Here is a 111941-nt window from a genome sequence, read left to right as displayed (position 1 = left end):
CAGGTCTGTGGCCCGGGTTGCATCCCCGCCGATCCGCGCCACGTGATGGGAGCGGAAGGGCCGATCGCGCGATCCTATACCCTGCGCGCGTTGATGCGGCGCGAGGCGGCGCAGTTTCCCTGAACGGAACGCCTCCTATCAGCGGGTATACTTGATGAACGGAGTCAGCTGGCCGATCCGGTCGTAAAGCTGCCGTGCCTGTGTGTTGAAATCCTGCGTCATCCAGTAGACCGAAGATGTGCCGTTGGCATCGGCGGCGGCATAGACCGCCTCGATCAGCTTTCGGCCCACGCCGGTGCCGCGCACCGATGGATCGGCGTAGAGGTCCTGTAGATAGCAGGTCTTGTCGACCCGCCAGTTATGCGGGTGAAAGATGTAGTGCACCAACCCCACCGGCGTCTCGCCGTCGAGCGCCAGCAGGCCGTTCTGGTCGGTCACCTCGGGGGCGCAGATCCGGGCGAAGGTGGTCTGGTAGACCTCCTCGCTGACGCTGCTTTCGTAGAACTCCAGGTAGGCGGTCCAGAGTCTGCGCCAGTCGGCTTCGTCCTGGGGGGCGATGGGGCGGATGGAAAGGGTCATGCGGCGTGTCCTTCTGGCGCATTCGGCAGTCTGTCGCGTCCGTCCTGCCGATTCCAGCGTTTTTTCGCCGAACGGATTGCAAGACGGCAGGGGACTGGCCATGTGTCACTCAACCGCAAACCAAGACAATCCCGTCGAGGAGACCATAATGATTTCACGTATCGCAATCGCCACCGCATCCGCACTGGCGCTGGGCACCGCCGGCTTCGCACAGGAAGCCACGCAAGACACCCAGACCGAAGGCGCGGCCACCGAGACGACCAAGCAGGAGCCGACCAAGTCGCTGGCAAAGATCGAGCCGGCCGAAGGCATCAGCAACGATACGCTGAGCGACGAGAAAGTCGCGTCCTTCGTGCAGGCGCTGGCGGCGGTCAACACCGTGGCCCAGCACTTCGTGCCCCGGATCGAGGCCGAGTCGGATGGCGAGAAGCGCGCCGAGCTGATGGCCTATGCCAACGACTCGATCGTCAACTCGATCGAAGTGATTGCAGACATCACCCCGGCAGAGTTCAAGGCGATCGACATCGCGGCGCAGGAAGATCAGGAACTCAACGACCGGATCATGGCCCAGCTCAAGACCGCCGCTGCTGAAGGCAAAGCGGCGCAGGAAAACGCGGACGATGCCGGTGCCGCGACCGAAGGCGCCGAGGGTGCTGCCGATACCGAAGAAGAGACCACCGAGTAAGCGCGCCGGTCATCCGGCACGCCGCATGCGTTCCGGGGTCGCGCTCAATCCCTCCGCGGACGACCCCGGGACGCGTCAGAACAGTCCGTTATCGTTGGCTGACTGGCCGGTGATGACCTGCAGGACATCCCAGTGTTCGACGATCTTGCCGTTCTCGTCGAAGCGGAAAATGTCCATCCCCGCGTAATCGTCGCTGCCCGGCCATGTCTGGTGGCAATGCAGCACCACCAGGTCGGCCTCCGCCACGGCGCGGACAAAGCGCACCTGCTTGCCCGGATAGTCCCGTGCCATGCGTTCGAAATAGTCGACAAAGGCGTCCTTGCCGTCGGCGACATGCGGATTGTGCTGTATATAGACGTCGCCCGCATAACGGGCGATGGCGTCGCGCGGGCGGCATTGATTGAACATCAGGTCGTAAAAGGCCATCGCGTTGGCCTTGTTGCGATCCGTCTGATCGGTCATTCCGCCGCGACAGCCTTGGGATCGGCCAGCGTGACGATATCCATCATGATCGTGTTCAGCTCGAAATCCTTGGGCGTATAGACCCGCGCCACGCCCATCTCCAGCAGGCGCTTGGCGTCCTCTTCGGGGATGATTCCGCCGACGATCAGCGGCACATGGCCCAGCCCCGCCTCTCGCATCCGGTTCAGCAGATCCTCGACCAGCGGCATGTGGCTGCCCGACAGGATCGACAGGCCGATCACGTGCGCCTCGTCGTCCAGCGCGGCGGTGACGATTTCCTCGGGCGTCAGGCGGATGCCTTCATACGCGATATCCATGCCGCAGTCGCGGGCGCGGAAGGCGATCTGCTCGGCGCCGTTGGAATGCCCGTCAAGGCCCGGCTTGCCCATCAGGAATTTCAGGCGGCGGCCCAGCTTGTCGCTGACCGCATCGACCGCGTCGCGGATGTCGTCAAGGCCCTCGGTGCGGTTCGACGGGCTGCCGGAGACGCCGGTAGGGCCGCGATACTGGCCATGGATCTGGCGCATCTGTTCGGCCCATTCGCCTGTCGTGACACCCGCCTTGGCCGCCGCGATGGAGGCGGGCATGATGTTCTCGTTCTTCGAGGCGGCCTCTCGCAGGGCCGCCAGCGCGGTTTTCACGGCGTCGTCATCGCGTTCCTCGCGCCAAGCGTTCAGGCGGTGGATCTGTTCGGCCTCGGTCGCCGGGTCGACGCGCATGATGCCGCCATCCTCGGACTGCAGCGGGCTCGGTTCGGAGGTGGTGAACTTGTTGACGCCCACCACGGTCGTCTCGCCCGCCTCGATCCGGCCAAGACGGTCGGCGTTGCTGTCGACCAGCCGCGCCTTCATGTGTTCGATCGCCCCGATGGCGCCGCCCATGCTGTCCAGCGTCTCAAGCTCTTGCCGGGCGCTTTCCTTCAACTGCTCGACGCGGGCGTCGACGGCGGGGTTGCCATCGAACAGGTCCTCGTATTCCAGAAGGTCCGTCTCATACGCCAGGATCTGCTGCATCCGCATCGACCATTGCTGATCCCACGGGCGGGGCAGGCCAAGCGCCTCGTTCCAAGCGGGCAGCTGCACCGCGCGGGCGCGGGCCTTTTTCGACAGCGTCACCGCCAGCATTTCGATCAGGATACGGTAGACGTTGTTTTCCGGCTGCTGCTCGGTCAGGCCCAGCGAGTTGACCTGAACGCCATAGCGGAAGCGGCGGAACTTGGGGTTCTCGACGCCATAGCGGGTTTGCAGGATCTCGTCCCACAGGTCGACGAAGGCACGCATCTTGCACATCTCGGTGACGAAGCGGATGCCCGCGTTGACGAAAAAGCTGATGCGCCCCGCCAGCGCCGGGAAATCCTCCTCGGGCACGCGCGGTTTCAACTCGTCCAGCACGGCACAGGCGGTGGCCAGCGCAAAGGCCAGCTCCTGCTGCGGTGTCGCGCCGGCCTCCTGCAGGTGATAGGAACACACGTTCATCGGGTTCCACTTGGGGATATGGGTGTAGCAGTATTCGGCCACGTCCCCGATCATCTTGAGGCTGGGCTTGGGCGGGCAGATATAGGTGCCGCGGCTGAGGTATTCCTTGATCAGGTCGTTCTGCACCGTGCCTTGCAGGGCGCTGACATCCGCGCCCTGTTCCTCGGCCACGGCGATATAGAGCGCCAGAAGCCACGGCGCGGTGGCGTTGATCGTCATCGAGGTGTTCATCTGATCCAGCGGGATCTGGTCGAAAAGCGTGCGCATGTCGCCCAGGTGACAGACCGGCACGCCAACCTTGCCGACCTCGCCCTTGCTGAGGACGTGATCGCTGTCATAGCCCGTCTGGGTGGGCAGGTCGAACGCCACGCTGAGGCCCGTCTGCCCCTTGGCGAGGTTGCCGCGATAGAGCGCGTTCGAGGCCTTGGCGGTGGAGTGGCCGGCATAGGTGCGGATCAACCACGGACGATCCTTGGGGGTGTCATTCTGCATCTGCGACATCAGGCGGCCTCTTGAATCGGTTTGCGCAACTTTCTTTCAACAGGGGCAAACTATTCGGAATTATGTGACGCTGTCAATTCGCTGCGTTGCGGCAATTCGGGGCGGGAAGGGTTTCCATGACCAAATCGCCGTACCTTTTCGAGTATTCAACGGTGTCGGTCATCTTATACCGCGCGGAATCAAGGCCGAAGGCCGCCGCGCGATCGGCCGCTGACCGAAAGGCGATTGCTGCAATCGCCGAAAGGGGGGCCGCCCGGACGGGCTGGCGATTGGGTGACGTTCGCGCTTCGGTCGGAGGTTAGTCGGACGCGGCAACCATAAAGTGCCATGAACCAACGATGGTTCGCCAGCCCGCGGTCTGGCGATCGCGCGGCTTGCGGCGTTTTCCTTTGTACCCCCTCACGCGGGCTGGCATGGTGCGCTGGATGACGCAAACGGTTGAACTTCCCATCTGGCTGCTGGTGCTGATCCTGCTGTTTGCGGCGGTCACCTTTGCCTCGCATTTCCTGTTCCCCTCGGTGCGCTGGTTTTTCCGCCGCCGGATGGAGCGGGTGGTGAACCGCCTGAACCAGCGGCTGGAACGCAAGATCGAGCCGTTCAAGCTGGCGCGCCGCTATGACATGATCCAGCGGCTGATCTACGACCCCGAGGTCAGCAAGGCCATCGCCGAACACGCGCACGAAAACGGCATCCCCGAGAACGTCGCCTTCGAGAAGGCCAAGAGGTATGCGCGGGAGATCGTGCCCAGCTTTTCCGCGACCGCCTATTTCGGCATTGCGATCCGGCTGGCCAAGTTCTTGAGCACGGCGCTTTACCGCGTGCGCATGGGCCGGTTCGACGAAGAGGGGATCGGCAAGATCAACCCCGACGCCACCGTGATCTTCGTGATGAACCATCGGTCGAACATGGATTACGTGCTGGTCACGTGGCTGGCCGCCGAGCAGTCGGCGCTCAGCTATGCCGTGGGCGAGTGGGCGCGGGTCTGGCCGCTCAGCCGGCTGATCCGGACGATGGGCGCCTATTTCATCCGGCGCCGGTCGCTCAATGCGCTCTATCGCCGGGTACTGGCGCGCTATGTCGGCATGGCGACGGATGGCGGGGTGACTCAGGCGGTCTTCCCCGAGGGCGGGCTGAGCCTTGACGGGGCGCTGGCCAGGCCCAAGCTGGGCATCCTGAAATACATCATCGAGGAACGCGAGCCGGACGGGCGCGACGTGGTCTTCGTGCCGGTCGCCGTGAATTATGACCGGGTGTTCGAGGACCGCATCCTGGTGGCCGCGAACAAGGCGGGCAAGCGCCGCTTCGGCGCGCGGATCAGCGTGGTGGGGGGCTTCGTTCTGAAGCAGTTCTGGCTGTGGATCACGCGGCGCTATCACCGCCACGGCTATGCCGCGGTCAGTTTCGGCGCGCCGGTGTCCCTGTCGGCGTTTCAGCGCGAACACCCCGATGCCCCGGTCGAAACCCTGGGCGAGCGCCTTATGGCGCGGATCGGGGAAGAGGTGCCGGTGCTGCCGGTGCCGATGGTCGCCCACGCCCTGCTGGAGGCCGGAACGCCGCTGCCCGAGGCGGAGCTGAAAGAGGTGCTGGCCAGGATGACCGACAGCCTGGGCCAGGCGCATATTCATATCCCGCGCGAGGATCTTGGCTATTCGCTCGAGGCGGGGCTGCGCATCCTGCGCAAGAGGGGGCTCGTCCGCGACACCGCGCAGGGTATCGAGATCGTCCCCGAAGAGTGCGACCTGCTGGTCTATTACGCCAATTCCATCCGACAGTTTTTCGCAGATGCGGCGCAAAAACTCTGATCTTTCTGCACCTGCTGGGTTATAAAATTTCAAAAATACACAAGTCGGCATTGCATTGTTGCGCGATGAAAGTTATTTCAGTGCGGACAGGCGCGATTCTGCATCGCGGCAAACGCATATGAAGGAGGCCCCGATGGCTCTGGACACCGAAACCGGAATTGCGCCCTACGACGCGCCCGAGAAAGACCTCTACGAGATCGGCGAACTGCCGCCCCTGGGGTACGTGCCCAAGCAGATGTACGCCTGGGCCATTCGGCGAGAGCGGCATGGCGAGCCCGACAAGTCCTTCCAGGTCGAGGTGGTGGACACGCCGACGCTGGACAGCAACGAGGTGCTGGTGCTGGTGATGGCCGCGGGCGTGAACTACAACGGCATCTGGGCCGGTCTGGGCGAGCCGATCAGCCCCTTTGACGGGCATGGCGCGGATTACCACATCGCGGGCTCCGACGCCTCGGGTGTCGTGTGGGCCGTGGGCGACAAGGTGAAGAACTGGAAAGTGGGCGACGAGGTCGTGATCCACTGCAACCAGGACGACGGCAACGACATCCACTGCAACGGCGGCGACCCGATGTTCTCGCCCACGCAGCGGATCTGGGGCTACGAGACGCCCGACGGCTCCTTCGCGCAGTTCACCAACGTGCAGGCGCAACAGCTGATGCCGCGCCCCAAGCACCTGAGTTGGGAGGAAAGCGCCTGCTACACGCTGACGCTGGCCACCGCCTACCGGATGCTTTTCGGCCACCACCCGCACGAGCTGAAGCCCGGTCAGAACGTGCTTGTATGGGGCGCTTCGGGGGGCCTGGGGTCCTTCGCGATCCAGTTGGCCAACACCGTGGGCGCCAACGCGATCGGCGTGATCTCGGATGAGGACAAGCGCGATTTCGTCATGTCGCTGGGGGCCAAGGGCGTCATCAACCGCAAGGATTTCAATTGCTGGGGCGAACTGCCCAAGGTGAACAGCCCCGAATACAAGGAATGGTTTACCGAGGCGCGCAAGTTCGGCAAGGCGATCTGGGACATCACCGGCAAGGGCAACAATGTCGACGTGGTGTTCGAGCACCCCGGCCAGGCGACCTTTCCGGTCTCGACCCTGGTCTGCAAGAAGGGCGGCATGGTCGTGATCTGCGCCGGCACGACCGGGTTCAACTGTACGTTCGACGTGCGGTACATGTGGATGCACCAGAAGCGCCTGCAGGGCAGCCACTTTGCCCACCTGCAACAGGCCTCGTCGGCCAACCAGCTGGTGGTCGAGCGCCGTATCGACCCCTGCATGTCCGAGGTCTTCCCCTGGGACGAGATCCCGGGCGCGCACATGAAGATGCTGCGCAACGAGCACAAGCCGGGCAACATGGCGGTGCTGGTGCAATCCCCGCGGACGGGTCTGCGCACGGTCGAGGACGTGCTGGACGCCGGCAAGAAAGGTTAACGATTTCTCCCTGACGGGCCGGTTCGGCCCGCATCTGGCCTGCGAATCGGTGCCCCGGTTCGCAGGCTTTTTTCTGCCCCGGAAGCGGAGTTAACGATTCCAGGCGCTTGAAGATCGTGACCTCGCTACATTCGGGGAGGGAAAAAGCGCGAATTCGGCGAAAAAGTTCAACATGCTAAGGTTGAGTTAACCTTTCGTTAACTACTCCCGAAGGAGGCTATTATGCAGAACGAGTGGATACTGGATGTCCTGGCGGATCTCAGAACCTTCGCTCGGCAAAATGGCCTTGGGGTTCTTGCCGAACAGATCGACGACACGAGACTCGTCGCGGCGGCGGAACTGACGTCGAAGGGGACGTCGCCGCGGGAGGGAATGACTGGGTATGAACGTGCAACCGCCACGGCGGCTCGAACCGATTCTCGAAGATCTTGAACATGCCCGCGAACCGGCGGACCTTCAGCAGGTCGCCATGCGCCTGCGCGATCACTTCCGGATCGATCATCTTGTCTATCACTGGGTCAGCGCCGCGGGCGACCAGTATGGGTGCGGCACTTATGATCCGGCCTGGGTCGAGCGCTATGTCGAAAAGGATTACCTGCGCGTCGATCCGGTCATAAAGGGCTGTTACCAGCGGTTTCACCCCGTCGAGTGGAAGCGGTTGGACTGGTCCGGCAAGCCCGCGCAAGCTTTCCTCAAGGAAGCGCAGGATCACGGCCTGGGCAACCAGGGCTACTCGATCCCGTTGCGGGGACCGAACGGGCAATTCGCGCTCTTCACCGTGAACCACCGATGTGACGACGACGCCTGGGCGGAATTCACCGAGGCGCATCGTCGGGAGTTGATCCTGTGCGCGCATACCTTCAACCAGAAGGCGCTGGAATTCGAGCCTGACCGCGCGCCCGCGCCCGCCCGCCAGCTTTCCCCGCGCGAGGTCGATGCGCTGACGCTGCTGGCGCTGGGCTATGGCCGGGCGCAGGTGGCCGACACGCTGTCGATTTCCGAACACACGCTGCGGGTCTATATCGAATCCGCGCGGTTCAAGCTGGGGGCGATCAACACGGTTCACGCGGTCGCCCGCGCCATCAGCCAGGGTTTGATCGTGATCTGACCTTGCCGGTGTGCGCAACGCGCGGTGCTCCTACAGGCGTTTAAAGATTTGGCGAGAATTTTCCTCTTGTCGTACTGACAGAGGGGAATTCGACCATGCTACGCTATGTTTACGCCGACCAACTTCACCGTTTCACCAAGCTGGCCGACGGTATGTTCCGCGACCGGGCCGACCAGTTCAAGACCCGGCTCGGCTGGGACGTGGCGGTCGATGACAAGGGGTTGGAGCGGGATCAATATGACGACCTCAACCCGCTCTACGTGATCTGGGAAGGGTCTGACGGGCGCCACAAGGGCTCGATGCGGTTCCTGCCCACCACCGGGCGGACGATGATCAACGAGCATTTCACCGATATCCTTGGCGGCAGTACGATCCAAAGCCCGCATATCTGGGAATGCACGCGGTTCTGCCTGGCGCGCGGCGCCGAAAGCCGGGTCGCCGCTGCGCTGATGCTGGGCGGCGGCGAGTTGATGCGCCACTTCGGGGTGCAGCATTTCGCCGGCGTGTTCGACGCGCGGATGGTGCGGATCTATCGCACGATCGGCTCGTCGCCCGAGGTGCTGGGCAGCATGGGCGCAGGCCGCGACCGGATCAGCGTGGGCCTGTGGGAGTTCACCGACGCCGCCCGCGCCCAAGTGGCCCGCCGCGCCGGTGTCACCCCGCAACTGAGCGAGCAATGGTTCCGCCGCAGCTTCGGTGACGAGCGCCAGCCTTTCGCACAATCGGCCTGAGCGGGGCGCACCGGAATTTTCGAAAATTCCGGGCCGGAAAATTGCAATTTTCCGATCCGATTTCTTGCAAGAAATCGGCCCCCGCGCTGGTGCAGGCCAAGGCGCGGCTGTAGGGTCGCGCCATGTCCCAGACCGCGCTTACATACTCTGACGACCAGGCCGAGGCCCATGACCGCATCGCCGCCGCGCTGCGCGAGGCTGGCGTGGACCTTGACGAGGGGATGCTGACCCCGCCGCGCGAAGGAAAGTCCGGCGTGATGGCCGTTGTCGGCAAGGCCGGATCGGGCAAGACCCTGCTGCTGGCCGCACTCTACCGCGCGCTGGAAGAGGCCGGCGTCGACGTGGTCTCGGGCGACTGGGAAGGCCGCCGCCGCAAGGATCGGCGCACGCTGGCCATCCTTGCCCCCACCAACAAGGCCGCCAGCGTATTGCGAATGCGCGGCGTGCCCGCCACCACCATTCACCGTATCCTTTATACCCCGGTTTACGATCCCGAATACGAGCGCATCGCCGAGTGGCTGGCCGGCAACGGCGAGAAGCCCGAGATCGAGGGCCTGACCGAGGAGGCGCTGGAACGTGCGCGGCTGTTCTATGGCACGCACAAGTCCATCCCCGGCGCGCTGGCCGCCGCGGGGCTGCGCGGCAGTGATTTCATCACCGGCTGGAAGCGCCGCGAGGAGCCTTTGGATATAGGCTTCATCGACGAGGCCTCGATGCTGGATGAAAAGCAGTACGAGGACCTGCAGGAGATCTTTCCGACGCTGCTGCTTTTCGGCGATCCCGCGCAGCTTGCCCCCGTGAACCAGTCCGGCTCGATGGTCTTCGACGGGCTGCCCGCGCCCGCCAAGCTGACGCTGAACCGCATCCACCGGCAGGACGCCGACAACCCGATCCTCGACCTGGCGCACGCCTTGGGCGACCCCGAGGTCGGGTTTCAGGATTTCGAGCGGCTGGTCGAACAGAAGGCGGCGCAGGACGACCGCGTGCAATGGGCGCAAAGGGTCGAGGTGGACCTGATGGCGCGCTCGCCCGTCCTTGTCTGGCGCAACGCCACCCGCATCCGCCTGATCAACGCCTTCCGCGCCGTGCATGGCGCGCCCGAGACCGAGTTGCTGGAAGGGGAACCGCTCATTTGCGACGGGCTGGAACTGCCGCTCAAGCACCGCAAGAAACGGCTGGACCTCGAGGCGCGGGGCCTGATCAAGGGAGCGCAGGTGATCTATCTGGGCGCGGGCCGCAAGCCGGGCTTTTCCCGGCTGCACGTCATGGGCGCCGAGGACCCGCGCGTCAGTGCCGCCAGCATCGTCAAGATCGAGAAGCCGGACGAGGAAGAGCCCTTCATCCCCTTCGCCGCCCGCATGGGCGCCACGTTTCTGCATGGCGCGGCGGTGACGATCCACAAGGCGCAGGGCAGCCAATGGCCCGACGTGCAGGTCTTTGCCCCCGACATCTACGCCGCCGCCCGCATGGGCCGCACCGAGGCGGGGCAGCCCTTGTGGAAACGGCTGGCCTACGTCGCCATCACCCGCGCGGAGGAGCGTCTGCACTGGGTGGTGCGCAACCGGCTGTCGAAACCCACCGGCGCCCTGCGCATCGACGACCTGCGGGCGGCGCCCGCGCCGCTGGAACTGGAAATGGAGGCAGAGACAGAGCTATGAAATCCATCCTGATCACCGGCGCCAGCTCCGGCATTGGCCGTGCGACGGCGGAGGCGTTCCTGGACGCCGGGTGGCGCGTGGGGCTGGTGGCCCGCCGCGCCGACCGGCTGAACGAACTGGCGCAGGGGCGCGAGGCGGTGGTTCTGCCAGCAGACGTGACCGATGCGCAGGCCATGGAACGCGCCTTCGAGGCATTTCTGGGAGAAGCCGGGCGTCTGGATGCGGTGTTCAACAACGCCGGCACGTTCGGCCCTTCGACAACGCCGGATGCGGTGACCGTCGAAGAGTTCGACGAGGTCATCGCCGTCAACCTGCGCGGCATGTTCATCACGGCAAGGCTGGCCTTTGCAGCGATGCGCGCGCAGGACCCGCAGGGCGGGCGGATCATCAACAACGGCTCGCTGTCGGCCTATGTGCCGCGACCCGGCTCGATCTGCTACACCACGTCGAAACACGCGATCACCGGCATGACCCGCTCACTGTCGCTGGATGGCCGGCCCTTCGACATCGCCTGCGGGCAGATCGACATCGGCAATGCCGAAAGCGAGCTTGTGGCCGGGCTGAAACAGGCCAACCCCGAAATGCACACGATGGACGTGGACAACGCGGCGCGGTCGGTGTTGCACATGGCCGAGATGCCGCCCGAGGCGAACGTGCAGTTCATGACGGTGATGGCGACGAAGATGCCCTACATCGGCCGGGGTTAGGGGGCCACCTTGTTGATCGAGGGCCTATCGCCCCGCGAGATCCCGGATCGGGTTCGGGATGACATGGTTCTTGCAGTTCGACGCCGCGCGTCCGGCCTTTCCCGTGCGCCGTTATCCTCGGGCCGGACCCGAGGATCTCTCGCCCCCCAAGACCCCGGCTCACCTCCGGGATGACAGCGGCACCGCACAGCCGTCACACCCCGCCCCGTCACAAATTCCTTGCCTCGCCACCCTTTTACCGCAACTCTGGTGGCATGACATTCCAACCCACCTCTCCGTTCCCGCCGCAAGGCAGCGCGCAACAGGTGGCCTTCCACCGCACCGAGCTTGCCGCGATCCTGTCGGTCTATGGCCGCATGGTGGCTGCGGGCGAATGGCGCGACTACGGGATTTCCAGCCTGCGCGACGTGGCGATCTTCTCGGTCTTTCGGCGCACCGCCGAAAACCCGCTCTACCGGATCGAGAAACGCCCCAAGCTGCGCGCACGGCAGGGGCAGTACGCGGTGATCGGCATGGACGGGCAGGTGCTGAAACGCGGCCATGATCTGCGCACGGTCTTGCGCGTGCTGGAGCGCAAGCTTATCCGCGCGGTGGATTGAGCTTACAGGACACCCCATGACGACCCTGCCCGATTTCCGGCTGGAAACCCATTTCGCCAAGTGGGAGTTCAAGGCCCGCCACCACATGACCGCCTCGGACGCCGAGAGCATGTCCCTTCCAGAGCTTCTGGCCATGGCCAGCCCCGAAGACCGGGACGGTTTCGAGCAGATGTGGCTGGGCTATACCGAGACCTTCGGCGCGCCCGACCTGCGCGCGGCCATCGCGGCGACCTACGCGGGGCGGTCCGCCGACGAAGTGCTCTGTTTTGCGGGGGCCAGCGAAGGCATTTTCGCGGCCAACAATGTGCTGCTGGATAAGGACAGTCACGCCATCGTGGTGACGCCCAACTACCAGTCGCACGAAAGCCTCGCCCTGGCGATCTGCGAAGCGACGGGCGTGCCGCTCGACCCCGACGACAACTGGTCGCTGGATATCGACCGGGTGCGCGATGCGATCCGCCCCAATACCCGCCTGCTGACGATCAACTTTCCGCACAATCCCACGGGCGCGATCCTGCCGCATGACCGGTACGAGGCGCTGATCGAGCTTTGCCGCCACCACGGCATCTGGATTTTGCATGACGAGATTTTCAACGGTCTTGGCCCCTCGGACGCCCAGCATCTGCCCTTCATCGCAGATGTCTACGAACGCGGGCTGTCGCTGGGCGTGATGTCGAAATCCTATGGCCTGCCGGGGCTGCGGGTGGGGTGGATCGCGTGCCAAGACCGCGACGTGCTTTCCAAGATGGAGCGGATGAAGCACTACCTGTCGATCTGCAATTCCGGCCCCAGCGAGCGGCTGGCGCTGATCGCCTTGAAGAACCGCGACGCCATCCTTACGCGCAACTGCGCCATCGTGGATGAAAACCTGCCGAAATGGGATGCCTTCTTTGCCCGCCATCCCGACCTCTTCGAGTGGCAGCGGCCCGATGGTGCCTGCATGGGCTTTCCGCGGTATCTGGGTGCCGACGGCGTCGAGGAATTCGCCCGCAAGCTGGTGGAAGAGGCGGGCGTTCTGCTGTTGCCCAGCACGATCTACCGCTCCGACCTTGGGTCGACGCCCACCGACCGCTTCCGGCTTGGGTTCGGGCGGCGCGGGCTGGACGCCGGGCTGGCGGCGATGGAGGCGCACCTGGCGCGCACCGGCTGATCGGCGCCCCACAAAGTTCGTACGAATTTTGTGGGGCCTACCGCAAATCGTACACCAGGCGTGGCAGCATCCGGTCCGGCATCGCCTCGGACGGGGCGTTGCCTGCCGCGCGGCAGCCCATGGCGGAAAAGAACGGCACCGCGCCGGGATCCGACTCGATGATCATTTCCGTGGCCCCCATGTCGCGGGCCTTTTGGACCGCCCATGTGAACAGCCGCCGCCCCGTGCCCTTACCCATATGCGCGGGGTCGACGAAGAGCTTTTGCAGGTAACAGCCTTCTCGCCTGTTCGAAACCTGTACCATGCCCAGAAGTGTTCCACCCTCGACCTCGGTGATCGTCGAAGTGCCCTGCAAATCCGCCGCGGTCAGCGTCAGGACGGGAACGCAGGCGGCCAGGAACTCCGAGTCATACCCCCAATAGGCCTTGGACCGCAGACAAAGCACCGTCAGGTCGTCGAGGTCTCGCGAGGAAGGGCGGCGCAATTCAGGCATGATGCAGTATATACCAAAAACGGGCGGGAACCATCCCGCCCGTTCATCAAAGTCATGCCCAACCGGCTCACTCGTATTGCGGACCCAGCGCCGTCAGGCCCTTGAGGATGTCGATGGCATAGGCCAGCTGGTAGTCTTCCTCGCGCAGCTTGGCGGCTTCCTCGGCCTTCTCGCGGTCTTCCTCGATCTGGCGGACCTCGTCCTCGCTCAGGCTGTCATTGTCCAGCCGCCCGCGCAAATCGGCCTCGGAGCGGTCGAAGCGGTTGGCCGCGCCATCCTCTTCTTCCTCTTCGGTCTCCTCGGCACGGCGGGGCTGTTCCACCACGATGTCCGGACTGACGCCGAGCGCTTGGATCGAGCGGCCCGACGGCGTGTAGTACCGCGCCGTGGTCAGGCGCATCGCGCCGTCGCCGCGCAGGGGCATCACGGTCTGAACCGAGCCCTTGCCGAAGCTCTTGGTGCCGACGACGATGGCGCGGCGATGGTCCTGCAGCGCGCCGGCAACGATTTCCGACGCCGAGGCCGAACCGCCGTTGATCAGCACCACGATGGGCTTGCCCTCGGCCAGATCGCCCGGTTTGGCATTGAACCGCTCGCCATCCTCGGGCGCGCGGCCACGGGTGCTGACGATCTCGCCCTTCTCCAGGAACGCGTCCGATACCTGGATCGCCTGGTTCAGCAGGCCGCCGGGGTTGTTGCGCAGGTCCAGAACGATGCCGCTGATATTGTCGATGCCGCCGGCTTCCTCGATCTGTTCGGCCAGCCCGCTTTCAAGGTTGCGGAAGGTCTGATCGTTGAAGGTGGTGACCCGCAGAACGACGCTCTGCTGCTCGGTCCGCACCCGCACGGCGGTCAGCTTGATCGTGTCGCGCACGATGGACACGTCGAACGGTTCCGCCTCGCCCTCGCGCACCACGGTAATCACGATCTCGCTGCCCACCGGGCCGCGCATCATTTCCACGGCTTCGTCCAGGGTCAGGCCCAGCACGCTTTCGCTGTCCACATGCGTGATGAAATCGCCGGCCTCGATACCGGCGGTTTCCGCCGGGGTGCCGTCGATGGGTGACACCACCTTCACGAATCCGTCTTCCTGGGTCACCTCGATGCCAAGCCCGCCGAACTCGCCGCGGGTCTGGACGCGCATGTCGGCGGCATCATCGGGGCTGAGGTAGCTGGAATGCGGGTCGAGCGAGGTCAGCATGCCGTTGATGGCCGCCTCGATCAGCTCGCTTTCGTCCACTTCCTCGACATATTGCGAGCGGATGCGCTCGAAAATATCGCCAAAGAGATCAAGCTGTTCGTAGACATTCGTGGTCTTGGCCGCTTCCTGCGCCAGCAGGGGTGCCGCGACTTGCGTCGTCACCACGGCGCCGGCCAGGCTGCCGACGAGGGCGGCGATCAGAAACTTCTTCATCGGGTTGCTCATCCTTCGCTTGTCTGGAACCAGGTCTCCGGATCGACGGGTTCGTTGTCTTCTCGCACTTCTATATAAAGTGTTTGGGTTCGGGACGCACCCGCATCTTTGCCATTCTCGATCAACAGCGCGTTAGTGTCACGCCCGTCGCCGCCCATCATCCCGACAGGGCTGTTTCCCGGTAGAACCTCGCCGATGTCACCGTAGACCACGTCGAGCCCCGCGATGACAAGCAAAAGGCCCGCCTGAGGCTCGAGGATCACCACGTTGCCGTAATCGAGAAGTTCCCCGCGATAGCGCAGCGTGGCGGGCACGGGCGTCGTCACCAGCGCGCGGGGCCGGGTGGCCATGACGATGCCGGGCCGGACGATCCCGGCGGCGTCGGCCTCTCCGGCGCGGCGCAGGATGCGGCCCTCGACCGGCAGGCGCAGGCTGCCCTTGCGCGCGTCGATCCCGGGCAGCGATCCGGCCACTTCGTCCACCGCGATCTGGCTCAGCCCGCTGGCAAACCCCTCCAGCGTTTCGGTCGAGGCCACCAGCAGCGCGGTCCTGACCGGATCCTCGGTAAAGCGGCGGGGCAGGTCGGTGCGGTCGGCAATCGCCTGGCTCAGCGCGGTGCGGGCGTCCTGTGCGCCCTTCAGCCCGTCGCGCAGGGTATCGAGCGCGCTTTCCTGCAGGGTGCGCAGAACGGTGACTTCCTCCAGTTCCGCCCGCAGCGCGGCGGCGCGGGTTTCCAGCGCCGGTGTCACGTCGGATATGATCATGCCGGACCGCGCCGTGCCGATCGGGCCGGAGGGATGCAACAGCAGAACCGGCCCCTCTGACTGCGCCATGCTCTGCAACACGCCCAGCAGGCTGGCGATCTCGTCCTCGCGCGATTGCAGGCGGCGCGTCAGGGTCTCCTCCTGGATGGCGGCGCGGCGCAGGCCCTCGCGCATCGCTTCGAGCCCGTCCTCGTAGGCGCCCACCACCTCGGTCAGCGCCTTCACGCGGTTGGCCGCGCCCTCGGCCGCTTCCATCAAGGCGGCGGCGCGGTTCAGGCGGTCCGACGCGGCCCGCGCCTCGGCGCCGGGGTCCTGTGCCGTGGCGGGCGCGGCGGCGACAAGTGCCAGTGAAAGAAGCGCCGCGCGGATCATTTCAGCAGGCTCTTGCCGGTCATCTCGTCCGGTTGCGGCAGCTCCATCAGCTCCAGCACCGTCGGCGCGAGATCGGCCAGCCGCCCGTCGCGCAGGCGCGCGCCCTCGGGCCCACCCTTGAGGATCACCGGCACCGGATTGGTGGTGTGCGCGGTATGCGGGCCGCCGGTCACCGGGTCCACCATGGTTTCGCAGTTGCCGTGATCGGCGGTGACGATGATGGCGCCGCCCGCATCGTCCAGCGCCTCCAGCACACGGCCCAGCCCCGCATCGACCGCTTCGCAGGCGCGGATCGCGGCGCCCAGATCGCCGGTGTGGCCGACCATGTCGGGATTGGCGTAGTTCACCACGATGAAATCATACCCTTCGGCAATGGCATCCACCAGGTGATCGGTCACCTCCTCCGCCGACATCTCGGGTTGCAGGTCATATGTGGCCACCTTGGGCGAGGCGGCCATGTACCGCGCCTCGCCGTCCTCGGGCGTCTCGCGCCCGCCGGCCAGGAAGAAGGTGACGTGCGGGTATTTCTCGGTCTCGGCGGTGTGGAACTGTCGCTTGCCATGCTGTGCCAGCCACGCGCTCAGCGTGTTGACCGGCTGCTCGTCGGGAAAGATGGAATCCATGTAGGCGCTGTGGCGGCGCGAATACTCGGTAAACCCGCTCACGGCCGAAAAGGCCGGGCGCTGGCCGGTCTCGAAATCGTCGAACTCCGGGTCGGCGAAGGCGGCCAGGATCTCGCGCGCCCGGTCGGCGCGGAAGTTCAGGCACAAAAGGCCGTCGCCGTCCTTCATGCCCTGGTAATCGCCCAGCACGCGCGGCTTGATGAACTCGTCGGTACGGCCCTTGGCATAGGCGTCGTCGATGCCGGTTGCGGCGGTCTCGGCGGTGTAGCCTTCGCCACGTGCCAGCGCCTCGTAGGCCAGTTGCACACGGTCCCAGCGATTGTCGCGGTCCATCGCGTAATACCGGCCCGAAACGGTGGCGATGACAGCGCCCATGGGCAGCGCCGCGCGCAGGGCTTCGAGATACACCTTGGCCGAGGTCGGTGCCACGTCGCGCCCGTCGGTAAAGGCGTGAATGGCGACCGGCACGCCGCGCGCGGTCAGCGCGTTGGCGGCGGCGATCATGTGCCCGATATGGCTGTGCACGCCGCCATCCGACAGCACGCCCAGCAGGTGCGCGGTACCGCCCGCGGCCTCGACCTTGTCGGCAAAACGAACGAAGCCGGGCAGCACACCGAAGGTGCCGGTCTCGATCGCACGGTCGATGCGCCGCAGATCCATTTCGATCACGCGACCGGCCCCGATATTCAGGTGCCCGACCTCGGAATTGCCCATCTGCCCCTCGGGCAGGCCGACATCATGGCCATGCGTGATCAGCGTGGCATTCGGACAGGTTTCCATCAGCCGGTCGAAATGCGGCGTCGCGGCCAGCGCGGGCGCGTTCGCCTCCCGCTCCTCGCTCAGCCCCCAACCGTCGAGAATACACAGAACTACCGGTCTTGGCGCGCTCAATCCTGCCTCCTGAATCCTTGGCCGCTTCTAACCCGTCTGAACCGGGTCGTGAACCGCTTTCTTGCCCGCTTCCTCTGCCCGGAAATATCCCGGGGAGTTTGAGGGGCAGCGCCCCTCATCGAACCAACACAGCGTGGCGCAGCCACTCCGTCGGATCACGCCCGATGATAGGGCGCGCCTGCCAGGATCGAGGCGGCGCGGTAAAGCTGTTCGGACAGCATCACGCGGGCCAGCATGTGTGGCCAGACCATCTTGCCGAAGGAAAGCCTGAACTCCGCCCGGTCCCGCAGCGCGGGCGCGATCCCGTCGGCGCCGCCGATCACGAAGGCCACGTCGCCGCGCCCCGTGTCGCGCCAGCCGGCCAGCTTGTCGGAAAAGTCGGGGGAAGAGAGCAGCTTGCCACGCTCGTCCAGTGCCACGATGACGGCCCCCTTGGGCAAGGCGCGGTCAAGCAATTGCGCCTCGGCGTCCATCCCGCCGCCCTTGCGGTCCTCGACCTCGTGCATCTGCGCCGGGCCAAGCCCAAGGGCGCGCCCGGTCCGGTCGAAGCGGGACATGTAATCGTCGAGCAAAGCACGTTCCGGGCCGGGTTTCATCCGGCCCACCGCGCAGATATGGACACGCATTCAGCTCTTGGCGGCCTGGGTAGCCTCGTGGCCTTGCAGCCACATCTTCTCAAGCTGGTAGAACTCGCGCACTTCGGGGCGGAACACATGGACGATCACGTCGCCCGTGTCGATCAGCACCCAGTCGCCCGCGTCCTTGCCCTCGACCTTGGTCAGCACGCCCATCTCGGATTTCAGCCGCTCCGAAAGCTTTTCGGCAATGGCCGTCACCTGGCGCGAGGACCGGCCCGAGCAGATGATCATGTAATCGCCGATCGCGGATTTGCCGCGAAGGTCGATCTGCACGATCTCTTCGGCCTTGTCTTCTTCGAGTGCGGAAAGGATGCGCGCAAGCTGTGCGTCACTGCTTGTCGCCATGTCGGACGCGCTCAAGGCTGCGCCCCGTTCAGCGGCAGGGGCCGCGTCGATTGTAAGAGACAGGACATTGTCCTCCTTCTACTACGCACCGATCCGCCCCGGTGCCGGGCATGGTTCCAAAATAGCAACCCGTCTGTCACAATTCAATGAAGGCTTTCGCCAATCGGCGGCTCTTGTCCGCTGCTGCCTCGAAAAGCGCCGCTATTCCGGCGCGGCCTGTGTCTGACCGCACCGGAAAGACCGCTTACCAGCCGTCCTCGGTATGAATGCGGTCGCCCGGAACGCCCAGTGCCTTCACCGCGTCGCGCATCGCGTCGACATAGCCTTGCGGCCCGCAGATATAGACCTGCCCGGACAGCTTCGCGTGGCGTTCGAGGAACGTCTTGTCGACCTTGCCGTAATGCAGGTCCGGCACGTCTTCCTCGGACAGGACATGATCGACCTTCAGGCCCTGCATCCGCGCCCATTCCTCGCGCAGGATGATGTCGCCCTCGGTCTCGTTGGAAAAGATCAACTGGCAGCCGTCCAGGTCGCCCTCTTTCGCCCGCTTGCGCAGGATCGCGATGAAGGGCGTGACCCCGGCGCCCGCGGCCAGGAACAGGCCCGCACCTTCGTCGGTGATCGCACCAAAGGGACCGTCCAGCGTGACCTCCTCGCCCGGCTTCAGCCCGGGCAACTGCTCGGTCACGCCGTCATGCGACGGATAGCTCTTGATCGTGAACTCCAGGTGTTTGTCCGCGGGCAGCGAGGTGAAGGTGAAAGGACGCCCCTCGTCCTTCCAGCCGTCGCGGCAAATCGCCAGTTCGGCGGCCTGCCCGGGCTTGAAATCAAAGCCTTCGGGACGGTCGAACACGTAGCGATGCGTGTCGTGGGTGACGCTCTCCTGTGATTGCAGGGTCAGTGTATGGGCCATGCGAATACTCCTTTTCGCCAGCCAACGCCGCGATCAGGGGCCGTGTTCCTCTGCCGCCCCGCCCTGCGGCGCTTTGCCCGGGTCGCCCCGGTCCAGCGTCCGCGTACCCAGCTCCGAGCCTTCCAGCACGGTGACCTCGCGCTGCGGGAAGGGAATGGAAATGCCGTGTTCCTGGAATGCGTCCCACAGCGCCAGGTAGACATTGCCGCGGATGTTCGTCAGGCCCGCGGTCGGGTCGCTGATCCAGAAGCGCAGGATGTAATCCACGCTGCTGTCGCCGAAGCCCACGATGTGGCAGACCGGCGCCTTGAAGGCCAGCACGCGCTCCACCGCCTTGGCGGCGTCGATGGCCACCTTGCGCACCAGGTGCGGGTCATCGCCATAGGCGGTGCCGAAATAGATATCCAGCCGCACGAATTCGTTGGAATGCGACCAGTTGACCACCTGGCCGGTGATCAGGTCCTCGTTCGGAATGAGGTACTCCTTGCCGTCCCGCGTGGTGATCGAGATATAGCGGGCGCCCAGCGAATTGATCCAGCCGAAGGTCTCGCCCAGGCTGATCACGTCACCCGGCTTGATCGACTTGTCCAGCAGGATGATCACCCCTGACACAAGGTTCGACACCACCTTCTGCAGGCCAAAACCAAGACCGACACCGATCGCACCCGACAGCACCGCGAGGCCGGTCAGGTCCACCCCGACGGCCCGCAGCCCGATGAAGAACGCCGCACCGTAGAGCAGGATCTGGATGACCTTCACCGCCAGCACCTGCATCGACGGCGAGATGTCCTTGTTCGACCGGATGCGCGAGGCCGAGGTGGTCGAGACGAACCGCGCCAGGAACATCAGGAGCGCGATCATCGCGATGGCCTGAAGCACCAGCCAGACCGACAGGCGCATCTCGCCCACGTTGACCGCCGCACTGTCCAGAACCTGGATCGTCTCGTCGGTCAGCCCGATGATCGACAGGGTGACCCATGTCCAGGCGGCATAGCGCACCATGCCGCGCAGAAAGGCGTTGCCGATCAGGCGCGTGATGATCGCAATGAACAGCCACGCCGTGGCAAGGCTCGCCATCACGCCGATCAGGTAGGACCGGCTGGGCCAGGTCATCTCCTGCATGACCCAGTAGACCGGCCAGATCAGCAGAACCATGAAGATCAGCCGCAGCCGCCTGTGCATCATCACCAGAAAGCGCATGCGCCACTTGGGCCAGCCTTCGCGCGTGCGCATCCAGTTGTGCAAATGCGGGCCGAAGACACGTGCCAGGATCGTCGCGGCAACCCACAGTCCCAGAATGATGCCGACCTGGTAAAGGCTCCAGGGCCTCAGCAGTCCGACGATGAACAGTTGCGCCTGTTCCCACAGCCCGATGGCGATGGTCTGCGCCTGCTCGATCGCGTCGTTGGCAACGTCCGGCGTCGCCTCGGCGGGCGAGCTCATCCCGGCCTCCTCGCCGGTCGGGGCGCTTGTGGCATCCTCTTCCATAAGCTCAAGTTTACACGCCCGCTGCTTGTGGACAAGTCGCGCTGGACAGTCGGCGCATGGTCTTTAAGTTGTGGCACCTGCGCGGTGGCGACCCTTCGCCGCCGTGACAAGGCATTGCACAGGAGGAGCCGCGCCCATGTCCACCCTACTAGTCACCCACGAGGATGGCCTGAACCACGTTACGCCCGACGGTCATCCTGAACGCGTGGCACGGCTGGAACACCTGTGGCCCGCGCTCGAGGGCAAGGACGTTGTGCGCGCCGAGGCGCCGCTGGCCGAGGACGCCGACCTGACGCTGTGTCATCCGCAGGATTACGTGACGATGATCCGCGAGGCGATCCCGGCGCAGGGGTTCAACCAGCTGGATGGCGACACCTGGCTGTCCCCCGGGTCGTATAACTGCGCGTCGCGGGCCGTGGGCGGCGCGATGCTGGCCGTGGACAAGGTGATGGCGGGCGAGGTCGGCAATGCCTTCGTCGCCATGCGCCCGCCGGGCCACCACGCCGAGACGGCGACGCCGATGGGTTTTTGCCTCTTTGGCACGGTGGCGATTGCCGCGAAACACGCGCTGGAACGGCACGGATTGTCCCGCGTCGCGGTGGTGGATTTCGACGTGCATCACGGCAACGGCTCGCAGGACCTTCTCCGCGGTGAGGCGCGCGCGCTTTTCATCTCATCCCACCAGATGCCGCTCTGGCCCGGCTCGGGCGGGGCGCACGAAACCGGCGATCACAACAACGTGCTGAACGTGCCGCTGGCACCGGGCACGGCCGGGCAGGGGTTCCGGCAGGAATACGAAGGCCAGGTCTTTCCCCGGCTGGAAGAGTTCAAGCCGGAACTGATCCTGATCTCGGCGGGGTTCGATGCCCATGCCGACGACCCGCTGGCCAACCTGAACCTGCGCGAGGACGATTTCGCCTGGGTCACCCGCCGCCTGTGCGAAATAGCGGCGGAGCAGTGCGACGGGCGCGTGGTCTCAAGCCTCGAAGGCGGCTATGATCTGCGCGCGCTGGCCGCCAGCGGGGCGGTGCATCTGGATGAGCTGATCCGCGCCGGTGGCTGAGCGGGACGGCGCCCTGCCGTAACGTAAGTTAACCGTTTCATCGAAAACTCATGGAAAATGCCGCGCTGCGGCATTATCTTGGCGTCAGGGAGGGCACCTCTGCGCGGAATGGCCCGCGCCAAGGAGTCCATGACCATGAATGCCGATATCAATCGTGACAAGATCCTGATAAGACCGGACATTCGCCGTCTCTGGCCGGCGGACAAGGCTGCTTTGCTGGCCCATTTTGCCCGGCTCGACCCGGAAATGCGGCGCCTGCGCTTCGGCGCCAGTGTGACCGAAGACTACGTCACCGACTACGCCGACTCCATCCTGAGCCTCGACAGTGTCGTTCACGGCGCCTTCGTCGATGGGGATCTGCACGGCGTGGGCGAGCTGCGGATGTTGCTGAACAGTTGGCCGGTGCGGGCCGAGATCGCGCTCAGCGTCGACCCCGACTGGCAGCACGAGGGCATTGGCGACGCGCTCTTCGTGCGAATGCTGGCCGCGGCGCAAAACCGGGGCGTGCGCTCACTTTACATGATGTGCCTGCCCGAGAACGAGCGGATGCAGCGCCTGGCCCGCCGGCACGAGGCCACGCTGACCTTCGATATCGGCGAGGTCGAGGCCACGCTCGACCCGCCCTGGCCCACGGCCCTGTCGCTGGCCGAAGAGATGATGGGCGAAACCCGCACCTACCTGCACGCGGTCCTGCGTCCGCCTTTCTGAGAAATGGGTACAGCCCCAGAAAATTCGTACGAATTTTCTGGGGCGCAGATTATTCGCAGAATAATCTGCAATACGCCCCGTGTTTCACTCCGCCGCGTATCTCTGGCGTGCGGCACTTTCCTGCAGCAGCCAATGCGCCACGATGGCGCTTTCGTTGCGCGGCTCGACCCCCTGCCGTCGCAACAGGTAATAGCCCGAGCGCGTGCGCACATGCTCGCCCCCCATGGGCCGGATCAGGTCGCCTGATTGCAGGTGGTGATCCACCAGATGCCCCCAGCCCAGCGCGACGCCCAGGCCATCCCGCGCCGCCTGGATCGCCAGCGGATAGGTATTGACCGACGCCGACGGGCGCACCGAGTCCGGGTCCGCGCCTTTCCGGTCCAGCCAGGTGCGCCAGTTCAGCCATTCGGTGTGGTTGTTGCTGACCTCGATCAGGTCGTGCTGGCGCAGCGCCTCGATACTGTCGATCCGCGCCTGCCCCTGCAGGTAGCCCGGCGCACAGACCGGAAACACCGTCTCGCCGAAAAGCTGCGTCGCCTCGAACCCGGGCCAGTCGCCCTCGCCGCGCAGGATCGCAAGGTCCATGCCCTCGGCCAGGCACTCTTCGTCCACGTCCGATGACGTGAGTGCGATGGTGATGTTGCAATTCGCCTCGTGAAAGGCCCGCAGCCGCGGCATCAGCCACAGCGACGAGACCGAGTTGGTCGCCGCCAGTCGCACCGTGCTTTTCTCGAGGTCCGCGCACATGTCCTCGGACACCCGCACCAGCGTCTTCAGCGCCGGCGTGATCCCCGAAAGCAGCTTGCGCCCCATATCCGTCAGCTGCACCGAGCGGTGCCCCCGCACGAAGAGCGCGCATTGGTAATGCTGCTCCAGCAGCCGGATCTTGCGGCTGATGGCGGTTTCCGAGACGTTCAGTTCCTTGCCCGCCGCGGCAAAGCTTTCCAGGTCCGCTGCCACCTCGAAGGCCAGCAGGTACTCAAGGCGCGGCAACACGGCGCGATTGCGCAGCATCCTTCTCACTCCTCAAACTCGGGACAATGACCCGAGCCTAGCCACGCCCACCTCTCATTGCCAAACATTTTTAGAGGCATGGCACAAAAAGTTTATAATCAGAATTTTGTCGCACCTGCGCGATACTTCCCACTCCAACAAAGGGCCGGCACTCAGAATCAGGCCCATGCAACCGACTGGGAGTTAACATGAAAATCCATTCAATGATGTCCGTGGCAGCCGTCGCGCTGGCCTCCGCATCGGCCGGTTTCGCCGCCGAGGACAGTTCCGAACCGATCGTCATCCCGATTCACAACTGGTCCAGCCAGATCGTGATGAGCCACGTCGTGGGCCAGATCTACGAGGAAATGGGCAACAACGTCGAATTCGTCACCACCGACAGCCAGGCCGTGTACGAATCGGTCCGCCTGGGCGACGTGACGCTGGAACTGGAAGTCTGGGAAGGTGCCTTCGGCGCGTCCTTCCGCGAGGCGCTGGAAAAGGGCGGCCTGCATGACGCGGGCGATCACGACGCCGTCACGCGCGAGGATTGGTGGTGCCCGATGTGGACCAAGGACGCCTGCCCGGGCCTGCCCGACTGGAAGGCGCTGAACGACTGTGCCGAGCTGTTCGCCACGCCCGAAACCGGCGACAAGGGCCTGTTCCTCGACGGTCCGGTCGACTGGCTCAAGCACGGCAAGGAACGGGCCGAGGCGCTGGACCTGAACTATGTCGTGAAAAACGCGGGCTCCGCCGCGGCGCTCTGGGCGCATATCGCCTCCGCCGAGGAAGACAAGACACCGATCCTGGTCTTCAACTGGACCCCCAACTTTGCCGAGGCCGTCTGGCCCGGTGAATTCGTCGAGTTCCCGGCCTGGGAAGACGGCTGCGACACCGATCCTGCGGTCGGCCCGAACCCCGACGCGCTCTACGATTGCGGCAACCCCGCCGACGGCTACCTGAAAAAGGCCGCTTGGGACGGCATGGAGGAAAAATGGCCAAATGCCTACGAGGTGCTCACCAAGATCTCCTTCACCAACGCGCAGATCGCCGAAATGGCCAAGCTGGTGGATGTCGAGGATTACGAGCCCGAGGAAGCCGCCGAGATCTGGCTGGAAGACAACGAGGACGTCTGGAAGGGCTGGCTGCCCGGCGGCGACACCTGATCTCTTCGCCTTTCCCTGTCCGGTGACGCACCGGGCAGGGCCTTGCCGGCGGCTCGTACCGCCGGCGTTTCATCAAGGACCTGCGCCCCTCATGACCTCGGACAGCCCCGTCATTTCCTGCCGCAACGCGTGGAAGCTTTTCGGCCCCAACCCGCGCCAATACCTCAAATCCATGCCCGCCGGGCACAGTTACGAGGATATCCGCGCCGATGGTTATATCGCCGGGGTCAAGGATGTGTCGGTCGAGGTCGCCAAGGGCGAGATGCTGGTCATCATGGGGCTTTCCGGCTCCGGCAAGTCCACGCTGGTGCGCTGTTTTTCGCGCCTGCACGACATCACCGGCGGCACGATCGAGGTCGAGGGCCAGGACATCATGGCCCTGCCCGAGAAAGAGCTGATCGAGTTGCGCCGCTCCAAGATGGGGATGGTGTTTCAGTCCTTCGGCCTGTTGCCGCACCGCACGGTTCTGGAAAACGTGGCGTTCCCGCTGGAAATGCGCGGGCAGGACCGGCACGCGCGCCGCGAACGCGCTTTGGAGGTTATCAAGCTGGTGGGGCTTGAAGGACGCGAGGAATATTTCCCGCGCGAATTGTCCGGCGGCCAGCAACAGCGCGTCGGCATCGCCCGCAGCCTCGCCATCGAGCCCGATATCTGGTTTCTCGACGAGCCGTTCTCGGCCCTCGACCCGCTGATCCGGCGCGAGATGCAGGACGAGTTCCTGCGCCTTCAGGCGATGCTGGGCAAGACCATCGTTTTCATTACCCACGATTTCGACGAGGCGCTGCGCCTGGCCGACCGTATCGCCATCATGAAGGACGGCGCGATCGAGCAATGCGACACGCCCGACCAGATCGTGCTGGACCCGCAGACCGAATATGTCCGCAAGTTCACCGAGGATATCGACAAGGCGCATGTCGTTCATGCCAGCGTTCTGGCCAAACCCGTCAACGGACACGCCGTCGAAGGTGACGCAATCGACGGCGACCGCACCATTCACCAGATCGCGCGCCAGCTTGTCAGCGACCCGCGCGAGCATCTGCCGGTGGCGGGCAAGGACGGCAAGGTGATGGGCGTGATGGCCCGGCAAGAGGCGCTGGAGGTGCTTCTGGGGGACAGCGCCAATGGCTGATGTCGCCACGAACGCCACCCGCACCTCCCTGTCGATGCGCCAGCCCGGGGCCACCCGCGACCCCGTGCGGGTGGCGCTTTTACTGGCCGCGATCTTGCTGTGCGCGGCCAAGCCCATCCTGCCGGATTTCCTCGTCCGCCTGCCCGAGGCATGGATCCCCCCGCTGGCGCAGTGGCTCGATGCGTTCTTCGACTTCATCACCGGCGACATGCAGGAAGGGCGCTTTGGCCTGATCTACATCACCCGCTGGTTCGCCGAAGGCCCGCTGGATTTCCTGCTGGGCGTCACCGCCAACCTGCTGGAAGGCAAGTACCGCTGGCCCTACATGGCCGACCCCATCCCGTGGGCCGCCGTGGCGGGCCTCGCGGCCGTCATCGGCTATTACCTGGGCGGCTGGAAACTGTCGCTGCTGGCGGGCGGCACCTTCGTCTGGACCGCGTTCATGGGCCAGTGGGAACTGACGATGCAGACCCTTTCGGTGCTGCTGGTCGCGGCCCCCCTGGGCTTTTTCGTGGGCCTGATCGTCGGCATCGCGGCTTGGAAATACAAGTGGTTCGACAACGCGATCAAGCCGCTGCTGGCCGTCATGCAGACGCTGCCCTTCTACACCTACCTTCTGCCTGCCGTGATCTTCTTCAAGGTCGGCCCCACCGCGGGGGCCATTGCCACCACGATCTATGCCACCCCGCCGATGATCCTGATGACGACCGTGGGTCTGAAAAAGGTCTCGCCCGAAATCGTCGAGGCCGGCAAGATGTCGGGCGCCTCGCGCTGGCAGATGCTGACCAAGGTGTTCATCCCCTCGGCCCGTACCGAAATCCTCGTCGGCGTGAACCAGGTCATCATGCTCTGCCTCGCCATGGTCGTTCTGACGGCCTTCATCGGGATGCCGGGGCTTGGCGGCAAGCTGCTGGCGATGATGAACAGCCTGAAACTGGGCCGCTCCTTCGAGATCGGGATCACCATCGTGCTCGTCGCGATCACCCTCGACCGCCTGTCAAAGGCGTGGGTGCGCAAGCTGCCCGAGCATCACCCCAAGGACACGCCGTTCTACATTCGCTACAAGTACACCGTCCTGTCCGTGGTGGTCTTCGCCGGGCTGTACCTTCTGGCGCAACCGATCGAGATCCTGAACGAGGTCGGCCGCCGCCAATCGCTGTCCATGGGGCGCGAGATCGACGGCGTGTTCGAGACCTTCCTCAACCTCGATTCCGTCGAGGCGATCACCGGCACCATCCGCTATGTGCTGAACGTCTGGGTCCTGATCCCCTTCCGCGACGCGCTTCTGTGGATTCCAACCTCGGCCTTCATCCTGCTGGTGGTGGCCTTCGCCTACGGCGTGGGCGGCAAGAAACCGGCGATCTACGCCGCGATCTTCTTCTCCATCGTCGCCTTCTCCGGCTGGTGGGACCGGTCGGTCATCACGCTCTACTCGGTGCTGTCGGCCATGGCGATCTCGATGATGATCGGCATTCCCATCGGCATCCTCGCCGCGCGGTCCGAAAAATGGTCAGAACGGATGCTGCTGGCCTGCGACACCGCGCAGACATTCCCAAGCTTCATCTACCTTTTGCCGGCGATCATGCTCTTCGGGATCACCGACACCACCGTGGTGCTGTCCATCGTGATCTTCACCATGGTCCCGCTCACCCGCTACACCATCGAGGGGCTGCGCAGCGTGCCCCCCGAACTGACCGAGGCCGCCGACATGGCCGGCTGCTCGCGCTGGCAGAAACTGACCTCGGTGCAATTGCCGCTGGCCATGCCCACCATGGCCGTCGGCTTCAACCAGGGCATCATGTTCGCCTTCTTCATGGTCATCATCGCGGCCTTCATCGGCACGCAGGACCTGGGCCAGGAGCTTCAGCGCACGCTGGCGGGCACGGACCTGGGGAAAAACTTCGTCCTCGGGATCAATGTCTCGCTCATGGCGTTGACCTTCGACATGGCGATCCTCAGCTGGGCCAACCGGCGCAAGAAGGCGCTGGGCCTCGATTGATGCCACAATTCGCGAGTGATAAAAGGCACATCCATGACCGTTAAGCCTGTCTTCGAGACCCCGTATGAACGCGCCGGCGTCATCACGCCCGGCCTGCCCATCCTGCCCCACGGAACGGAACGACACCCCATCCCCGGCGGCGGATCGCGCGCCGTGCCGATCTATCGCGGAGACGAGGTGTCGGTGCTGGATTTCCAGGGGCTGCAACCGGGCGAGATGGTCTTCTTTACCCCCGACGGCAAGTCCGACCCCGGCCGCCTCGGCGCTTCCAGCCACGGCCGCCCGGACGGCGTTCTGTCGGTCCTGGACAATGGCTCGGTCTCGGGCCGCCGCGTGGCCTCGGCGCTCGACCGCGCCGGGTTCAAGCTGGGCGACGCGCAGTGCATCAAGGTGTTCTCCGAAGGCTCCCGCGCCGGTGAGATGGCGACATTCCAGGCCGACAGCGACGGGTTACTGATCGTCGCCGCCCCCGGCGGCCCGATGGACCCGGGCACGCAGGCCCCGCCCACCGACCTTATCCTCTATATCCGCCGCGCCGATCCCGGCGTCGCCAAGGGCGGACACATGCCGCCCGACCCGCTGGCCGACCCGATCCACGACATCAACATCCAGCCGGGCGAGGCGAAATCCTATCACGTGCAGAAGGGCCAGTTCATCCAGGTCCTCGACGTGCAAGGCCGCGAATGCTCGGACTTCCAGGCGTTCTCGCTGCGCTCGCTCGACAAGGGCCTCGACCGCGAGATCGACCCGACCACGACCCGCACCCTGATGGGCTCGCTCTACCCCCAGCCGGGTATCTTCGCGAAATACTGGAACGTCGACCAGGAACCGCTGGTCGAGATCGTGCAGGACACCTGCGGGCGGCACGATACGTTCGGCCTCGCCTGCACCGCGCGGTATTACGAGGAACTGGGTTATCCCGGTCACGTCAACTGTTCCGAGAACATGAACAAGGATCTCGAACAATACGGCGTGCGCCCCCGCGCCGGCTGGCCCGCGATCAACTTCTTCTTCAACACCATGCTGGACGAGACCAACACGCTGGGCATGGACGACCCGTGGTCGCGCCCGGGCGATTACGTGCTTTTGCGCGCGCTGACCGATCTGGTCTGCATTTCCACCGCCTGTCCCTGCGACGTGGACGAGGCGAACGGCTGGAACCCCACCGATATCCAGGTCCGCACCTATGGTGAGACCAACAGCTTCAGCCGCTCCATCGGCTACAGAAAATCAGCGGAGGCGCCTTTGGAACACACCAAGGAAACCGGGTTCCACAACTGCTTTGCCAAGCACACGCGGGACTTTGTCGAGTATAACGGGTACTGGCTGCCGAACAGCTTCCCGTCGGTTGGCACGATCGGCGAATACTGGGCCTGCCGCGAGAAGGCGGCGATCATGGACCTGTCGCCCCTGCGCAAGTACGAGGTCACAGGCCCCGACGCCGAGGAACTGATGCAGTATTGCGTCACCCGCAACGTCAAGAAGCTGGCCGTGGGGCAACTGGTCTATACCGCCATCTGCTATGAACACGGCGGCATGATCGACGACGGCACGCTGTTTCGCATGGGCGAGAATGCCTTCCGCTGGATCGGCGGCAACGACACGTCGGGTCTGTGGATCCGTGAACAGGCCGAGAAACTGGGCCTGAACGCCTGGGTCCGCAATTCCACCGATCAGCTGCATAACGTGGCCGTGCAGGGGCCTCTGTCGCGGGATATCCTGAAACAGATCATCTGGACCGCGCCCGCGAATCCGACGCTGGAGGAATTGGGCATGTTCCGCTTCACCCCCGCGCGCCTGAACGATTTCGACGGCACGGCGATCGTGGTGGGCCGGGCGGGGTATTCCGGCGAGTTGGGCTACGAGATCTTTTGCCACCCCAAGGACGCCGAAGAGGTGTTCGACACGATCTGGACCGTCGGCGAGCCGATGGGACTGAAGCCGCTTGGCCTCGCCGCGCTCGACATGATCCGGATCGAGGCGGGGCTGATCTTTGCGGGCAGTGAGTTCGACGACCAGACCGACCCGTTCGAGGCCGGCATCGGTTTCGCGGTGCCGCTCAAGTCCAAGAACGACGATTTCATCGGGCGCGCCGCACTGGAAGAACGCAAGGCCCACCCGCATCGCAAGATGGTCGGGCTGGAACTGGAAGGCGGCCGTGTCGCCAGCCCCGGCGATTGCGTTCGCATCGGCAAGGCGCAGGTGGGCGAGGTGACCTCCGCCGTCAAATCCCCCATCCTCGGCAAGAACATCGCGCTGGCTCGCGTGGACGTCACCCATGCCGAGCCGGGCACCGATATCGAGGTGGGCCAGCTCGATGGCTTGCAGAAACGCCTGAAGGCCAAGGTGGTGCCCTACCCGCATTTCGACCCCACCAAGGAACGGGTGAAGGGCAACTACGGCTGAACCCGTTTCCGTCATCCTTGGGCCTGACCCGAGAGATCCCGGATCAAGTCCGGGATGACGGCTTGTCTCTCGTCTCGCGCGGAACAAAGGCGCGGCGCTGCCGCGCCGCCGCGCGATCGTCAGACCGCCCCCCGGTCTGGCGGTTGGCTGACGTCGGCTCTTCGATTTGAACACCAACGGACTTGGCTGCCATAAAGCGCCCTGAACATCCGTCAGTCCGCCAGCCCGCGGTCTGACGGTCGCCCGGCCATGCCAGGAAATATCCCGGCCTGCGCCCACCCCGTCCCGGGCTCGACCCGGGCCCTCCTCCCCATCCGCGATCCCGCGTAGGGTGGGTGAAAACCCACGCGCCCCGAACGCCCGGTTAATTCCGGCCCCCGGGACACCGCACCGTCGCGATACCACCCGGATACCGACGCGATACCGACATCGGATTTCCCACGATCCACCCCGTTAACCTTTTGATTCGCCTACGCAAACCGCCCCTGACAGAACCATCCCGATGACATCGTCCCACCATGGGCATAATACAGCCACAACCGTTCCCCCCGTCCGGTGACCACCTGCCAGTAATCCCGCACGCCAGACCGCCAGTTCGGATCGTCCAGCCACCATTCGGGCGCGATCCGTTCCGGCCCCTTCGCCTCGGCCAGGTCATGCGCCCGCCCGCGCCATCGGAAGGTGGCGGGCAGGTGTGGCACGTCCGGGGCGTTCACCGGCTCGGGGCCCCAGATCAGCAAGGGGCGCGGCGTGGCGGGCCGGGGCCACTCCGCTGCCGGCTCGGACCATGCGGCGGCCAGGATTTGTGACGTTTTTTCAGGGATATGGCTGCTTGCCGGATGCAGGCGGGTGATCGCCTCCAGCCCGATCCGCCCGCCGATCCGACCGATCAGATCCTCCACGCCCGTATCCCGCGCCAGCCGGTCTCGGGCGGCGGCGGTGGCATCCAGGTGACCCGCGGCGGTGCGGTGCTGTATGGGCTCGCTGACGGCCGCGATCAGGCGCAACGTGTCGATGCCAAAGCCTGCGTCGATCTCATCCAGCCGCATGGCCAGCAGGGGGCGGATGCGGTCGGGCTCGTCCGTCGCCCGCGCCAGCCCCGCCTCGATCCAGCCCATGGTGCCATCGGCCCGCCACGCCTCCAGCCGGACCTTGCGCACGCCTTCTCCCTGGTCCGCCAGAAGCTGGCACAGCCGCGGCACCAGCCGGTCCAGCCCGGCCTGCAAATCGTCAATCAAACCAATGGGTTCTGGCAGGGTCAGCCGTGTCGCCAGCCGCGGCTTCACCCGCGCGGGCGACACCGGCTCGGGCGCCGCGCCGATCGCCTGATCCATCCGCAAGAGCAGCCCCCGGCCAAAGCGCCGCGCCAGCGGCCCGCGCGGCTGATTCAGCAGGTCACCGATCTTGCGCAGGCCCAGCCGGTTCAGGGCGGCGACTTGCTCTTCTTCCAGCCGCAGGGCGGCGATGGGCAGGGGGGAGAGGAAGGTGCGCGCTTTTCCCGGTGGCGCGATGGAAAACGGCCTTTGATTCGAACGGCTTACGCCCGCCACCGGCGCTGCGCCGCCCCTTTCCCAATGCCGCCGCTTTGCCGCGCGGGAGCGGGTCGCGCGGGCCTCCTGGTCGATGGCGTCGCCGCTGCGATGCGCGCCCGGCACGGCCCCGGCATAGCGCGCCAGCGCCCAAGCCGCGCCCACGGTTCCGGCCAGCCCGCAGCGCGTGGTCAGCCCGAAAATCGCCGCCTCCTCAATGACTTGTCGGGCCATCGCCTCTTCCCCGCCAAAGAGGTGGGCACAGCCCGTGATGTCCAGCAGCAACGCGTCGGGTGGCTGCGTCGCCACCCACGGGCTCAGCCGTTCGGCCCACCGCCCGAGGCTGGCCAGGAACGCCGCCTCCTGATGCGGGTTTTGCAGTTTCGTGACCAGCGTGGCGCACATCGCATGGGCATCGCGCAAGGGCTGGCCCCCCCGCAGCCCCGCCGCCTCGGCCGCCTCGGACAGCGAGCACAGCACCTGCATCTGCCCGGTGTCGCGCACCACGGCAAAAGGCACGTCCGCATCCAGCCCGGTCCGCCGCAGCAGCCGTTCGGCCCCCAGCCGGGGGAACCAGACAGAAAGGATACGCCGTTCGGGCATGGCAGCGGGACCGGGGCAGCAGTGGGCAGATGTTCTTGATATGTTCCAAATTAGGGCGTGCCGCGACCGGAGTCGAGTCCGCAATGCCCGGGAAAGGGCCAAGAGAGTTGACGCGGCCAGCCCGGCAAGGCTTAAACGGTGCACCATGGCCCAATCGCTCGACACCGTATTTGCCGCACTGGCCGACCCGACCCGCCGCAGGATCCTGTCGATGCTGCTGGAGGATGACATGGCCGTCACGGACGTGGCCGAGCCGTTCGAGATGTCGCTGGCGGCCGTGTCGAAGCACCTTGGCATCCTGACGCGCGCGGGCCTGATCAGCCAGGAACGGCGGGGCCGGGTCGTGTGGTGCAAGCTGGAGCCCGACGCCCTGCGCGATGCCAGCATCTGGATGCAGAGTTTCGGCCAGTTCGAGGCGGTGCACCTGGATGCGTTCGAGCAGTTCCTGGCGAAAGAGTTTCGCGATGATGGATGACGCGGCGTCGGGTGCGGGGCTGGATCCGCGCATTTTGCCGGAGCCGCGTATCGAGACGGTGGAGCAGGCGCTGGTGGCGCCGATGCCGGAGGGGCGGGAGTTGGCCTGCGGGGTGTTTCGCACTGACCGGAGCTTCGTGGAGCAGTCGCGGACGCTTTATTCCTCCAATCGTTTTACCGCGCAGCCGGATTTTCCGGAGGCGGCGGAGAGCCTGCCGGGGCGGCACCTGTTCATCGGCATCGGGCGGCATCATTTCGGGCATTTCCTGTTGGAATGCATCTCGCGGCTGTGGCCGCTGTCGGATGGCGGCTATGACGGGCTGGTCCTGATCCCGATGCATGGCATTGATTTCGGGGCAGTGTTCCAGCGGCGACTGAAAGCGTTCGTGGACCTTCTGAGTGATGGCCTGCCGGTACATTTCGTGCAGTCACCTGTGCGGATCGAGGAACTGGACGTGCCGACGCAGGGCATGGGACACCGCGACTGGATTTCCGGCACACCGGAGTTTCGCCGGTTCATCCGCGGACGGCTTCAGGCCGTGGTGACACCGGAGGGGGATGAGAGGATCTACCTGTCGCGGTCGCTGCTGAAACGCGCGGGCCAGATGGTGGACCAGGAAGAGCGGATCGAGCGGCTGATGCTCAAGGCTGGTTACACGATCCTGCATCCGCAGCGCCACAGCCTGCCGGAGCAATGCGCCCGCTATGCCGCCGCGCGGCAGATTGTGGGACCCGATGGTTCGGCGTTTCACCTGGCGCCTTTCGTGATGCGGCCCGGCACAAAGGTGGGCCTGATCCAGCGGCGTTGGCGGCAGGGGGCGTTCGATGCGCTGGTCAACCAGATCGACGCGTTCTGTGACGTGGACCTTGTGAAAATGAACCCGTTGTTGCGCCCCGACGACGGACAGGTGTCTGAGGACGTGCCGCCGCCCATGGATTATCGCCGCCTTGTGCGGAAACTGGAGGCGGGCGGGTTTCTCTGACCAACCGGAGGAGTCGCGCCATGAAGACATCTGCCCTGACCTTGATACTGGCCATTTGGGCCGTCCCTGGCCTGGCCCAGAACGCTTGTGTCGCGCCGCCGCCTGTAGGCGACCCCTGCATGGTCGGACATTGGGTTGGTGAGAACACGGCGCCTGCGCGCATCCGGGACGCGTTGCAGGGGATGGTGCCTGACCGCGTGATCCGTGAAATCGCGGCGGGCGCGTCGCCCGCGTTGGGGATCTCGATCTACGAGGACGGGTTCTATCACACGCTGCCTTTTCACCATGCCACGGAGTTCACCGATACCTTTGTCGAGACCGGCGATGTCGTGGACGTGCGGCTTGACCTTGCCGCGCCGACACAGGTGGGGTTCATCAATGGCGAGGCCGGACGGATCACGTTCTGCGACGCAGGCTCCGCCCCCGCGCTGTTTTCGATGACGGCCAATGGGGATGGCATGACCGCACCGGTGATGGGCGGGGCTGGGTACGAGCCGACAATCACCTATGCTTGCGCCGGCAACACGATGACGATGGATGTGCAACTGCCGGCGCCGATCGGCACGGTGGAGTATTTCCTGCGCCGTGTTCCCGAGGATTCGTTCGGCGACGAGTTCCGGCGGCTTTACGAGGTGGCGCGGGGTCTGGCGGAGTAGCTACTCGTCCTTCAGCAGCAGGACCAGCGCTACGATGGTCAGCCCGACGCCCACAAGGATCAGGAGCGGGGGCAGGCCGTGACCCAATGCTGCCTGCCAGCAGATCACCCATGTGGGCGTGAGGTAGGTGTAGGCCATGACCTTGGCGCTGGGCAGGCGCAGCGAGGCGTATTGCAGCAGGACAAAGGTGATCGCCGTCGCCGCGACGGCGGTATAGATGATGGTGATCCATACGATGGCGGGCAGGCCGGGCCAGTCGGTGCTGCGCATGTCGGACCAGCCCGCCAGCGCGATCAGACCGGCGGCGGCGACCATGGTGCCGAAGGAAAAGACGATGGGCCGCTCGCCCCGGTTCAGCTTGCGCACCAGCGGGGTATAAAACGCGTGCGCGATGCAGCCGAAGAAGAAGATCACCTCGCCCCGGCCCATTTCGAACCGCAAGAGCGCCTGCAGGTCAGCGTCGAAGATCACCCAGAGCGCGCCCGCCGCGCCGATGGCCAGCGCCACGCCCATGCGCGGGGTCATCACCTGCCGCAGAAGGATATAGCCGAAAAGCCCGGACATGATGGGTGTCAGGGTAAAGACCGCCGCCGCGCTGACCGGGGCGGCGGTTTTCAGCGCCTCGAACATCATCACGAAGTAAAGCCCCATCGACCCGCCCAGCAGCAGATAGCGCCAGGGCGCCTGCCACGTGGTGCGCGGAATGCCGACGGTGGCCCAGGCCGCGCTGCCCAGAAGGACCGAGGCGAGGATGAACCGCACGGCGTTGAGCGCGGTGGGCGCGATATGCGGGGCCGCCATGGAGCCAAGGGCGAAGGACCCGGCGATCAGCCCGGAGAAGGCCAGCATCGCGGCATGGCCGCGCAGCCGGTCGGTCATTCGACCTCCCACGCCTTGGCGCGATCCTTGAGGAACCGCAGGAAGGCCTGAACCTTGGTCGTGCGGTGCAGGTCCATGTGTGTGACCAGCCAGATCGGCGCGGACCATTCGTCGCGCGCGGGCATGACCTCGGTCAGGTTACCGAGCTGGTTGGCGAGAACCTTGCTGAGAAACCCGATACCCGCGCCCTCGGTGATCGCGCGGCGTTGGGCGTGCACGTCCTGGCTGCGGAAGATGATGCGCTCGTCGGGCGCTGTCTGCCGCAGCCACTGGTTGAAGGGCGCGCGGTTCTTTGGATCGTCGGCGCTGACGAACCAGTGCTGGTCGAACTCGTCCTCGGAGGCGGGCAGGCCGTGCTTGTCGACATAGGATTGCGCGGCGTAGAGCGTGTGGGCCTGCTTGTAGAAGGGCTGCACCACGTTGTCCGGCTGATCGGGGGCGCGGCCCGCGCGGATGGCGACATGCGCCTCGCCGTATTCAAGACGAAACAGGCGGTCGCCAGTCAGGTAGCGCAGGATGATGTCGGGGTATTCCTTCCGGAATTCCGTCAGCACCGGTACCAAAAGGTGGCTGAACCCGCCCAGCGAGGTGATGACGAGCTCGCCGGACACATCGTTGCCGCGGCCCTTGATCCGGCCTGCAAGCTGGCTGAACTGGTCGTCGGTGGCCTGGGCCACGCGCAGCAGGTCCTCGCCGGCCTCGGTGGTGGAATAGCCGCGGGCGTGGCGCTGGAAGAGCTTGACGCCCAGCCGCTCCTCGAGCGCGTCGATATGGCGGATGACGGTGGCGTGGTGAACACCCAGCGCTTCGGCGGCGCCGCTGACCGTTCCCACGCGCGCCACGTGAAAGGCTGTGCGGACTTCATCCCAGCTGTCCATGAGGGGCCTCGCTTATCTGTGCGAAATCAAACATTACTAACAACGCAGTATCAACTGCGTTGAAATAAGCGCAAGACAAGAATTGCCCTCGGGCCGGGACGCCTGGGTGGGATCAGGCGTCAGGACGCGGCCTTAGCCGCACCAGAAGCGCACGATGTTGTCGCTGCTGTCCAGATCGACATTCAGTCGCTTGGGATTGTATTCCATCGTGACGATGCCGCCGGGCGGTATGATGCGCACGGGCTGGTCCAGCGCGGACTGGTCGAACGCCGCGATCGGCTGGCCGACAAGGTCGGCGTGGTTGGCGGCCTTGCAAATGTCGGGGCCTTCCTCTTCGGCGCGCGAGGGCACGCCGTTATCCGTCACGGCCGGCCCGCAGGCCGCCACAGTTGCCAGTGTCGCTATTGCCCACCACCGCATCATCAAGTCTCCTTCGCGCGTTCCAAGGCAGCATTGGCCAAAGCATGCCGGCTGTGCAACCCTTAACGCCGACAGATTTGAAAACCGTTGTGTTCTCTTGGGTTGACCGCATCGCACAGAAATCTGTGCAGGGCTGCACCTTGCATTGCCGGCGCTGTCGGTTAGCTGTTCTCATGAACAAAGGACAAAGCGAGAGCCGTACATGACCGACGATACCTACACCCCGCCCGAAGTCTGGACCTGGGACGCCGAAAGCGGCGGCACCTTCGCCTCGACCAACCGGCCGATCGCCGGGGCAACCCATGACAAGGAGCTGCCTGTGGGCGAGCATCCGTTCCAGCTTTACTCCATGGGCACGCCCAACGGGGTGAAGGTGACGGTGATGTTCGAGGAGCTTCTGGCGGCGGGCCATGACGCGGAATATGACGCCTGGCTGATCCGCATCGGCGATGGCGACCAGTTCGGGTCGGGTTTTGTCGAGGTGAACCCCAATTCCAAGATCCCCGCGATGGTGGACCGGTCGGGGCCCGAGCCGATCGACGTGTTCGAATCCGGGTCGATCCTGATCCACCTGGCGGAAAAGTTCGGGGCGTTTTTGCCCACGTCCGGCCCGCAGCGGACCGAGGTGATGAACTGGCTGATGTGGCAAATGGGCAGTGCGCCGTATCTCGGCGGCGGCTTCGGGCATTTCTATGCCTATGCGCCCGAGAAATACGAGTACCCGATCAATCGCTTCGCCATGGAGACCAAGCGGCAGCTGGACGTGCTGGACAAGCGGCTGGCAGACCGGCCCTTTATCGCAGGGCAAGAGTACAGCATCGCGGATATGGCGATCTGGCCCTGGTACGGCAACCTGGCGCTGGGGCGGCAGTACAATGCCGGCAAGTTCCTGAGCGTGCACGAATACAAGAACGTGGTGGCCTGGGCCGAAAAAGTTCTCGATCGGGATGCGGTGCAGCGCGGGCGCATGGTGAACCGCACCTTTGGCGAGCCGCACGAGCAGTTGCTTGAGCGGCACGACGCTTCGGATTTCGAGACCAAGACGCAGGACAAAATCGGCGACAAGGGCTGAGCGCCAAGTATCGGCTTTCGCCGCGTTGACGGATAGGGCAGGGTGCGTCCTGAGAAGGAGTTTCCATGCCCGACCGTTCCCACCTGCTTGCCGTGCTGATCGACGCCGACAACGTGCCCTCCAAATACGCCGAGGCCATCCTGAAGGAGGTCACCAGCTATGGCGAGCCGGGCCTGCGGCGGGTCTATGGCGACTGGTCCAGCCAGCAGCTGAGCGGGTGGACCAAGACGGCGCAGAACCTCGGGCTGGTCCAGCATCAGCAGACGGCGAATACCAAGGGCAAGAACGCGTCGGATATCGGGCTGGTGATCGACGCGATGGACATCCTGCACGCAGGTCATTTCGACGGGTTCGTGCTCGTCTCGTCGGACAGCGATTTCACCCGGCTGGCCAGCCGCATCCGCGAACAGGGCCTGACGGTGATCGGCATCGGCGAGGCCAAGGCGCCCGACGCGCTGAAGAATGCGTGCAACCGGTTCGTGGCGATCGAGAACATCTACCAGGAGGCCGGATCATCCGCGCGCACCAAGGCCAAGGCGGGGCTCGATTCGAAATCCGCCTCCAATGCCCGTAACCTGATTTTCGACGCGATGGAGAAGATCGATCAGGAGGGCGAGTGGTACCCGTTGGGGCGGATCGGGCAGCAGATCCAGGCGGACAAGCCGGATTTCGACACGCGGACCTATGGTGAGAAGAAGCTGAGCGACCTTGTGGGCAAGCTGAAGGTGTTCGAAACCAAGTCGGGCCCGGGCAACCAGATGCTGGTGCGCCGGGTCGACTAGACTAGAAGGCGCCCATTTCCAGCCCCGCCCCGAGCGCCTGACCCAGCTCGCGGCAGGGGGTAAGGTCCTCTTCCGACAGATGTTTATCGGCCAGGATCTGATCCTGCGTCTGGGCGTGGGTGCAGATGATGAACGGCTCCTGCACCGCTTTCAGCCGCCAGCCCTGGGCGATACGGGCGATCTGTTTCTGGGCATTGGTGCCGTCCGACCCGGCGCAGACCATCTGGGCATAGGGGCGCCCCTCGATCCGGCCCAGCACCGGGTAATAGCAGCGATCGAAGAAGTCCTTCATCACGCCGGCGATGGCGGCCAGGTTTTCGGGCGCGCAGAAGATATAGCCGTCGGCGCGCAGAAGGTCATCGGGGCCGGTGTCTTCGGCGGTCTGGAGCGTCGTGGTCGTCTCATCCCGCGCGGCCTCGGCGGCGGCCTGTGCCATCTGGCGGCTGCCGCCGGTCTTGGAATGATAGACGATCAGAAGCTCGGCCATGGGCCGTGCCCTAGTTCATCAGCCCGGCATGGCGCAAGCCGTCATCGACCATCGCCTTGGTCTCGTCGCTGAGGTCGGTCAGGGGGGAACGCACCTCGTCGCTACACAGACCCAGGCGCGACAGGGCGTATTTCGCGCCCACGAGGCCCGGTTCGGTGAAAATCGCCTTGTGCAGCGGCATCAGCCGGTCCTGGATTTCCAGCGCCTTGGCATAATCCCCCGCCAGAGTGGCGTTCTGTACTTCGGCCACCATGCGCGGCGCGACGTTGCCGGTGACCGTGATCACGCCAACGCCGCCCTGGGCGTTGAAGCCGTGCGCGGTCGCGTCCTCGCCGGAGATCTGGCAGAAGTCCTTGCCGCAGGTCATGCGTTGGTGGCTGACGCGGGCCAGGTCACCGGTGGCGTCCTTGACGCCGACGATACGCGGCAACTTGGCCAGTTCGCCCATCGTGTCGGGCATCATGTCCACCATGGAGCGGCCCGGAATGTTGTAGATGATGATCGGCAGGTTGCAGCAGTCGTGCAGCGCGGTGAAATGGGCGATCAGTCCGCGCTGGGTGGGCTTGTTGTAATAGGGCGTCACCACCAGAGCCGCATCGGCGCCGACCTCTTCGGCGTGCTGGATGAAGCGGATCGATTCGAGCGTGTTGTTGCTGCCCGCGCCCGCGATCACCGGAATGCGGCCGTTGACGGCGCGCACTACTTCGGACACCACGGTTTCATGCTCGGTATGGCTGAGCGTGGGGCTTTCGCCGGTGGTGCCAACGGGCACGAGGCCGTGGCTGCCTTCGGCGATATGCCACTCGACAAGTTTCTTGAGCGTATCGAGATCCAGCTCGCCGTCCTTGAACGGCGTGACCAGGGCAGGAAATGATCCTTTGAACATGATACGCTCCTCTCTATGTCGTAGCCCGTGGGGCTGGTGGATGACCGCGGTGGAACACGCAATCGTGCCGCGGCGTTGCCCAGCTTGTGAATGGACGATCCGTCCCCTTGAAACTAGGCTGGCTGTGTCTATCGTCGCTGGCCCGGGAAAATGCAAGAGATGTTCAGCGTTCAAAGAGTTGTCGTGGCCTTAATGGCCCTGCTGTGGCCGCTGCTCGCGGTGGCCCAGTCCGAGGATGGGGGGCAGGCGGAGCCCGCTGCCGTCTCCGAGGCCGAGGCCGAGGCGAGTGCGGAGGAAACCGTCATGGTCGCCCCCGCGCCGCGCATACCGCCGCGCCCGATGTCGAGCGCGTTCGATGCAATGCTGGCCGGGCGCTGGACTACGGCGGTGCAGATTGCTGAACGGGCTGGGCCTGCGGGCGTGACGCTGATCGAATGGCACCGGCTTCGGGCGGGCGAGGGCACGCCGGAGGAAATCCTGACCTTTCTCGAGGACCATGCCGATTGGCCAGGGCTGGATTATCTGCATACGCAGGCCGAGGTGGCGATGATCGACGCCTCCCCCGAGGAGATCATTACTTTCTACGAAGACCGGGTGCCGCAATCGGGCCTTGGCGCGCTGTCCTATGCGCGGGCGCTGCAGGAGGCCGGCCGGCCCGGCGATGCCGATGTCGCGATCGTGCTGGCGTGGCGGACGCTGGACTTGTCGACGGCGGAGCATGACGCCTTTATCCGGGCGCGACCGAACCTTTTGAAGCCGCATCATGCGGCGCGGCTGGACATGGCCTTGTGGCGGGGGTTGCGGGACGTGCAGCAGATGCTGCCGCTTGTGGACGAGGAGACGCGCGATATCGCCCAGACCCGGCTGGCGATCGAGGCCGATGCGGACGGTGCGGACAAGCGGCTGGAGCTGCTGCCTGATGCGGCAAAAAGCAACCCGCATATCGCCTATGCCCTGTACAACCGCCATATTCAAAAAAACCGGCCGGACGACGCGATCAAACTGATCCTTCGGCAAAGCCGGCTGGAAGGCAACGGGCTGGGCGATGCCGAACGGTGGGCCGGCTGGCGGCGGGAATTGGCACGCGACCGGATGCGCGACGGTGCGGCCCGCACGGCCTATGACCTGGCATCGGTGCACGGGCTTGTGGAAGGCTCGCATTTCGCCGACCTGGAATGGCTGGCGGGGTTCATCGCGCTCACGGACCTGAACGACCCCGAACTGGCGATTTTCCATTTCCAGCGGTTCATGGACGGGGTCGAGACGCCGATCTCGCTGGGTCGGGCCGGGTACTGGCTGGGCCGGGCGCAGGAGGCGGCGGGCAACGAGAGTGCCGCCGAGATAGCCTACGAGTTGGGGGCGCTGCACCAGACCAGCTTTTACGGGTTGCTGGCGGCCGAGCGGGGCGGGTTCCCGTTCGACCGCAAGCTGAGCGGGCGACAGAGCTTTGCGGACTGGCGCGAGGCGGACTTTGCGCAGGGCGAGGTGTTCCAGGCCGGTGTGCTGGCGCTGGCTAACGGGCGCGTGTCACTGGCTGAGCGGTTCTTCAAGCACCTCGCAGCCACGCTGGAGCCGCCCGAACTGGGCCAGTTGGGGCAAGCGATGCACGACCTTGGGTCGCCGCACCTGCAGGTGATGGTGGGCAAGGCGGCGGCGCAGCGCGGGATCACGCTGCCGGCGCCATACTATCCGCTGCACCCGATGCACGAGTTGGAGCTTCCGGTGCCGATGGAGCTGGCGCTGGCGATCGCGCGGCGCGAAAGCGAGTTCGACCAGGGCGTGGCCAGCGGCGCGGGCGCGATGGGCCTGATGCAGCTTATGCCCGGCACCGCCGCCGAGGTCGCCCGGCGGCTGGGCGAGCCCGGGCACACCCGGTCGCGCGTTTTCGACGATTGGGCCTATAACGCACGGCTTGGCTCGGCCTATCTGGCGCAGATGGCGTCGCAGTTCGACGGTAATGTGATCATGATGGCCGCAGGGTATAACGCGGGCCCTGCCCGGCCGCCGCGCTGGATGACGCGGTTCGGCGATCCGCGGCAGGAGGGCGGGGACATCATCGACTGGATCGAACATATCCCGTTCAACGAGACGCGAAACTACGTGATGCGCGTGGCCGAAAGCCTGCCGGTCTACCGGGCGCGGCTGGGAAAAGAGCCGCACCCGGTGCCGTTTTCGCAGGAGCTGGTCGGCAATACGCTTTCACCGACGGTGGATTGACCCGGTGATGCGGTGCCGGGGGCGGCATCCGCCTCGTCCCACGTTCCGCGCGGATCAGTGGTTGGAGTGGTCCATGCTTTCGCCGCCCTCGGGGCGCGCCTCGACGTTGAACGTGATCTCGACTTCGCCCGCCTTTTCGAAGACCAGCGTGGCCGGGATTTCCAGACCGTCCTCGAACGGTGCCTCCAGCCCCATGAACATCACGTGATAGCTGCCGGGGGCGAGCTCGACCGTTTCACCGGCGGCGATGGGCAGGTTTTCAACATGCATCATCTTGGCGACGCCGTCGGTTTCCTCGGTGGTGTGGACCTCGACCTTGGGAAAGTCGGCGCGCACCTCGAGCAGGACGTCGTCGGTGTCGCCATTGTTGGTAATGGTAAGAAAACCGGCGCCGGCCTTCGCCATTTTCGGCGTCTCGAATGCCATCGGGTGCATGATTTCAAGGTCGCCCACGGTGTAATCATGTGCGGTCGCGATGCCTGTCGAAAGGATGAGGGCAGATGCAAGTGTAGGAAGGGTTTTCATGTCAGTTTCCTGTGGTGTGGTGGCGCGGGCCATGTGCCGCGTGCCGGATGTGGTATGACAACGCTCCGGGCCGAAGCCCGCCTGCGTCTATTGTCTGGGGGAGTGTTGTGCGGGCGCTGTGCGCGCACCAAGTCAAGCCCGCAGCGGCGGAGCGCGTGCGGCGTTCTGAACCGGGGCGGTGGTCACCGGCTGTGACGTGCCCGTCTGGAATAGGGCGAGCGCGGCGGGCACCTGCAACGGCGTCGGCAGAGTCCGGTCCGCGCCGAGGTTGAAGGCCGTTACCCCGAAGAAGGGGCAGGAGTCGACCAGCAGGCCGGTTTCGTCGTCGTTTTCCACCGGCAAGCCGGTCTCCATCGAGACGTAGACGATCTGGCCGCCCGAGCAGAGCGCCATCAGCCCTGGGTCAGGCGCGGTTAGGATCGTGGGCTGGGCCACAACGCGGATCGCGATGAACAGCGCGACGAGTACCGTCAGTGCTGCCTTGCAGATCGCTGTCACGTTTCGCGCCTTGCGCATGGGGTGTTCCCTTGCCGTCCACGCGTTTTGATACATCGTCTGCCGTGCGCGGGAAAGCCCGGTAAAATGCCGCACTGAAGCGTTTCCGGGTCAGTCTGAAACATGCATCGCTTTTTGCGTCTCAAGAGGCAGTGAAAAGCGATTCACTGTGTCCCGGAAATGCTTTAGCCGCGCAGCCGCTGGCGCCAGAGGGTAAACAACCCGGCGGCCACGATGAGCCCCGCACCGAGCGCCACGTTGAGGCGGATCGTTTCGGAAAAGAACAGGATGCCGATGGTGCTGGCGAAGACCAGTTGCAGATAGGCGAAGGGCTGGACCGCGCTTGCCTCGGCGACCTCGTAGCACTTGATAAGCGTATAGTGTCCCGCCGCGCCGGTAACGCAGAGTGCGGCCATCCAGAGCCAGTTATAGGCCGACATCGGCTCCCAGAACCAGATGCCGACGGCGGTCATGGCGACCGAGCCCACCGTGCCGGTCCAGAAAAAGCTGGTTGCGGCGCTGTCGCGGCGGCCGACATAGCGCGTCAGTAGCCCGTAGAGCGCGAACATCAGGGCGGCGATCAGGGGCACGATAGCCTCGGGCTGGAAGACGCCGAAGCCAGGTTCGAGGATGATCGTGACGCCGACGAAACCCACGCCAATGGCCGCCCAGCGGCGCCAGCCGACGCTTTCGCCGAGGACCGGGCCGGAGAGCGCGGCGATGAGCAGGGGATAGCAGGCAAAGACGGCGTGGCTTTCGACGAGGCCCAGCAGGGTGAAGCCGAAGATCATCACGCAGATCTCGGCTACCAGCAGCACGGCGCGGAAGCCCTGTACCAGTGGCTGATCCGTGCGGGCGGCAGCGCGCAGACCCCCGGCGGTGCGGCTGGCCACGGTCATCACGAAGGCCGCAAAGAACCAATAGCGGATCATCACGATCATCAGCACGTTGTATTCCCGCGCGAGGTATTGCGAGATGCCGTCCTGCACCGCGAAGATGAAGGTGGTTGTCACCATCATCAGGATGCCGAGACGAGTGTTCTGCTCTGCCATGGTCAGATCTTTCTTGCGCGGGTCATGTGTCGCTTGCGCCCGTATCCCGGAACGCGCGTGACTTCAAATCCCGCCGCCTGTAATCCGCGCCGGACGAAGCCCGCGGCGGTGTAGGTGGCCGCGGTGCCGCCCGGCGCGGTGTGCCGGCCCACTTCGCGCATGAGGTCTTCTTGCCAAAGCTCGGGGTTCTTTGCCGGGGAAAAGCCGTCGAGAAACCAGGCGTCTGCCATGCCGTCCCAGCCCGGGAGGGTGGCACGTGCGTCGCCCTGGATGACGCGCAGGGTGAAATCGGGGCCGGTCAGAAGGTCGCCGAAGGGGCCGCAGCGTTCCAGTTCGAGCGCTTCGACCGGCAGATCGGGAAAGGCCGAAAGGGCGCGCGCGATCTGGGCCGGGTCCATCGGGAATGCCTCGAAGCTGGTGAAATGCAGGGTGCCCGGCGCGCCCGCCGTGCGCCACGCCTGAAGTGCGGTCAGGAAGTTGAGGCCCGTGCCGAAGCCCAGCTCGGCGATGTGAAAGCCGTTGCGAAACCGGGCGGGAAGGTCGTTTCCGTCCAGAAAGACGTGGCGCGTTTCGGCCAGGCCGTTTTCGAGGCTGAAATACGGGTCGTCGAACTGGGTGGAGACCGGCACATCGCCGTCACGCCATTCCAGTTCTGCCTGCTGGTCCTGCATCGCGCCTTCCGGTAGTCAGGGAAAATCCCGGCGACCATGCCGCCGGGCAGGGGAAATGACAATGGCAGACGTCACCATATTCGGCGCCGGGATCTTCGGCTTGTCCATCGCCTTTGCGTGCCAGTCGCGGGGGGCGTCGGTGCGGGTGATCGACCCCGGCGGCGTGGGTGCGGGGGCGTCGGGCGGCGTGGTGGGCGCGTTGGCGCCGCACGTGCCCGAGAACTGGAACGAGAAGAAGGCGTTCCAGTTGGAGAGCCTGCTGTTGGCCGAGGCGTTCTGGGCCGAGGTGGCCGAGGTATCGGGCCTGCCCTCGGGGTATGCGCGAACGGGCCGGGTGCAGCCGGTGGCGGACGAGGCCGCGCTGGCGCTGGCGCGGCAGCGGGAGGTCACGGCGCGCGAACTGTGGGGCGAGGCTGCGACGTGGCAGGTGGTGGCGGTGGATACGGTGGCCCATGCGCCGGTCACGCCCACGGGGTTGCTGATCCTCGACACGTTGTCGGCGCGGCTGCATCCGCGCGAAGGCGGCAAGGCGCTGGCGGCGGCGATCCTGCAACGTGGCGGAGAGATACTGGCGGAAGGCCATGCGACGGGGCGCGTGGTACATGCCACGGGTGTCGCGGGGCTGGCGGAGCTGTCCGACAAGCTGGGCGCGCCGGTGGGCAATGGCGTGAAGGGGCAGGGGGCGGTGCTGGATTTCGCCGCGCCGGACGCTCCGCAGGTGTTTGCCGACGCGCTGCACGTGATTTTTCATCGAAACGGGACGACCGCCGTTGGGTCGACCTCGGAGCGCGAGTATGCAAGCGCGACGGACACGGATACGCAATTGGACGAGGTGTTGGAACGCGCCCGCGCGGCGGTGCCGGCGTTGCGCGACGCAAAGGTGATCGAGCGTTGGGCCGGGGTGCGGCCCCGGGCGCGGTCGCGGGCGCCGATGCTGGGGGTGCATCCGCTTTACCCGGACCAGTTCATTGCCAATGGCGGCTTCAAGATCGGGTTCGGCATGGCGCCGAAGGTGGCGCAGGTGATGGCGGATCTTGTGCTGGACGGGCGGGACGAGATCCCGGCGCCGTTCAGGCCCGAGGCGTCTTTGCCGAAGTCGGGATGATCAGCCTGCCTTTGCGGCCATGCACTGTCGCCCGTCCGGGCCACGCACCCAACATGAGCCGTCCTCGCCCCAGCAGAGCTCTGCCGTCTCAAAGTGCATCAGGGGGCTGGTCGCGCGGAAGCCGAAGCGTTTCAGACCGCCCAGTTCGGCATCGGCCATCTGCATCAGGTGATGCGCCAGAAGGGGCCCGTGGACGACAAGGCCGTCATAGCCTTCGACCTTTCGGGCATAGTCTTCGTCGTAGTGGATGCGGTGGCCGTTGAAGGTGAGCGCCGAGTAGCGAAAGAGCAGCGTGCTGTCGAAGCTGACCGTGCAGGTTTTCACCGCGCCGTCGGGGGCGCGGGGCGGTTCGGGTTTTTTGCCCGTCTCATCCTCGCGATAGACGAGGTCCTGATGCTCGGTGATGCAGCAGATGTCGTCTTGCCAGATTTCGTGGCGCAGGGTGACGAAGGCCAGAGGGCCGCTGCGACCCTGCTTGTGTTCGGCCTTTTCGCGGGTGGTGCGGCGGGTGGCGGGCTGTCCGGCGCGGAAGGGCGCGTGAAACTGCAGTTGGCCGCCCGCCCACATGCGCCGGGGCAGGCCCATGTCGGGGATGACGCCGCCAAGTTTGGGATGCCCGTCGCGGCCAAGGTCGACGGGCACCTGCGGGTCCCAGAAATAGATCTGGTGGAAGAACGGCGGAAGGGCGTCTCCTTCCTGTATGGCTGGCGTGTCACCCAGCGTCGCCTGAAGCGCGCGAGCGCGGGCCGGGTCGATCGGATCGATAAGGGTTTGCGTGGCGTCTGTCATCGTGGCCTGCAGTCTGGTTTTGGCGTATGTCTATGCCCGGGTTTGCAAGGATGACAATCCCCCTGGCAAAGGAGACGCTGATGCCCCCCGCACTGACATCGCTGGATCATCTTGTGCTGACCGTGGCGGATATCGACGCGACACTGGCCTTTTATACCGATGCCCTGGGGATGAATGCGGAGGCGTTCACCCCTGCCGACGGCTCGCGGCGGTGGGCTCTGAAGTTCGGAGTGCAGAAGATCAACCTGCACAAGGCCGGGGCGGAGTTTGAGCCGAAGGCAGCGCATCCCGCGCCCGGCACGGCGGACCTGTGTTTCCTGAGCGACCTGCCCTTGGCCGATTGGCAGGCGCATCTGCATGTGCAGGGCGTGACGGTCGAGGAAGGGCCGGTACCGCGCACCGGGGCGACGGGGCCGCTGACCTCGATCTATGTGCGGGACCCGGATGGCAACCTGATCGAGATTTCCAACGCTGGTTGAGCGCCTAGTCCGGTTCGGCGAAGCTTTCGGCGCAGAAGCGGTGGATTTCAAGCGTGTCGCTCCAGTGATCCTTGGGCAGGCCTGCCTTGACCTTCAGGGCAGTCAGGAATTCGACGGGGTCGGGCAGGCTGTCCCAGACCATCGGCAGGAACACACCGCGCTTGGCCCCGTCGCGCAGGACCAGCCCGTCGCGGTACGGCGTCAGTTGTGGCAGCAGGTCGGACTCGCCTGAAAACGTCATTGGCGCGGAGGGCGACAGGACTGCGATCTTGAGGCGCAAGTCGGGGACCTCTTCGGCGGTCACAGGCTTGAAACGCGGATCGGCGGATGCGGCCTTGACCGTGTTGTCCGACACGTCGCGCACCAGCGGTTGATGCGCGGTGAGCGAGCCGATGCAACCGCGCAGGCGTCTGTCCTGTTGCAGCGTGATGAAACTGGTACCGTGGCCGCGCAGCGTCTGCGGAAAGCTGGTTTCATCGAGCTTGGGCGGCTTGCCGCGCTTGGTGAAGGAGTCGAGCGTCTGCCGCGCGGCCTTGAGCAGCATCTGGCGGTGGCGCGGGATGATGACCTCGTCGGTGGTGTCGAAAAGCGCCCATGCGCCGTAGCCCACGGTGCGAGAAGTGTCGCCGGTGACATCGGCGCTGGAGGCCATGGCGAGACGGGTGACGCGCAGGCCCGCGCCCGTCTTCGAGGCGAGGAACCCTGCTATACCGCTTGCGCCGCAGGCATGACGGGATGTGAGCATCTTGCCCTTGGAGGTTTCCAGCAGCTTGGCGGTCTCGGTGTCCTTGGCGTCCGCCGCCTCGCGGGGCAGGAAATGGCTGAGGTCGCTGGACAGGACGAAAAGCGGCTGGTCCAGCGCACTGAGGTGGTCGATGGCGGCGGACACCTGGTCTTGGGGGGCGTTGCCGATGACGAGCGGCACCACCTTGGCGCGGGGATGCAGGCGGTGCAGGAAAGCAAGCTGCGTCTCGATGCCGTGCTCGCGGTCATGGGCAGCGTCCTCGACATGGGCCAGCCCTGCCTGCACGAGGCTGTTGGCAGCTGCGCGGTCGATCATCACGTCGAAACCGGGCATGGCGTAGCCCTTTTGCGAGGGCAGGGCGATGCCCTCGAAGGCGTGCGCATGCGACGGCGACAGGATGACGATGGTCGAGGGGCGCCCGCGTGCGGTAGCCCGCCACGCCGCGCCGGCCAGCCAGCCGGAAAAGCGATAGCCGGCATGGGGCGAGATGATCGCGCGGGGCACCGAGCCTTCGGGCCGCCAGCCGCTGGTGCCACGGGTGATGCAGCTTTCGGCCTCGGACCAGAGCGCGTCGGGCTCGGCCGGGTAGAAGGTTCCGGCGACGGCTGGTTGGCGCATCATGGGGTCGGGTTCACTGTTCATTTCGGGATCGCATGCCTATTTGGTAGGCAGGATCATGGAGGAAAACGACCGGCGATGCACCCCGCGCGATTCTGGGAGACTGAAAGCGATGGAAGGCTGCGCTGCACCCTATGCCCGCGCTTTTGCACCTTGCGGGACGGGCAGCGCGGCATGTGTTTCGTGCGGATGCGGCAGGGCGACCGTATGGTGCTGGACACCTACGGGCGCTCGACCGGGTTCTGCATCGACCCGATCGAGAAGAAGCCGCTGAATCACTTCCTGCCGGGTACGCCGGTGCTGAGTTTCGGCACGGCGGGGTGCAACCTGGCGTGCAAGTTCTGCCAGAACCACGAGATATCTAAGAGCCGCGAGGTTGACAGCCTGGCGCATCAGGCGGCGCCGGAGAAGATTGCCCAAGTGGCGCGGACAGAGGGCTGTGCGTCTGTGGCGTTCACGTACAATGACCCGGTGATCTTTCACGAATATGCGTTGGACACCGCCACAGCCTGCCGTGAAGCTGGCGTGAAAAGTGTGGCGGTGACGGCGGGGTATATCTGTGATGCGCCACGGTCGGAATTCTTTGCCGCGATGGATGCGGCGAATATCGACCTGAAGGGGTTCACAGAAGGGTTCTATCGCAAGCTGACCGGTTCGGAGATCGCGCCGGTACTGGAGACAATCGATTATGCGGTGAACGAGACCGAATGCTGGGTCGAACTGACGACGCTGCTGATCCCCGGCGAGAATGACAGCGCGGCGGAGCTGGAGGCGCTGTCGGCCTGGGTGATGGAGATATGCGGTCCCGACGTGCCGCTGCATTTCACCGCTTTTCATCCCGATCACCGGATGCTGTCGCACGCGCGCACGCCGCTGGAGACGCTGCTGCGGGCGCGTAACGTGGCGCATCAGGCGGGGCTGCGGCATGTCTATATCGGTAACGCGCATCACCCCGACGCGCAGTCGAGCTATTGCGCCGGGTGCGGAGATCGCGTGATCGGGCGGGACTGGCACGCGCTGTCGGACTGGAAGCTGGACGATTTCGGCGGGTGCGTCAGCTGCGGCACGCGCTTTCCCGGCGTGATCGACGGCCCGCCGGGGGGCTGGGGGCGCAAGCGGCGGCCTGTGCGCATGGCCTGAGGATGCGAAAAAGCCCCGGGTGGCGCGCCGCCCGGGGTCAGGTTGCCTGGCAGGCGGAGGAAAATCTTACCAGTCCGTCGGGCCCTTCTCGGCGAAGGCGTGGACGAGGAAGTCGATAAAGGCGCGGACCTTGGGCTGTGTGAAGCGGCCCGGGGGATACACCGCGTAGATGCCTTGGGTTTCCATCGGCAGGTCGGGGATGACGTCGACCACGTGCCCCTCTTTCAGCGCGTTGGCGTAAAGAAAGCTGGGCAGGTAGGCGATGCCAAGGCCAGAGATCGCGGCGTTCAGGAGCGACTGGCCGTCATTGACCGACAGGCCACCCGCGGTGCGTACCTGGCGTTTTTCGCCCGAGGGCGCGGTCAGCTTCCAGACCGAGCCGTTGGACTGGCTGGAATAATGCAGGAGCTTGTGCTCGTTCAGATCGTCGATCTTGCCGGGCCGGCCGTGTTTCTCCAGGTAGCTCGGGCTGGCGATCATACGCTTCGTGGTCTCGGTCAGCTTGCGGGCGCGCAGGGTGCTGTCTTCCAGTTCGCCGATTCGGATCGCCATGTCGAAGCCCTCGGAGATCAGCTCGACGTAGCGGTTGTTGAGCACCATGTTCACGGTGATGTCGGGGAAATCGTCGAGGAACTGCCCAAGTATCGGACTGAGGTGATTCACACCGAAATCGGTGGCCACCGAGATGCGCAAGAGGCCCGAGGGGTCGGACTGCATGGAACTGACCAGCGCATCCGCCTCGCCCGCATCGTTGAGCACGCGCAGGGCACGGTCGTAATAGGCCAAACCGATTTCCGTCGGGCTGACCCGGCGGGTGGTCCGGTTCAGCAGGCGCGCACCCAGTCGGGCCTCGAGCGACGAGACGTGCTTGGATACGGCGGATTTGGAGATGCCCATCTTGCGCGCGGCGTCGGTGAACCCACCCTGGTCCACGACGGTCGCAAAGGCCTCCATTTCGGTAAGGCGATCCATTCTCGATACCCTCGTCATTTATTGTTGAATTGAAGGTATCGCGGGAAATTCAGGCACAACTGCGGCGCGGGCCAGACAATATCTTGGTTTTGTGGTGCATCGTTCGTGGCCCGGAAACATGTTTGCGCCTTGATCCGGAGCCTGCCACCTTGCCGTGTTGCCCGCGCGCCCCATGTCTAGCAATGTCGCAGGTTCGTTCAGGCAACGCGGCGCCTGCGGGATTCGAACAAGGGAGAGCTCGCATGAAACTTCTTGCCAAGACTGCCGCCGCTTTGGTGCTGACCGCCTCGATGGCCTTTGCCCAAGGCACACCAGTCCCCGACGGCGCAGAGGTGTATTTCGTCAATCTTGAAGACGGCGCGACCGTCTCGGCCCCTGTGAAAGTCGTGTTCGGCCTGAGCGGCATGGGCGTGGCGCCTGCCGGCACCGAAAAAGAGAATACCGGGCACCACCATATCCTGGTGGACCGCGCGCCTCTGGGCGAAGGCCCCGATGGCGAGGAGGAACTGCAATCCGCAATCCCGTCGGATGAGAACCACGTGCATTTCGGCGGTGGTCAGACGCAGGTGGAACTGGACCTGGAGCCGGGCGAGCACACGCTGCAACTGGTGCTGGGTGACATGAACCATGTGCCACACGACCCGCCGGTGACGTCGGACCAGATTACGATCACGGTCGAGTAGGCGCGGTCAGATCCACTTCAGCTTTCGCAAGATCCAGACTGCGCCGACGGTCAGGACCACCAGCACAAGACACAGGGCGGCGAAGGCCCAGGGGGTGTCCACACCGGGCATCCCCGCCACGTTCACGCCGAAAAGGCCGGTGATGAACCCGAGCGGCAGGAAGACCGCCGCGACGATCGACAGGATATAGCCGTTGCGGTTCTGCCGCTGGTCGGCCTGAGTGGCGTGATGGTCCTGCACGGCCTCCATCCGCCCGATCATCGATTCCAGTTCCTCGACCGCCAGCTTTGCCAGGTTGCCCAACTCGCGCAGCCGCGCGCGGGCGTCGGACGTGACAAGCTCGCTGTCGGTGCCGACGAGCGCGATCAGCGCGTCGCGCTGAGGGGCGAGGTAGCGGCGCAGGCGGATCGCCATGCGCTGATCCTCGGCCAGATCCTCGGGCGGATCTTCATCGTCGTCCTCGACGCTGTCTTCCATGTCGTCCACGCGGCGGCTGAGGTCGAAGACCGTGTCCTGCACCCGCGTCATGAGCCGCTGCGCGAGGTCATGCACGAAGGCGACCGGGCTGGCGGGCGCGTCGCCGTTGGCCGCGTCTTCCCGGATGGCGTCGATGGCGAAGACCCGGCGCTTGCGCACTGTCACGACCAGGCGCTCGGTCACCCACATGCGCACGGCCACCATCTGGTCGGCGGGGCCGTCTGCGTTGAGGTTCACGCCGCGCAGGTTCAGCATCAGCCCGTCGCCGTAGCGGTCACAGCGCGGCCGGGTTTCCGGGGCCAAAAGCGCGGTGGCCGGGATGGACGGAACGCGCGCCTCAAGCCACGCCGGTAGCTCCGGATCGGCAAGGTCGAAATGCCACCAGGCATAACCTTTGTCCGGACCGTTTTCCGAGGCCGGGCGGGCGGTGCCATCGGGGGCGATATCGAAGGCGCAGACGGGCATGGCGCGACCCTAGGGCCGGGCGTTGGCGGCGACAAGACCTAGAGCGTCGCCGCCAGCCGCGTGCCCTGGTCGATGGCGCGCTTGGCGTCGAGTTCCGCCGCCACATCCGCGCCGCCGATCACATGACAGGTCATGCCCTTGGCCTCGAGCGCGTCGGCAAGGCTGCGTTCGCTGACCTGACCGGCGCACAGGACGATAGTGTCGACTTCCAGCGTGCGCGGGTCTTCGTGCCCCTCGCCATTGGACACCACGAGGCCAGTGGGTTCGATGCGCTCATAATTGATGCCGCCGACCATCTCGACATCTTTCATCCTGAGCGATGCGCGGTGAATCCAGCCGGTGGTCTTGCCCAGCCGCTTGCCCACGCGTTCGGATTTGCGCTGCAAGAGCGTGACGGCGCGGGCGGGCGCATCCGGCTGCGGGCCTTCGGGGGCAAGGCCGCCGGGGGTTTGGGCGGGGTCGCCGACGCCCCATTCCTCTTTCCATTCCGCGAGGTTCTCGGTCGGGCTTTCGCCCTCGTGGACAAGGAACTCGGCCACGTCGAATCCGATTCCGCCCGCACCGATGATGGCGACGCGCTTGCCCGCCGGCTTCTTGTGCTTCAGCACGTCGATGTAGGAGAGCGTGTTGTCGCCCTCCTGGCCTTCGATCTCGGGGTCGCGGGGCAGGACGCCGGTGGCGATGACCACCTCGTCAAACCCGGCCAGGTCGTCGGCCTGCACGTCATGGCCCAGCTTTACGATCACGCCGGTCTCTTTCAGCATGGTATCGTACCAGTCGACGAGGCCGAAGAATTCCTCCTTGCCGGGGATCTGCTTGGCCATGTTGAGCTGTCCGCCGATCTTGTCGTCGCGGTCGAAAAGCGTCACGTCATGGCCGCGCTGCGCCGCCGTGATCACGGTGGAAAGGCCCGCGGGACCGGCGCCGACGACGGCGACGGTCTTGGGGGTGTCCGTGGGCGTGATCGGCAGCTCGGTTTCATAGCAGGCGCGCGGGTTCACGAGGCAGGTCGAGATTTTGCCCGAGAAGGTATGGTCAAGGCAGGCCTGGTTGCAGGCGATGCAGGGCGCAATGGTGTCGGCGCGGCCCTCGATGGCCTTTTTCACGAACTCCGCATCGGCCAGGAACGGACGGGCCATCGAAACCATGTCGGCGCAGCCGTCGGCCAGCACGTCCTCGGCCACCTGCGGCGTGTTGATCCGGTTCGAGGTGATGACCGGGATGCCCACGTGCCCCATCAGCTTCTTCGTGACCCAGGTAAAGGCCGCGCGGGGGACGGAGGTGACGATGGTGGGCACACGCGCCTCGTGCCAGCCGATGCCGGTGTTGATGATGCTGGCCCCGGCCTTTTCGACCGCTTTGGCCAGTTGCACCACCTCGTCGAAGGTCGAACCTTCGGGGACGAGATCGATCATCGACAGGCGGTAGATCAGGATGAAATCGGGGCCAACGGCCTCGCGCACCCGGCGTACGATCTCCAGTGGCAGACGCATCCGGTTCTCGTAGGATCCGCCCCAGCGGTCCTCGCGCTTGTTGGTGTGGCGCACGAGGAACTGGTTGATGAAGTACCCCTCGGAGCCCATGATCTCGACCCCGTCATAGCCCGCCTGGCGGGCGCGGGCCGCGGCGGTAACGATGTCGGCGATCTGTTTTTCGATTCCGTCCTCGTCCAGTTCCTTGGGCGGGAAGGGCGAGATGGGCGACTTGATGGGCGAGGGGGCGACGCATTCGGGGCCATAGGCGTAGCGGCCCGCGTGCAGGATCTGCATGGCGATCAGGCCGCCGGCGTCGTGCACCCGGTCGGTCACGACCTTGTGGTTGGCGATGTCCTGATCGTTGAAGAGGCCCGCCGCGCCGGGAAAAACGCCGCCTTCGCGGTTGGGGGCCATGCCGCCGGTGACCATCATGGACACACCGCCACGGGCGCGGGTGGCATAGAATTCGGCGACGCGGTTCCAGTCCTTGGTCTCTTCCAGCCCGGTGTGCATCGAGCCCATCAGCACGCGGTTCTTCAGCGTCACGTGGCCCAGGTCGAGCGGGGCGAGCAGGTGGGGATATTGGGTCATGTGCGGCCTCCCGGGAGACGTTCGGATCAAAACGTAGGTTGACGCGCACCATGGTCACGTCAGCCGCGATTGTCACGCCCGACGCTGCGTTAGGCGGCGGAACGGGTCACCCGGATGTGATGCCGGGTGCGGGGGCGAGTGGTTGACGACAGTGTGTGATCCTGTCCAAACTTCGCGCCAACCAAATATGCAAGGAGACCGCCTATGCTGACCCGACGCAACCTTCTCGCCGGTGCCGCCGGTCTGGTGGCCACGGCCCCGCTCGCTGGTCTGGCGCAATCCGGCCCGGCCATTCACGTGATGAAAGATCCCAACTGTGGCTGCTGCGGCGCGTGGATGGACATTCTGCAAGGCGACGGCTTTGCCGTGACCAGCGAGGATGTGTTCGGCACGATCCTGTCGCGCTACAAGATCGACAACGGCATTCCGCAGCAGATGATCTCGTGCCACACGGCCAAGGTCGATGGGTACATGATCGAAGGTCACGTGCCGCCCGCCGATATCCGCCGCCTGCTGGACGAGCGCCCCGACGCGGTGGGCCTTGCGGTGCCGGGGATGCCCTACGGCTCGCCGGGGATGGGACCGGAGGACCGGCGCGAGGCCTATGACGTGCACCTGATCCTGCGGGACGGCAGCACCGAGGTCTTTTCCAGCTACGACGCGGCGGCCTGAGCGAGCTCAGGCGCTGGCCGCCCAGTCCCAGTACATCTCGCGCACCCGGCGCGTGACCGGTCCGATCTGGTAGTTGGTGTCGTCAAACGCCGTGACCGGAATGACCTTCATCATGTTGCCGGACAGAAAGACCTCGTCGGCATCGTGGAAATCGTCAAAGGACATGACGCATTCATGCACGGTCACGCCGTCGGTGCGCAGGTTCTCGATATGCCGCGCGCGGGTGATCCCGGCCAGGAAGGTTCCGTTGGGCACGGGCGTGAAGACCTCGCCATCCTTGACGGCAAAGGCGTTGGCGGTGGCGGCTTCGGCCACGTTGCCAAGCGCGTCGGCCACCAGCGCGTTGGTGAAGCCCTTGGATTTCGCCTCGGCCAGCATCCGGGCGTTGTTGGGGTAAAGACAGGCGGCCTTGGCGTTGACCACCGCGTCCTCCAGCACCGGGCGGCGAAAGCGCGTGCGGGTGATGGTGGCCGAATGCTCGGGCGGGGCCATGGGGATTTCCTCAAGGCTGATGGCAAAGCCGGTGGCGCCGCCGTCCTTGGGCACGATGGCCGACATGCCGCCCTCGATCGCCCAGTACATCGGGCGGATATAGACGGCCGCATCAGGGGCGTAGGCTTTCAGCCCGTCCTGCACGATCTCGACCATGTCCTGCACCGACACGGTCGGCGTGACCATCAGCGCCTCGGCCGAAGCGTTCACGCGGGCGCAGTGCCGGTCGAGGTCCGGAGTCAGCCCGTGGGCGAACCGGGCCCCGTCGAAGACGTTCGAGCCCAGCCACATGCCGTGATCGGCGGCGCGCATCACCGGGATATCCCCGTCATGCCAGGTGCCGTTGAAATAGGTCCGGATGTTGCTGCCTGTGGCCATGGTCGCCTCCCTTTGGCGCGGACCCTAAGCCCGGTCGCCCAAAGGGTCCAGAGGTGTCAGCCGGCTTCGGCCAGCAAAGCCTCGATATCCAGCCGGCTGTTGGCCATCTTGAGATTGCCCTGCGCGTCGCGCGGCCAGTCTTCGGGGGCGCGGTCACGGTAAAGCTCGACGCCGTTGCCATCGGGGTCGGACAGGTAGACCGCCTCGCTGACGCCATGATCGGCGGCGCCTTCCAGCGCGATGCCCGCCTCCAGCACGCGTTTCAAAGCTTGCGCCAACGCGGTGCGATCGGGGTAGAGGAATGCCGTATGGTAAAGGCCCGTATGCCCGGACGGGGGCGGCGTGCCACCCTTGCTCTCCCAGGTGTTCAGGCCGATGTGATGGTGGTAGCCGCCCGCGGATAGAAATGCGGCCTCGGTGCCATAGCGCTGCTGAAGCTCGAAGCCCAGAACGCCGGAATAGAAGGCGATGGCCCGTTCCAGATCCGACACGCGCAGGTGCACGTGGCCGATACGGGTTTCAGGATGCGTTGTGAATGTCATGATATGACCCTTTCTTGCTTGCGCCATAGATGGGCCAGTTGAACGCACCGCGCAATTCCGCGCACTGACGCAGAGATCGTGCGAAAATGCAGAGGCTTTTCTTGCCGCAAATACTCCGGGGTGTTTGAGGCGCAGCGCCCCTCATGCCCTTCAATCGAGCGTGGCGAAGCCACTCAATCGGGTCAGGCGCCGACCATGCCGACGATGTCCTTGGTGCGTTTGAGGATCGGCGCGGCGATCTCGCGGGCCTTTCCGGCGCCGTCCGACAGGATGCGGTCGATCTCGGCGGCGTCCTGCATCAGGCGGGCCATCTCTTGGGAAATCGGCGCCAGCTTTTCCACCGCCAGCTCGGCCAGCGCGGGCTTGAACGTGCCGAACTGCTGCCCGCCCACGTCGCGCATCACGCCATCGACGCTCTGGTCGTTGAGCGCCGCGTAGATGTTCACCAGGTTGCGGGCCTCGGGGCGGTCCTCCAGCCCTTCGGCGTCCGAGGGCAGCGGCTCGGGATCGGTCTTGGCCTTGCGGATCTTCTTGGAAATCGTGTCGGCATCGTCCGTGAGGTTGATCCGGGACATATCGGACGGATCGGACTTCGACATTTTCTTGGACCCGTCCCGAAGGCTCATGACGCGGGTGGCTGCCCCCTCGATCACCGGCTCGGTGATGGGGAAAAAATCGACCTCGAAATCGTTGTTGAACTTGATCGCGATGTCGCGCGTCAGTTCCAGGTGCTGCTTCTGATCCTCGCCCACAGGCACATGCGTAGCGTGGTAGGCCAGGATGTCGGCGGCCATCAGCGCGGGGTAGGCGAAAAGGCCAAGCGAGGCGTTTTCCTGGTTCTTGCCGGCCTTGTCCTTCCACTGGGTCATCCGCTTCATCCAGCCCATGCGGGCGACGCAGTTGAAGATCCAGGCCAGTTCGGCATGGGCCGAGACCTGGCTTTGGTTGAAGAGGACCGACCGCGCCGGATCGACGCCAGAGGCGATGAAGCCCGCGGTCAGTTCGCGGGTGGCGCGGCGCAGGGCCTCGGGGTCCTGCCAGACGGTGATGGCGTGCATGTCGACCATGCAGAAGATCGACTCGACCCCGCTGTTCTGGCTGTCGGCAAAGCGTTTCAGCGCACCGAGGTAATTGCCCAGATGCAGGTTGCCGGACGGCTGGATGCCCGAGAAGACGCGGGGGGTGAAGCTGGCCTCGGCCATGGCGGACTCCGTCTGGAAATTCGTGTCCGCCTCGCTTACTGCTGCGGCCAACAGCCGTCAAGGAGGCCACACCGATGTCCGATCCCCGAGCCACAGGTCCCGGCGACAGCCCGGTCAACCCGATCCCGCCGCTGGTGCTGGTCATCGTGGCCGCCATGGCCGCCGCCGAGGCGGTGTTCCAGTTGGGCGCACGTGGCCTCGCCGGTGGGCCCGAGGCGATCGGCTGGCGAATCTCGACCATCCAGCAATTCGGGTTTTCCAACCGGGCGATGACCTGGATGCTGGAGACCGGTCAGTTAAGGATTGATTATCTTATCCGCTTCGTCACTTATCCGTTCGTTCACGCCAGCCTTCTTCAGGCGGTTTTCGCCATCGTGATGACGCTGGCCATCGGCAAATTCGTGGCCGAGCGCATGGCCGGGTGGGCGGTGGCGATTTTATTTTTCGCCTCATCCATCTTCGGCGCGCTGGTCTTTGGCCTGATCTATCCTGACGGGCCGGGGTTAATAGGGGGTTTCCCCGGCGTCTATGGCCTGATCGGGGGCTTTACCTGCCTTGTCTGGCTGCAATTGGGGGCGATCGGCGAAAACCAGATGCGGGCTTTCGTGATGATCGGCGTTCTGCTGGGGCTGCAACTGATCTTCGGGCTGCTCTATGGCAACAATTTCACATGGGTGGCCGATATCGGCGGCTTCGTCGGCGGGTTCTTTCTGTCCTTTGTGCTGGTCCCCGGCGGCATGGCGCGGCTGCGCGAGAAGTTGCAGCGGCGTTAGAGCGTGTCGCGTTCATTTGCATTCACGCGCCGCGCTCCAACCTTTTGATAACGCACGTCCGAGGAGCGCAAAACCGGTGCCCACTTTTGCGCGACGTGCGCTAGCGGCGCACCGCGGCGCGGAATTCTGACAGGCGAAACGCGCCCAGAAGCTGGCCGAGGCCGAAATAGCTGACACTGCCGAGCCCGATCAGCACCAGAAGTGCCAGCCAACGCCAGCCGCCCAGGCCGAAGAACGGTGTCATCAGCACTTGCAGGCCCCACAGGATCACGCCGAGGAGGACCGACGTCAGCAGGATGCGCCAGATGCGGCGGCGGAAGCGGTCGTCGAAGCGTGCCACTTCGCCATAGCCGCGTGCGCCGCGCAGCAGAAGCCAGACCATGGCCCAGCCCGCCGCCGTGGCGGCGATGGCGGCGGCCCACCAGCCGACGACTTGCGCCAGCCCCACGGCCAGCGCGGCGTTCACCACCATGGCTACAAGGGCGTAGTGGAACGGCTTTTTCGTGTCCGATCTAGCGAAAAACACGGGTTGCAGGACCTTTTGCAGCACGAAGGCGGGCAGGCCGAGACTGTAGATCATCACCGCGAGCGCCGTTGCGGCGGTGTCGTCGGCATCGAACTTGCCGCGCTCGAACAGGACCGACACCAGCGGCAGGGGGATCACCATCAGCGCCACGGCGCAGGGCACGGTCAGCGCCAATGAGATCTCGGCGGCGCGGGAATAGGCGTGGCGGGCGCCCTCGTGATCCTCGGCCTTGAGCCGGCGCGACAGGTCGGGCAGCAGGACGATGCCGACGGCAATGCCGACGACGCCAAGGGGCAGTTGATAGAGGCGGTCGGCGGCGTAGAGCCAGCTGACCGCGCTTTCGGTGTTGGAGGCGACAAGCTGACCCACCACGAGGTTGATCTGCACCACACCGCCGGCAAGGGCGGCCGGCACGGCGACGCGCACCAGCTTGGACATCTCGGGCGTCCAGCGGGGGCGGGTGGGGCGTATCGCCATCCCGGCACGGTCGGCTGCGATCCAGACAAGCGCCAGTTGCGCCACGCCAGCGAAGGGGATCGTCCAGATCAGCGCGTCGGCGACGGGGCCGCCCACGTACCACGTGATCATCATGGCGCCGACCAAGAGCACGTTCAGGATGACCGGCGCGGCGGCGGCGGCGGCGAAGCGCCCGGCGGCGTTGAGAACCCCGGAAAACAGGGCTGCGAGCGAGATGAAGAAGATGTAGGGAAAGGTGATGCGCGCGTAATCGACGGTGATGTCGAAGCGCGGATCGCCGTAGTAGCCCTCGGCCGTGGCATACACCAGCGCTGGCATGAAGATCATCGCCAGCGCGGTCAGGATCAGCAGGACGAAACTGAGGCCGGAGAGCGCCAGCCGGGCAAAGCCGATGGGGTCTTCGTCGGCCTCGAGCCGCTTGGAAAACATCGGCACGAAGGCGGCGTTGAACGCGCCCTCTGCAAAGAAGCGGCGGAACATGTTGGGCAGGCGGAAAGCGGCGACATAGGCATCCATCAGCACGCCGGGGCCGATGAGGTTGGCGATGATGACGTCGCGCACGAAGCCCAGGATCCGGCTGGCCAGGGTCCAGACGCCCACGGTCAGGACGCCGGAGAGAAGGCGGATGGGTTTCATGTGCGGTGCCTGCGTCTGCCTTGTTTTCAAGAGCATTAGCCGATTGCCGGGGGCGGGGGAAGTGTGGGAATGCGTGCCTGTCGGCCGAATCGGGTATTAACGGTCCTGTTTCCGCCGATTTCGGACGTCGGTATCGCGTCGGTATTCGGGTGGTTTTGCGACGGTGGAATTTTCGCGCGTCGTGCCACGCGACTTCCTGAGGCCACCGCGCGGTGCGTTTGTCGCATATTGAGGTCTGGCGCCCCGCGACGAGGGTGGTAGCGTCGGGCAACCCCACCCGGATCGGAAGGTGCCCCCGATGACGACCTCGCCCTATGACATCCTGTTCGAGCCCGTGCGGATCGGGCCCAAGACCACGCGCAACCGGTTCTACCAGGTGCCGCATTGCACTGGCATGGGCTTTCGCTATCCGCAGGCCGAGGCGGCGCATCGCGGCGTGAAGGCGGAAGGGGGCTGGGGCGTGGTCTCGACCCAGGAAACAGAGATCCATCCCAGTTCCGATCTGACGCCGGCCAACGAGGGGCGGCTGTGGGATGACGGGGACATTCCGGCGCTGCAGCTGATGGCCGAAGCCGTGCAGGCGCATGGCAGCCTTGCGGCGATCCAGCTGGCGCATAACGGGTTTCATGCCACCGGGCGCTATGCGCGGCAGCCGATTCTGGCGCCCTCGCCCACGCCCAGTGACTGGGGCGATCCATGGCAGGCACGCGCGATGGACAAGGCCGACATCAAGGCGTTTCGGGGCTGGCATGTGGACGCGGCGAAGCGGGCCAGGCGGGCGGGGTTCGACATCGTCTATGTCTATGCCGGGCATGACATGACCCTGTTGCAGCATTTCCTGCTGGCGCGGCACAATCACCGGACGGATGAATATGGCGGCAGTTTCGAGAACCGGCTGCGGCTGTTTCGCGAGGTGCTGGCCGATACGAAGGAGGCGGTGGGCGACAGTTGCGCCATCGCGGTGCGGCTGGCGGTGGACGAGTTGATGGGTGAGGACGGGCTGCGCCACGAGGTCGAGGGGCGCGACATCGTAGAGGCGCTGGCTGAGGAACCTGACCTGTGGGACGTGAACATCTCGGACTGGTCGAATGACAGCCAGACGTCGCGGTTTGCCAAGGAAGGGTACCAGGAGCCTTACACGGCCTTTGTGAAATCCGTGACGACGAAGCCGGTGGTGGGGGTGGGGCGGTATACCTCGCCCGACACGATGGTGCGGCTGGTCAAGTCGGGGCATCTGGACCTGATTGGCGCGGCGCGACCGTCGATTGCCGACCCGTTCCTGCCGAACAAGATCAAGGATGGGCGGCTGGAGGAAATCCGCGAGTGTATCGGGTGCAATATCTGCGTGTCGGGGGATCAGTTGCTGATGCCGATGCGCTGCACCCAGAACCCGACGGTGGGCGAGGAGTGGCGGCGCGGCTGGCATCCGGAGGTGATGACCGGGGACAAGACTGCGTCGGAGCGGTTCCTGATCGTGGGTGGCGGGCCTGCGGGCATGGAGGCGGCGCGCGGGCTGGTCGCGGCGGGGCACGAGGTTGTGCTGGCGGAAGCCAGTGACGCCTGGGGCGGGCGCGTGGCCATCGAAAGCGCGTTGCCGGGGCTGGCGGAATGGGGCCGGGTGCGCGACTGGCGGCTGTGGCAGTTGCAGCAGAAGGATGCAGCCGATCTCTACCTGCAAAGCCGGCTGAGCGCGTCGGATATCCTGGACTACGGGATCGGGCAGGTGGTGCTGGCCACCGGGGCCAGTTGGCGGCTGGACGGGGTGGGGCGCACGCACCGCCTGCCGGTCGCGGCATTCGGGGCATTGCCGGTGCTGTCGCCCGAAAGCGCGATGCAGGGCGGCCTGGAGCAGGATGATGGATCGGGGCCGATCGTGATCTATGACGATGACGGGTATTACCTTGGAAACGTGCTGGCCGAGCTGGCCGTGCAGACCGGGCGCGAGGTGGTGTTCGTGACGCCCGAAGCGGTGGTAGCGCCGTGGACGACGAACACTCTGGAGCAAGAGCGCATCCAGGCGCGGTTGATCGGGCTGGGGGTCACGATCATTCCGCTGCACAAGGTGGCGGAGGGAGATAGCAGCACGCTGGAACTGGCTTGTGTCTATTCCGACGCCCGGCGGCAGATCCCCTGCGCGACGCTGGTGCCGGTGACGTCGCGGGTGCCGAATGATGCGCTTTGGACCAATCTGAAGGAGCACGAGGCCGACTGGGATGCGGCGGGGATCAGGGCGGTGACACGGATCGGGGATTGTTATTGCCCGGGCACCATCGCGGCGGCGGTGCATGCGGGCCACGAGTATGCACGGACGGTCACCGGGGCGCAGATCGCCCCGCCACGGCGGGGCGAGCGGGTGGATTTGTCGCCGGAGAGGTGATGCGGGCGCGTGCCGGAATTTTCGGAAATTCCGGGCGTGAAAATACGTATTCTCACGGCCATTTCCTGCGCAGGAAATGGGGCCTGCAGGAACCTGCGGTGGAGTTGAAGCGCGATGACCGCTGCGAGCCCTTTGCGAGACATTAGTATCGAGTCACCAGCCGGTTAACAGCCGCGAAGCGGCCCGGCCATCGTCAGCCCCTCCCTTGGGCTGGCGATTTGGCTGAGGCTGGGCGCAACGATCATTCCGAGGATGTATTTGGCAGGCATAAAGTGCTTCAGAATTGCCGTCGGATCGCCACCCCAGGGGCTGACGCTCGCCTCCGTCATGAACGGCAGCTCCATCCGCATTGGCGACCTTCATGCCGCTTGTGACGAAGGACCGGACCGAGCCCTCGCCGCTCAGTCGCCGCGGCCTCAGGTCTCGGTCGGTTCGGTGACGTCCCTGTCACGCTCCCACCCTTCATGTTGCAGGGTTATGCGTTCGATCGCGGCCATGGCCTCGCCTTGGCTGTCCAACTCGGGGAGTGCCTCGTAGTCCGATACCCAAGCGCGGAATACGTTGTAGCGAATAACGAGCTGTCCGGAGAGATTGTAGAGCTCGACCTGGATGTCCTTGCGCATGTCCTTGAGCGAGACCGCCGCATCACCTTGCAGGCTGAAGACCTGATTGGCCCAATCCTCGAACGCGGTGTCGTGCGTGATGCCGCGTTCCATGGTGATGGGTTCATAAGCGGTTTTGCCAGGAGAGCGGAGGGGGCGGCTGAGGGCGCCGCCTTCGCGGAGACTGAGAACCTCGGTCGAGCGTTTGAGCGCACTGACCTTGCTGATGCCCGCAACGAAACGGCCGTCCCACTTCACACGAAACTTGAAGTTCTTGTAGGGGTCGAGGCGATGGGTGTTGACGGAAAACTGGGCCATGAAATGTCTCCTGAGAATAGGCGCAGGATATGAATAAAAACGCCGAATTGCCAGAAATGAAGTCGAGGGCTCAACAAGTCGGCCGGCGCTCACCATTCAGGCGCTTTCGGGAAGATGGCAACCCGAAGCGAACGTTGGCGCCGTCGCAACGAAAGCCCGCTTCGTCCCGCACAACCGCCATTCGTCGCAACCTATTCAATGCCGGGGGCTACACTTTCACGCCCGTTTTCAGCGGATCGCCTGTTCGACGCCGTCCGAAATCGCCTCGCGCAGCTTGCGTTCCAGCGCCCGCTGCTTGGCGGGGGAATAGAATTTCAGGCCGAACATGTCCTTGACGTAGAACGTGTCGACCACCTGTTCGCCATAGGTCGCGATCACCGCCGAGTTGATGTAGACGTTGCCATTGGAAAGTGTGCGCGTCAGGTCGAACAGCAGGCCGGGGCGGTCGCGGGTGTCGACCTCGATGATCGTGTAGATTTCCGAGCCTTCGTTGTCGAAGGTGATGTGGGTGGGCACGCGGAAGGCGCGTTCGCGTTTCTTGATCTTGTCGCGCGATTGCATCGCGTCGCCGGTGATGACCTCGCCCCCGAGGGTTTTGCGGATCATCTGGGTCAGGCGCGGCAGTCGGTCGGCCTCGTAGGGGCTGCCGTCGGCGTCCTGAATCCAGAAGGCGGCGGTGGCATAGCCGTCCTTGGTGGTATAGGTGCGCGCGTCCACCACGTTGGCGCCCACCAGCGCCAGCGCGCCGCACATGCGGCTGAAGATGCCGGGGTGGTCGGCCAGCGCAAAGCAGACGCGCGTGGCGTCGCGGTCCTCGTCGGGGGTGAGCTGAATGCGCATCTCGTTCTCGGAAATGTCGCGCAGCAGGAGGGCGAAATCTTCGTGCGCGGTGACGTGCAGGCCCTGCCAGTAGGGCGGGTAGTGGCGCTCCAGCTCGGTCTTGAGGTCCTTTGCGTCCCAGTCGGTGAGGGCCTCGCGCAGATTGCGCTTGGCGTCGGTGCCGCGCTGTTCGCGGTTGAGCGCCTCGAGCCCGCCTTCCATGGCGCGGCGCGTCTGGCGGTAGAGCGCGCGGATGAGCGAGGCCTTCCAGTTGTTCCACGTGTTCGGCCCGACGCCGCGAATGTCGCAGACGGTCAGCACGCAAAGAAGATCGAGCCGTTCGCGGGTCTGCACAGCCTTGGCGAAGTCGCGCACGGTGCGCGGGTCGGCGATGTCGCGCTTCTGGGCCATGTCGGACATCAGCAGGTGATAGCGCACCAGCCATTCGACCGTGTCGACCTCCTTGGGTTTCAACCCCAGCCGGGGGGCGACGCGGCGGGCGATGCGGGCGCCGAGGATCGAGTGATCCTCGTCCCGGCCCTTGCCGATGTCGTGCAAGAGCATGGCGACGTAAAGCACCTTGCGGTTCACGCCGGCATCGAGGATCGAGGACGCGATCGGCAGGTCCTCGGTCAACTCCTTGCGCTCGATCTTGGAGAGCTGGCTGACGCACTGGATGGTGTGCTCGTCCACCGTGTAGCTGTGATACATGTTGAACTGCATCATGGCCCTGATCGGCTCGAATTCGGGGATGATGGCCGACAGCACGCCAAGCTCGTTCATCCGGCGCAGCGCCCGTTCGGGGTTGCCGTGCTTCAGCAGCAGCCCGAGGAACAGTTTGCGGGCCTCGGGGCTTTCGCGGAAGCTTTCGGTGATGAGGTCGAGATTGGCGGTGACAAGCCGCATCGCGTCGGGGTGGATCAGCAGCCCGGTGCGCAGGCCTTCCTCGAACACGCGCAAGAGGTTGAGCGGGTCCGACAGGAAGTCTTTCTCGTCTACAATGGCCAGCCTCCCGTGGACTTCCTTGTAGCCGTCCTTGAGCTTGCGCTTGCGGGTGAAAAGGCGTTGCAGCAGAGGCTCGGATTTCACATGCGCCGCTTCCAGCTTGGTCAGGAAGATGCGGGTGAGGTCGCCAACGGCGGTGGCGTGGCGGAAATACTCCTGCATGAACACCTCGACCGCGCGGCGCCCGGCGCGGTCCTTGTAGCCCATGCGCTCGGCCACTTCGACCTGAAGGTCGAAGGTCAGTTGTTCGGTCGCGCGGTTGGTGACGAGGTGAAGGTGGCATCGGGTGGCCCAGAGAAAGGTCTCGGCCTTCAGAAAGGTTTCGAACTCGTCTTCCATGAAAAGGCCGTGGTCCACGAGGTCGGACACCTTGTCGACGTGGTAGAGGTACTTGGAAATCCAGAACAGCGATTGCAGGTCGCGCAGACCGCCCTTGCCCTCCTTGACGTTGGGCTCGACCATGTAGCGTTCGCCCTGCTTTTCGTGACGGGCGTCACGTTCTTCCAGCTTGGCTTCGACGAATTCGCGTTCGGTGCCCTTGAAGAGATCGTTGCGCAGGCGGTGGTCGAGATCGCCCGCCAGCCTGTCGTCGCCGTAAAGCAGGCGCTTTTCCAGAAGCGTGGTGCGGATCGTGAAATCGTCCGTCCCGAGGCGGATGCATTCGCGGATCGTGCGGCTGGCGTGCCCGACTTTCAGCTTGAGGTCCCACAGCATGTAGAGCGTGCTTTCGATCACGCTCTCGGCCCAGGCGGTCATCTTGTAGGGCGTGAGAAACAGCAGGTCGACATCCGAGAAAGGCGCCATTTCCCCCCGGCCATAGCCGCCAACGGCAAAGACCGTCAGGCGCTCGGATTCGGTGGGGTTGGGCAGGGGGTGCAGGTAGCGGCTGGCCACTTGCAGGGCGGTCATCACGGCGCAGTCGGTGAGCCAGGTGTAGGCGCGCGTCGCCTCGCGTGCGGCGAAGGGCGTCTGCAGAAGCGCCTCGGCAATGGCGGCGTAGCCCGCCGTCATGGCCTCGCGCGTCGCGGTCATCGTCTCGCGGCGCAGGGCGACGGTATCCGACGGGTCGGCCTCGCGCACGGCGTCGATGCGCGCCTGCACGGCGTCCTGGTCGAAAATGACCTCGGCCGGACAGATCAGCGCGTCCGGCGGCGTCAGCGTGTCCTTCATGGCATGGGTCGGCGGCGCGGGATCAGAGACCCGCGCGACCGAAGCTGGCGGGGGCGGGCGACAGCACCACGACCTGCTGGTTGCGGATGGTGGCCACCGCAAGGCCGCGCTGGGTCGTGCCGTTGGGCAGGAAGCGGAAGATGCCGTTGACGCCCTGGAAGCCGGAAGATTGCGTCAGGCGGGAGCGCGACAGGGCATCGGCCCGGCCGGAGCTGGTCAGCGCCCCGATGGCGGCGATGGCGTCGTAGCTGAGACCGGCAAGATCATGCGGCGGGTTGCCGTTGGCCGCCTGGAAGCGCGATTTGAACTGGTTGGCGCGCTGCGGGTCGGGAATGGCGAACCAGCCGCCCTGAACGCCCGGCAGCGTGCGGGTCTGCGCCGGTTCGTCCCAGCGGGCAAGGCCGATATACTGCATCTCGGCCGGGGACAGGCCCGCCTCGGGCAGCATCTGAGAAAAGAGCGGCAGCGCGCCGGCGGAATTGGCCGTCAGGAAGATCGCGTCGGCGCTGTTGGTCTGGGCGTTATCCTTGATCGCCGGGATGGCGCCGACGACACCGCCTTGCGAGAATTCGTAGTTCACCACGCCGGCCGATGTCGCGCCGTTGGCGCGAATGGCCTGGGCGATGGCGTCGCGGCCCAGTTCCCCGGCGAGGTTGCGCGAATGCACAGTCAAGATGCGGCGCTTGCCCTGGCTGACGGCATAGCCGGTCAGGCGATTGGCGGTATCCTGGAAAGTCTGGCCGAGGACCAGCAGATTGCCGCCCGCGATGGTGGGGTTGTTGGAGAAGGCCAGCACGTTGATGTTCTTGGGCGCCATTGCGACGGCGACGGCGTTGGCGGATTCGGCGTGCAGGGGGCCCACGATGATCTTGGCACCGTCGGCGGCGGCATTGAGCGCCGCCTGCTGGGCCTTGCCCGCATTGCCGGCAGTGCCGTAGACGCGCAGGTCGATATTGACGCCGGAAAGGTCCGCCACGGCCATGCGGGCGGCGTTTTCCAGGTCGCGCGCAAGGCGCTGTTCGTTCGGGTTTGCCGCGCCGTGCGGCACCAGCAGGGCGACCGGCACGGCGGCGCCCGGGTCGATCCGCTGGCCGCTATTGCCACCGACCACCGGTATGCCGGCGTCGCAGGCGGCGAGCAGCAGGAACGTGGCCAAGAGGGCAAGTCGGTGGAACGGCTTGCGGACGGCATCGAAAACGGCAAACATCAGGGTACGAACTCCTTCTTTCGCGCGGTCCGGGTGGACGGCGCAGTTGGTCACGATAATAGACGTCCAGAGAGGCGGGTCCAGTGATGAATCCCGACAAGCAGAGCCTTGCGCCCGGGCTGTACCTGGTGGCGACCCCGATCGGGGCGGCGCGGGACATCACGCTGCGCACGCTCGACATCCTTGCAGATGCCGATGTGCTGGCGGCGGAGGACACGCGCAGCCTGCGGCGACTGATGGAAATTCACGGTCTCAAGCTGAACGACAGACCGCTCGTGTCCTATCACGACCACAATGGCGACCGCGCCCGCCCGCGCCTGATGGCGGCGCTGGAGAGCGGCAAATCAGTGGTTTACGCGTCCGAGGCGGGCACGCCGATGGTGGCCGATCCGGGCTATGACCTGGCCCGCGCGGCGGTGGCGGAGGGGCATGCGCTGATCTCGGCGCCGGGGCCGTCGGCGGTCGTGACGGCGCTGACCGTGGCGGGATTGCCGACCGACAGGTTCTTTTTCGCGGGCTTCCTGCCGTCGGGCGGATCCAAGCGGAAATCCGCACTTCGGGAGGTGGCGGGCGTGCCCGGCACGCTGGTGTTTTACGAATCGCCCAAGCGGGTGGCGGCGATGCTGCGCGACGCGGCCGAGGTGCTGGGCGAGGAACGGCAGGCGGCGGTGTGCCGGGAACTTACGAAGAAATTCGAAGAGGTGCTGCGTGGCACGCTGAAGGAGCTGGCCGAACGCCTGCAAGCACAACCGGTCAAGGGCGAGATCGTCGTGGTGATCGAACGCGGAGCGGCAGAGGTAGGCAGTGCGGAGGATCTGGATGTGGCCCTGAGCGCGGCGCTGGAAACGCTGAGCGTGCGGGATGCGGCCGATACGGTGGCGGCGCGGCTGGGGCTGAAACGGCGGGTCGTGTATCAGCGGGCGCTGGAATTGAGCGGTTAGGAAAAAATTAGATGTTTTGGTGTGAGATGCCGGGGTGAGATGAAGTAAGGAAGACCGGAATGACATGCGACACCATCCTGCGCAGGCGCAGGGAACGCGGGCAACGCGCCTATCAGAAGGGGGCGTCCGCCGAGAAATCGGTCGCGCTGGACTATGACCGTCGTGGCGCCGACCTGTTGGAAACCCGTTGGCGCGGACAGGGGGGTGAGATCGACCTGATTTTTCTCGAAAACGGCGTTTACGTGTTCTGCGAGGTGAAGGCGTCGGATACGGTCGAAGGCGCGATGGCGCTGCTGCGCCCGGCCCAGATGCAGCGCATTCACGTGGCGGCGTCCGAATATCTTGGGCAGACGCCTGATGGGCAGCTTAGCGAGGTGCGCTTTGACCTCGCGGTCATGGACGGGCAAGGTATCGTGACGGTTATGGAAAACGCGTTCGGGCATTTCTGAATTGATCCCTGTCGGTGCTTGGCCCATGTAGAGGGCAGCACAAGACGGGGATGGCCCATGAAAATCGCCTTTCAGATGGATCCGATCGACGGGATCGACATTGACGGGGACAGCAGCTTTCGCCTGGCCGAAGAAGCGCAGGCGCGGGGCCACGAGCTGTTCTATTACACGCCCGACAAGCTGGCCTATGACCGGGGGCGGATCACCGCGCGGGGCTGGCCGCTGACGGTGCAGCGGGTGAAGGGCGATCATTTCAGCCTGGGCGAGGAGCGGGTTGCGGACCTGTCGGAGTTCGACGTTGTCTGGCTGCGCCAGGATCCGCCGTTCGACATGTTCTACATCACCACCACGCATCTGTTAGAGCGGGTGAAGGACACGACGCTGGTGGTGAACGACCCGTTCTGGGTGCGGAACTTTCCCGAGAAGCTGTTGATCCTAGACTTCCCGGAGTTGATGCCGCCCACGGCGATTGCCCGCGACCTGGGCACGATCCGCGCTTTCAAGGCCGAGCATGGCGACGTGATCCTGAAGCCGCTTTACGGCAATGGCGGCGCGGGGGTGTTTCACCTGCCCGAGAGCGACCGGAACCTTTCAAGCCTGCACGAGATGTTCACCGGGTTCAGCCGCGAGCCGCTGATCGTTCAGAAATACCTGCCCGAGATCAAGGACGGCGACAAGCGCGTGATCCTGGTGGATGGAGAGCCCGTGGGCGCGATCAACCGTCTGCCCGGCAAGGGCGAGGTGCGGTCGAACATGCATGTGGGCGGCCGACCCGAGAAGGTCAGCTTGAGCGATCGCGACCGGGAGATTTGTTCGATCATAGGCCCGCGGCTGCGCGAAGCTGGGCAGATTTTCGTGGGTATCGACGTGATCGGGCAGTACCTGACCGAGATCAACGTGACCTCGCCCACCGGTATCCAGGAGTTGGAGCGGTTCGACGGGACCAACGTGGCCGGGACGATCTGGGACGCGATCGAGGCGAAACGCGCATGAGCGTGATGCGGCCACTGCTGAACCAGTGGCTGCGGCTGACCGAGAAGCCGCACCTTCGCAAGGCCACGGTCGCCAAGGCGCGCAGTTCCTTCGAGACCAAGGCGAAGGTCCTGTTCCATGCGCCGCGCGGCACCTCGGTGGCCGAGGACGAGTTGGGCGAGGTGCCGGTGCTGTGGACATGGGCGCTGGGCACGGGGCGCGAGGACGGGCCATTGATCCTCTACTTCCATGGTGGTGGCTTCGTGTTCGGCAGTCCTTGGGTCTATCGCAAGATGCTGGCGGTGTTGTCGCGCGAGGCGCGGGCGCCGGCAGCTTTGGTGCAGTACAGGCTGGCGCCGGAGACGCCCTTTCCCGGTGCGTTCGACGATTGCATGGCGGCGTACCGCGCGGTGATGGACCGGCCCGGCGGCGTGGTGCTGGCGGGCGACAGCGCGGGGGGATGCCTGGCGCTGGCGGTGCTGGCGGAGATCACGCGGGAGGGCCTGACGCAGCCCAGGGGCTGCATCGCCCTGTCGCCGGTGACGGATTTGACGTTTTCGGGTGACAGCATCCGCGAGAATGCCGAAAGCGAAGCGGTGCTGCCGATCGAGCGGGCCGAGGAAATGTGCGAATGGTATCTTGGGGACACGGACCCGAAAGACGTGCGCGTATCGCCGCTTTTCGCCGCTTTCGAGGGCGCGGCGCCGGTCTGGATCGGGGTGGGGGATACCGAGGTGCTGCGCGACGACACGCTTCGAATGGCGGCGCATTTGCGGGCGGCAGGCGTGGACGTGACGGAGGTGGTGGAGCACGACCTGCCGCATGTCTGGCCGCTGTTTCACAACCTGCTGCCCGAGGGGCGCGAGACCCTGGCGGATCTGGGAGACTGGATCAGGTCTCTTTCATCGACATAAGGCGGTAGCTGACGGCCTCGGCCACGTGGGGGCGAAGGACGTCGGTTGAGCCGTCGAGATCGGCGATGGTGCGGGCGACGCGCAGGACGCGGTGATAGCCGCGCGCCGAGAGCCCCATGCGTTCTGCCACGGTGTTCAGAAGGTCGCGGCCTTCGGTGTCGGGGGTCGCGATCTCTTCCAGGGCCTCGCCTTCGGCATCGGCATTGAGGCGCATGTCGGCGTGGTCGGCAAAGCGGGATTGTTGTACCGCCCGCGCCGTGGCGACCCGCTCGGCCATCTGGTCTGAGCTGTCGCCGGAGGGGGGCAGGTCAAGGTCGGTGAAGCTGACCGGGGGAACCTCGATGCGCAGGTCGAAGCGGTCCATCAGGGGGCCGGAAATGCGGGACATGTAATCCTCGCCGCATTGGGGCACGCGGGCGCAGGCGCGGGCCGGGTCGGGGAGGTAGCCGCATTTGCAGGGGTTGGCGGCAGCCACCAGCAGGAAGCGGCAGGGGTAGCGGACATGGGCGTTGGCGCGGGCGACGACGACCTCGCCCGTCTCGATGGGCTGGCGCAGGGTCTCAAGGACCGCGCGGGGGTATTCCGGAAACTCGTCCATGAAGAGCACGCCGTTATGGGCAAGGCTGATCTCGCCCGGACCCGCCCGCCGACCGCCGCCGACGATGGCGGCCATGGAGGCTGTGTGGTGCGGCTCGCGGAAGGGGCGCGTGCGGTTGATGCCGCCCTCGGTCAGCAGCCCGGCGAGGGAATGGATCATGGAGGTTTCCAGCGCCTCGGGCGCGGTGAGGGGCGGCAGGATGCCGGGCAGGCGGGCCGCCAGCATGGATTTGCCGGAGCCGGGCGTGCCGACCATCATCAGGTGATGTCGCCCGGCGGCGGCTATTTCGAGTGCGCGCTTGGCGCGTTCCTGCCCCTTGACGTCGCGCAGGTCGCGGCCGGAGGCGTCTGCCGTGACCTCGCCCGGTTCCGCCGGGGGCAGGGGAGACTGGCCGGTGTAATGGCGGACCACGTCGGCGAGGGTGGCGGCACCGATGACCTGCGTGGCGCCGACCCAAGCGGCCTCGGCCCCCGAGCCCTTTGGGCAGAGAAGCGTGCGGTCTTCCTCGGCCGCGGCCATGGCTGCGGGGAGAGCGCCGATGACGGGGATGAGGGAGCCGTCGAGAGAGAGTTCCCCGAGGCTGCAGGTGCCCTCGACGGCGTCGGGGGGGATGATTTCCAGCGCGGCGAGCAGGGCGAGGGCGATGGGCAGGTCGAAATGGCTGCCTTCCTTGGGCATGTCGGCGGGCGACAGGTTGATGGTGATGCGCTTGGAGGGCAGGGCGATGGCCATCGACGAGAGCGCCGTACGCACGCGGTCGCGCGCCTCGGACACGGCCTTGTCGGGCAGGCCCACGAGCGAGAAGGCCGGGACGCCGGGGGTGACGGCGCATTGCACCTCGACCTGGCGGGCCTCGACGCCCTCGAAGGCGACGGTGTAGGCGCGGGCGACCATGGGGGACTCCGTTCCGTGAGAATGATTAACGGATAGCGCGCAAGTGGTTTAGGAATGGTTAACGCAGCCCCGACGGCGTGCGTGAGGCACGGTCGGGATTTGAGTATTTTTGGCAAGAAAAAGAGGGTGCTTTCAGGCGGTTCCGTCGCGCATTGCGGTGAAGGCGGGCCAGGCGTCGGGGTCGGCGACGGTCTTGTCGCGGCAGGTGGCGTTGCAGAAGCCGAAAATGCGGCCGCCGGTTTCCATGAGGTGCGTGGGGGCCTTGCCGGAATAGGGGCAGGCGGTGTTTTCGGGCGTGCCATCGGCGACGGGACGGGCCGGGGCGGTACGGGGGCCGGGCCATGTGGTGTGGTCGAGCGGCTGGTCATAGGGGACAGGGTCGTAGGACTTGGTGAGCCCGAGCGCGCGCCATTGGCGGAAGGATGTGTCGGCGAGGGTGGTGTCGACATAGGCTTGCGCGGTCTTGCCCACAGACAGGGCGTAGCCCGCGATGCGGGCGGCGACGGGGGCGTAGAAGGCATCGGCGAGGCTGTAGCGCCCGAAGAGCCAAGGGCCGTCTGCGCCGTGGCGGCTGTGGGCGAGGGACCACAGGGTTTCGATGCGGGCGAGGTCGGCCTTGACGGCGTCGGACGGCGTGAAGCCTTGCCATTGATGCCGAAGCTGCATCGAGCAGTCGGCGCGCAGGGCGGAAAAGCCGGAATGCATTTCCGCGGTGATCGAGCGGGCGAGGGCGCGGGCGGCGGGATCCTTGGGCCAGAGACCGGCTTCGGGGTGTCGTTCGGCCAGGGTTTCGGCCATGGCGAGGCTGTCGAAGATGACGATGCCGCCCTCGTCGCGCATTACCGGGACGAGGCGGGCCGGGGCGAGATCCTTGAGGTCCTCGGCCATGGTGCCGTCGTAGAGCCCGACCATATGGGTGCGGTGCGGCAGGTCGAACTTTTCGAGCATGAGCCAGCCGCGCAGGGACCAGCTTGAAAAGGTGCGGTCGCCGATAAAGAGATCGTATGTCATGCCGCGACGTTAGGCCGGGCCGGGAATGTGTCAAAGCGATCATTTGTGCGCATGTGCATCACGGGGCGTGATCGATGCCTTCGACGTGCCAGCCGGAGGGGACGTGGTGCAATTCGGTCACCGAAAGGGGGGCGATGTTGTGGGAGAACGCCTCGGTCGTGGTGAGGTCAAGGGCGCGCTGAAGCTGGGTGAGAATGACGCCAAGATGGGCGACGATCACCAGGTCGGCACCGGGATGCGCGGAGATGAGCGCGTCGGTGGCGGCGTCCACGCGGGCGACAAGCTCGGGCCAGGTTTCGCCGGAGGGTGGACGCACCTCGCCGGGTTGATCCCAGAACGCCCGGTAGCGGGCCTGGTCCTCGATGTCGTCGGGGGATTGCAGGTCCCAGTCGCCGAAGTGAAGTTCCCGTAGGGCGGGATCGTGCGGCAGGCGCGTGCGGTGCCCGGCCAGCGTGTCGGCAGTGGCGGCGGCGCGGCTGAGGTCGGAGGAGACCAGCATGGCCGGTTTCGGCAGGTGGGCGTCAAGGCGGGCGATGCGCGCGGTGTCGGAGAGGTCGGCGGGCAGATCGGCCCAGCCGACGAGGCCTTTCGCGTGGGTGGGGCCATGGCGAACCCAGAAAAGCCGGGTTTTCACGGCAGGTCGCCTTTCAGCACCTGTGGCAGGCCGGCGATGACGTTGACCACGAGGCCGGCCTTGGCGGCCAGCTTGAGGTTCAGGCGGGAGAGCGCGGCGCAAAGGCCGGGCGGGTCGGACGGGGCTGGCTCGCAACTCAGCACGATCACGGGCGCGGCGCAGAGGGCGAGGCCGGCCATCAGTTCCGCCTCGGCCTCGGCCGGGTCCTTGCCGTCGGCGATGAGGGTGTCGAGCCACGGCGGCAGCGCGTCCAGCAGGACGGCGGAGTCGCCGCTGATCCCGGCGAGCGTGCGGCCGATATCGCGCGGTGCGCGCAGGATGGTCCAGTCGGTTTCGCGGCCTGCAAGGCTGGATTGAGCTGCGGGATCGTCGGCGGGTGCGGTGAGGATGCAGACGGGACCGCGGCCCGTGCCCGTAACGAGGGTTTTCGCGAACCCGGCCTTGCCCGAGCCGGCGGTACCTAAAACAAAAGTGAGTCCCGGCAACATTTTTTTTGCATCCTTTTCGTGATCCGCGCGTTGAGATGATGCGTACCACCACCAAAGACGGCGAAAAAGCTGCTTTCAAATCGCGACCGGGAGTACTTCACCATGGCCTTGGATGGCAATTTCAGCACCAACATGTCACGCGCGGCGATGAAGGCCGAACTGCTTGACGCCGAAACCGAACTGACGCTGGCCTATGCCTGGCGCGACCAGCGGGACGAGGCGGCGCTGCACCGCCTGATCACCGCGTATATGCGCCTGGCGATTTCGATGGCGTCGAAATATCGCCGCTATGGTGCGCCGATGAACGATCTGATCCAGGAAGCGGGTCTTGGGCTGATGAAGGCTGCGGACAAGTTCGATCCGGACCGCGGCGTGCGGTTCTCGACATACGCAGTGTGGTGGATCAAGGCCAGTATCCAGGATTACGTGATGCGCAACTGGTCGATGGTGCGGACCGGCTCGACCAGCAGTCAGAAATCGCTGTTTTTCAACATGCGCCGGGTGCAGGCGCGGCTGGAGCGGGAATCCATGGCCAAGGGCGAGACGTTGGACCGGCACCAGATGCGCGAGATGATCGCCATCGAGGTCGGTGTCCCGCTGCGCGACGTGGAGATGATGGAAGGCCGGCTGTCCGGCTCGGATTTTTCGCTGAACGCGACGCAATCGACCGAGGATGAGGGCCGCGAGTGGATCGACACCATCGAGGATGACGGCAAGCGCGGTGATGAGCTGGTCGAGGAAGACCATGACCGGGGCGCGCTGCGTAATTGGCTGGGCGGTGCGATGTCCAAGCTGAACGAGCGCGAGCGGTTCATCGTGGTGCAGCGCAAGTTGCAGGACGAGGCGCGGACGCTGGAGAGCCTTGGCGAAGAGCTGAGCCTGTCGAAGGAGCGCGTGCGCCAGATCGAGGCGGCGGCGTTCCAGAAGATGCGCCGCTACCTGGAAAAACAGGGTGGCGAAGTGCAGAGCCTGCTGGTCTGATACCCGTCCGTTCCTGACGTATGAAATAACGCTGTCGCGGCCTGCGGCGGCGTTTTTTCATGTCGTGGGACCGGGCCTTGTACCGTGTCGGGTCCGGGCATAGTGTTTGGCCGAAGATTCAGGGAGCCGTCGCATGCTGGCCGGAAAACGTGTTTTGCTGATCATCGGCGGCGGGATCGCGGCCTACAAGGCGCTGGACCTGATCCGGCGGCTGCGCGAACGGGGCGCGGCGGTGACGCCTGTTCTGACGCGGGCGGGCGCGGAGTTCGTGACGCCGCTGTCGGTGTCGGCCCTGGCGGGGATGAAGGTGTTTCACGACCTCTTTGACCTCACGGACGAGGCCGAGATGGGGCATATCGAGTTGAGCCGCAGCGCGGACCTGATCGTGGTGGCGCCCGCGACGGCGGATCTGATGGCGAAGATGGCAGGAGGCCAGGCGGATGATCTTGCCTCGACGCTACTGCTGGCGACGGACACGGAGGTGCTGCTGGCGCCGGCGATGAACGTGCGGATGTGGGAGCATGCGGCGACGCAGCGCAATACCGCGACGCTGAAGGACGATGGGATCGGGTTTGTCGGGCCAAACGCGGGCGACATGGCCTGTGGCGAGCATGGGCCGGGCCGCATGTCCGAGCCGCTGGAGATCGTGGCGGCGGTGGAGGCGCGGCTGGCGCAGGGGCCGCTGGCGGGCAGGCGCGTGATCGTCACCTCGGGGCCGACGCATGAGCCGATCGACCCGGTGCGGTACATCGCCAACCGCTCGTCCGGCGCGCAGGGCACGGCGATTGCCAGGGCGCTGGCGGGCGCGGGGGCGGAGGTGGTTTTCGTCACGGGGCCGGCAGATGTGCCGCCGCCCGACGGTGTGGAGGTCGTGGCCGTCGAGACCGCACAGGAGATGCTGGAGGCGGTGGAGGCCGCGCTGCCGGCTGATGCGGCGGTTTTTGCCGCCGCCGTTGCGGATTGGCGCGTGGCGAGCGCGGGAGCGCGCAAGATCAAGAAGGAAGGTGGCAAGCTGCCGGTGCTGGAGTTTGCCGAGAACCCCGATATCCTGGCCACCATCAGCCGGATGGAGGCCGGGCGACCGCCGCTGGTGGTGGGCTTTGCGGCCGAGACCGATGACGTGGTGGATCATGCCACGGCCAAGCGGGCGCGCAAGGGGTGCGACTGGATCGTGGCCAATGACGTGAGCCCGGCGACGGGCATCATGGGCGGTGCCGAGAATGCCGTGACGCTGATCACGGCCGACGGGGCCGAGGCTTGGCCGCGCATGTCGAAGGCGGACGTGGCGCAACGGCTGGTGGCGCGGATCGCGGAGGCGTTGGGCTGAGGCGACGGTGGTTGCGCCCGAAGAGTATCTTGCCTTCGGCGAGGATATTTATGGCCAGAGGAAAAGCAGGAAGAACCGGCGCATGGTGAGCATTTCGGTGATGTGGGACGACGGCGCGGACCGTGAGTTGGGTCTGCCGCGCTATGAGACGGCGGGGGCGGCGGGGGCGGACCTGCGCGCGAACTTGGCCGACCGGGGCGCTGTGGTGATCGCGCCGGGAGCGCGGGCGCTGGTGTCGACGGGGCTGCGGCTGGCGATACCCGAGGGGTACGAGGTGCAGGTGCGGCCGCGCTCGGGGCTGGCGTTGAAGCACGGGATCACGCTGCCCAACAGCCCTGGGACGATCGACAGCGATTATCGCGGACCCTTGGGGGTGATCGTGATGAATGCCGGGGCCGAGCCGTTCACGGTGGAGCACGGGATGCGGATCGCGCAGATGGTGGTGGCGCCGGTGGTTCAGGCGGAATTCGACGTGGTGGAGCGCCTTGAGGACACCGCGCGCGGGACGGGCGGTTTCGGGTCGACGGGGGCAGGCTGATGCTGTTGGTGCTTGTGCTGGCCGGTGCGATCTGGGGGCTTGGGGCGTGGATGGGCGCGCCGCGGCGGCAACGCTGGATGATGATCGCGATCCTTTGGGCGTTCGTGGTGCTGACGCAACTGGTGCTGCCCGATGGGAACGGGTTGCGCGAGGCGACGGGCGGCACGGCGGCGCCTTGGCTGTTGCTGGCCGGAGCGGTGGCGCTGCTCCTGGCCTACCGGCAGGTGCTGCGGCGACTGCGGGGCCGGGTGGCGGCGCCGGAGCCGGAGAAACCGAAGGGGCTGTTCGCGCCGACGGAGCTGGAACGCTATGCGCGGCATATCGTGCTGCGCGAGATCGGCGGGCCGGGGCAGAAAGCCTTGAAACAGGCGAAGGTGCTGGTGATCGGGGCCGGGGGGCTGGGCTCGCCCGCGATCCTCTACCTGGCGGCGGCAGGCGTGGGGCGGATCGGTGTGATCGACGATGACGTGGTGGATGCCACCAACTTGCAACGGCAGGTGATCCATACGGATGCGCGGATCGACATGCCCAAGGTGCAGTCGGCGGCGCAGGCGGCGCGGGACGTGAACCCCTATGTGGAGATGCGCCCCTACGAGCGGCGGTTGAGCGAGGCGTTCGCGGCGGATTTGTTCGCCGAGTATGACCTGATCCTAGACGGGACGGACAATTTCGACACGCGCTACCTAGCCAACCGGGTGGCGGTGACGCAGGGCAAGCCCTTGATTTCAGGGGCGTTGTCGCAATGGGAAGGGCAGGTGAGCGTGTTTGATCCGGCGAAGGGCGCGCCCTGCTACCAGTGCATTTTCCCCGAGGCCCCTGCGGCGGGGCTGGCGCCGAGCTGTGCCGAGGCGGGGGTGCTGGGGCCGTTGCCGGGCGTGGTGGGATCGATGATGGCGGTGGAGGCCGTGAAGGTGATCACGCAGGCGGGTGCGGCGCTGCGGGGTGAAATGCTGATCTATGACGCCCTATATGGGGAAAGCCGGAAGATATCACTGAGCCGCCGGGCGGACTGCCCCGTGTGCGGCCAAAGAGGAGAGCAAGATGACCAATCCGCTGTTGAGTGAGTGGGAGACGCCGTTCGAGATGGCGCCGTTCGACACCGTGTCGGACGAGGATTTCGCACCTGCGTTCGAGGCCGCCCTGGAAGAGGCGCGGGGCGAGATCGCGGCGATTGCGGACAATCCCGCGCCGCCGACATTTGCCAACACGGTGGAGGCGCTGGAAGTGGCGGGCGACAGGCTGGACAAGGTGCTGTCGGTGTTCTTTACCGTGGCAGGGGCCGACAGCAACGACAGACGGCAGGAATTGCAGCGGGAGTTCAGCCCGAAGCTGGCCGCGTATTCGTCGGAGATCTACGGCAACAAGGCGCTGTTTCAGCGGATCGCGACGTTGTGGGACGCGCGCGAGAGCCTGGGGCTGACCGAGGAGCAGGAGCGGGTGCTGATGCTGACGCATCGCGGGTTTCGCCGCGCCGGGGCCGGGCTGGAAGGCGCGGCGGACAAGCGGATGCGCGAGATTCGCGCGCGGCTTGCGGAACTGGGCACGGCCTTCACGCAGAACCTGCTGAAAGACGAGGCGGGGTGGTTCATGGAATTGAACGAGGCGGACCTGGACGGGCTGCCGGAGTTCGTGGTGCGCTCGGCCCGGGCGGCGGGCGAGGAGAAAGGCGCGGAGGGGCCGGTGATCACGCTGTCGCGGTCGTTGATCGTGCCGTTCCTGCAGTTCTCGCCGCGGAGGGATTTGCGGGAGAAAGCCTATGAGGCGTGGACCTCGCGCGGGGCCAATGGGGGCGAGACGGACAACCGCGAGATTGCCGCAGAGGTGCTGAAGCTGCGCGAGGAGCGGGCGAAGCTGTTGGGCTACGAGAGTTTCGCGGCGTTCAAGCTGGAGACCGAGATGGCCAAGACGCCAGAGGCGGTGCGGGGGCTGTTGATGGATGTCTGGGGCCCGGCCCGCGCGCAGGCGGAGGCGGATGCGGACGTGCTGACCGAGATGATGCGGGAAGATGGTGTGAACGGGCCTTTGGAGCCTTGGGACTGGCGGTACTATTCCGAGAAGCGGCGCAAGATCGAGCATAATCTGGATGAGACGGCGTTGAAGCCGTATTTGCAGCTGGATCGGATGATCGAGGCGGCGTTCGCCTGTGCGCATCGGCTGTTCGGGCTGGAGTTCGAGCGGCTGGATGTGCCGCTTTACCACTCCGATTGCCGGGCGTGGGAGGTGACGCGGGAGGGGCGCCATGTGGCTGTCTTTATCGGGGATTACTTTGCGCGCGGATCGAAGCGGTCGGGCGCGTGGTGTTCGGCCATGCGGGGCCAGCGGAAGTTTCCCGATGTGAAGGGGCCGGTGGTGATCAACGTGTGCAATTTCGCCAAGGGCGATCCGGCGCTGTTGAGCTATGACGATGCGCGGACGCTCTTTCACGAGTTCGGGCACGCGCTGCACCAGATGCTGTCGGACGTGACTTATGAGAGCATTTCGGGCACGTCCGTGGCGCGGGATTTCGTGGAATTGCCGAGCCAGCTCTATGAGCACTGGTTGGAGGTGCCGGAGGTGCTGTCGGAGTTCGCGACGCACGCCGAGACGGGCGAGCCGATGCCGCAGGAGATGCTGGACAAGGTGCTGGGCGCCGCCACCTATGACATGGGGTTCCAGACGGTCGAATACGTGGCCTCGGCCATGGTCGATCTGGCCTTCCACGAGGGGGAGGCTCCCGACGATCCGATGGCGAAACAGGCCGCGGTGTTGGCGGAGATGGGGATGCCCCGCGCGATAAGGATGCGCCACGCGACGCCGCATTTCGCGCATGTGTTCAGTGGCGACGGGTATTCGAGCGGCTATTACAGCTACATGTGGTCGGAGGTGATGGATGCCGATGCCTTTGCCGCGTTCGAGGAAGCGGGCGGGGCGTTTGACGCCGAGAAGGCGAAGGCGCTGGAGGAGAATATCCTGTCGACCGGCGGATCGCGCGAGGCGGAGGAGTTGTACCTGGCCTTCCGCGGGCGGATGCCCGGCGTTGAGGCGCTCTTGAAAGGACGGGGATTGGCGGCATGACACCGGAAGAGATCGAAAAGCTGCCGTATCGGCCCTGCGCGGGGGTGATGCTGGTGAACGAGGATGGCAAGGTCTTTGTCGGCCAGCGGATCGACAGCGAGTATGACGCCTGGCAGATGCCGCAAGGCGGGATCGACGAGGGCGAGGCTCCGCGGGACGCGGCCCTGCGCGAGCTGTGGGAAGAAACCGGGGTGAAGGCCGACCTCGTGACGGTGGAGGCGGAGACGCCGGAGTGGATACCTTACGACCTGCCGCATGAGCTGGTGCCGAAGCTGTGGAAGGCGCAATACCGGGGGCAGATGCAGAAGTGGTTTCTGCTGCGGTTTCATGGGGTCGATGCGGATGTGGACATCACCCTGCCGCCGGCGGAGTTTTCCAGATGGAAGTGGATATCGCCGGACGAGGTGGTGGACGCCATCGTGCCGTTCAAGCGCGGGGTTTATGCCAATGTGATGAACGCGTTTGGAGACAGGCTATGAAGACGTTTTTGACGAGTATGGCCTTGGTACTGGCGGCTGGACCGGCGCTGGCACTGTCGTGCCTGCGGCCGGACGTGGCGCGGACCTACAGCCAGGCGTCGGAGGCGGAGCAGGCCTATGTGGTGGTGGCGGGCGCGTTGCGGTTCGACGAGGGCCGGCTGCCCGAGAATGACGGCACCAACCAGGACCGGCGGACCGTGGCGATCCCGGCGCGGCTGGAGGGGAAATCGCTGTCGCGGGCCGGGTTCACGACGCCGTTTGCGCGGGACATCACGCTGGAAGTCAGCTGTTTCGGGCCGTGGTGTGGCGGGGCGCAGTCGGGGGCGGAGTACCTCGTTTTTTTGGAAAAGCACGGGCGGAAGCTGGTGATGGTGGCCGACCCTTGCGGCAGCTGGGCCTTTCCCGAGCCGTCGGCGGAGCAGGTCAAGCAGGTGGAGACCTGCATGGGCGGGTTGGAGTGTGTGCCGCTGAAGTGAGGGGGGGACGCGTGGGTTTTCACCCGCCCTACGAGGTCCCGGATCGGGTCCGGGACGGGGTGAGTGGGCCCCGCGCGGCTTTCACCAACCCCACGATTCGGACTCGAAATGAGAACAAAAGGTGAATATGATGCGGGTCTGCCATGTTCACCGAATTGTCGATCACCTCCAATTTCACCTTCCTGACCGGGGCGTCCCATGCCGAGGAATACGTGGCGCGGGCGGCAGAGCTGGGTCTGGCGGGGCTGGCCATTGCCGACGAGAACTCGGTCGCGGGCGTGGTGCGCGCCCATGCGGCGGTGCGCGAGATCGCCCGCGTGGTGGCCGAGCGGGAGCGCATCGAGGCGCGTGACGGCGCCATAGGCCCGCCCGCGCCGCAGCCGCGCGCGCCCGAGTGGGCCCATGTGCCGCGCTTCTACCCCGCCGCGCGGCTGGTGCTGCGCGAGGGACTGGTGCTGACCGCCCTGCCCGAGACGCGGCAAGGGTGGGGGCGGCTGAGCCGGTTGATCAGTGCCGGGCGGCTGCGGGTCGAGAAGGGGGAATGCGACCTGCGGCTGGACGACCTGCTGGAGAGGATGGAGGAGATCGTGCTGTTGCTGCATCCGCCCGAGGGGGCGTTGCGCGAGTGGCAGCGTCACGCGGGGCGGTTGGTGAAGGGTGTTGGTGGGCAGTGTTACCTGCTGATGGCGCCGCGCTATGACGGGCAGGATGCGAAGCGGCTCAAACGGCTGGCGGCGCTGGCGGGGGAGCTGGGGCTGGAAACGGTCGCCTCGGCCCTGCCCGCGATGCACCACGCGCGGCGGCGGCGGCTGGCGGATGTGCTGACCGCGATCCGGCAGGGGCGGCGGGTGGACGAGTTGGGCCGGGATGCGTTGGCCAACGGCGAGCAGCGGTTGCGGTCCGAGGCGGAGATGTTGCGGCTGTTCGCGGGGCACGAGGACGCGGTGCGGCGCACGGGGGAGGTGGCGGCGCGGCTGCGGTTCTCGCTGGACGAGTTGCGGTACGAGTATCCCAGCGAGGTGTCGCAGGGGGAAACGGCGGCGCAAAGACTGCGGCGGCTGGCGATGGAGGGGTTGCGCTGGCGCTATCCCGACGGCGCGCCGGAGCGGGTGCGCGGCATGATCGAGCACGAGTTGAGCCTGATCGCCAAGCTGAATTACGAGCCGTATTTCCTGACGGTGCGTGACGTGGTCGCCTTTGCCCGATCACGCGGGATCCTGTGCCAGGGGCGCGGATCGGCGGCCAATTCGGTGGTGTGCTATTGCCTGGGCGTGACCTCGGTCAGCCCGGAAACCGGCACGATGGTGTTCGAACGCTTCGTCAGCGAGGCGCGCAACGAGCCGCCTGACATTGACGTGGATTTCGAGCATGAGCGGCGCGAGGAGGTGATACAGCATATATACGAGCGCTATGGCCGGCACCGCGCGGGACTGTGCGCGACGGTCATTCATTACCGGGGCAAGCGGGCCATCCGCGAGGTCGGTGCGGCGATGGGCCTGAGCCAGGACACGGTGGGGGCGCTGTCCTCGCAGCTATGGGGGTTCTTTGCGACCTCGGGCGCGGTGGAGCGGGAGCGGATGCGCGAGATCGGGCTTGACCCCGACGACCGGCGGCTGCGCCAGACGATGGAGCTGGTGCGCGAGATCGAGGGGTTTCCGCGGCACCTGAGCCAGCATGTGGGCGGGTTCGTCATCACCGAGGGGCGGCTGGACGAGCTGGTGCCCATTGAGAACGCCACGATGGAAGGCCGCACGGTCATCTGCTGGGACAAGGACGATATCGACGCGCTGGGCATCCTGAAGGTGGATGTGCTGGCGCTGGGGATGCTGAGCTGTCTGCGCAAGGCGTTCGACCTGATCGATCAGCATCACGGGCAGACGCATACGCTGGCCTCGCTGCCGCCGGAAGACCCGCGCGTCTATGACATGCTGTGCAAGGCGGACACGATCGGGGTGTTCCAGGTGGAGTCGCGCGCGCAGATGAATTTCCTGCCCCGGATGCGGCCGCGGACGTTTTATGACCTGGTGATCGAGGTGGCGATCATCCGGCCCGGGCCGATCCAGGGCGACATGGTGCACCCCTATATCCGGCGGCGGAATGGCGAGGAAAAGGTCGAGTTTCCGTCCGACGAGCTGGGCCGGGTGCTGGGCAAGACGCTGGGGGTGCCGCTGTTCCAGGAACAGGCCATGCAGATCGCCATCATCGGGGCCGGGTTCACGCCGGACGAGGCGGACCGGCTGCGCCGGTCGCTGGCGACGTTCAAGAAACACGGCAATATCAGCGCGTTCCGCACGCGGTTCCTGCGCGGTATGCGGGCCAATGGCTATGACATGGAGTTCGCCGAACGGTGTTTCAGCCAGATCGAGGGGTTCGGCAGCTACGGTTTCCCCGAAAGCCATGCGGCGAGCTTTGCGCTGCTGGTCTATGCGAGTGCATGGGTCAAGCGGCACCATCCGGGGATCTTTGCCTGTGCACTGCTGAACGCGCAGCCTATGGGGTTCTACGCGCCGGCGCAGATCGTGCGGGACGCGCGGGAGCACGGCGTGGAGGTGCGCCCGGTCTGCATAAACGCCAGTTTCTGGGACAACGTGATGGAGCCCGACGAAGCCGGCGGGCTGGCCCTGCGGCTGGGGTTCCGGCAGGTCAAGGGGATGGTGGAGGAAGACGCCCACTGGATCACCGCGGCGCGGGGCAACGGGTACCGCGAGGTGAGCGACGTGTGGCGTCGCGCGGGCGTGGCGCCCGAGGTGATGACGCGGCTGGCGGAGGCGGATGCCTTTGCCAGCATCGACGTGGCGCGGCGCGGGGCGCTGTGGGAAACGCATGCGATGGTGGGCAAGAGCGCGCTGCCGCTGTTCGCCGGGGACATGGAGGGCGAGGCGGTGTTCGAGCCCGACGTGGACCTGCCCGCCATGACCACGGGCGAGGAGGTGGTGGAGGATTACGTTTCGATGCGGTTGTCGCTGAAGGCGCACCCGCTTGCGCTGCTGCGCGATGTGTTGACGCCTGCCGCTTCGACACGGCGCCCGCCCGCCCACCCCGCCGTGTCGAAGCGGCAGGGGTAAGAAACGCAGACCTCATCGCGCGCGGCAGGTGGTGGAGCCTCCGGCGGGAGTATTGTCAGGCGATGAGATGATTTTCTGTCAGCTGGTTAATGCAGGTGACCGTGGAAAAACCATCCATTGCGCAAGTTGGCCCAAGCTCGGGACCAGGCGCGGGGTCGGAGGGTAATGTCGTGGCCATCCAGACAGGGCTGTTTGCGACACCGCAGTTTCAGCTACGGCAAGGTGTTCACGCCCTGGCACACCCGCATGACGGTTCGGCAGCAGAACGGCCCGCCGGGAGGAGGCGGGCCGTTGCGCTTGCGGGGTCTTGCCGACCGGGAGGATGGGAGGAAGACACGGCCCCGCGATGACGGATCAGGTGTCACGCGCCATGCGCGATCCAGATCGATTTCGGTTCGGTGAAGTTTTCCAGCGCGATCTCGCCGTGCTCGCGGCCAAAGCCGGAGTCCCGAGTGCCGCCCCATGGCAACCGCACGTCGGTCGGCCCAAAAGTGTTGGCCCAGACGGTGCCTGCCTTCAGGTCGCGAAGGAAACGGTGCATCCGGCGCATGTCATTGGTCCAGATACCCGCCGCGAGACTGAAGCTGGTACCGTTGGCGATGGCGAGCGCCTCGTCCTCGTCATCGAAGCCGATCACCGAGGCGACAGGGCCGAAAATCTCCTCCTGCGAGATGCGCATCTCGGGGCGGACATCGTCGAACACGGTCGGGGCGACAAAATATCCGCGCTCCATTGCGCGGGCGCCGCCTGTCACGAGCCGTGCGCCCTCTTCCTCGCCGATACGGATATAGTCGAGAATCCGGCCCATCTGTTTCTCGGAAACGACCGGCCCCATCTGCGTGTCGCCATCGGACGGATCGCCGGTTCGGATCTTCTCGGCCCGCGCCACGAGCCGTTCCACGACTTGCTCGCGGATCGAGTTGTGGACGACGATCCGAGAGCCGGCCGAGCAGACCTGTCCGCTGTTGAAGAAAATACCGGACGCGGCGGCCTTGGCCGCGGTTTCAATGTCGGCATCGGGAAAGATGACGTTGGCCGATTTGCCGCCAAGTTCCAGAGTGACGCGCTTGAGGTTGCCCGCGGAGCCTTGCAGGATCTGCCGGCCGACCCCCGGGGAGCCGGTGAAGGTCACCTTGTCCACGTCCGGGTGATCGACCAGTGCCTGCCCCGCGACGGCGCCGAAGCCCGGCACGACGTTCAGCACGCCGGCGGGAATGCCGGCCTCGAGCGCAAGTTCGCCCAGTTTCAGCGCGGTCAGCGGTGTGAGTTCCGCCGGTTTCAGGACCACGGTGCAGCCGCAGGCCAGGGCCGGGGCAATCTTCCACATGCCGATCATCATCGGGAAGTTCCAGGGTACGATGGCCCCGACCACGCCGACCGGCTCTCGTACGGTGTAGGTCAGTGCGTCCTGCCGGGCGGGAATGACCTGTCCGTTGATCTTGTCGGCGAAGCCTGCGTAGTAGGTCAGCGTGTCCAGCACCGCCGGCATGTCCTGCCGCCGGATGGTCGAGACCGGTTTGCCGGAATCGAGGCTTTCCAGTTCGATCAGTTCGTCCTGATCGCGGCGGATGAGGTCGGCGAAGCGCAGCAGGATCTGGCCGCGATCGGCTGCGCGCATCCGGCCCCAATCGCCGGTCAGCGCCTCCCGGGCGGAGGCGACCGCGTCGTTCACATCCTCCACGCCCGCCTCGGCGACCTGTGCGAGCGGTTGCTCGGTGGCCGGGTTGAGCGTTTCAAAGCTGCGACCGGAACGCGCCGGCATCCGTTCACCATGAATGATCAGATCCGCGCGGGTGGTCGAGATATCGTAGGGCATGGCGTCCTCACTATATGCATTTAAGTTCATATTTAGCCTTCGGCTCCGTGCTTTGGAAGCCGCATGCCCTCAACTTAGGAATGGTTTTCATTTGATAAAATATGATATTTACTGCATATAAGCCGAAATGACTGCTTAAAGTTATGCACTGATGTGCATATTAAGGAGACCACATGCAGATCGAGATTGTCCCCGTCTGGCGCTTTCGTAAGTCTGAAGACGAGCCGCCGATGATGGTCATGCTGGATTTTCTCAACGAGATCCGCGCCACCGGCAAGATCACGCGCGCTGCCGAGCAGGCGCAGATTTCCTACCGGCACGCGTGGAACCTGATCGAGAAATGGTCGGACTTCTTCGAGACACCGCTGGTGGAGCGCAAACGCGGCAAGGGCACCAGCCTGACGCCGTTCGGCGAACGGCTGGTCTGGGCGGGGCAGCGGCTGCAAGCCCGGCTGATGCCGCAGCTCGCCAACCTGGTGCACGAGCTGGAGGCGGAACTGGTGGAATTTCTTCCGCAGGCCACCACGGAGATTCGTGCTCATGCCAGCCACGGGTTCGCCGTGGAACAGTTGCAGCACATCCTGGACAGTCAGGGCGACATGGTCTTTGACCTGCGGTACGTCAGCAACGAAACCTCACTGATGGCATTGAAGCGAGGCGAATGCGATCTTGCCGGGCTGCATCTGCCACAGGGGCCGTTGCGTCAGCAGGCGATCGAGGCGAACCGGGAGTTCCTGACCGGAGAGCGCTACAGCGTGATCAGCTTCGTCACCCGCGAAATGGGCTTGATGCTCGGGGCCAACAATCCGTTGGGCATTCGGGGCGTCGAGGACCTGAAGACCCCCGATATCCGTTTTGTCGCGCGCGACCCGGTCTCGGGGACGGCGCATCTCTTCAAGCAGATCCTTGCGCAACTTGGCATGACGCCGGAGGACATTGGCGGCGGGCATCCGCCCTTCGAGTTCACCCATGCCGCCGTTGCCGCCTATGTCGCGAGCGGAATGGCCGATGCGAGCTTCGGCGTGGAGGCCGCCGCGCGTCGGTTCAACCTGGAGTTTCTGCCCCTGGTGACAGAGGACTACGTGTTCGTCTGTCGCGACGCGCTGCTGGCGTCGGAAGCCATGAAGCGGGTCATCGCCGCCATGCAGAGCCGGGAGTTCGCGAGCGCAATCAAGATCCTTCCGGGATATCGTGCAGCCAATCCCGGCGCAGTGCGGCCAGTGGCCGAGATTTTCGGAGAATGAATGCCGTTTATCGCAAGCTGCGCCAGAACGGCATACCGCGATCAGATTGACATTGCCTGGTTATGCTCGCAGCATATGTTCAGCCACGCGTGCAGACCTTGCCCGAAGCCAGACACTCACCTGATCCCGGAGTCTGCATGCGTTTTCCATCTTTGGTTATTGCCGCCCTTTTCCTGTCTGTCGGCGGCGCCGTGGCCTGTGACGGTGTCGCGGTCGAAGACCCGGCGATCTATGGCGGGAACCTGTGCCTCGACGCGGCCCCGGAGCGGGTCGTGGTGCTGGACCCGAGTTTCGGACTGGGCGTGGCGATGGATACAGGGTTGCAGGTCGTCGGCGCGCCACTGGACCTGATGAGTGACGAGACATTGAAGGCGCGCGCCGAGAGGGCGGGTGTGACCAGCATAGGCGCCGTGACCGAGCCGAGCATGGAGGCGATCGTGGCTTTGCAGCCGGATCTGATCCTGGGCTTTGCAGGGTCCGAGAGCATGGCGTCGGGCATTCATCCGATGGCCAGCCAGCTTGCGCCGACCCTGCTCTATACCGATCTTGACTGGCGGGGTTTCTATCGCCTGCTTGCGCCGTTGGGGAACGAGGTTTCAGAGGCCGCCGTCGAGGCCGGGCTTGCCGCCTTCGAGGCGCGAATGGCGGACCTGCGGGCGCGGGTGCCCCACGACCGGACCCTGTCGGTGGTGCGGATCACGTCCTGGGATTTCCAGGTCTACATGGATGCGCCGGTGACCTACGCGCCCTTTGCGCTTTTGCGCGAACTCGGTGTGCAGCGTAGTGCGTACGAGACCACCGATGACCCCAGCCTGTCGATGAAGCGTCCCGACCTCGAGGAACTGGCTGCGCTGGACGGCGACGTGCTGTTCTACATTGTCGGTGGCACCAATGATTCCGACACCGATGGCCGGTTCGAGGAAGTGACGGGCAACCCGCTGTGGCGGATGCTGCCGGCGGTGGACACGGAGCGTGCCTATCGCGTGGATCACGCCCACTGGATGGAGTTCAGCGGGCTCGATGCCGCCAACGCGGTTCTGGATGATGTCGAGCGATACCTGATCGGCACGCCTTGAAGTTTCCTCTTTGGTCGATACTGCTGCCCGGCGCGCTGGCGTTGTTGGCTTTGTCGCTCTGGGCGTTGACCGTGGGCGCATCGGATATGGGGTGGTCGGAGGCGTTGAAGGCCTTGACTGCCGACGGGTCCGACCGGGCGGGCCTGGTGATGCAGGAAGTGCGCCTGCCGCGTTTGCTGGCCGGGCTGCTGACCGGCGCGGCGCTGGCCGTTGCCGGTGCGATTATCCAGGCGATGACGGGCAATCCGCTGGCCGATCCGGGACTCCTGGGCGTGAATGCGGGGGCGGCTTTTGCCGTGGTCTGCGGCATCGCCTTTCTGGGTGTCGACGCGATGGCGGCGCTGGTCTGGCTGGCCTTTCTCGGTGCGGCGCTGGCGGCGGCGCTGGTGCTGGCGCTGGGGTCGGCGGGCCGGTCGGGGGCGGGCCCGGTGCGCCTGATCCTCGCCGGCGTGATCGTGGCAAGTTTCATCGGCGCGCTCACCGCCGCGATCCTCGTGCTGGACGCGCAGACACAGGACGTGGTGCGGCAGTGGACGATTGGCAGTCTGCGTGGCCGGACGCTCGATGTGGTTCTGCCTCTGGTGCCCTACGTGGCCTTTCCGATGGGGCTGGCGCTGGTGCTGTCGGGGCAGGTGACGGCGCTGAGCCTCGGGGCCGAGGTGGCGCGGAGCATCGGGCAGGCGCAGACCGTTTGGCGTCTGGTATCCGCGGCACTGGTGGTAGCCCTGGCAGGGGTGGCCGTGGCGCTGGCGGGGCCGCTGGGATTCGTCGGACTGGTGGTGCCGCACATGGTGCGTCTTTCGGTGGGAGCGGATTACCGGCGGATCCTGCCGGTCGCGGCGGTGGCGGGTGCCGCGCTGGTCGTGGTGGCGGACGCGTTGCCGCGCGCGATCTGGGCGCGGGACGTGCCGGTGGGCGTCTCGATGGCGCTGGTCGGCGCACCGGTCTTCATCTGGCTGGCGCGGCGTCGCACGGGTGGCTTGGCATGACCGGCGCGGTGCTCTGTGCCCTACTGCTGCTGGCTATGCTGCTGGCGCTGGCCGCAGGCGACCAGCCGGTGTCGCCGGTGGACGTGCTGCGCGCGCTGGCCGGGGTGGAGGTGTCGCAAGTCTCGGAGACGATCGTGATGACCCTGCGCCTGCCGCGCGTGGCGCTGGCGGCCGCGGTGGGGGCGGCGCTGGCGGTGGCGGGCACGGCGACACAGGCGGTTCTGCGCAACCCGCTGGCCGAGCCCGGCCTGCTTGGGATCAATGCGGGTGCGGCCCTGGCCGCGATGATCGTGATCGTCGAGGTTGCCAGCCTGCCCGAAAGCCTTCTGCCCGCCGTCAGTTTCGCCGGTGCGCTGATCACCGCGCTGGCGATCCAGATGTTTGCCTGGCGGGCGGGAACGTCGTCCCTGCGGTTGATCCTCGTGGGAGTGGGGGTCGGCGCACTGGCCGGGGCCGGGGCGAGTTTCATCGCCGCATTCGGTCCGGCCGCTGAGGTGCAGCGTGCGATCACCTGGTCGGCAGGATCGTTGCAGGATGCGCGCTGGGTCAAGCTGGAATGGCTCGTGCTGTGGGGCCTGCCGGGTGCGCTGGCGCTGTGGCTGGCGGCCCGTGAGCTGGACCTGATCGCGCTGGGTGACAGGGTGGCGGGCGGTGTCGGACAACGGGTGCAGCTGGTGCGGGGGCTGGTGATCGTGGCCGTCGCCTTGCTGGCGGGCGCGGCCGTGGCCGCTTCGGGGCCGATCGCCTTTGTCGGACTGGCCGCGCCGCATGTGGCGCGGGCGTTGACCGGGCGCAATCACGCACGGCTGATCCCGGTCGCCGCGGTCTGCGGTGCGATACTGCTGGTGGTGGCCGACCTGGCCGCTCGCCGACTGCTTGCGCCGGTGCAGGTGCCTGTCGGGCTGGCCACCGCGCTGATCGGGGCGCCATTCTTTGGATACCTTCTCTGGAGCCGCCGCAATGAGCTTTGATCCCTCCGAAGCGCAGGCCGGTCTTGTCGCCGAAGCCCTGACCCTTGGCTATGGTGCGTTACCGATCGTGGACAGCTTGTCGGTCACGCTGCCCAAGGGCCGGTTCATTGCGATCCTGGGGCCGAATGGCTGTGGGAAATCGACCCTGCTGAAAGCGCTGTCGCGGCAATTGGCGCCGCTTCAGGGGCAGGTCCTGCTGGACGGGCGTGCGATTGCCGATCTCGGGTCCAAGCAGGCCGCGCGGGCGCTGGGCCTGCTGGCGCAGGGGGCGGAGCCGCCCGAGGGCCTGAGCGTCGAGGCGCTTGTGCGGCAGGGCCGCTATCCGCATCGCGGCCCGTTCAGCCCGTGGCAGGCCCGTGATCAGCGGGCGGTGGACCGGGCCTTGCATCAGACCGGCCTGACGGAGCTGCGTGACCGGCCGGTCGAGGTGCTTTCGGGCGGGCAGCGACAGCGGGCCTGGATCGCCATGGTGCTGGCACAGGACGCGCCTGTCCTGTTGCTGGACGAGCCGACGACCTGGTTGGACCTGCGCCACCAGCTGGAAGTACTGGGCCTGATGCGGCGACTGGTGGATGAAGGCGGCCTGACCGTGATCGCGGTGCTGCACGACCTGGACCAGGCGGCGCGGCACGCTGATCACGTGGTCATGATGAAGGCCGGCCGAATCGTTGCCGAAGGCGCGGTGCGCGTAGCCCTGACCAAAGACCGCCTGGCCGAAGTCTTCGGTGTGGATGTCGACGTGCTGGAGGACCCCGCGACCGGGCGGCCAATGTGTGTTCCCCGCTCCATACTGCCGGAATAAGTTGCTAATTTGATACAAGAACGTCGTCGAGCGATGATATCGCCTTGCTTGCGCGGCCTACCTGAGTAATTTGGTCAACAAAGCGAGCGTTACGCCAGCCATTTCCTTTTCAAATGCTTCCGGAAGGACATCTGGCCGTGCTTATTTTCCCGCTCAAGAAGCTGGTTTTCACCAGCAGTATATCGATCCTTGCCGTCACGGCTGCACAGGCGCAGGACGGCCAGATTCCGTTCGACCTCGGCACACTGGAAATCTACGGCGACAGGACTTCGACAGATGCCGAGGACAGTACCGCGCCTCTGAGCGTCGTGCGGGGCGAGCAGTTGGACGATGCCACAATCGCGTCGATCGAGGACACGTTCGGCCTGATCCCCAACGTTCAGGGCGGGGACAGCGCGCTGACCGGCTTTGTCATCCGCGGCGTCAATTCCGAAGGCCAGACGCCGGGGCTGGGTGCGCCGCTGGCATCCTTCTATATCGACGGTGTCCAGCAAACGGTCGAGGGCACGCGCCGTGGCGCACGCTCGACCTTCGATGTCGAGCAGGTGGAGGTCTATCGCGGGCCGCAATCCACGCTCAGCGGCCGCGCCGCGCTGGCCGGTGCCGTCTACGTCAAGACCAAGGACCCGGAGTTCGAACCCGGCGGCGCGATGCGTCTGACCTATGGCAGCGATAACCGTAGAACCGTGGGCATTGCGGGAACCGGCCCGGTTTCGGATACCGTGGCGATCCGGCTGAGCGGTGAGTGGTACCATAAGGACAGTTCGATCGACTATCCCTCCTACCAGGGGTTCAGCGGGTATGACGACATCAGCGAGGACAAGTACCACACGCTGCGCGGCAAACTCTTGTGGACGCCGACCGACCGTACGCGCGTGCTGCTCAGCTATTCCCACTCCTATGACAATACCAGCCCCAACATCGTGGCCAGCGGGACCAACCGCGGTGATGTCAACGGGGCGCTGAGTCCGAACTTTCCGGTCCTGCAGGCGAACTCGGCGGCCTTGAGCCTGTTCTTCGGCATTCCGCCGGAAAACCAGCTGGGCCTGCTGACGGTACTGGAAGAGGTGCGCAATACCACCACGAACAATTTCGGGCTGGAGATCACGCACGAAATCAATGCCAACCTCAAGTTTACCTCGATGACGAGCGTGTCGATGTCGGAAACCGACGTGCGGTCCCTGAACTTCGGCAACCCGGGTGAGTTTACATCGGCCGATGCGGGGCAGCAGCAGGACCTCTTCACGCAGGAATTCCGCCTGAACTACGAGAGCGAGGGTCTGCGCTGGGTGCTGGGCGCCTATGCCGGCCGCGAGGTGCGGGATACCTATCGCCGCGGCACCTACTTCAACACCGGAATCCTGGCCGATCCGACGCAGCCGCTGACCATCGGCATCAACCAGATGACCGATATCGAAACCAACAACACCGCGATTTTCGGCGAGGCGACCTATGAATTCGCGCCCGGCTGGTCGGTGATCGCGGGCGGACGGCTGGATCATATCGACCAGGAAACGACGCAGGTGGTTTCCGGCGCCACGACCAGCTTTTCCTATGACGACGTGGTCGCCCTGGGCAAGCTGGGCCTGACGCGCGAACTGGCCAACGAGGACAGGATATCGCTTGTGGTGCAGCAGGGCTACCGCCCCGGCGGCGCCGGGAGCAACCTGGCTGGCGCGTACCGTTTCGATCCGGAAACCTCCACGGTCGTCGAACTGGGTTACCAGGGGCGGTTCGTGCAGGACCAGCTGGGTTTCTCGGCGACGGCGTTCTGGCAGACATGGGATGACCAGCAGGTCGAGATCGGCCTGTTTCCGAACAACAGCATCGTCAACGCGGGAGAGTCCGAATCTTACGGCGCCGAGTTCGAGCTGGACTACGCGGCGACCGGCAAGCTGGATCTTTTCGCCTCGGTCGGTCTGCTGCATACCGAGTTCAAGGATTTCAACACCGGCGGCGTGAACTACACAGGTCTCGGCTTTCCCAATGCGCCGGAATTCACGGCCGCGGTCGGGTATCGCTGGGGCGCTCCGACCGGATGGTTCTCTTCCGGGGTGGTCAAGCATACCGGGCGGCAGAAATCGCGCTTTGACAACGCGACGCCGGACACGCTCAGCGCCTTCACCACGGTCGATCTGAACGTGGGCTATGCGTGGGATCAGGCCAGGATCACGGCCTATGCGACGAACCTCTTCGACGAGGATTACCTGGTCTACGAGAACAGCAGCGCGAGCCTTCAGGGGCTGGGCAACCGGCAAGAGATCGGCCTGCAGCTCGACTACACGTTTTGAGGCGAGGTTGACGTTTGCGAAAGCGATACTGGCGGTTGACGGCACACGCGCCGTCGCCGCCTTCAGGGTCTTTGCCGAGGACGCCGAGCGACCGGTCGAGCCGCACGGCGACGGGATTCGCATCGGCCTGATGACGGGCGGTCTTGTCGTAGAGCCGCGGGGAAAGGACACTGCGATCACCATCGATGCCACCGATGCGGTCGGCTTGCAGTTGATCCGCGACACACTTGTCGAACGGCTGACCGGTATGGGGCTTGTCCCCGACTGGCAGGAAGATCTGGCCGGAAAAAAGCCCGGCAATCAGACGCTTGCGCGGGTCGCCGGGGTGACGCGGATATCGCCCTCCTACAGCAGGGTGGTGATCGAGGGCGATGAGCTTGGGCGTTTCGCCGCTGAGCCGCTGCATTTTCGTCTGTTGATGGGACCGGCGGGCGCGCCCTGGCCGGTGACGGACGAAACGGGTGCCACGGATTGGCCCGGCGGGATCGGCCAGTGGCATCGGCCGGTCTACACCACGCGGGAGGCCGAACCCACGCGGCAAGGCACGCGCCTGAGCTTTGACGTGTTTCGACATGATGGCGGGCGTGTGACCACGTGGTGCGACCGGGTGGGCCCGGGGGACGAGATCGCCCTGACCGGCCCGGGCGGGAGTGGCTATCCTGCGCCGGTTGGCTGGCTTGGGCTTGTCGGAGATGAAACCGGGATGCCGGTCATGGCGCGGATCCTGTCCGCCTTGCCGCGCGACGCGCGGGGTGCGGCCGCGATCGTCGTGCCGCATTCGGAAGACATTCAGAAGATACCGCATCCCGACGGTGTCACCCTGCGCTGGTGCATCCGGAGCAAGGGGGAAACGCCGATGTCGGCCCTGGCCGGTCTGCCGTTCCCCGAAAGCGACCGGTACATCTTTTTCGCCGCTGAAAGATCCGAGGCAGAGCAGGCGCGCAAGTGGTTGGCCGAAAGAGGATTCCGGAAAGGTGAGTCGCGGACGGCAGCCTACTGGGCGGCAGCGTAATGCTCTTTTAAACGGTGGATCAAGAACATGAGCGGTGCTGTCAGACCAATTCGAACTCGCCTCCTCTTGGACAGTGAAGGTGTCTTTTATGCTGCGCCGAGACTTTGGCACTCGGCGAGAGCGGCGGTTCTGTTCAGCTTGAAGATATCGCGGCTGGAGAGTGTTCGGCCCTGATTGAAGTGGTTGAAAATGGAAGAATGAACGGCAGCGAATTTCTGAAGACTTCGCATTCGGCGGAGGCGCTGCATGGCTCGGTCCCTTCGTCGGAATGGCAGGTGTGAATTCTCAATACGGTTGTTGAGCCAGCGCCCACATGCCTGGAGATCATCACATCCGAGGTCGCGCAGGGCGGCTTTATACGAAGGGAGCCGGTCGGTAACCAGCACCTCTGGACGACCGTAGCGCCGCATCATTTTCCTCAGCATTTTCAATGCGGCTTGCTTGTTTCGTCGCTTTGCAACAACGCTTTCCGGTACGTCGCCTTCGTGATCTACGGCCCGCCAGAGATAGTGGCGCTCGCCTTCAATCTTCACGAAAACTTCGTCCACGTGCCGCTGCCATTTCGAGACGGCACGCAGCTTTTGAACCCGTTTTCTTCTTAGCTCTGAGGCAAACATTGAGCCGAACCTGTTCCACCAATACCGTACCGTCTCGTCGCTGACGTCGATGCCGCGCTCGTGGAGAAGGTTTTGGCATTTCGCAGCGAGAGCGGGAGCCGGACGTAGAGCATCGCCGTCAGACGCATGATCTCGGGACCGGATTTGAAGTACTTGAATGGGGCGCGTTCTGCCATTCGGGCTGGGTAGGCGGAGGTTCAACCCGCCTCAAGCCAAGTTCCTCTGACATGGCCCCGGCACCACCCAGCCAACAATTCAGCGTCTAAGATATTAGAGCAAAATTACACCTGTGGCACGGATACGCCCTCGGGATGGCTGCCTGACGATTAGGCTTCAGGTTGATCGCGGCCGCCATAAGAAAACTTGGCACTGTTCCCACAACGTCTTCCCACTCCCGTTTACATGAAACTCGCTCAGACGAAATATTTCTGTATTATGAAATTAATTTCTGTGTTACGGAACATAAGTGACAGGCGAGATCGCCTTTTTCAACTGTTCGTATCGCGCCTGAGGAGGAGATGGGGTGAACGACTACACGATACCGCGCAAATCGCTGGCGACCCTATTCCAGCCGGATTCCGTGGCCGTCATCGGCGCGTCCGAGGATCAGGCGAAATTCGGCGGTCGGCTGTTCCACCTGTTGGTACGCCATGGGTTTGATGGCCGGATCATCCCGATCAATCCCAAACGCGAAATGATCCTGGGTCTGCCGGCATTCGCGACGGTGACGGATGCGCCGGGCCCGGTGGATATGGCCGCGATCGTGGTTCCGCGCGAGATGGTGCCGGCGGCACTTCGCGACTGTGCGGCAGCCGGTGTCCAAAGCGCCGTCATCATCACCAACGGGTTTTCCGAGGCGGACGAGGCAGGTGCCGCTCTGGAGGCCGAGGTGCTGGCAATCGCCCGCCAGAACGGCATCCGACTGATCGGCCCCAACTGCCTCGGCTTCGTGAGTCCCGGCGCAAGGCTCTGTGTCTCGTCCTCTCCCGCCTTCTTCATCGACGACCTGAAGTCGGGAAGCATCGCCTTCACGAGCCAGTCGGGCGCGATGATGGCAACCCTGTTCGACAAGGCGAATGAAATGGGTATCGGGTTCTCGCACCTGTTCTCGATTGGGAACCAGGCTGACCTAGAGCTTTGCGATTTCGTCGATTTCGCCATCGACGATCCGGCGACGCGGGTCATCACCAGCTACATCGAGGGACTGAAGGCTCCCCCCCGCTTCGTCGAGACGGCGCGCCGGGCCCGGGCCGCGGGCAAGCCGTGGTTGGTGGTCCGGGCCGGACGCACCGCCTCCGGCGCGGCGGCCGCCTTTTCCCATACCGCGTCGCTGTCCGGCAATTACAAGGTGTTCGACACGATCTGTCGCGAGAACGGCGTGTTGCCGATGGATGACCTCGACGCCATGATCACGTTGGCGGCGGTTCTAGGCGCTTCCGGTGCGCCGAAGCCTGGCGCGGTTGGCGGGCTCAGCTTCTCGGGCGGCGGCACCACGGTGCTGGCCGACCGGCTGACCGAAGCGGGCTTGCCGTTGGCGGAATGGTCCGACGGCACGCGGGCCACGCTTGCCGAGTACCTGCCCGAGGCCGCGCGTCTCAACCCCATCGACGCCACCGCCGGCGGCGCCCGCAATGCCGACACGGTCCGCGCCAGCGCCACTGCCCTGTGCCGCGACCCCGGTGTCGCTTTCGGCATGACGGCGGTGACGACCGTGCCCGCGCTCGCAGATGTCTGCGAGGCCTATGCCGACGGAATCGATGCCGCCCGGAAGGAAGGGCAGGAGATGCCGAACATCATGATCATGTTCCCCGGCGCTGCTGCCGACGAGGCACGCGACCGCCTGAAGGCGCGTGGGCAGGTCATCGTCGATACGCTGGACACCGGTATCCGCGCCCTGCAGGGCTGGATGGCGCTACGCGAAATGCGCGTGCGTCCCTTGCCGAGCCAGCCAGAGGGCATGGAACTGCCGAAAAACCTCTTCGGCGCGTTGAGTGAAGACCGCTCCAAGGAGGTGCTGAAAGGGATCGGGGTGCCGGTGAACGCCGGGGGTATCGCCCTCGACGCGGAGGAGGCACGGCGCATTGCCGGAGGGTTCGACGGCCCGGCGGTGGTCAAGATCGTCTCGCCGCAGATCGTGCACAAGTCCGACGCGGGCGGTGTGAGGCTGAACCTGAATGGTCCTGACGCGGTCGCGGCAGCGGTGACGGAGATGGGCGCACGGATAAGCCGCGAGCGGCCCGACGCCCGGATCGAGGGCTATTCGGTCCAGGCCATGCAGGAGGGCGAGTTGGAATTGCTCGTCGGGGCCCGCAACGATGACGACTTCGGGCCGGTCGTGATGATCGGTGCCGGGGGCATCCTCGTGGAACTGCTGGCCGACGTCTCGCTCGCCTCGGCGCCGGTGGATGCCGGAACGGCGGAGGCGATGATCGACCGCCTGGCCATCGCGCCGATGGTGGCTGGCTTCCGCGGAAGTGGCCCGCTGGACCGTGCGGCCCTGGTCGATGCGATCGTCCGAGTCTCGCATTTTGCGGCGCTGGCGGGGCCGGGGTTCCGCGAACTGGATATCAACCCGCTACTGCTGCGCAAGGCGGGGGAAGGGTGCGTAGCGGTCGATGCGCGCATCCTCATGGCAGACAACAACGACTGAAAGGAAAGAGGATAAGATGAGTGTCGTAACGGTACGCAAAGAAGGCAAGGTTTCGATCATCGCGATCAACCGGCCGGAGAAGATGAACGCGATCAACACGCCGGTCGCCCTTGCGCTGCAGGAAGCCTTCGAGGAGTTCGATGCCTCGGATCAGCGTGTCGCCATCCTGACCAGCGAAGGCGACCGGGCCTTCTGCGCCGGGGCTGATCTCCATGATATTCCCGATTTCTGGCGCTGCGCACCGGGGCTGGGCATCCGCACGAAGAAACCGATCATTGCGGCCGTCACCGGTTGGTGCGTCGGCGGCGGGCTGGTCATGGCCGCGATGAGCGACCTTTGCGTCGCGACCGAGAGTACGCGGTTCTCATATCCCGAGGCGAAGCTGGGCTTTACTGGCGGGATCGTGGCCACGCTGGCCTCGCGCATTCCCACCAAGCTCGCGATGGAGATCATGCTGATGGCCGAACCGGTGCCCGGCCGTCGCGCCTATGAGATGGGGCTGGTAAACCGCATCGTCGAGGACGGCCAGCACATCGAGGTGGCGCTGGAAATGGCTCAATCCATGGCAGCCATGGCGCCCATGGTGCTGGCCACGCTGAAGACCCACGTCCTCGACGGGACGATCACGACCTGCCCCGCGGAGCGGATGTGGCAGGCCAGGGTGGAATTCGACCGGATCAACGCGAGCGACGACAAGAACGAAGGCCTGGCCGCTTCGCGGGAGAAGAGAATGCCCGAGTTCACCGGGCAGTAGGGAAGGTCGCGGCAGGGCGGAGGACCCAGTCGCGGGCATTCATTCAAAGGGAGGAAGACAATGTTAAGATTTGTAGGGAGATTGGTGGCCGCCGCCACGGCCGGGCTGCTGGTTGCGGGAACGCTCGCCGTTGGTGAGGCGCGGGCGGAATGGCCGACGGGAGATCTGCGGGTGATGGTTCCGTACAATCCCGGTGGCACCACCGACAACGCTGCCCGGGCGATCGTGCCTGCACTGGAGGAAATTCTTGGCGTGTCGATCACGGTCGAGAACATCGGCGGCGCCGGCGGCACCATCGGGATGACGCGCCTGGCCGCGGCCCCGGCGGACGGCAGCGTCTTCGGTATTACGCCCAATGCTACCTTGACCATCGCGCCGAACATGCGCCCGGTCTCCTACGACCCGCTCGAGGACATTCAGGCCGTCGCCAAGATGAATGTTGCCATCGGCTCGCTTGCGCTGCGACCCAACTTCCCGGTCGACACGATGGAGGAATTCGTCGCTTACATGAACGAACATCCCGGCGAGGTGACTTTCGGATCCGCCGGTGTCGGCTCCACCACGCATCTCTACATCGAGCTGCTCAAGGACATGACCGGCTCGCAGGCCACCCACGTGCCCTTCAAAGGATCGAATGAGGCGGTCAACAGCCTGGTGGGCGGACATATCGATGCAGCCTTCGACTACAGCCCGCTGCTGGCGCAGGGCCAGGCCGGCGCGGTCAAGACGATGGCCGTCCTGAAGGAAGAACGCTGGGACGGCCTGCCGGACGTGCCGACGCTGGCCGAGGCCGGCTTTGCAGACCTGCAGTCGATCATCTGGTACGGTGTCGTCGCACCGGCGGGAATGTCGCAGGAAGCGCTCGACGGGATGCAGGCCGCGGTCGAGGAGGCCGTGCAGCGCCAGGACGTTCTGGAACGGTTCGAGAAGCTGGGGCTCGTCGCGGACTATAGGGACGCGGAGACCTTCGGGCAGGAACTGCGGGACAACCACGCGTTCTTCGCCGAAACGCTAAAGCGGTTGAATCTGGCACAGCAATAGACGTTTCCGAGGAAAGACAGCGACATGCTATCGAGACTCTTTCCCGGACTGGTCCTGCTCTGCCTCGGTCTGTTCCTTGTGTTCGTCCTGATCCCCATGGGGATCAGGGCACCCGGCTATGTGCAGCCGAATTCGCTCAGTCCACAGGACCTGCCACGCCTGCTGGCTTGGGTGGTGGTCGCGGTCAGCCTGTGCATCATTTTCGCCGGCATCTTCGTCGGCGGACAGGAGGGCTTATCGCTGGGGGCGATGTCGCCGCTGCGCGGCATCGTCTTCATCGCGGCTTTCGCCGGCCTGCTCCTGCTTCTGCCTGTGCTGGGCACTGCGTTGACGGTGTTCTTGTTCGTCTTCGGCCTGCTGCTGTTCAAGTCGCGGCTGGGACCGTTACGCAGCCTCGTGCTGTCGATCCTGTTCAGTTCCACCGTGCACGTTTTGTTCATCGAGATCGCCCGCATCCCGTTGCCGAACCGGCTGCCTGACCTCTTCTGAGGAGATCATAATGGAAAATCTGGGGGCGTCTCTGGACCTCTTGCTGAACTGGCAGATATTCGTCTATCTGCCGCTCGGAGTCATCTTGGGCGCGATCATTGGTGCGATACCGGGGCTGACGATCACCATGGCCATCGGCATCCTGCTGCCGTTCACGCTGTTCTTCGACCCGCTGGCGGGCATCGTCCTGCTCCTGGGTATCACCAAGGGGGGGCTTTTCGGCGGGTCGATCTCGGCCATATTGCTGAACGTGCCCGGATCGCCCGCCGCCGCCTGTACCATGCTCGAGGGCTATCCACTGGCCCGCAAGGGCCGCGCCGGAGAGGCGCTGGACACTGCGCTTTGGGCCTCCTTCATCGGCGACTTGATCTCGGTTCTGGCGCTAATTCTGCTGGCCGGTATGCTGGCCCGCTTCGGTCTGCGCTTCGGCCCGGTCGAGCTGCTGGCGCTGGTCATCTTCTCGCTGACGATCATTGCGGCGGTGTCGAACGCGGGCCTGCTGAAGGGCGTGATTGGCGGGGCGCTGGGGCTCTTCGCGGGCACCGTAGGGCTGGACCTGATCTACGGAACCGAACGGTTCACCTTCGGCCAGCCGAACCTCTACGACGGGATCGCCTTCCTGCCGCTGCTGGTGGGGCTCTTCGCGCTGCCGGATATCCTGCTATACTATTTCCGTCCGGCGAAGGAGGCCGAGATCGAAATCTCCGGAAAACCGGAGCAGCGGGGACGCCTGTCGCGGGCGAACTTCCGCATGGTGCTACCGACAATCCTGCGTGGCAGCGCTGTCGGCATTGTGCTGGGCGCGATCCCCGGGGTCGGGGCTACGCCTTCAACCTTCGCCTCCTACGCTATCGCGCGCAAGACGGCGCCGGACCGCAAGGAATTCGGCCAAGGCGCCCTGTCGGGCGTGGCCGCGGCGGAAAGCGCCAATTCGGGCACCGGGGCCTCGACCCTGATACCATTGCTGGCGCTCGGCATTCCCGGCGACGTGATCACCGCAATGCTGATGGGGGCTTTCTTCTTCCACGGCCTCGCGCCGGGGCCGAACCTTTTCCAGGACAACATCAGCTTCGTCTACGCGCTTTATGTCGCGCTGCTGGTGTCCTCCGGTGTGATCCTCGTGGTCGGGCGCTTCGGCGTGCCGCTGATCCGCCGGATCGTCGAGGTGCCCCGCGCGATCCTTTTCCCGATGGTCATCGTGCTGACCGTGGTCGGATCCTACGCCATCTCCAACTCCATGTTCGACGTCTGGGTCATGTTTTTCGCCGGCTTCGTCGGGCTTGCCTTCCGGGCGCTTCGGGTGTCGGAGGCGGCTTTCTTAATTGGCTTCGTGCTCTCGCCGCTGCTGGAGGACAACCTGCAGCGCGTGCTGATCATATCCCGCGGCGACCTGACCGTTTTCTTCTCCAGTGGCATCGCGATCTTCTTCTACGGGGTGACGACGCTGGTGGTGCTGTTCCAGCTCGCGTTGTCGTTGTCGCAGATTTTCCGACCCGCGGGCCGGCATGACAGCGCAATCTCGGAATCAGCAAGCAGGGCGGAAACCGATGGACGGCGGAGTACGAGTTAGTCCTGTCCCTGCCACCCCAGCGCCCGAGACATGGTCAGTGCCCCCGAGATGACCGCCGGGGCAAGGCCCTGGAGCCGTTCCGCGTTCAGCCGGATCGCCGGACCGGAGATCCCCAGCGCCGCGATGACGGACCCACGGGCGTCCCGGATCGGTGAGGCGGCGCCACAGACGTCCGGGCGCCATTCCCCGTTGTTGAAGGCGATGCCGGTCTCGCGAATGCGCGCGAATTCGGCCCGCAGACTGTCCTTGGTCACCAGCGTCTTGGGCGAGAACCTTTTTCGACGGGCGGAGGCAATCAGCGCCTCCTCGGCCGCGGGAATATGGGCCAGCATCGCCTTGCCTGTGGCCACCGCCCAAGCGGGCGCGCGCGCGCCAATATTGGTATAGGCGCGGACCGCCTGCGTGGCCTCGATCTTGTCAATGTAAATCACCTCGAGCCCATCGAGAACCGACAGGTGAATGGTTTCGCCCACCTTGTCGGACAATTCCTGCATCGGAGTGCGCGCTATTCCCATCAGGTCAAGATCGGCCACGATGCGCGATCCCATTTCCCACAAGCGCAGCGTCGCGGAATAAAGTCCCTTTTCGCCGTCCTGCTTGACGAACCCCTCTTCGATCAAAGTGTGCAGCAGGCGATGCGTATTGCTTTTCGTCAGACCCAGCTGATCAGCGAGACTGGTCAGCGTTCTCGGTCCGCCGCTCTCGGAAAGCGCAGAAAGGAGTTTCAATCCTTTAACGAAAGCCTTGTCCGCCAAATGTATATTCCTTTCCGACTGAAGTGTGAGAATAGCATTTCTTCTCCACGGATGGAAAGCGTGTCACACTGTCGCCTTGCGAGTGACCCGGGCGCGCTCGCTGTAGCGTCGGATCCTTTCCTTGAGCCCGGACACGGCGGCACTTCGCACAAGGGCATCGATGTCCCTTCCATAGCCCTCGTAGCCGATCCGCCGGGCCTCGATGCAACTCATGTGCGTGCCGAGCGCACTCTCCCGGTTGGCCAGATTGGCGATCCGGTCGCAGACCCACACTTCAAAGCGGTATCGAGATCGACGGGATCGGGACGGTCAGACAGGTTACGCGTCATTGCCGGCCCGACAAATCGCGCGAGCCGGCCGGGCCCGATGATTGCCGTCAAGGTCCCCGCCCACCCGGACTGCAACAGCCATCTCTCGAGTCATCCAGTCCTCCATTGACACCACAACGAAATTCCATTTTATAGAAATGTATTCTGTATTGTGAAAGTAAAGGCTGGTATGGCGAACGTGTTGGGCATTGCAGACAGAATTGATGGTCTCCTGTCCGAGATCGATCTGCAAGGCGGTAGCCGGACCCGCACTTTTGGTCCGCCGATGAAAACCATCGTGCGTCCAAGGGCTGCGCTGCGCCGCCCGCCCGGCCTTGACGAACATGGCCCGGCGATCCGGGCCGAGAACTCTAATGGGAGGCCAAAGAATGACGGCGCTGCTCAGGACATTCATACGCAAGGCGACCGAGACACTGGATGGAGGCGCCGCCGAGTCCGAGATACTGGAGACCCTGCAGGCGCCCTTCGCCACGCTCATCTCCTCGGATGACTGGCTGCCCCAAGCCTGTGCCCGCCCGCACCCCGAATTCTACCAGCAGTACCTGCTGCACTGCGATCCCTTCGAGCGGTTCTCGGTGGTCAGCTTTGTCTGGGGCCCGGGACAGGAGACACCGATCCACAATCACACCGTCTGGGGCATGATCGGGATGCTGCGCGGCGCGGAAGTCGCGCAGAGCTATGAGCCGCCCGCAGAAGGGGCACCGATGGTCTGCACCGGCGAGGAGCGGCTCGATCCCGGCATGATCGACATGGTATCGCCCGACATCGGCGACGTCCACAAGGTTCGCAACGCCTACGATGACCGGGTGTCGATCAGCATCCATATCTATGGCGCGAATATCGGTAAGGTGCCGAGGTCGGTCTTCGATCTCGAGACCGGCACGGCCAAACAGTTCATTTCGGGCTTTTCTGGCGACAGCATCCCCAACATCTGGGCCTGACGGTCACGGCAGGGCGCGTCTGCTCTAGCGCGTAGTCTCGCCCCCGGCCCGCTGCCGGACGTCCGCCGTGTCGGCCCCGAGGTCGGGCACCGGGCGCGTGATCGCCGGCTCGAACCGCGACATGCGGACCGGCGGCGCCAGCTTGCCTTCCTCCAGCACCAGCCCACGGGCCTGCACCTGCGCCGAGGCGAGGGCCTCCTCCGTGGTGAGAACGGCGTTTACGCAGCAGTCGTGATTCGCGAAATGTTTGGCCCAGTCGGCCTGCGTGCGCCCGCGGAAGATCGCCTCGAGCTCGGACCGGGCATGGCGTTGCTGTTCGGGCGTGCCCAGTCCGCAGGATTCGAGGTCCGGGCGGGACAGCGCGTTGACCAGCACCTTCCAGAACTTTGCCTCAAGCGCGCCCACAGCCATGTAGCGCCCGTCGGACGTCTCGTAATAGCCGTAGCCCGGGAAAGCACCGGATAGCCGGCCCCGGCCCCGTTCCGGCGGCCGCCCGTGCTGGACCGTGTCGGCCACAGGCATGACCGTGTGAGTAAAGGCCGCGTCGGTCATCGAAACGTCGACGTGCCGCCCCCGACCGGTCCGCGCGGCGTCGTAGAGGGCAATCATCATCCCCATGCCGGCGGCCAGTGTGCCCCCTGCGAGGTCCGCTATCTGGAAGTTCGACAACGCCGGGGGGCCGCCCGCCGCGCCGGTCTGATCCGACACGCCGGAGGCGGCGAGGTAGTTGATGTCATGACCGGCCTGCAGCCGGTTCGGCCCGGTCTGGCCATAACCCGAGATGCTGCACATCACGATGGCCGGGTTCCGCGCGGCAAGCGCGTCATAGCCCAGCCCGAGGCGGTCCATGACGCCGGGCCGGAAGCCCTCGACCACCAGATTGGCGGTCTCGCAGAGTGTCAGAAACAGGGCGCGGTCCGCCTCGGACTTCAGGTCGAGTGCTACTGACCGCTTGTTGCGATTCAAGGCGTTGAAAATGGCAGAGTGCTTGCCCGCGCTATCGGTCCGGCGGGCGTAGTCGCCCAGCTTCGGCTCCTCGATCTTGATCACCTCCGCGCCGTAATCGGCAAGGTGCTGTGTCGCGAGCGGACCCGGTAGCAGTCGGGACAGGTCGAGTACCGTTATTCCGGCCAGAGGGGGAGAGTTGGTCACATGCGTCTCCTTCACAGGGGCATTGTCCGGCGAAGAGCCGATCAGGCGGTCGCGGGCGCCATCAGCGCCCGGGCATCCACCGCAACGGCCCCTTTGCCCGCCTCGGCAACGAACAGGGGGTTGATGTCCAGCTCGCACAGGCGGCCGCCCAGGTCGTGCGCCAGCCAGCTTGTCCGGGAAATCGCGTCGGCGACGGCGTCCATGTCCAGTGGAGGCTGCCCCCGGACGCCTTCGAGGATACGCGCGATCTTCAGGGTTCCCAGCATCCGCTTGGCGTCTTCCGGGGACACCGGGACGCTCGCCGTGGCCACGTCGGCCAGCAGTTCCACCAGCCCACCGCCTGCGCCCACCATGATCATCGCGCCGAAGAGGTCGTCGTGCTGTACCCCGATCATTACCTCGGCGAGGCCGGTGGCCTGTTCCTGCACGAGGAAGCCGTGGATCTCGGCATCCGGTGCGGTCTGTTCCAGCCGGGCACGCATCGCGCGGACAGCATCGGCCATCGCCTCGGGGCCGTCGATGTCCAGCATCACGCCGCCGACATCCGCTTTGTGCACGACGTCCGGCGACACGACCTTGAGCACAAGCGGCGCGGTCAACCCGGCGGCGATGCCCCGCGCGCTCTCGGCGTCGGTAGCCAGCCTGCCGGTGTTGGTGCGGATGCCGTAGCTTTCCAGCAGGGCCTTGGCCGCCTTCTCGTCCAACGGTCCGGAAGGCAGGTCCGCGGGCAGGGCGCAGCCCTCCGGACGGATGGCGGCCGTGCGGGCCGTCCTTGTGCCCGCAGCGCGCAGGGCGCGGATGGCGCGGGCCGCGCCGTGCAGGCTGTCAGTATAGGGGATGGCATTCTCGCGCAGGTAGGCACGCGCCTCGTCCGCCATCGCAGCGGGCTGGATCACCAGCAGATGTGGCGTATCACCCGCGCCATCGGCCACCAGTTGGGAGACCAGCCGGACGTCGGGACAGGTGCTGATCACACCCAGCAGCAGGCTGACCGCCGGGTCCTGCACGATAGCCTGCGTCACGGGACCGTTGGCACCCACGATCGGATCCTTGACGGCCGCGCCGGTATCCACCGGGTTCGTCATGTCGTCGGGAAAGTACGCCGGCAGGGCCGCGCGGGTCGCGGGGCCGAACTCGGCCATTGGCAGGTCCATGTCGCTGAACAGGTCGGCGGTCATGACGCAGCTTCCCCCCGAAGGAGAGACCACACCGATCCGGTCGATCCGCGCCGCTGGGCTGTGCGAGACAAGCAGGGTCGCGGTGACAAACGATTCGAAGTCGTCGAACAGCACGATCCCGTTGTCGCGGCAGATGTTGGTGAAGGCGTCGTGGCTGCTAGCAAGACTCGCGGTATGGGAAAAGGCGGCCTCCATCCCGGCCTCGGTCCGGCCTGATTTCATCATCAGCCAAGTCTTGCCCGATGCGCGCACGCGCCGCGCCGTCTCGATGAAGCGGGAGGGAGAGCTAAGGCCCTCAACATAGGTGCAAATCACCTGCGTCATCGGATCGTCGACCAGCCCGCCGACGAGGTCGCAGAAATCGACGTCCGCCTGATTGCCGGTCGGAAAGGCGTGCGAGATGCCGAACCCGTGCTGCTCCACGAAGTCCATCAGGGCGCTGAGGACACCGCCGCTCTGGCTGACGATGCCGATGTTGCCGGTGCGCAGCCTGTCGACCTTCAAGACGTGCGAGGACATCATCGCCAGGTTGTTGACCGGGCTGGCAAAGCCCATGACGTTCGGCCCGATCAAGCGCATCCCGTGCGACTTCGCCAGCGCTGCAAGCGCCGCTTCGCCTTCCTTATCGCCCGCGTCCGCGAAACCGCTGGAGATGACGACCACCACCTTGGCCCCGCGCTGCCCGGCCTTGTCGATCATGCCCGCGATCGTCGGCTTCGGCGTGCCGATTAGCACCACGTCGGGTGTGGCCGGGAGGTCGTCGAGCGAGGGATAGGCGCGTCGCCCGAACAGGGTCTCGCGTGAGGGGTTGATCAGGTAGACATCGCCTGCATAGCTGTGCTTCAGCAGGTAATGCGTGATCCTTCCACTGAACTTGGCCTGATCCTCGGATGCGCCGACGATGGCGACGGAGCGCGGGTTCAGCAGCGCGCGAATGCCGTCGTCATCTGCCGTGGTGGTTTCTATGCTGTTCATGTGTCCTCGAGATTTTCTGCATGCGCCCTGCCGCGTTTCGCCGGTCGGGGGATCCGCTGTGCGCGTCGCGATCAGGCGGTGACGTTCAGCCGGATCGTCTGGATGTCGTTGTTGCCATAGCCTAGCCGGTTGGCCGCGCTCTGCGTCTGCTGGACCCGACCCGAGACGTCGGTACAGCGGGCCGACAGGAAGTTGTAGCCGGGCGGTCCGTCGAGCGTAACCTCGGCGCGCCAGGTCCGCCAAACGAAGGGACCCTCGTCCGCGCCCAACTCGGCCGCGGTCCAGGTCTTGCCGCCGTCGAGGCTCAACTCGACCTTTTCCACCGGTTGATCCCCGGCCCAGGCGATGCCCGAAACGGAAACACTGCCGCCCTTCGTGGCCTTGTCGCCATCCTCGGGGGACTGGATGATCGCGCGCGGCAGGCCCGGGCCAACCACGCCGGTGATGCTGCCAGACGTATCCTGATAGGTGTAGCGTTCCTTCTGCCAGAAGCCACCGTAGGTCCGGTCGGTCGAAAATTCGAGCTTGCACGGCCATTTTACCCACCAGACACCGAACCAGCCGGGCACCACCAGCCGCACCGGCCCGCCGTGAAGCCAGGGCAGTTGCGCGCCGTTCATCTCGGTGGCGAGGATGGTGGAGCCGTCCAGCGCCTTCTCTTTCGGCAGGCCCTTGGAGAAATCGGAATGCATGTTCTCGGGCTGGGTCACGCCTTCGTCGCCGCCCCGCAGGATCACGCATTCGAACCCGTCGCGCACCCCCAAGTGATTAAGCACGTCCGACAGTCGCGGGCCGCGCCACGTTGCCGTGCCGACCATGCCGTGCCCGAATTGCGTGCCAGGGGTCTTGTCGGCCAGGAAGCCGCGGCTCATCCCGGCGCACTCCAGCAGCGCCGTGACTTCGCGCTTTGGCAGCGCCTCGATATCCGCCAGCACGAGTTTCGCGGTCGACCCGTCCGGCTTCGTCACCTCGAGCGACCAGTCCTCGCTGCCGACCTTGTGGGGGGCGTAGTGGTGAACGATGAAAAAATCGTCGGTCTGGGTGATCCCGCCGCCCTCCGGCAGGCGGCCCTCGGCCATCTGGGGATTGCCCTCGGCATCGCGGGCGCGAACCGTCAGGCCGTCTTCATTGATCTGATCCTTCATCGTCTCTTCCTCGTGCTGCTTTGGCTCTGCGTCCGGCCGGAACTGATCTGTGCGAAGATAGCAGGTCATTCCGACAGGTCTTTGAGTTACGTATGGTAGAACATGTTTTTGTTATTTGGAACATGTGATCATTGTCAAGCGGGAATGGCGTCCGCTCACTTCGGCCATCAACTGCCGAGAGCGTCGCGGTCAAGGTTGAAGGAACCGCTTGACGCCGGTCGCGTCTGTAGCATAGCGTGTTCCAAAATATGATATATAATTCTGAAATATAGAAAAGCGGGGCCCAGTGACGATCAGTTTTAGTGATCCGGCCCTGTTTGCGGACGGTGCATGGCTGCGGCAGCCGCCCGTTACCATCGAGGTGACGAACCCTGTGACTCGCAGCGTTGCAACCGCTTTGCCGGGGGCGAGGATGCCTACGCGGCGTCCAATGGCACCGGCTTTGTGCTTGGTCGCTACGTCTTCAACGGCTCGAAAGATCGCGCCCGGTCAGCCGCCACGCGGATCGACGCCGGGATGGTCGACAACAACACCTTTGGATTCGTCTATTTCGGTTCGCCGATCGGCGGTCGCCGGGACAGCGGCTTGGGGCAGCGCCGGTGGGTCGGAGGGGATGGAAGCCTTCCGCATCAACAAGTTCGACAGCCAGTTCTGAGGTTTACAGGAGAGGAGACAGAAGATGGAATGCCAATGCGTCGTCAAATTCGGGGCGGATATGGAGCTTATGCAGCGCCCGGATCTCGAGGCCGCGGGGGACGAGATCGTCCTGCGTATCACCGCGTGCGGGGTCTGCCACAGCGACGTCCACATGAAGGCTGGGGGCTATGACGTGGGCAACGGCGAGATCGTCGACCGCGGCAGGCCGCTGCCCCGCATCCTCGGCCACGAGATCGCAGGCGAGGTGATCGGCATGGGTGACAGCGCGACCGGGGTAAGCCTGGGTGACAAGGTCGTTGTCTACCCTTGGCAGGGCTGCGGCATGTGCGACACCTGCAAGACCGGTGACGAGCATCTCTGTACCCAGCCGCATTTCATCGGCGTGCAACTCGAGGGCGGCTTTGCCTCGCATATCAAGGTGCGCCATTCCCGCTACCTGGTCGACATCGGTACCCGCGATCCGCTCTACCTCGCGCCACTTTCCTGCTCGGGGCTGACTGCCTTCGGCGCGATCAACAAGATACGTCCGCAGGTCGCGGAGGAAACGGTCGTCATCATCGGCGCCGGCGGGCTTGGACTTATGGCGATCGAAATTCTCAAGGCGCTCGGGGCCCGGTCGCCGGTCGTCGTGGATGTAGATCCGGCCAAGCGCGAGGCAGCAATTGCCGCCGGCGCCGGTGCTGCCATCGACGGCGCCGCCACGGATGCCGTCGCGCAAGTGCAGCGCGCCTGCGGCGGATCGGTCAAATGCGTGATCGACTTCGTGGGGAACCCCAAGACCACCGAACTGGGCTTCGAAGCCCTGAGCAAGGCGGGCACGCTTGTGCTCGTTGGGCTCTACGGCGGAGCAACGCCTTGGCGCATCCCCTACATCACTTGGAAGTCGGCGCGGATCGTCGGCAGCTGCGTCGGATCGTTGACCGAGTTTCGCGATCTGATGAGCATGGCCATGGATGACAAGCTGGGGCGGATCCCCACCCGCGCACATGATCTGCACGACGCCAATACCGTGATCACAGACCTGGAGAAGGGCAAGGTCATCGGCCGCGCCGTGCTGACCCCCTGACCGTCGCCGACAGGCGTTTCGACCCCGGCGGCGAGCCGCCGGGTGCTCACGCGACCCCCGCGCGGGCAATGGGATCGACAAGGCCAAGCGTGCGCAGGCGTTCTTCAACAGTCCGCTGCCCGGCACCATTCCTATCGGCTCGCAGTACTAGATGGTCGCCATCTGCTTTTTGCCCCTCGTCCTGGCCGAAAAGCCGGAACGCCCATATCGCGGTGGACGTGGTGACGCGGCCGCTGCCGGAGACGATCCATAAGGTGCTGCATTTCCTCGCCGCACTGCTCTTTGCCGTCTTCACCTAGCGCGCGCTGATCCCCCCTCGATCCTCTGCATCCTCCAGGGCATTATCGCCCGGGTGCCGATCAGCCAGCTTTTCGTGGCCGGGGCCGTGGGCGCGTCCATGACCATCCTGATCACGCCGGTGAAGCGCACCATGTGCTTCGAACTGATGAAACAGGGCGGCCTCGAGACGCTCCAGATATGCAGTGCGATCTTTGTGATGGCCATAGGCGCCAACATGCTGAGCCGGTTCATGGCCTTTTCGGCCTGACTCTGTTTGGTCCCGGTCTCTTGTCTCATCTCCACTCGCTGGTGATTGCGATGAGGTACTTGTCGGTCAAGTCGAAGCGCGCGTGGATGCGCCGGCAATTCCGGGGCGTCTCATTTGAATGTCAATTAGTGCCTTCCAGGAGCGTCAATCTCAGGGTTTACAGTCAAAAACCATTAATGTATGTGAAAAGGCGTTCACGCTTGAAGAACAACGGAATCCCTCGTGATCGAGTCTAGCCACCCAGAAACAGCGAAAACCTCGATACACATCCTTTGCGGCCTGCGGCCTGATTTCCACTTTCCTGGGCAAGTTGCGGGGCTGGATCCGTGCCATGCCGGAATATCCGGGCGTTCCCGGAGAGGGCCCGTTTGCAGTTCTCGAACACTTCGCACCTATTCAGCTATGATGGACTGCACCACCCCAGTCTGGATGGCTGAAAAAAGGAACGAGAGATGATGAAAGACAGAAAGACAGCTGCGTCAGCAGAAGCGGACTCCGCGGCATCGAAGCCGAAAGCAGCGCCGCGCCGGGATACCACGCTGCGCAAAGGGCTGCGCCTTATCGAGATATTGTCGGCGCGCGGCGCAATGAGCCTAGGCGATATTTCCCGCGTGGCCGAGCTTAGCAAGACAAACGCTCACCACCTGCTGCACACTCTGATCGAGGAAGGGTACGTCGAGCAGGACCCGGAAACGGTTCGCTATGGCGCAACACTGCGTCTTTGGGAGGTCGCGATGATGCGGTCGGAGCAGCCCGACTGGATCAATCCGTGCCTTCCGGCAATGCAGCGGCTGCGCCACGATAGCCGCGAGACGGTGATCCTTGGCCTGATCGACGGCGACGAAGTCCTGTACCTGCATCGGCTGGACAGCCCGGAAGCGGTGCGCACCTTCACCCGCGTGGGGGAGCGTGCGCCGGGCTATTGCGTGGCGACGGGCAAGGCGATCCTGGCCTTCGATCCAGATGGGGAAACCCGATGGCGCGCGCTGGAGCCGGTCGCGCAGAGCGATGAGACGATCACCGATCTCGATGCACTGGTGGAGGATATGAAAGCCACCCGCGACCGGGGCTATTCGATCAATCGCGGCGAATGGCGCGGCGGGGTCTGTGCGATCGGCGCACCGATCTATGGCCTGAACGGACGTGTCCGGATGGCGCTGTCCATCGCAGGTCCCGCGGATAGGGTGACCGAGACCCGCATTCCGGAACTTGCGAAGATGGTGACGACGGCGGCGGAAGAGGCGTCTGCCGCGCTGCAAACACGAAAGGAAACCTGATGAACGAACCGCAATCCCTTCCGCTGGCCGGCGTTCGCGTGGTCGAGATTTGCCAGATCGCGGCTGGGCCGTTTTGCGGGATGCTTCTGGCGGATATGGGGGCGGAGGTCATCAAGATCGAACCCCCCGCCGGCGATGCCATGC

At 65.2% G+C, this 111941-nt stretch carries 103 protein-coding genes and 2 pseudogenes (1 of these 105 running past the window's edge); 59 read left to right on the top strand and 46 right to left on the bottom strand.

Translation table 11 applies throughout. The annotated features are described in order from the left end of the window. On the top strand, positions 1-123 hold the 3' portion of the coding sequence (locus tag C2I35_RS14550; protein ID WP_170067219.1) for a DUF4329 domain-containing protein. 405 nt of this gene lie to the left of the window's left edge; the window shows 123 of its 528 coding nt (coding positions 406-528); its start codon lies beyond the left edge, outside the window; its stop codon occupies positions 121-123. 15 nt (positions 124-138) lie between these two features. Here the strand turns inward: C2I35_RS14550 and C2I35_RS14545 are convergent, their stop codons facing one another. Continuing rightward, positions 139-579 carry a GNAT family N-acetyltransferase gene (locus C2I35_RS14545; protein WP_103763790.1) on the bottom strand — a complete coding sequence of 147 codons (441 nt, stop codon included), beginning with the start codon at positions 577-579 and terminating at the stop codon, positions 139-141. Positions 580-727: 148 nt separating this feature from the next. Here C2I35_RS14545 and C2I35_RS14540 point away from each other — a divergent pair, with 148 nt between their 5' ends. Further along, complete coding sequence (locus C2I35_RS14540; RefSeq protein ID WP_103763789.1) at positions 728-1264, top strand: DUF4168 domain-containing protein; 537 nt, start codon at positions 728-730, stop codon at positions 1262-1264. Positions 1265-1339: 75 nt separating this feature from the next. On the opposite strand, the gene C2I35_RS14535 is transcribed toward C2I35_RS14540, so the two are convergent. Continuing rightward, complete coding sequence (locus C2I35_RS14535; RefSeq protein WP_103763788.1) at positions 1340-1726, bottom strand: nuclear transport factor 2 family protein; 387 nt, start codon at positions 1724-1726, stop codon at positions 1340-1342. Further along, positions 1723-3702 (bottom strand): protein meaA, encoded by a 1980-nt coding sequence (locus tag C2I35_RS14530; protein WP_103763787.1) that lies wholly within the window; start codon positions 3700-3702, stop codon positions 1723-1725. Before C2I35_RS14530 ends, C2I35_RS14535 begins: the two co-directional genes overlap by 4 nt. A gap of 425 nt (positions 3703-4127) precedes the next feature. Between C2I35_RS14530 and C2I35_RS14525 the strand changes: the two genes are divergently transcribed. The 8 genes from C2I35_RS14525 to C2I35_RS14485 all read left to right on the top strand — a co-directional run bounded on the left by C2I35_RS14525 (position 4128) and on the right by C2I35_RS14485 (position 12883). Further along, on the top strand, positions 4128-5504 hold the full coding sequence (locus C2I35_RS14525; protein WP_103763882.1) for a 1-acyl-sn-glycerol-3-phosphate acyltransferase: 1377 nt from the start codon (positions 4128-4130) through the stop codon (positions 5502-5504). 133 nt (positions 5505-5637) lie between these two features. Then, positions 5638-6930, top strand: coding sequence for a crotonyl-CoA carboxylase/reductase (ccrA, locus tag C2I35_RS14520; protein WP_103763881.1), 1293 nt, complete (start codon positions 5638-5640; stop codon positions 6928-6930). 382 nt (positions 6931-7312) lie between these two features. Beyond that, on the top strand, positions 7313-8038 hold the full coding sequence (locus C2I35_RS14510) for a helix-turn-helix transcriptional regulator (RefSeq protein WP_103763785.1): 726 nt from the start codon (positions 7313-7315) through the stop codon (positions 8036-8038). Positions 8039-8133: 95 nt separating this feature from the next. After that, positions 8134-8769, top strand: coding sequence for an acyl-homoserine-lactone synthase (locus tag C2I35_RS14505; RefSeq protein ID WP_103763784.1), 636 nt, complete (start codon positions 8134-8136; stop codon positions 8767-8769). 122 nt (positions 8770-8891) lie between these two features. Next, a complete protein-coding gene (locus C2I35_RS14500; RefSeq protein ID WP_103763783.1) occupies positions 8892-10427 on the top strand; it encodes an AAA family ATPase in 1536 nt (511 codons plus the stop codon). Then, a complete protein-coding gene (locus tag C2I35_RS14495; RefSeq protein ID WP_103763782.1) occupies positions 10424-11134 on the top strand; it encodes an SDR family oxidoreductase in 711 nt (236 codons plus the stop codon). The genes C2I35_RS14500 and C2I35_RS14495 overlap by 4 nt, the downstream gene beginning before the upstream one ends. A 254-nt stretch (positions 11135-11388) precedes the next feature. After that, positions 11389-11733 carry a DUF2794 domain-containing protein gene (locus tag C2I35_RS14490; RefSeq protein ID WP_103763781.1) on the top strand — a complete coding sequence of 115 codons (345 nt, stop codon included), beginning with the start codon at positions 11389-11391 and terminating at the stop codon, positions 11731-11733. A 16-nt stretch (positions 11734-11749) separates the two neighbouring features. Beyond that, a complete protein-coding gene (locus tag C2I35_RS14485; protein WP_103763780.1) occupies positions 11750-12883 on the top strand; it encodes an aminotransferase class I/II-fold pyridoxal phosphate-dependent enzyme in 1134 nt (377 codons plus the stop codon). Between the two features lie 37 nt (positions 12884-12920). Here C2I35_RS14485 and C2I35_RS14480 read toward each other — a convergent pair whose 3' ends face one another. The 8 genes from C2I35_RS14480 to C2I35_RS14445 all read right to left on the bottom strand — a co-directional run bounded on the left by C2I35_RS14480 (position 12921) and on the right by C2I35_RS14445 (position 20779). Beyond that, complete coding sequence (locus C2I35_RS14480; RefSeq protein ID WP_103763779.1) at positions 12921-13376, bottom strand: GNAT family N-acetyltransferase; 456 nt, start codon at positions 13374-13376, stop codon at positions 12921-12923. Between the two features lie 67 nt (positions 13377-13443). After that, complete coding sequence (locus C2I35_RS14475; protein WP_103763880.1) at positions 13444-14790, bottom strand: S41 family peptidase; 1347 nt, start codon at positions 14788-14790, stop codon at positions 13444-13446. An 8-nt stretch (positions 14791-14798) separates the two neighbouring features. Further along, positions 14799-15926: a murein hydrolase activator EnvC family protein gene (locus tag C2I35_RS14470; protein WP_103763778.1), complete on the bottom strand. Its 1128-nt coding sequence runs from the start codon at positions 15924-15926 to the stop codon at positions 14799-14801. Then, a complete protein-coding gene (gene gpmI, locus C2I35_RS14465) occupies positions 15923-17440 on the bottom strand; it encodes a 2,3-bisphosphoglycerate-independent phosphoglycerate mutase (protein WP_103763777.1) in 1518 nt (505 codons plus the stop codon). The genes C2I35_RS14470 and gpmI overlap by 4 nt, the downstream gene beginning before the upstream one ends. Before the next feature lie 155 nt (positions 17441-17595). Beyond that, positions 17596-18066, bottom strand: coding sequence for a 23S rRNA (pseudouridine(1915)-N(3))-methyltransferase RlmH (gene rlmH, locus C2I35_RS14460; RefSeq protein WP_103763776.1), 471 nt, complete (start codon positions 18064-18066; stop codon positions 17596-17598). Beyond that, complete coding sequence (rsfS, locus tag C2I35_RS14455) at positions 18067-18438, bottom strand: ribosome silencing factor (RefSeq protein ID WP_245890497.1); 372 nt, start codon at positions 18436-18438, stop codon at positions 18067-18069. A 229-nt stretch (positions 18439-18667) separates the two neighbouring features. Next, positions 18668-19336, bottom strand: a complete 669-nt coding sequence (locus C2I35_RS14450) for an FAD-binding oxidoreductase (protein WP_103763774.1) — start codon at positions 19334-19336, stop codon at positions 18668-18670. Between the two features lie 33 nt (positions 19337-19369). Continuing rightward, positions 19370-20779, bottom strand: coding sequence for a mechanosensitive ion channel family protein (locus C2I35_RS14445; RefSeq protein ID WP_103763879.1), 1410 nt, complete (start codon positions 20777-20779; stop codon positions 19370-19372). Between the two features lie 181 nt (positions 20780-20960). Here C2I35_RS14445 and C2I35_RS14440 point away from each other — a divergent pair, with 181 nt between their 5' ends. Together C2I35_RS14440 and C2I35_RS14435 are read left to right on the top strand one after the other, a co-directional pair. Continuing rightward, positions 20961-21887 (top strand): histone deacetylase family protein, encoded by a 927-nt coding sequence (locus tag C2I35_RS14440; protein WP_103763773.1) that lies wholly within the window; start codon positions 20961-20963, stop codon positions 21885-21887. A 135-nt stretch (positions 21888-22022) separates the two neighbouring features. Beyond that, entirely contained in the window at positions 22023-22595 is a 573-nt protein-coding gene (locus tag C2I35_RS14435; RefSeq protein WP_170067218.1) for a GNAT family N-acetyltransferase, read from the top strand. 84 nt (positions 22596-22679) lie between these two features. On the opposite strand, the gene C2I35_RS14430 is transcribed toward C2I35_RS14435, so the two are convergent. Further along, positions 22680-23609, bottom strand: a complete 930-nt coding sequence (locus tag C2I35_RS14430; protein ID WP_103763771.1) for a LysR substrate-binding domain-containing protein — start codon at positions 23607-23609, stop codon at positions 22680-22682. 203 nt (positions 23610-23812) lie between these two features. Here C2I35_RS14430 and C2I35_RS14425 point away from each other — a divergent pair, with 203 nt between their 5' ends. The 4 genes from C2I35_RS14425 to C2I35_RS14410 all read left to right on the top strand — a co-directional run bounded on the left by C2I35_RS14425 (position 23813) and on the right by C2I35_RS14410 (position 30288). Next, positions 23813-24754: an ABC transporter substrate-binding protein gene (locus tag C2I35_RS14425; protein ID WP_425442926.1), complete on the top strand. Its 942-nt coding sequence runs from the start codon at positions 23813-23815 to the stop codon at positions 24752-24754. Positions 24755-24845: 91 nt separating this feature from the next. After that, complete coding sequence (locus tag C2I35_RS14420; protein ID WP_103763769.1) at positions 24846-25883, top strand: quaternary amine ABC transporter ATP-binding protein; 1038 nt, start codon at positions 24846-24848, stop codon at positions 25881-25883. Further along, the gene (locus C2I35_RS14415; RefSeq protein ID WP_103763768.1) at positions 25876-27882 is read left to right on the top strand and encodes an ABC transporter permease; all 2007 of its coding nucleotides are present in this window, start codon (positions 25876-25878) and stop codon (positions 27880-27882) included. The genes C2I35_RS14420 and C2I35_RS14415 overlap by 8 nt, the downstream gene beginning before the upstream one ends. Before the next feature lie 33 nt (positions 27883-27915). After that, on the top strand, positions 27916-30288 hold the full coding sequence (locus C2I35_RS14410) for a trimethylamine N-oxide demethylase (RefSeq protein WP_103763767.1): 2373 nt from the start codon (positions 27916-27918) through the stop codon (positions 30286-30288). 470 nt (positions 30289-30758) lie between these two features. Here the strand turns inward: C2I35_RS14410 and C2I35_RS14405 are convergent, their stop codons facing one another. After that, entirely contained in the window at positions 30759-32420 is a 1662-nt protein-coding gene (locus tag C2I35_RS14405) for a Y-family DNA polymerase (protein WP_103763766.1), read from the bottom strand. 145 nt (positions 32421-32565) lie between these two features. On the opposite strand from C2I35_RS14405, the gene C2I35_RS14400 reads away from it, so the two are divergent. From C2I35_RS14400 to C2I35_RS14390, 3 genes are read left to right on the top strand one after another with little or no spacing between them, the layout of a single operon-like run. Continuing rightward, positions 32566-32895 (top strand): ArsR/SmtB family transcription factor, encoded by a 330-nt coding sequence (locus C2I35_RS14400; RefSeq protein WP_057793175.1) that lies wholly within the window; start codon positions 32566-32568, stop codon positions 32893-32895. Next, positions 32885-33877, top strand: a complete 993-nt coding sequence (locus tag C2I35_RS14395; protein WP_170067217.1) for a glycosyltransferase family 61 protein — start codon at positions 32885-32887, stop codon at positions 33875-33877. The genes C2I35_RS14400 and C2I35_RS14395 overlap by 11 nt, the downstream gene beginning before the upstream one ends. Before the next feature lie 20 nt (positions 33878-33897). Continuing rightward, positions 33898-34533, top strand: a complete 636-nt coding sequence (locus C2I35_RS14390) for a hypothetical protein (protein WP_103763764.1) — start codon at positions 33898-33900, stop codon at positions 34531-34533. Here C2I35_RS14390 and C2I35_RS14385 read toward each other — a convergent pair whose 3' ends face one another. From C2I35_RS14385 to C2I35_RS14375, 3 genes are all read right to left on the bottom strand, one after another. Then, positions 34534-35412: a DMT family transporter gene (locus C2I35_RS14385; RefSeq protein WP_103763763.1), complete on the bottom strand. Its 879-nt coding sequence runs from the start codon at positions 35410-35412 to the stop codon at positions 34534-34536. It abuts the gene before it with no gap. Then, positions 35409-36290 (bottom strand): LysR family transcriptional regulator, encoded by an 882-nt coding sequence (locus C2I35_RS14380; protein ID WP_103763762.1) that lies wholly within the window; start codon positions 36288-36290, stop codon positions 35409-35411. Before C2I35_RS14380 ends, C2I35_RS14385 begins: the two co-directional genes overlap by 4 nt. 132 nt (positions 36291-36422) lie before the next feature. Further along, positions 36423-36710, bottom strand: coding sequence for an I78 family peptidase inhibitor (locus C2I35_RS14375; protein ID WP_211286156.1), 288 nt, complete (start codon positions 36708-36710; stop codon positions 36423-36425). 202 nt (positions 36711-36912) lie between these two features. Here C2I35_RS14375 and yghU point away from each other — a divergent pair, with 202 nt between their 5' ends. Together yghU and C2I35_RS14365 are read left to right on the top strand one after the other, a co-directional pair. Next, positions 36913-37782, top strand: coding sequence for a glutathione-dependent disulfide-bond oxidoreductase (gene yghU, locus C2I35_RS14370; RefSeq protein ID WP_103763760.1), 870 nt, complete (start codon positions 36913-36915; stop codon positions 37780-37782). A 65-nt stretch (positions 37783-37847) separates the two neighbouring features. Then, positions 37848-38564 carry an NYN domain-containing protein gene (locus C2I35_RS14365; RefSeq protein ID WP_103763759.1) on the top strand — a complete coding sequence of 239 codons (717 nt, stop codon included), beginning with the start codon at positions 37848-37850 and terminating at the stop codon, positions 38562-38564. A 1-nt stretch (position 38565) separates the two neighbouring features. Here C2I35_RS14365 and C2I35_RS14360 read toward each other — a convergent pair whose 3' ends face one another. Beyond that, positions 38566-39051 carry a flavodoxin family protein gene (locus C2I35_RS14360; protein WP_103763758.1) on the bottom strand — a complete coding sequence of 162 codons (486 nt, stop codon included), beginning with the start codon at positions 39049-39051 and terminating at the stop codon, positions 38566-38568. A 10-nt stretch (positions 39052-39061) separates the two neighbouring features. Continuing rightward, entirely contained in the window at positions 39062-39937 is an 876-nt protein-coding gene (gene dapA, locus C2I35_RS14355; protein WP_103763757.1) for a 4-hydroxy-tetrahydrodipicolinate synthase, read from the bottom strand. A gap of 192 nt (positions 39938-40129) precedes the next feature. On the opposite strand from dapA, the gene C2I35_RS14350 reads away from it, so the two are divergent. Next, complete coding sequence (locus C2I35_RS14350) at positions 40130-42154, top strand: lytic transglycosylase domain-containing protein (protein ID WP_245890502.1); 2025 nt, start codon at positions 40130-40132, stop codon at positions 42152-42154. 54 nt (positions 42155-42208) lie between these two features. Here the strand turns inward: C2I35_RS14350 and C2I35_RS14345 are convergent, their stop codons facing one another. The 4 genes from C2I35_RS14345 to mnmC2 all read right to left on the bottom strand — a co-directional run bounded on the left by C2I35_RS14345 (position 42209) and on the right by mnmC2 (position 44897). Further along, the gene (locus C2I35_RS14345; protein WP_103763878.1) at positions 42209-42679 is read right to left on the bottom strand and encodes a copper chaperone PCu(A)C; all 471 of its coding nucleotides are present in this window, start codon (positions 42677-42679) and stop codon (positions 42209-42211) included. A gap of 132 nt (positions 42680-42811) precedes the next feature. Beyond that, positions 42812-43195 (bottom strand): hypothetical protein, encoded by a 384-nt coding sequence (locus C2I35_RS14340; RefSeq protein ID WP_103763755.1) that lies wholly within the window; start codon positions 43193-43195, stop codon positions 42812-42814. A 164-nt stretch (positions 43196-43359) separates the two neighbouring features. Beyond that, positions 43360-44226 carry a DMT family transporter gene (locus C2I35_RS14335; RefSeq protein ID WP_103763754.1) on the bottom strand — a complete coding sequence of 289 codons (867 nt, stop codon included), beginning with the start codon at positions 44224-44226 and terminating at the stop codon, positions 43360-43362. Positions 44227-44228: 2 nt separating this feature from the next. After that, entirely contained in the window at positions 44229-44897 is a 669-nt protein-coding gene (gene mnmC2, locus C2I35_RS14330; protein ID WP_103763753.1) for a tRNA (5-methylaminomethyl-2-thiouridine)(34)-methyltransferase MnmC2, read from the bottom strand. A 61-nt stretch (positions 44898-44958) separates the two neighbouring features. Here mnmC2 and C2I35_RS14325 point away from each other — a divergent pair, with 61 nt between their 5' ends. Further along, a complete protein-coding gene (locus C2I35_RS14325) occupies positions 44959-46002 on the top strand; it encodes an NAD(P)/FAD-dependent oxidoreductase (protein ID WP_103763752.1) in 1044 nt (347 codons plus the stop codon). Here C2I35_RS14325 and C2I35_RS14320 read toward each other — a convergent pair whose 3' ends face one another. Next, positions 46003-46791: an HTD2 family dehydratase gene (locus C2I35_RS14320; RefSeq protein WP_103763751.1), complete on the bottom strand. Its 789-nt coding sequence runs from the start codon at positions 46789-46791 to the stop codon at positions 46003-46005. 80 nt (positions 46792-46871) lie between these two features. Between C2I35_RS14320 and C2I35_RS14315 the strand changes: the two genes are divergently transcribed. Continuing rightward, positions 46872-47270 carry a VOC family protein gene (locus tag C2I35_RS14315; protein ID WP_103763877.1) on the top strand — a complete coding sequence of 133 codons (399 nt, stop codon included), beginning with the start codon at positions 46872-46874 and terminating at the stop codon, positions 47268-47270. Between the two features lie 4 nt (positions 47271-47274). Here C2I35_RS14315 and amrB read toward each other — a convergent pair whose 3' ends face one another. After that, the gene (gene amrB / locus C2I35_RS14310) at positions 47275-48657 is read right to left on the bottom strand and encodes an AmmeMemoRadiSam system protein B (protein ID WP_103763750.1); all 1383 of its coding nucleotides are present in this window, start codon (positions 48655-48657) and stop codon (positions 47275-47277) included. Between the two features lie 54 nt (positions 48658-48711). On the opposite strand from amrB, the gene amrS reads away from it, so the two are divergent. Next, positions 48712-49773, top strand: a complete 1062-nt coding sequence (amrS, locus tag C2I35_RS14305; RefSeq protein WP_103763749.1) for an AmmeMemoRadiSam system radical SAM enzyme — start codon at positions 48712-48714, stop codon at positions 49771-49773. Positions 49774-49839: 66 nt separating this feature from the next. On the opposite strand, the gene C2I35_RS14300 is transcribed toward amrS, so the two are convergent. Further along, positions 49840-50745 (bottom strand): LysR family transcriptional regulator, encoded by a 906-nt coding sequence (locus C2I35_RS14300; RefSeq protein ID WP_103763748.1) that lies wholly within the window; start codon positions 50743-50745, stop codon positions 49840-49842. 242 nt (positions 50746-50987) lie between these two features. Between C2I35_RS14300 and C2I35_RS14295 the strand changes: the two genes are divergently transcribed. After that, the gene (locus C2I35_RS14295) at positions 50988-51428 is read left to right on the top strand and encodes a DUF4399 domain-containing protein (RefSeq protein WP_103763747.1); all 441 of its coding nucleotides are present in this window, start codon (positions 50988-50990) and stop codon (positions 51426-51428) included. Between the two features lie 6 nt (positions 51429-51434). On the opposite strand, the gene C2I35_RS14290 is transcribed toward C2I35_RS14295, so the two are convergent. Further along, a complete protein-coding gene (locus tag C2I35_RS14290) occupies positions 51435-52370 on the bottom strand; it encodes a CorA family divalent cation transporter (RefSeq protein ID WP_103763746.1) in 936 nt (311 codons plus the stop codon). A gap of 38 nt (positions 52371-52408) precedes the next feature. Further along, positions 52409-54436, bottom strand: coding sequence for an NADPH-dependent 2,4-dienoyl-CoA reductase (locus C2I35_RS14285; RefSeq protein ID WP_103763745.1), 2028 nt, complete (start codon positions 54434-54436; stop codon positions 52409-52411). 204 nt (positions 54437-54640) lie between these two features. Here C2I35_RS14285 and C2I35_RS14280 point away from each other — a divergent pair, with 204 nt between their 5' ends. After that, the gene (locus C2I35_RS14280; RefSeq protein WP_103763744.1) at positions 54641-55108 is read left to right on the top strand and encodes a DUF411 domain-containing protein; all 468 of its coding nucleotides are present in this window, start codon (positions 54641-54643) and stop codon (positions 55106-55108) included. A gap of 6 nt (positions 55109-55114) precedes the next feature. Here C2I35_RS14280 and C2I35_RS14275 read toward each other — a convergent pair whose 3' ends face one another. The 3 genes from C2I35_RS14275 to trpS form a co-directional block, all read right to left on the bottom strand. Continuing rightward, positions 55115-55978 carry a branched-chain amino acid aminotransferase gene (locus C2I35_RS14275; protein ID WP_103763743.1) on the bottom strand — a complete coding sequence of 288 codons (864 nt, stop codon included), beginning with the start codon at positions 55976-55978 and terminating at the stop codon, positions 55115-55117. A 56-nt stretch (positions 55979-56034) separates the two neighbouring features. Next, a complete protein-coding gene (locus C2I35_RS14270) occupies positions 56035-56520 on the bottom strand; it encodes a VOC family protein (protein ID WP_103763876.1) in 486 nt (161 codons plus the stop codon). Positions 56521-56702: 182 nt separating this feature from the next. Next, positions 56703-57722 (bottom strand): tryptophan--tRNA ligase, encoded by a 1020-nt coding sequence (gene trpS / locus C2I35_RS14265; protein ID WP_103763742.1) that lies wholly within the window; start codon positions 57720-57722, stop codon positions 56703-56705. Between the two features lie 74 nt (positions 57723-57796). Here trpS and C2I35_RS14260 point away from each other — a divergent pair, with 74 nt between their 5' ends. Continuing rightward, positions 57797-58495 carry a rhomboid family intramembrane serine protease gene (locus C2I35_RS14260; RefSeq protein WP_103763741.1) on the top strand — a complete coding sequence of 233 codons (699 nt, stop codon included), beginning with the start codon at positions 57797-57799 and terminating at the stop codon, positions 58493-58495. 100 nt (positions 58496-58595) lie between these two features. On the opposite strand, the gene murJ is transcribed toward C2I35_RS14260, so the two are convergent. Further along, on the bottom strand, positions 58596-60134 hold the full coding sequence (gene murJ, locus C2I35_RS14255) for a murein biosynthesis integral membrane protein MurJ (protein WP_103763875.1): 1539 nt from the start codon (positions 60132-60134) through the stop codon (positions 58596-58598). 298 nt (positions 60135-60432) lie between these two features. Between murJ and C2I35_RS14250 the strand changes: the two genes are divergently transcribed. Further along, entirely contained in the window at positions 60433-62511 is a 2079-nt protein-coding gene (locus C2I35_RS14250) for an oxidoreductase (protein WP_103763740.1), read from the top strand. 164 nt (positions 62512-62675) lie between these two features. Here the strand turns inward: C2I35_RS14250 and C2I35_RS14245 are convergent, their stop codons facing one another. From C2I35_RS14245 to C2I35_RS14230, 4 genes are all read right to left on the bottom strand, one after another. Continuing rightward, complete coding sequence (locus C2I35_RS14245; RefSeq protein WP_103763739.1) at positions 62676-62861, bottom strand: hypothetical protein; 186 nt, start codon at positions 62859-62861, stop codon at positions 62676-62678. A gap of 66 nt (positions 62862-62927) precedes the next feature. Beyond that, complete coding sequence (locus C2I35_RS14240) at positions 62928-63431, bottom strand: phage tail protein (RefSeq protein WP_103763738.1); 504 nt, start codon at positions 63429-63431, stop codon at positions 62928-62930. A 228-nt stretch (positions 63432-63659) separates the two neighbouring features. Continuing rightward, positions 63660-66425 carry a [protein-PII] uridylyltransferase gene (locus C2I35_RS14235; RefSeq protein ID WP_103763737.1) on the bottom strand — a complete coding sequence of 922 codons (2766 nt, stop codon included), beginning with the start codon at positions 66423-66425 and terminating at the stop codon, positions 63660-63662. Between the two features lie 22 nt (positions 66426-66447). Beyond that, a complete protein-coding gene (locus C2I35_RS14230; protein WP_103763736.1) occupies positions 66448-67632 on the bottom strand; it encodes a penicillin-binding protein activator in 1185 nt (394 codons plus the stop codon). 86 nt (positions 67633-67718) lie between these two features. On the opposite strand from C2I35_RS14230, the gene rsmI reads away from it, so the two are divergent. The 4 genes from rsmI to C2I35_RS14210 are packed head-to-tail and all read left to right on the top strand — an operon-like array spanning position 67719 to position 70908. After that, entirely contained in the window at positions 67719-68573 is an 855-nt protein-coding gene (gene rsmI / locus C2I35_RS14225) for a 16S rRNA (cytidine(1402)-2'-O)-methyltransferase (RefSeq protein WP_103763874.1), read from the top strand. A gap of 59 nt (positions 68574-68632) precedes the next feature. After that, positions 68633-69022, top strand: coding sequence for a YraN family protein (locus tag C2I35_RS14220; protein WP_103763735.1), 390 nt, complete (start codon positions 68633-68635; stop codon positions 69020-69022). A gap of 57 nt (positions 69023-69079) precedes the next feature. Beyond that, positions 69080-70015, top strand: a complete 936-nt coding sequence (gshB, locus tag C2I35_RS14215) for a glutathione synthase (protein WP_103763734.1) — start codon at positions 69080-69082, stop codon at positions 70013-70015. Then, entirely contained in the window at positions 70012-70908 is an 897-nt protein-coding gene (locus tag C2I35_RS14210) for an alpha/beta hydrolase (RefSeq protein ID WP_103763733.1), read from the top strand. Before gshB ends, C2I35_RS14210 begins: the two co-directional genes overlap by 4 nt. Here the strand turns inward: C2I35_RS14210 and C2I35_RS14205 are convergent. The 4 genes from C2I35_RS14205 to C2I35_RS14190 all read right to left on the bottom strand — a co-directional run bounded on the left by C2I35_RS14205 (position 70886) and on the right by C2I35_RS14190 (position 74533). Continuing rightward, positions 70886-72400 (bottom strand): YifB family Mg chelatase-like AAA ATPase, encoded by a 1515-nt coding sequence (locus C2I35_RS14205; protein WP_103763732.1) that lies wholly within the window; start codon positions 72398-72400, stop codon positions 70886-70888. The genes C2I35_RS14210 and C2I35_RS14205 overlap by 23 nt on opposite strands. A gap of 132 nt (positions 72401-72532) precedes the next feature. Further along, positions 72533-73411 carry a glutathione S-transferase gene (locus C2I35_RS14200; RefSeq protein ID WP_103763731.1) on the bottom strand — a complete coding sequence of 293 codons (879 nt, stop codon included), beginning with the start codon at positions 73409-73411 and terminating at the stop codon, positions 72533-72535. Positions 73412-73469: 58 nt separating this feature from the next. Further along, positions 73470-74045: a histidine phosphatase family protein gene (locus C2I35_RS14195; protein ID WP_103763730.1), complete on the bottom strand. Its 576-nt coding sequence runs from the start codon at positions 74043-74045 to the stop codon at positions 73470-73472. Further along, positions 74042-74533: a bifunctional adenosylcobinamide kinase/adenosylcobinamide-phosphate guanylyltransferase gene (locus C2I35_RS14190; protein ID WP_103763729.1), complete on the bottom strand. Its 492-nt coding sequence runs from the start codon at positions 74531-74533 to the stop codon at positions 74042-74044. Before C2I35_RS14190 ends, C2I35_RS14195 begins: the two co-directional genes overlap by 4 nt. 102 nt (positions 74534-74635) lie before the next feature. Here C2I35_RS14190 and C2I35_RS14185 point away from each other — a divergent pair, with 102 nt between their 5' ends. From C2I35_RS14185 to C2I35_RS14150, 8 genes are all read left to right on the top strand, one after another. Continuing rightward, on the top strand, positions 74636-75514 hold the full coding sequence (locus C2I35_RS14185; protein ID WP_103763728.1) for an RNA polymerase factor sigma-32: 879 nt from the start codon (positions 74636-74638) through the stop codon (positions 75512-75514). A gap of 133 nt (positions 75515-75647) precedes the next feature. Then, the gene (gene coaBC / locus C2I35_RS14180) at positions 75648-76841 is read left to right on the top strand and encodes a bifunctional phosphopantothenoylcysteine decarboxylase/phosphopantothenate--cysteine ligase CoaBC (protein WP_103763727.1); all 1194 of its coding nucleotides are present in this window, start codon (positions 75648-75650) and stop codon (positions 76839-76841) included. A gap of 82 nt (positions 76842-76923) precedes the next feature. Further along, positions 76924-77379 (top strand): dUTP diphosphatase, encoded by a 456-nt coding sequence (dut, locus tag C2I35_RS14175; RefSeq protein ID WP_103763873.1) that lies wholly within the window; start codon positions 76924-76926, stop codon positions 77377-77379. Next, positions 77379-78443 (top strand): HesA/MoeB/ThiF family protein, encoded by a 1065-nt coding sequence (locus C2I35_RS14170; RefSeq protein WP_103763726.1) that lies wholly within the window; start codon positions 77379-77381, stop codon positions 78441-78443. The genes dut and C2I35_RS14170 overlap by 1 nt, the downstream gene beginning before the upstream one ends. Continuing rightward, positions 78421-80433: a M3 family metallopeptidase gene (locus tag C2I35_RS14165; RefSeq protein ID WP_103763725.1), complete on the top strand. Its 2013-nt coding sequence runs from the start codon at positions 78421-78423 to the stop codon at positions 80431-80433. Before C2I35_RS14170 ends, C2I35_RS14165 begins: the two co-directional genes overlap by 23 nt. After that, on the top strand, positions 80430-80912 hold the full coding sequence (locus C2I35_RS14160) for an RNA pyrophosphohydrolase (protein ID WP_103763724.1): 483 nt from the start codon (positions 80430-80432) through the stop codon (positions 80910-80912). The genes C2I35_RS14165 and C2I35_RS14160 overlap by 4 nt, the downstream gene beginning before the upstream one ends. Beyond that, entirely contained in the window at positions 80909-81388 is a 480-nt protein-coding gene (locus C2I35_RS14155) for a hypothetical protein (RefSeq protein WP_103763723.1), read from the top strand. The genes C2I35_RS14160 and C2I35_RS14155 overlap by 4 nt, the downstream gene beginning before the upstream one ends. Before the next feature lie 143 nt (positions 81389-81531). Beyond that, positions 81532-84453, top strand: coding sequence for an error-prone DNA polymerase (locus C2I35_RS14150; protein WP_103763722.1), 2922 nt, complete (start codon positions 81532-81534; stop codon positions 84451-84453). A 361-nt stretch (positions 84454-84814) separates the two neighbouring features. Here C2I35_RS14150 and C2I35_RS14145 read toward each other — a convergent pair whose 3' ends face one another. Further along, positions 84815-86269: an aldehyde dehydrogenase family protein gene (locus tag C2I35_RS14145; protein WP_103763721.1), complete on the bottom strand. Its 1455-nt coding sequence runs from the start codon at positions 86267-86269 to the stop codon at positions 84815-84817. 173 nt (positions 86270-86442) lie between these two features. Here C2I35_RS14145 and C2I35_RS14140 point away from each other — a divergent pair, with 173 nt between their 5' ends. The 7 genes from C2I35_RS14140 (at position 86443) to C2I35_RS14110 (ending at position 94654) form a co-directional block, all read left to right on the top strand. Next, positions 86443-87513, top strand: a complete 1071-nt coding sequence (locus C2I35_RS14140; protein WP_103763720.1) for a substrate-binding domain-containing protein — start codon at positions 86443-86445, stop codon at positions 87511-87513. Positions 87514-87650: 137 nt separating this feature from the next. Further along, the gene (locus tag C2I35_RS14135) at positions 87651-88589 is read left to right on the top strand and encodes an ABC transporter substrate-binding protein (protein ID WP_103763719.1); all 939 of its coding nucleotides are present in this window, start codon (positions 87651-87653) and stop codon (positions 88587-88589) included. Then, positions 88586-89578: a FecCD family ABC transporter permease gene (locus tag C2I35_RS14130; RefSeq protein WP_103763718.1), complete on the top strand. Its 993-nt coding sequence runs from the start codon at positions 88586-88588 to the stop codon at positions 89576-89578. The genes C2I35_RS14135 and C2I35_RS14130 overlap by 4 nt, the downstream gene beginning before the upstream one ends. After that, positions 89575-90549 carry a FecCD family ABC transporter permease gene (locus C2I35_RS14125; protein WP_103763717.1) on the top strand — a complete coding sequence of 325 codons (975 nt, stop codon included), beginning with the start codon at positions 89575-89577 and terminating at the stop codon, positions 90547-90549. Before C2I35_RS14130 ends, C2I35_RS14125 begins: the two co-directional genes overlap by 4 nt. Further along, positions 90539-91351, top strand: a complete 813-nt coding sequence (locus C2I35_RS14120; RefSeq protein WP_103763716.1) for an ABC transporter ATP-binding protein — start codon at positions 90539-90541, stop codon at positions 91349-91351. The genes C2I35_RS14125 and C2I35_RS14120 overlap by 11 nt, the downstream gene beginning before the upstream one ends. 137 nt (positions 91352-91488) lie before the next feature. Beyond that, positions 91489-93642, top strand: coding sequence for a TonB-dependent receptor (locus C2I35_RS14115; RefSeq protein ID WP_170067214.1), 2154 nt, complete (start codon positions 91489-91491; stop codon positions 93640-93642). 7 nt (positions 93643-93649) lie between these two features. Continuing rightward, positions 93650-94654: a siderophore-interacting protein gene (locus C2I35_RS14110; protein WP_103763714.1), complete on the top strand. Its 1005-nt coding sequence runs from the start codon at positions 93650-93652 to the stop codon at positions 94652-94654. An 86-nt stretch (positions 94655-94740) separates the two neighbouring features. On the opposite strand, the pseudogene C2I35_RS14105 reads toward C2I35_RS14110, so the two are convergent. After that, positions 94741-95447 (bottom strand): annotated as a pseudogene (locus tag C2I35_RS14105) (IS6 family transposase). A 347-nt stretch (positions 95448-95794) separates the two neighbouring features. Here C2I35_RS14105 and C2I35_RS14100 point away from each other — a divergent pair. Genes C2I35_RS14100 through C2I35_RS14080 form a run of 5 tightly spaced genes read left to right on the top strand, consistent with a single transcriptional unit; the run spans position 95795 to position 101775 of the window. Beyond that, the gene (locus C2I35_RS14100) at positions 95795-97921 is read left to right on the top strand and encodes an acetate--CoA ligase family protein (RefSeq protein WP_103763713.1); all 2127 of its coding nucleotides are present in this window, start codon (positions 95795-95797) and stop codon (positions 97919-97921) included. A gap of 16 nt (positions 97922-97937) precedes the next feature. Continuing rightward, positions 97938-98675 carry an enoyl-CoA hydratase/isomerase family protein gene (locus C2I35_RS14095; protein ID WP_103763712.1) on the top strand — a complete coding sequence of 246 codons (738 nt, stop codon included), beginning with the start codon at positions 97938-97940 and terminating at the stop codon, positions 98673-98675. 60 nt (positions 98676-98735) lie between these two features. Further along, the gene (locus tag C2I35_RS14090) at positions 98736-99716 is read left to right on the top strand and encodes a Bug family tripartite tricarboxylate transporter substrate binding protein (protein WP_103763711.1); all 981 of its coding nucleotides are present in this window, start codon (positions 98736-98738) and stop codon (positions 99714-99716) included. 24 nt (positions 99717-99740) lie between these two features. Further along, positions 99741-100205: a tripartite tricarboxylate transporter TctB family protein gene (locus tag C2I35_RS14085; RefSeq protein ID WP_103763710.1), complete on the top strand. Its 465-nt coding sequence runs from the start codon at positions 99741-99743 to the stop codon at positions 100203-100205. 10 nt (positions 100206-100215) lie between these two features. Then, positions 100216-101775, top strand: coding sequence for a tripartite tricarboxylate transporter permease (locus C2I35_RS14080; protein ID WP_103763709.1), 1560 nt, complete (start codon positions 100216-100218; stop codon positions 101773-101775). On the opposite strand, the gene C2I35_RS14075 is transcribed toward C2I35_RS14080, so the two are convergent. Together C2I35_RS14075 and C2I35_RS14065 are read right to left on the bottom strand one after the other, a co-directional pair. Next, entirely contained in the window at positions 101772-102503 is a 732-nt protein-coding gene (locus C2I35_RS14075) for an IclR family transcriptional regulator (protein WP_146050042.1), read from the bottom strand. The genes C2I35_RS14080 and C2I35_RS14075 overlap by 4 nt on opposite strands. Before the next feature lie 345 nt (positions 102504-102848). Beyond that, complete coding sequence (locus C2I35_RS14065; RefSeq protein ID WP_103763706.1) at positions 102849-103184, bottom strand: hypothetical protein; 336 nt, start codon at positions 103182-103184, stop codon at positions 102849-102851. Positions 103185-103227: 43 nt separating this feature from the next. Here C2I35_RS14065 and C2I35_RS14060 point away from each other — a divergent pair, with 43 nt between their 5' ends. Beyond that, entirely contained in the window at positions 103228-103800 is a 573-nt protein-coding gene (locus C2I35_RS14060; protein WP_281255068.1) for a cysteine dioxygenase family protein, read from the top strand. Positions 103801-103824: 24 nt separating this feature from the next. Here the strand turns inward: C2I35_RS14060 and C2I35_RS14055 are convergent, their stop codons facing one another. From C2I35_RS14055 to C2I35_RS14045, 3 genes are all read right to left on the bottom strand, one after another. Then, positions 103825-104952 carry a CaiB/BaiF CoA transferase family protein gene (locus C2I35_RS14055; protein ID WP_211286155.1) on the bottom strand — a complete coding sequence of 376 codons (1128 nt, stop codon included), beginning with the start codon at positions 104950-104952 and terminating at the stop codon, positions 103825-103827. Between the two features lie 41 nt (positions 104953-104993). Beyond that, positions 104994-107105 (bottom strand): acetate--CoA ligase family protein, encoded by a 2112-nt coding sequence (locus C2I35_RS14050; RefSeq protein ID WP_103763703.1) that lies wholly within the window; start codon positions 107103-107105, stop codon positions 104994-104996. Between the two features lie 71 nt (positions 107106-107176). Further along, on the bottom strand, positions 107177-108319 hold the full coding sequence (locus C2I35_RS14045; RefSeq protein WP_103763702.1) for a sulfite oxidase: 1143 nt from the start codon (positions 108317-108319) through the stop codon (positions 107177-107179). A 261-nt stretch (positions 108320-108580) separates the two neighbouring features. On the opposite strand from C2I35_RS14045, the pseudogene C2I35_RS22750 reads away from it, so the two are divergent. The 5 genes and pseudogenes from C2I35_RS22750 to C2I35_RS14025 all read left to right on the top strand — a co-directional run. After that, a pseudogene (locus C2I35_RS22750) lies at positions 108581-108838 on the top strand (aldehyde dehydrogenase family protein); the annotation flags it as partial. Positions 108839-108929: 91 nt separating this feature from the next. Beyond that, positions 108930-109973, top strand: coding sequence for an alcohol dehydrogenase (locus C2I35_RS14040; RefSeq protein ID WP_103763701.1), 1044 nt, complete (start codon positions 108930-108932; stop codon positions 109971-109973). A 352-nt stretch (positions 109974-110325) separates the two neighbouring features. Beyond that, the gene (locus C2I35_RS14035; protein ID WP_103763700.1) at positions 110326-110520 is read left to right on the top strand and encodes a hypothetical protein; all 195 of its coding nucleotides are present in this window, start codon (positions 110326-110328) and stop codon (positions 110518-110520) included. A 452-nt stretch (positions 110521-110972) separates the two neighbouring features. After that, entirely contained in the window at positions 110973-111797 is an 825-nt protein-coding gene (locus C2I35_RS14030) for an IclR family transcriptional regulator (protein ID WP_103763699.1), read from the top strand. Next, the coding region (locus C2I35_RS14025; protein ID WP_211286158.1) for a CoA transferase at positions 111797-111941 on the top strand (145 nt) is incomplete at its 3' end. The genes C2I35_RS14030 and C2I35_RS14025, both read left to right, overlap by 1 nt.

The sequence above is a fragment of the Roseovarius confluentis genome (assembly GCF_002917925.1).
Classification (GTDB): domain Bacteria; phylum Pseudomonadota; class Alphaproteobacteria; order Rhodobacterales; family Rhodobacteraceae; genus Roseovarius; species Roseovarius confluentis.
Note: the sequence above shows the minus strand (reverse complement) of the source record. Positions and strands in the feature narration are given on the sequence as shown.

What these genes read in the sequence shown, in the direction of transcription:
- C2I35_RS14545 (WP_103763790.1), bottom strand. Translation starts at nt 579, where the DNA reads ATGACCCTTTCCATCCGCCCCATCGCCCCCCAGGACGAAGCCGACTGG.
- C2I35_RS14540 (WP_103763789.1), top strand. Translation starts at nt 728, where the DNA reads ATGATTTCACGTATCGCAATCGCCACCGCATCCGCACTGGCGCTGGGC.
- C2I35_RS14535 (WP_103763788.1), bottom strand. Translation starts at nt 1,726, where the DNA reads ATGACCGATCAGACGGATCGCAACAAGGCCAACGCGATGGCCTTTTAC.
- C2I35_RS14530 (WP_103763787.1), bottom strand. Translation starts at nt 3,702, where the DNA reads ATGTCGCAGATGCAGAATGACACCCCCAAGGATCGTCCGTGGTTGATC.
- C2I35_RS14525 (WP_103763882.1), top strand. Translation starts at nt 4,128, where the DNA reads ATGACGCAAACGGTTGAACTTCCCATCTGGCTGCTGGTGCTGATCCTG.
- ccrA (WP_103763881.1), top strand. Translation starts at nt 5,638, where the DNA reads ATGGCTCTGGACACCGAAACCGGAATTGCGCCCTACGACGCGCCCGAG.
- C2I35_RS14510 (WP_103763785.1), top strand. Translation starts at nt 7,313, where the DNA reads ATGAACGTGCAACCGCCACGGCGGCTCGAACCGATTCTCGAAGATCTT.
- C2I35_RS14505 (WP_103763784.1), top strand. Translation starts at nt 8,134, where the DNA reads ATGCTACGCTATGTTTACGCCGACCAACTTCACCGTTTCACCAAGCTG.
- C2I35_RS14500 (WP_103763783.1), top strand. Translation starts at nt 8,892, where the DNA reads ATGTCCCAGACCGCGCTTACATACTCTGACGACCAGGCCGAGGCCCAT.
- C2I35_RS14495 (WP_103763782.1), top strand. Translation starts at nt 10,424, where the DNA reads ATGAAATCCATCCTGATCACCGGCGCCAGCTCCGGCATTGGCCGTGCG.
- C2I35_RS14490 (WP_103763781.1), top strand. Translation starts at nt 11,389, where the DNA reads ATGACATTCCAACCCACCTCTCCGTTCCCGCCGCAAGGCAGCGCGCAA.
- C2I35_RS14485 (WP_103763780.1), top strand. Translation starts at nt 11,750, where the DNA reads ATGACGACCCTGCCCGATTTCCGGCTGGAAACCCATTTCGCCAAGTGG.
- C2I35_RS14480 (WP_103763779.1), bottom strand. Translation starts at nt 13,376, where the DNA reads ATGCCTGAATTGCGCCGCCCTTCCTCGCGAGACCTCGACGACCTGACG.
- C2I35_RS14475 (WP_103763880.1), bottom strand. Translation starts at nt 14,790, where the DNA reads ATGAAGAAGTTTCTGATCGCCGCCCTCGTCGGCAGCCTGGCCGGCGCC.
- C2I35_RS14470 (WP_103763778.1), bottom strand. Translation starts at nt 15,926, where the DNA reads ATGATCCGCGCGGCGCTTCTTTCACTGGCACTTGTCGCCGCCGCGCCC.
- rlmH (WP_103763776.1), bottom strand. Translation starts at nt 18,066, where the DNA reads ATGCGTGTCCATATCTGCGCGGTGGGCCGGATGAAACCCGGCCCGGAA.
- C2I35_RS14450 (WP_103763774.1), bottom strand. Translation starts at nt 19,336, where the DNA reads ATGGCCCATACACTGACCCTGCAATCACAGGAGAGCGTCACCCACGAC.
- C2I35_RS14445 (WP_103763879.1), bottom strand. Translation starts at nt 20,779, where the DNA reads ATGAGCTCGCCCGCCGAGGCGACGCCGGACGTTGCCAACGACGCGATC.
- C2I35_RS14440 (WP_103763773.1), top strand. Translation starts at nt 20,961, where the DNA reads ATGTCCACCCTACTAGTCACCCACGAGGATGGCCTGAACCACGTTACG.
- C2I35_RS14435 (WP_170067218.1), top strand. Translation starts at nt 22,023, where the DNA reads ATGAATGCCGATATCAATCGTGACAAGATCCTGATAAGACCGGACATT.
- C2I35_RS14430 (WP_103763771.1), bottom strand. Translation starts at nt 23,609, where the DNA reads ATGCTGCGCAATCGCGCCGTGTTGCCGCGCCTTGAGTACCTGCTGGCC.
- C2I35_RS14425 (WP_425442926.1), top strand. Translation starts at nt 23,813, where the DNA reads ATGATGTCCGTGGCAGCCGTCGCGCTGGCCTCCGCATCGGCCGGTTTC.
- C2I35_RS14420 (WP_103763769.1), top strand. Translation starts at nt 24,846, where the DNA reads ATGACCTCGGACAGCCCCGTCATTTCCTGCCGCAACGCGTGGAAGCTT.
- C2I35_RS14415 (WP_103763768.1), top strand. Translation starts at nt 25,876, where the DNA reads ATGGCTGATGTCGCCACGAACGCCACCCGCACCTCCCTGTCGATGCGC.
- C2I35_RS14410 (WP_103763767.1), top strand. Translation starts at nt 27,916, where the DNA reads ATGACCGTTAAGCCTGTCTTCGAGACCCCGTATGAACGCGCCGGCGTC.
- C2I35_RS14405 (WP_103763766.1), bottom strand. Translation starts at nt 32,420, where the DNA reads ATGCCCGAACGGCGTATCCTTTCTGTCTGGTTCCCCCGGCTGGGGGCC.
- C2I35_RS14400 (WP_057793175.1), top strand. Translation starts at nt 32,566, where the DNA reads ATGGCCCAATCGCTCGACACCGTATTTGCCGCACTGGCCGACCCGACC.
- C2I35_RS14395 (WP_170067217.1), top strand. Translation starts at nt 32,885, where the DNA reads ATGATGGATGACGCGGCGTCGGGTGCGGGGCTGGATCCGCGCATTTTG.
- C2I35_RS14390 (WP_103763764.1), top strand. Translation starts at nt 33,898, where the DNA reads ATGAAGACATCTGCCCTGACCTTGATACTGGCCATTTGGGCCGTCCCT.
- C2I35_RS14385 (WP_103763763.1), bottom strand. Translation starts at nt 35,412, where the DNA reads ATGACCGACCGGCTGCGCGGCCATGCCGCGATGCTGGCCTTCTCCGGG.
- C2I35_RS14380 (WP_103763762.1), bottom strand. Translation starts at nt 36,290, where the DNA reads ATGGACAGCTGGGATGAAGTCCGCACAGCCTTTCACGTGGCGCGCGTG.
- C2I35_RS14375 (WP_211286156.1), bottom strand. Translation starts at nt 36,710, where the DNA reads ATGCGGTGGTGGGCAATAGCGACACTGGCAACTGTGGCGGCCTGCGGG.
- yghU (WP_103763760.1), top strand. Translation starts at nt 36,913, where the DNA reads ATGACCGACGATACCTACACCCCGCCCGAAGTCTGGACCTGGGACGCC.
- C2I35_RS14365 (WP_103763759.1), top strand. Translation starts at nt 37,848, where the DNA reads ATGCCCGACCGTTCCCACCTGCTTGCCGTGCTGATCGACGCCGACAAC.
- C2I35_RS14360 (WP_103763758.1), bottom strand. Translation starts at nt 39,051, where the DNA reads ATGGCCGAGCTTCTGATCGTCTATCATTCCAAGACCGGCGGCAGCCGC.
- dapA (WP_103763757.1), bottom strand. Translation starts at nt 39,937, where the DNA reads ATGTTCAAAGGATCATTTCCTGCCCTGGTCACGCCGTTCAAGGACGGC.
- C2I35_RS14350 (WP_245890502.1), top strand. Translation starts at nt 40,130, where the DNA reads ATGGCCCTGCTGTGGCCGCTGCTCGCGGTGGCCCAGTCCGAGGATGGG.
- C2I35_RS14345 (WP_103763878.1), bottom strand. Translation starts at nt 42,679, where the DNA reads ATGAAAACCCTTCCTACACTTGCATCTGCCCTCATCCTTTCGACAGGC.
- C2I35_RS14340 (WP_103763755.1), bottom strand. Translation starts at nt 43,195, where the DNA reads ATGCGCAAGGCGCGAAACGTGACAGCGATCTGCAAGGCAGCACTGACG.
- C2I35_RS14335 (WP_103763754.1), bottom strand. Translation starts at nt 44,226, where the DNA reads ATGGCAGAGCAGAACACTCGTCTCGGCATCCTGATGATGGTGACAACC.
- mnmC2 (WP_103763753.1), bottom strand. Translation starts at nt 44,897, where the DNA reads ATGCAGGACCAGCAGGCAGAACTGGAATGGCGTGACGGCGATGTGCCG.
- C2I35_RS14325 (WP_103763752.1), top strand. Translation starts at nt 44,959, where the DNA reads ATGGCAGACGTCACCATATTCGGCGCCGGGATCTTCGGCTTGTCCATC.
- C2I35_RS14320 (WP_103763751.1), bottom strand. Translation starts at nt 46,791, where the DNA reads ATGACAGACGCCACGCAAACCCTTATCGATCCGATCGACCCGGCCCGC.
- C2I35_RS14315 (WP_103763877.1), top strand. Translation starts at nt 46,872, where the DNA reads ATGCCCCCCGCACTGACATCGCTGGATCATCTTGTGCTGACCGTGGCG.
- amrB (WP_103763750.1), bottom strand. Translation starts at nt 48,657, where the DNA reads ATGAACAGTGAACCCGACCCCATGATGCGCCAACCAGCCGTCGCCGGA.
- amrS (WP_103763749.1), top strand. Translation starts at nt 48,712, where the DNA reads ATGCACCCCGCGCGATTCTGGGAGACTGAAAGCGATGGAAGGCTGCGC.
- C2I35_RS14300 (WP_103763748.1), bottom strand. Translation starts at nt 50,745, where the DNA reads ATGGATCGCCTTACCGAAATGGAGGCCTTTGCGACCGTCGTGGACCAG.
- C2I35_RS14295 (WP_103763747.1), top strand. Translation starts at nt 50,988, where the DNA reads ATGAAACTTCTTGCCAAGACTGCCGCCGCTTTGGTGCTGACCGCCTCG.
- C2I35_RS14290 (WP_103763746.1), bottom strand. Translation starts at nt 52,370, where the DNA reads ATGCCCGTCTGCGCCTTCGATATCGCCCCCGATGGCACCGCCCGCCCG.
- C2I35_RS14285 (WP_103763745.1), bottom strand. Translation starts at nt 54,436, where the DNA reads ATGACCCAATATCCCCACCTGCTCGCCCCGCTCGACCTGGGCCACGTG.
- C2I35_RS14280 (WP_103763744.1), top strand. Translation starts at nt 54,641, where the DNA reads ATGCTGACCCGACGCAACCTTCTCGCCGGTGCCGCCGGTCTGGTGGCC.
- C2I35_RS14275 (WP_103763743.1), bottom strand. Translation starts at nt 55,978, where the DNA reads ATGGCCACAGGCAGCAACATCCGGACCTATTTCAACGGCACCTGGCAT.
- C2I35_RS14270 (WP_103763876.1), bottom strand. Translation starts at nt 56,520, where the DNA reads ATGACATTCACAACGCATCCTGAAACCCGTATCGGCCACGTGCACCTG.
- trpS (WP_103763742.1), bottom strand. Translation starts at nt 57,722, where the DNA reads ATGGCCGAGGCCAGCTTCACCCCCCGCGTCTTCTCGGGCATCCAGCCG.
- C2I35_RS14260 (WP_103763741.1), top strand. Translation starts at nt 57,797, where the DNA reads ATGTCCGATCCCCGAGCCACAGGTCCCGGCGACAGCCCGGTCAACCCG.
- murJ (WP_103763875.1), bottom strand. Translation starts at nt 60,134, where the DNA reads ATGAAACCCATCCGCCTTCTCTCCGGCGTCCTGACCGTGGGCGTCTGG.
- C2I35_RS14250 (WP_103763740.1), top strand. Translation starts at nt 60,433, where the DNA reads ATGACGACCTCGCCCTATGACATCCTGTTCGAGCCCGTGCGGATCGGG.
- C2I35_RS14245 (WP_103763739.1), bottom strand. Translation starts at nt 62,861, where the DNA reads ATGCGGATGGAGCTGCCGTTCATGACGGAGGCGAGCGTCAGCCCCTGG.
- C2I35_RS14240 (WP_103763738.1), bottom strand. Translation starts at nt 63,431, where the DNA reads ATGGCCCAGTTTTCCGTCAACACCCATCGCCTCGACCCCTACAAGAAC.
- C2I35_RS14235 (WP_103763737.1), bottom strand. Translation starts at nt 66,425, where the DNA reads ATGAAGGACACGCTGACGCCGCCGGACGCGCTGATCTGTCCGGCCGAG.
- C2I35_RS14230 (WP_103763736.1), bottom strand. Translation starts at nt 67,632, where the DNA reads ATGTTTGCCGTTTTCGATGCCGTCCGCAAGCCGTTCCACCGACTTGCC.
- rsmI (WP_103763874.1), top strand. Translation starts at nt 67,719, where the DNA reads ATGAATCCCGACAAGCAGAGCCTTGCGCCCGGGCTGTACCTGGTGGCG.
- C2I35_RS14220 (WP_103763735.1), top strand. Translation starts at nt 68,633, where the DNA reads ATGACATGCGACACCATCCTGCGCAGGCGCAGGGAACGCGGGCAACGC.
- gshB (WP_103763734.1), top strand. Translation starts at nt 69,080, where the DNA reads ATGAAAATCGCCTTTCAGATGGATCCGATCGACGGGATCGACATTGAC.
- C2I35_RS14210 (WP_103763733.1), top strand. Translation starts at nt 70,012, where the DNA reads ATGAGCGTGATGCGGCCACTGCTGAACCAGTGGCTGCGGCTGACCGAG.
- C2I35_RS14205 (WP_103763732.1), bottom strand. Translation starts at nt 72,400, where the DNA reads ATGGTCGCCCGCGCCTACACCGTCGCCTTCGAGGGCGTCGAGGCCCGC.
- C2I35_RS14200 (WP_103763731.1), bottom strand. Translation starts at nt 73,411, where the DNA reads ATGACATACGATCTCTTTATCGGCGACCGCACCTTTTCAAGCTGGTCC.
- C2I35_RS14190 (WP_103763729.1), bottom strand. Translation starts at nt 74,533, where the DNA reads ATGTTGCCGGGACTCACTTTTGTTTTAGGTACCGCCGGCTCGGGCAAG.
- C2I35_RS14185 (WP_103763728.1), top strand. Translation starts at nt 74,636, where the DNA reads ATGGCCTTGGATGGCAATTTCAGCACCAACATGTCACGCGCGGCGATG.
- coaBC (WP_103763727.1), top strand. Translation starts at nt 75,648, where the DNA reads ATGCTGGCCGGAAAACGTGTTTTGCTGATCATCGGCGGCGGGATCGCG.
- dut (WP_103763873.1), top strand. Translation starts at nt 76,924, where the DNA reads ATGGTGAGCATTTCGGTGATGTGGGACGACGGCGCGGACCGTGAGTTG.
- C2I35_RS14170 (WP_103763726.1), top strand. Translation starts at nt 77,379, where the DNA reads ATGCTGTTGGTGCTTGTGCTGGCCGGTGCGATCTGGGGGCTTGGGGCG.
- C2I35_RS14165 (WP_103763725.1), top strand. Translation starts at nt 78,421, where the DNA reads ATGACCAATCCGCTGTTGAGTGAGTGGGAGACGCCGTTCGAGATGGCG.
- C2I35_RS14160 (WP_103763724.1), top strand. Translation starts at nt 80,430, where the DNA reads ATGACACCGGAAGAGATCGAAAAGCTGCCGTATCGGCCCTGCGCGGGG.
- C2I35_RS14155 (WP_103763723.1), top strand. Translation starts at nt 80,909, where the DNA reads ATGAAGACGTTTTTGACGAGTATGGCCTTGGTACTGGCGGCTGGACCG.
- C2I35_RS14150 (WP_103763722.1), top strand. Translation starts at nt 81,532, where the DNA reads ATGTTCACCGAATTGTCGATCACCTCCAATTTCACCTTCCTGACCGGG.
- C2I35_RS14145 (WP_103763721.1), bottom strand. Translation starts at nt 86,269, where the DNA reads ATGCCCTACGATATCTCGACCACCCGCGCGGATCTGATCATTCATGGT.
- C2I35_RS14140 (WP_103763720.1), top strand. Translation starts at nt 86,443, where the DNA reads ATGCAGATCGAGATTGTCCCCGTCTGGCGCTTTCGTAAGTCTGAAGAC.
- C2I35_RS14135 (WP_103763719.1), top strand. Translation starts at nt 87,651, where the DNA reads ATGCGTTTTCCATCTTTGGTTATTGCCGCCCTTTTCCTGTCTGTCGGC.
- C2I35_RS14125 (WP_103763717.1), top strand. Translation starts at nt 89,575, where the DNA reads ATGACCGGCGCGGTGCTCTGTGCCCTACTGCTGCTGGCTATGCTGCTG.
- C2I35_RS14120 (WP_103763716.1), top strand. Translation starts at nt 90,539, where the DNA reads ATGAGCTTTGATCCCTCCGAAGCGCAGGCCGGTCTTGTCGCCGAAGCC.
- C2I35_RS14095 (WP_103763712.1), top strand. Translation starts at nt 97,938, where the DNA reads ATGAGTGTCGTAACGGTACGCAAAGAAGGCAAGGTTTCGATCATCGCG.
- C2I35_RS14090 (WP_103763711.1), top strand. Translation starts at nt 98,736, where the DNA reads ATGTTAAGATTTGTAGGGAGATTGGTGGCCGCCGCCACGGCCGGGCTG.
- C2I35_RS14085 (WP_103763710.1), top strand. Translation starts at nt 99,741, where the DNA reads ATGCTATCGAGACTCTTTCCCGGACTGGTCCTGCTCTGCCTCGGTCTG.
- C2I35_RS14080 (WP_103763709.1), top strand. Translation starts at nt 100,216, where the DNA reads ATGGAAAATCTGGGGGCGTCTCTGGACCTCTTGCTGAACTGGCAGATA.
- C2I35_RS14065 (WP_103763706.1), bottom strand. Translation starts at nt 103,184, where the DNA reads ATGTTCGTCAAGGCCGGGCGGGCGGCGCAGCGCAGCCCTTGGACGCAC.
- C2I35_RS14060 (WP_281255068.1), top strand. Translation starts at nt 103,228, where the DNA reads ATGACGGCGCTGCTCAGGACATTCATACGCAAGGCGACCGAGACACTG.
- C2I35_RS14050 (WP_103763703.1), bottom strand. Translation starts at nt 107,105, where the DNA reads ATGAACAGCATAGAAACCACCACGGCAGATGACGACGGCATTCGCGCG.
- C2I35_RS14045 (WP_103763702.1), bottom strand. Translation starts at nt 108,319, where the DNA reads ATGACCTGCTATCTTCGCACAGATCAGTTCCGGCCGGACGCAGAGCCA.
- C2I35_RS14040 (WP_103763701.1), top strand. Translation starts at nt 108,930, where the DNA reads ATGGAATGCCAATGCGTCGTCAAATTCGGGGCGGATATGGAGCTTATG.
- C2I35_RS14030 (WP_103763699.1), top strand. Translation starts at nt 110,973, where the DNA reads ATGATGAAAGACAGAAAGACAGCTGCGTCAGCAGAAGCGGACTCCGCG.